This is a genomic window from Paraburkholderia phenoliruptrix (assembly GCF_047325075.1).
Taxonomy (GTDB): Bacteria; Pseudomonadota; Gammaproteobacteria; order Burkholderiales; family Burkholderiaceae; genus Paraburkholderia; species Paraburkholderia phenoliruptrix.
The window spans coordinates 2684194-2797020 of the sequence record NZ_CP168531.1 but is presented as its reverse complement, the minus strand read 5'-3'; the positions used below and the strand labels follow the sequence as shown (position 1 = coordinate 2797020).

Here is a 112827-nt window from a genome sequence, read left to right as displayed (position 1 = left end):
CGCCGCTTTGGCGAGCGCTCTGGTGCCGCTCGCGTGGGGTTCGGACACATCGGGATCGATTCGGACACCGGCGTGCTTCTGCGGTGTCGTCGGATTGAAGCCGACCTTCGGGCTGGTGTCAAGACGCGGCGTATTTCCGCTCTCGTATTCGCTCGATCACTGCGGCCCGATGAGCCGAACCGTCGCGGACGCGGCGCTTGCGCTCGAAGCAGTGGCCGGGCACGATCCGCTGGACCCGGCAAGCGCGCGCGTCCTGGCGCGGGACTATACGTCGAGGCTCACTGAAGGTGTCGAGAACAGGCGCATCGGTTACTTCCGGCGCTGGCTCGTCGACACACCCAATGTGTCGCCGGCGGTGATCGAACGGGTCGACCACGCAGTGGAGATACTGGCGGCGAACGGCGCGGAAATTGTCGAAATGACTGGTCCGGATCTCGAACTGCTCAACGCGTGCGGCCGCATTATCATGTCTGCCGAGTCGTTTGCGATTCATGAAGACAACATCAGGAACCGGCCGCTCGATTTTGGACGGTACTCATACCAGCGCATTGCGCCGGGCGCGAGTCTTTCTGCGGCGGATCTGATTCTCTCGCAGCGTGTGCGGCGCGAACTGGTGAGGCGGATGGAGCAATGTCTGGCGGGTCTCGACGCCGCGATCGCGGCGACGGCTCCCTCGACGGCTCCGCTTCTGTCGGCATTCTGGGATGATTGGGAACCGGCCTCGCTGAGTCATACGATCGGCTTCGACGTGACCGGTCACCCCGCGCTGGCCATGCCGGTGGGATTGACGCCTGAGCGACTGCCGGTTGGCATTCAGGTTATCGGGCATCTGTTCGACGAGGCGTCGGTGTTTTCGATTGCAGCAAGTCTGGAAAGCTTCCTCGCGGACGACATGGTTCCCTCGCCGATGACATCCCTCTAACGTTGTGCTGATATCGGGCACCTATCGATGCATACAGAGCTGGACGACGAATTCTGGCGCGCGGCGACAACGCTGCCGCGCAAACGGACCTTGTATTCCCGGGACAGTCTGTTTCTCGAGGGGTATTACGACGCTTCGTTCATTTGGCAAGAACAGATGGCTTCGCTCCTTGCGCGCGTCGCCCTAGTTCTTTTCAAGAGCGAGACGATCGCCGGTCAGCGCCTCCAAGTCGCTCATACGCTATTGACGGCGCAGGGTTTCGCCGCCGTTGCAGCGGAGCCGGTGCGGTTCACCGGTGGCCTGTTTCATGACCTGTGGCGGTATCAGTTCCAGCGCGCGACCTCCGACAAGATCCGTCTCTATACGCGCTGGGCCGCCGGAACGAACGGTGTAGTGGCGGCGTATATCCAGACCGCGCCGGCTCCCCGGCGGCCGGCCAGCGTCAGCATGAAAGTGTTCAAAGGGCCGGCCGCTGTTGAACGCCGCCAGCCGGAACAGTTGCGCAGCCTGATGGCCAGCCCGAATAGCATTCTGAATTTCGTTCACGCTTCGGACGAACCGGCTGACGTCTTGCGCGAACTCGCCATTCTGGTTCCGGCGGAGCGTCGCGACCGCGTGTGGCGCGCTATCGCCACGGCCGATTTCGAAGCGGGACAAGCGGAACTGCTGGCGTTGGCGGATCGGTTCGCGTCCGGGCCTCCGCACGATCTGGACGTGGCCGCGGCAGGCGAACGGCTGGCCGCCAAATGCAGTGCAAACGGCGCTGCGGGCCAGCGCTATTTCGACGCCGTGACGACGCGTGAAAAACTGCTCGTGCTGCGCGAACTGGAACTGGCGTTGGGCGCCCGTTGCGCGGAGGTCGATCCGATCGACGTCATCGTCTTTGCATCGGGGTTCGTCCGACGGGACTTACCTCTGCCCGGTGAGCTCGACGACGACTGCGTGCCGGGATGGGACGCGCTCGATAGCGTCCTCCGATGAGTCCGTTGTGTTCTTGAGTTTTCCTTGGTGTCTTCTGTAGCTTCCCTGTAAATCTTCGATAACTGGAGAGCGGTATGACTGCGATTGCAGCAGTGGTTGGACGCGAGATTCTCGATAGCAGAGGGAATCCCACGGTCGAGGTCGAAATTACGTTGGAGAATGGCCATGTCGGGCGCGCTGCAGTGCCGTCTGGCGCATCGACGGGTATTCACGAAGCAGTCGAGTTGCGTGACGGAGATCCTGCGCGCTACCACGGTAAAGGCGTGAGAAAAGCGGTGGCAGGGGTCAATGGGGTCATCGGCGATGCGATTCGCGGACTGCCGGTGGAGGACCAGATCCAGATCGATCGTATTCTCATCGATCTGGACGGCACCCCCAATAAATCCAGAATCGGCGCTAACGCGATTTTGGGCGTCTCACTGGCCGCGTCCAAAGCCGCGGCGCTTGCCTGTAACCAACCCTATTTCAGATATGTCGGCGGCGTAAGTGCCAGAACTCTCCCAGTGCCGATGATGAACGTCGTCAACGGCGGGGCTCATGCGGACAATCCGCTCGATTTCCAGGAGTTCATGATCATGCCCGTGGGCGCGGGGTCGCTGGCCGATGCCGTTCGTATGGGGTCAGAGGTCTTCCACACGCTCAAGAAAGCATTGTCGGAGGCGGGCAACAACACCAACGTCGGCGACGAGGGCGGTTTCGCACCGAACCTCAAATCGGCCGACGAGGCTTTGACATTTGTCGTCCGCGCCATTGAGAAATGCGGCTACCGTCCAGGTGACGACTTTGTCCTCGCGCTTGATCCCGCGGCCAGCGAGTTTTTTGAAGGCGGGCAGTACCGCTATCAGGGGGAATCGCTTACACGGGATATCCTCGCCCAGGTCAAATACCTCTCTGAATTGGTCTCGCGCTATCCCATTCTTTCGATTGAAGACGGCATGGCGGAAAATGATATAGAAGGATGGCAGGCACTGACTGAAACGTTGGGCAATCGCTGTCAACTGGTGGGCGACGACCTGTTCTGCACTAGTGGTAACCGAATCCGGGACGGTATCCGGCAAAAGACCGGAAACTCGGTTCTCGTGAAGCTGAATCAGATCGGCACGCTGTCTGAGATGCTCGAGGCGCTCGAGGTGGCACGTTCTGCAGGCTACACCGCCGTGATGTCTCACCGGTCGGGCGAAACCGAGGACGTGACGATAGCGGGCCTCGCAGTTGCGACCAATTGTGGCCAGATCAAGACGGGGTCGTTGTCGCGGACGGATCGGGTCGCCAAATATAACGAACTGATTCGCATCGAAGAGCAACTGCAACAGCAGGCGAGCTATCCGGGCAAGCGTGTGTTCGAGAAGTGGCTGTAATCGCTGCCGCGCTGTGTACCAGCCTGATTTCTGGTCTGGCGGATAGCCCTTCGGAACAGGTTTGGGTCAATCCTTTGGACCGTGGAGGTCGGCTCGATTCGACCAATCGTCGAATCGAGCCTCGACCTGTTGTCATTTTTTCGCGGAATGCTGCGCGACGGGCAACTGGTTGTCTGCCGTGAGCCTGTGAATCCAAGTGTCGTCGTGCAACGCTGCTAGTAGCTTGCAGCCTGTGACTTCCTCTGGCAGATCGAACACATGGTCGACGTTTTGCGAAGCTTCGAGCCGCCCATGCTCCCGCGACCTCGCGGCGCGCAACGGTATGACGTTTTCAGTCCAAAGCTCGGGCGACGTCTGCCGCTATACCGGCGCAGCGCCTTCGAAGCCTCGCTTATGCTGGAAGCGGATCCTGCTCCAAGAACATTCTGTGAGCGGCCAGGCTTCATGGCAGTTAACGGGCAACATCGCGTCGCCGATTTTTGGGTAAGGTCTTATGATCGTGAATACTTGGTACTACTATCGGAAGTGGCACCTACGCGCGATTGTCCGCAAAACCGTATTGACTTTGACCCGGAAGCCTTTGACGTGCGCCAGATCGATGCAGCCGAAAGGGCAGCTGTGCGTGTCTGGACCGGAAACTGGCAGCGCATCCTTCCCGTGCTTGTCGCCGCACGTGGCCTCGTCAGGCCTTCGCTGGCCGGATCGATCGAGCGCTTCGTCGCGGCATCTCAATCGCTGATGGCGATAGAGCGTGAGTTTTCTGCGGGCGACCCTGTGCTTGTCCGGGCAGCTTTATTCGAACTGTTGCACCGCGCGCGACGCAAACACAGTGGGCGAACATGGAACTACGGCGTCGCCCACGCCTCAGCTTTCCTTTGGGGAAGCGGCTTCCTTTATCGAGAAGGCGCACGACGCCTACTCCGGCCAAAGAAAAGCAAACTGTCCAGTGCAAGTACTTGCTTCGTCTGACTGATGCATCGCCAATGCTAGAAATTGAGGAAGGCGCGAACGACCGGTTCGTCCGAATCACGTAGAGCGAAGCAATTTTGTCACCGGACCATGCCCGACAGGACAAGGCGAGAACGTCCGAGGTGACGACATTACTTCGTTCCGTTGCGAAGCAATGTTGTCAACTCGCATCAGCGCGAAGTAAATTCGTCAATTCGCGTTCGAGTTCGACTACCAAATCCTCGAGTGCGTGGCGAGCATAGTTGGCGGTTTGCGAAGCTTCGCGCATCTAGCATTGCCGCGTTCCTTCATGCCAGGGGATGAAGCGCGCGTTGCCTAATCCTCGGCAGCAGACAGATTACGTAAATCATTGGCACCGCTATTAATGTAACGATCCGGCGTTCGTTGGAAATCGTGTGTGGGGTCTCGGACCGTAAAGACGCCGGCGGTTAATGCATTGACGTAGCGCAAGTCGCGACAAAGCCCGCGATCCGCAACGACCATCCCATTCCATCGCCGACACTTCCTGACTCCTAAGGCAGGCAGAAATCGCCTCGACTGCGGCCTGTAGCTCTCGCACCCAAAGCGAGCGGTGCGGCTGCTATGACGAGGCGAAGCGCTTCCTCTGTTCGTCTCAACAAAGCATTCGTCTGCGAGATGCGAAAAACTGCTGTTGACAACATTACTTCGCTTTTGGTGACAACTGTCCTTCGCTCTACGTGTGCCGGTTTCGGCGCGTGGCCAGCAACTACATGACGACTGGAAGTCTCGTTGACTGCCTTGTACGGTCGTCGGAGCAGCGTCCGTGGGGACACGTCACACAGCTCGCGCCCCATCATAAGCCTTTACTATCGTGCAAGAACAAAGCCGTCTTTGTGCAGGTCCGGTGGCTGATATACCGTTGATTCCGTGTCCCCGCGGCCGTGCGAAGACGAGCGAACGCGTCGCGCATGAGCCGCTTTCCTCCCACACGGAAGCGACTCTCGACCATGTACAAGGCTATCAGAAAGAACCCCTCGGCACCTCAAGCGGCAGATCACATTCTCAACGCGTTGCGGGATATTCCGGTGTCCGCGCTCAGCGACAACATGCATCGCAACATCGGCAGCGTGGGGCTTCATCCTTATCAGCGGCCGGCCAGGAAGACGATGGCAGGAACTGCCGTCACTGTCCGCTCCCGAGGCGGCGATAACCTGACTTATCTGCGGGCGCTGGAGTTTTGCCGCAAGGGCGACGTTCTCGTCGTCGATGCCGGCGGCGATCTCGACAATGCGGTGGTCGGCGGCATTCTGTCCTTCTATGCGGCGCATATCGGCATGACGGGCCTCGTGGTGGACGGCGCGATTCGTGACGTGGCCGAAATCCGCGAGCGCGACTTTCCGGTCTATGCGCGCGGCGTCACACACCGCGGTCCGTATAAGGACGGCCCCGGCGAAATCAACGTCACAGTGTCGGTCGGCGGCATGGTGGTGAATCCCGGCGATATCGTTGTCGGCGATCAGGATGGCTTGCTCGCGATTCCGCAGGAAGACGCCGGCTATGTCATCGAAAAAGCACTAGCGGTGCTGCAAGCCGAGGCCGAAACGATGCGCGCGATGAAACAGGGCCGCTGGGACCGCTCGTTTATCGACGCGCTTGAGGCGCGCTGCAATAACTGAGTGGGCCGAAGTACCGGCGAACGGAAGATGAAAACGCCGACGACTGCCTTCCGCAGCGTCGGCTTCTTTTACATGGCTTGTCGGGCCGACCCTGACAGGCCAGTCCAGGGCAGATTAGTCGAAATTCACCAACACCTTCATCGCTTTTGAGCGGTCCCCTGCGGTCTGGAACGCCTTGACCGATTCCTGGTACGGAAAAACCCCTGTAATAAGCGGCTTTACGTCGATCAATCCTTTGTTGAGCAGTTCGACGGCGATAGCGAACTCTTCATGAAAGCGGAACGCGCCGCGCAGATCGAACTCCTTAGCGACAATTACATTGAGCGGCAAGGAGATGTCGCCGCCTAATCCTACCTGCACGATGACGCCTCGCGGCTTGAGTGCGTCGAACGAGCCACGCAGTGCCGTGGCGTTGCCGCTTGCCTCGAACAGCACGTCGAAGCTGCCTTTGCCGGTGGTGAACGGCTTCAGTGCCTCGGGCGAGTCCGCAATATTGAGTGCAACATCGGCCCCGACCTTTTTCGCGCTGTCCAGCGGCAGCGTGTTGACATCGGTCGCAACGATCGTCGCCGCACCGGCCCGCCGCGCGGCGGCAACGATCAATGCGCCGATCGGCCCGCAGCCTGTCACGAGCACGCGCTTGCCGAGCAGCGGGCCCGCGCGCCGCATCGCATGCAGTGCGACGCAGAGCGGTTCGGCCATCGCGGCTTCGGCATCGCTCAGCGAATCGGACACGACGTGCGCCTGCGAACGGTCGATCACGATTTCCTGACGGAACGCGCCTTGCACATGCGGCGTGCGCATGGCGCTGCCGTAGTAGCGCATGTCCATGCAGTGATTGTGCAGGCCTTGCTGACAGTATTCGCACAGACCGCAAGGCCGGCTCGGGCTGATGGAAATGCGTGTGCCGGCCGGCATGTCCGTTACCGCGGCGCCGGCGCGAGACACGACGCCCGCAACTTCGTGACCGAGCACCATCGGCTCCTTGATGCGAATGGTGCCGAAGCCGCCATGATTGAAGTAGTGGAGGTCCGAGCCGCAGATGCCCCCTGTCCGGACACGCACCAGCAACTGGTTCGCTTCGGGTTCGGGCGTCGGAACGTCCTCGATGCGCAAATCGAGTGGTGCGTGAATGACGAGTGCATGCATGATGTGAGCCTATGACGATAAATACGGAATCTGCACTCCCTAAGGTAGCGGCAAAAGCACCTGCCGGCAAAGAACGATCTCGTCTGGGCCGATAGCCGATGCTTATGGCTGCACCGCTGCCAACTGGAATGGTTCGCTAGTCGAGCGCTTTCGTCATATTTTCGATGACCTTCTTTGCGTCCGAAAACACCATCATCGTTTTGTCCATATAGAAGAGGTCGTTGTCGAGGCCCGCGTATCCGGACGCCATCGAGCGTTTGTTGACGATGACCGTGCGCGCTTTATAGGCCTCGAGAATCGGCATGCCGGCAATGGGCGAGGTCGGGTCGGTTTTGGCGGCGGGATTGACGACGTCGTTTGCGCCGAGCACGAGCACCACATCCGTCTGACCGAATTCCGCGTTGATGTCTTCCATTTCGAAGACCTGATCGTAGGGCACTTCGGCCTCCGCGAGCAGCACGTTCATGTGGCCGGGCATGCGGCCCGCGACGGGATGGATCGCATAGCGCACGTCGATGCCCTTGCCGCTGAGTTTATCCGTCAACTCTTTCAGTGCATGCTGCGCGCGTGCGACGGCGAGTCCATAACCGGGGACGATGACGACGGATTCGGCGTTGCCGAGCAGGAACGCGGCGTCATCGGCAGAGCCTGATTTCACCGGACGCTGCTCGCGCTTCGCACCGCCTTCTGCCGAAGCGTCCGCGCCGAAGCCGCCGAGCAGCACGCTGAAGAACGAACGATTCATCGCGCGGCACATGATGTAGGACAGAATTGCGCCGGATGAGCCGACCAGCGAGCCGGCAATGATCAGCATCGGGTTGTTCAGCGAAAAGCCGATGCCTGCCGCAGCCCAGCCGGAATACGAATTCAGCATGGACACGACCACCGGCATATCGGCGCCGCCGATCGGAATGATGATGAGTACGCCGAGCGCGAACGCAATCGCCGTCATGACGATGAACGGCAACCACGACTGTGTGACGAAAAACGCAATGCCGAAGCCGATCATCGCAATGGCAAGCGCAAGGTTCAGCGCATGTTGTCCCGCATATACGACGGGAGCGCCTTGAAATAGGCGGAACCGGTATTTTCCCGACAGCTTGCCGAACGCGATAACGGAGCCCGAGAACGTGATCGCACCGATAAACGTGCCGACGAAAAGCTCGGCGCGATTGACGTACGGTAGCTCACCGTCGCCCGTCGCAAGGCCGAACGCCGACGGTTCGCAGACCACCGCGTAAGCGATGCAAACGGCGGCGAGCCCGATGAGCGAATGCATCGCAGCAATGAGCTCGGGCATCTTCGTCATCTCGACGCGTGCAGCGAGCACCGTGCCCACCGTGCCGCCGATCAGCAATGCAGCGGACAGGACCCCGAGTCCCAGCGTCAGGTCCGAGCCGAGCGTCGAGGCCTGCTTTGCGATCAGGGCGAGCGTCGTGAGAATGGCAATCGCCATGCCGCTCATGCCAAAGACATTCCCGAGGCGCGCGCTTTTCGGATTCGACAGACCTTTGAGCGCCTGAATGAAACAGACGGACGCGACAAGATACAGCAGTGTGACGGTATTCGTACTCATCGCACGGCTCCGTTCGCCTGCTGAGCGGCGTTGGCGGACGGCTTCCTGATGTCCTTCTTGCGGAACATCTCGAGCATGCGCCGCGTGACGAGAAAGCCGCCGAATACGTTCACCGCAGCGAGCGCCACGGCGAGCGCGCCGAATGCTTTGCCCGCGCTGCCCTCAGTGAGGCCGACGGCGAGCATCGCGCCGACCATCACGATCGCCGAAATCGCATTGGTGACGGCCATCAGCGGCGTATGCAACGCGGGCGTCACGTTCCATACGACGTGGTAGCCCACGTAAATGGCGAGAACAAAGGTAATCAGATTCGTTGTAGTGTGATTGATGAGTTCCATCGCGGTGTCCTTGTTGTCCTCATGTCCCTAGGCGGTTTTCAGCAGCGCGGCGTCGTGACCGAGCAACGTCGCGGCGATGATGTCGTCGCTCGTGTCGATACTGAGTTTTCGTTCGCTGTCCATAATCAGCTTCAGAAAGTCGAGAACGTTGCGCGCGTAGAGCGCGGAGGCGTCCGTTGCCACCATCGCCGGAAGATTCGTGTAGCCGGCGATCTGCACCCCGTGGCGCAGCACGACGGCATCGGCTTCAGTCAATGGACAGTTGCCGGCGCGCCGCTCGCCGACATGCGGACCTTTGCCGGCAGCGAGATCGACGATCACTGAGCCCGCTTTCATCGCGCGGACAGTCTCCTCGTCGATCAAGGTCGGCGCGGTGCGCCCCGGAATCAGCGCGGTCGTAATGACGATGTCGGCCAGCTTTGCCCGCTCGTGAACCAACGCGCCCTGCCGCGCGAGCCATGAGGGTGGCATGGGGCGCGCATAGCCGCCCACGCCTTCGGCGGCGGCACGCTCTTCGTCGGTTTCGCAGGGCACGTCGAGAAACTTTGCCCCGAGCGATTCGATTTGTTCCTTGACGGCGGGCCGCACGTCGGACGCCTCGATCACCGCGCCGAGCCGCTTCGCCGTGGCAATCGCCTGCAGCCCCGCGACGCCCGCGCCGAGCACGAGCACGCGCGCCGCTTTCACCGTGCCGGCGGCTGTCATCAGCATTGGCATGAATCGTTGATAAAGACTCGCGGCTAGCAGCACGGCCTTGTACCCTGCAATGTTCGCCTGCGAGGACAGCACGTCCATGCTTTGCGCGCGCGTCGAACGCGGAATCGATTCAAGTGCAAAAGCTTGCACCCCCGCAGCGTGGATGCGTGCGGCCTGGTCCACATCGAACGGATTAAGCATGCCGATGAGAACCGTGCCGCGCCGCATGGCGTCGAGCTCTGCTTCAGTCGGCGTTTGTACCTTCAGCACGACATCGGCGGCAAATGCTTGCGCCGCACTGCAGACCGTTGCGCCGGCTGCGGCATAGGCGGTGTCAGTGTAGTGAGCAAGGGCGCCTGCGGCGCTCTGCACCAATACGGTGTGCCCGAGGGCGGTGAGTGTCTTGACCGTTTCGGGCGTGGCGGCGACACGCGTCTCACCGGCGCGGCTTTCGGCAGGGACGCCGATTCTCATGGCTGGTTTCTCCTCAAATGGGATGAAGCAGGCAGCGAGCATGCGGCCCGCGTCGGCGCGCGACGCCGCATGTCTGATGACGAGCACTGCCCGGCCTCGCACAACGCGGGGCAGTCGTTCGGTCGTGCAGGCGTCAGAACTTGTGACGCAAACCGATCGCTGCTTCGAACAGCGAGTTGTAGCCGAAGAACGGCTGATTGGATCCCGATGCCGCAGCAAGCGTGGTCCACGCGCCCGTGAGATGGTTGTAGTCCACGCCGACGTAGACGTCGGTGCGCTTGCTCAGCAGATAGTCGAGTGTCGGGCCGCCGGTGATGCGCGTGCCGCTCTGTCCCGCGTGATGCACGAAGTCGACGTAAAGCGGCAGGTCGAGAATGAGCGCAGGTGTCATGTAGTACTGCAGCGCGGTCGAGAACGAGTCGTTCCGATAGTCCGCCGGATAAACGTGGCTGTAGATATACGAGCCGAAGACCTTCGCGGCGCCGAACTTATAGGTGGCGCCCACTGTGAATATTTTCTGCGAGCTGTCCGGAATCGTCACACCGAAATAGGTGCTGCCGTACGCGGTGGTGGCGGGCGTGAGGCCGCCGATGTTGTTCACGACCTGATACGCCGCCCCGACGCTCAGCGGCCCATTGTCATAGGAGAGGCTGAGCGCCGGGGACGAGTTCTGATGGATGCTGCCCGCCACGCCGCCGAACGTGTAAGCGCCCTTGAACGTGAAGCCGGCGAGCGCGGGCGACGTATAGCGCACCGTGTTGTCGAGACGTCCTCCGCCCGTCAGCCCCGCGCCCTGAAAGCCGATGGTGCCGGTGTAGTTGGCGAACGCGTAGATGTCGTGCGTCCAGCCCATTTCATGAACCAGCGTGTATTGGCGGCCCATGGTCAATGTGCCGTAGGGGCTCGTGAGTCCGACCATGGCAGTGCGCCCGAAGAGGCGCGCCGTGCCCGAAGGCGTGGATTGCTGCGTGACGCCGGTGTTCGGCGTGAAGCCGCCTTCGAGCTGAAAAATGGCCGCGAGACCGCCGCCCAGATCTTCCGTGCCCTGCATGCCCCAGCGGCTGCCCTGAATCTCGCCGCCGCTACCCATTGTAAAAAGCTTACCGCCGGATTTGTTCTGGTGAGTGTCGAAGCGCACCGCTTCGTCGATGATGCCGTACAGTGTGACGCTCGATTGAGCGTGCACTCCGCCTGAAATGGCCAGACCCAATCCAGTTAGTATCCCTAAGGTATGCTTTTTCACGAGTAGATCCCCTTGCAGATTGACGGAAAAAAAGAAAGCTCCAAACCGGCTGCGGCATCCTCGCGGTGCGGCATGCCTTTTTTTCAGGCGGCTGGCGCTATGTCGTTACCTTCTGTCGCGCGCCGCCGCCGTCTCTCAACTCAAAGCGGCAACCGCCGCTGCGATTTTCCTGCAGCCTTCGTCGATGATTTCGATGCGCGTTGCAATCGACATACGGAAGAACGGCGAAACGCCATAGGCGGTGCCGGCGATCAGTGCGACGCCCGCGTGTTCGAGCAGATACAGCACGACATCGACGTCGTTGTCGAGGCTCTTGCCGTCGGGCGTCGTGCGGCCGATCATGCCGCTGCAGTTGACGTAGAGATAAAACGCGCCGCCCGGCGTCTTGCAACTGATGCCTGGAATCGCATTGAGCGCTTTCAGCGCGTGATCGCGTCGCTCCTTGTAAATGCGCACGGACTGCTGCACGAACGTCTGATCGCCGGTCAACGCGGCGAGCGCGGCGGCCTGGCTTATCGAGCAGGCGTTACTCGTGGATTGCGACTGGAGTGTTTCCAGTGCGCCGATCAGATCGGCGGGGCCGGCCACATAGCCGATGCGCCAGCCGGTCATCGCGTAGGTCTTTGAGACACCGTTGATGACCAGCGTACGCGAGCTCAGCTGAGGTTCGATAGCGAGCAGATGTTGCGGCGCGCCGGCCTCGAAGCGAATGTGTTCGTAGATGTCGTCCATCATCACAAGCACGTGCGGGTGGCGCAGCAGTACATTCGCGAGGGCGCGCAGCTCGGCCGTGCTATAGCTGGCGCCCGTCGGATTGGTCGGCGAATTGATGATGAGCCAGCGCGTGCGCGGCGTGATCGCTTTTTCCAGCACGGCGGGCGTGAGCTTGAAGCTGTCGGCTTCCGTGCAGGGCACGACGACCGGCGTGCCGTCGCAGGCCAGTGTCATGTCCGGATAGGACACCCAGTATGGAGCCGGAATGAGCACTTCGTCGCCGGGTTCGACCGTCACGGCGAGCGCGTTGAAGATCGCATGCTTCGCGCCGCAGGTCACGATAATGTGCTTCGGATCATACGAGAGGCCGTTTTCGCGCTGCAGCTTCTGGGCGATGGCGGCGCGCAGCGCCGGCGTACCGGCCGTTTGCGTGTAGCGGGTTTCGCCCCGCGCCATGGCCTCGATCGCGGCCTCGCGGATATGCGCGGGTGTATCGAAGTCAGGCTCGCCCACCACGAGATTGACGATGGTCTTTCCCTCACGCCGCAGTTCCGCGGCCCGGTCGGCGGCGGCGCTGCTCGGTGACGGTTTGATTCTCTGAACACGGGCGGCGATGCGCGATGCACTCACACTCAACTCCTCAGCGGCTTTTGACAGCATTCACATTAAGCGCGCGAAAAAGTTCAAGCCAAGATGACTTTCCGCTGGTGCAATAACATCCGCTTATGACGCCGCGTCGACGCGCGCGTCCGGTTCCGGAGCGCGCGATCCATGAGGGAATACGCTGATTAGCAGACCTTTTTTGCGCAGGGCGCAACCGCACACCGGATTTTTGCGGACTGTGCGCGAAGGGGCGCTTGGCCTATCATGGTTGCCATCACTAACGTTGAGACGCGAATACCGTGAACCTGCGGCGTTTGAAGTATTTCGTGAAGATCGTCGACATTGGCAGCCTCACCCAGGCTGCGGAAGTGCTTCACATTGCACAGCCGGCGCTGAGCCAGCAACTCATCACACTTGAAGACGAGTTTCAGCAACAGCTGCTCGTGCGCACGAAGCGCGGCGTCACCGCCACCGAGGCGGGCGCCACGCTGTATCGCCACGCGCAGTTGATCCTGCGTCAGTACGAGCAGGCTCAGGCCGACGTGAAAAGCGCCGGCCAGACGCTGTCGGGTCAGGTCTCGGTCGGGTTGGCGCCCGGCACCGGCGCGTCGGCGCTGTCATTGCCGCTGTTGCGCACCGTGCGGGCCCGGCATCCGGACATCCTGCTGTACATCAACGAGAACTTCGGCACCACACTCAGCGAACTGATCATGAACGGGCGCATGGACATGGCTGTGCTGTACGGCGACAAGCCGGTGCACGGCCTGTCGTTCCAGCTTCTGATGAACGAGGAGCTGTTCCTCGTTGCGCCGCGCAGCATGGGCATCGCGCAGGATCAGATAGGCGTGACGGAGCTTCGCGACGTGCCGTTGCTCCTGCCGCGTCCGTACAACTATCTGCGCAAATACGTCGACGAAGGCTTCGCGCGCGTGCAAATGATTCCGAAGGTGGTGGCGGAAATCGAATCGGCGTCTACGCTCTCGGCAGCGGTGGGCGCGGGCATCGGCGCGACCATTCTGCCGGATTCGACAGCCAGGGTCGTGGCGGTCGCCGGGGACATTGTGCAATGCCGCATCGTCTCGCCGGTCATCAAGATTCCGTTGTCGGTCTGCCTCTCCGATCATTTGCCGCTCTCCGAGCCCGCCGCGGCGGTCAAGGACATTCTGCTGGAACTGGCGGGCGACCTCGCGCTCGACGTTCGTTTCGAGCCCGGCGCGGATACATAAGCGCATCTTATCGCTACAAAGCCAAACGGTCTTGGCGCAATTCTTATGCGCCGGATACATTGAGTTCATTGTCGAGCGCGCCCGCCGGTCAAGGGCGCGCGTCCCACCGGCCACGGACTCTAAGATGGATCTCCAGAAGATTAAGGCGCTGATCGACCTGTTGGCGGACTCCCCGCTCGCGAAGCTCGAAGTGATCGAGGGCGACGCACGGGTCAAGCTTGTCAAGGCGAAGCGAGGCGCAAAGCAGGGCGTTGCACACGCGAGCGCAGCGGGCGCTCCCGTGAGCGGCGCGGCGCTGCCGGCGTCGGTGCAAAGCGGCGCCGACGAAGCCGCGCGTACCCCCGCTCTGCCGTTCCCGGCACCTTCAGTCGCCAAGGAACCGCATTGCGTGCGCGCGCCGATGTTCGGCGTCGTTCATCTGACGCCCGCGCCCGGCGAGCCGCCGTTCGTGACGCCAGGCGATACGATCGGGGAAGGTCAGGTGCTTTGCACCATCGAAGCGATGAAGATGTTCAACGCGATCGAAGCGGAAACGGGCGGCGCCATCCTGGAGGTGCTGGTTGCGCCAGGTAGCGAGGTGGAACCTGGCCAGCCGCTTTTCCGGATTGGCTAGACGACCATGTTCGACAAGGTACTGATTGCCAACCGCGGCGAGATCGCGCTGCGAATCCAGCGGGCCTGCCGTGAGCTGGGCCTCAAAACGGTCGCGGTCTACTCGGAGGCGGATGCCGAGGCGCGCCACGTGCGTCTCGCTGACGAAGCGTTGTGCATCGGCCCGGCGTCACCGGCACAAAGCTATCTGGATGGCGCGGCGATCCTCTTTGCCGCACACGCGAGCGGCGCGCAGGCCATTCATCCGGGCTATGGCTTTCTTTCGGAGAACGCGGACTTTGCCGCGGACGTAGAGGCAGCGGGCCTGGTTTTTATCGGGCCTGCCGCGCAAACCATTCGCACGATGGGCGACAAGGTCGCCGCAAAACGCGCGATGCGCGCGGCCGGTGTGCCATGCGTGCCGGGCCCAGACGGCAGCCTGTCCGACGAGCCGGCGGAGATTCTGCGTGTCGCCGAAGAGATCGGTTACCCGGTCATCGTGAAATCGGCGGGCGGGGGCGGGGGGCGCGGTATGCGCGTCGTGCCGGGCCCCGACCAGTTGCTCGATGCCGTTTCAGTAACGCGCGAGGAGGCGCGCCGCGCCTTCGGCAAGCCGCAACTGTATGTGGAAAAGTTTCTTGAGCATCCGCGTCATGTCGAAATCCAGGTGCTGTGCGATACGCATGGCAATGCACTATGGCTCGGGTCGCGCGACTGCTCGTTGCAGCGGCGTCATCAGAAGGTAGTGGAGGAAGCGCCAGCGCCGGGCATCGACGCTGGCATGGTCCGGCAAGTCGGCGAGCGCTGCGTGGAGGCATGCAGGCACACGGGTTATCGCGGCGTGGGCACGTTCGAATTCCTGTTCGAGAACGGCCAGTTCTATTTCATCGAAATGAACACACGCCTGCAGGTCGAGCATCCCGTCACGGAGATGACGTCGGGCATCGACATCGTCCGCGAACAGATTCGCGTCGCACAGGGGCATGCACTGACCGTTCGTCAGTCGGACATTCGCTCGGTTGGCCATTCGTTCGAATGCCGCATCAACGCCGAAGATCCGCTTATGTTCGCGCCGTGTCCCGGCACGGTGTCCATGTGGGAACAGCCCGGCGGCAATGGCGTACGGGTCGACTCTCACATCAGCGGCGGTGTGCGCGTGCCGCCGTACTACGACTCGCTCATTGCCAAGCTCATTACGCACGGCGCCACGCGTGACGAAGCGCTCGCGCGCATGCGTGTTGCGCTGTCGGAAATGCGCGTGGAAGGCATTCGCACGAACGTGCCCTTGCATCAGGCCATGTTCGACGACGAGGCATTTTGCGCAGGGGGCGTCGACATCCACTATCTCGAGCATTGGCTGGCGAGGAGAAAAAACCATGACGCTGACCGTTGAGCCTGCGTCGATCGCGCATGCGGACGCCGCGAGGCCGCCGCGTCGGAACGCACCAAGGACCGCTGTTGCAATGAACCACGACGAATCCGATGAGCCGCTGCGCGTGAGCATGCTGGGTACGACCGCCTTGCTCTTCGAAGCGCCAGGTGCGCTCGATCTGCACGTGCAGCGCCGTATCTGGACGCTCGCGCGCGAGGTAGAAACATGGCCGGGCGTGCGCGAAGCCGTGCCGGGCGTCACTAACCTGATGCTGACGTTCGCTACGCCGCCGGCAGACCCCGAGTCGCTGGGCGAGGCGTTGCGCGATGCATGGGCCGCGGCGGGCGAGCTGCAGATCGAGGGCAAAGTGGTGGAATTGCCGGTGCAATACGGCGGCGAGTTCGGGCCGCATCTGCAAGACGTGGTGAATCACACCGGCCTGTGCGTCGATGATGTCGTGCAGTTGCATTGCGCGCCGCTCTATACGGTCTACGCGCTCGGCAGCCACCCCGGTTATTGCTATCTGGGCGGCATGGACCCGCGCATCGCGACGCCGCGGCGCAAGGTGCCGGTGCTCGGGTTGCCCGGCGGCGCCGTGTCGATCGGCGGCGTGCAGACGGGCGTGTCCGCATCGACGGGACCTAGCGGCTGGAACACGATCGGTCACACGTCGATGTCTTTCTTCGACCCGGCGCGCGAGCATCCCGCCACGCTCGCGCCGGGCGACATGATCCGCTTCCGCGTCGAGAGGGTTGCATCGTGATCGAGATCCTGTCTTCTTCGGCGCTTGCGACCGTGCAGGACCAGGGGCGCGAAGGCTATCTGCGATATGGCGTCGGCACGGCCGGCGCGATGGACCGGCTTGCGCTCGCAGTCGGCAATCTGCTGCTCGGCAATCCCGACGACGCAGCGGGCATCGAGATTCCCATGTTCCCCTTTCGTGTGCGCTTTCTGGCGGACATGGCCTTTGCAATCACGGGCGCGGACTGTCCCGCGCGCCTTAACGAGCGGGCCCTGTTGCCGTGGTGGACGGTGCAAGCCAAAGAGGGCGACGTGCTCACCATCGGTGTGCCGACAAGCGGAACGCGCTGCTATCTGACACTCGCGGGCGGGGTGGATGTGCCTGTGGTGCTCGGCTCGCGCAGCACGCAGCTGCGCGGTCAGTTCGGCGGCTACGACGGCCGTCAGCTGCAAAAGGGCGATGTGCTGAAGGCCGTGGGCGAGGGCGCCCGCACCATGCCGCTCGATGCACCGCGTGCTGCGGGTTTCGGCACCGTGCCGCCGGAATTCACATTGCCTGCGGCTTCCGCGCTGCCTGGTGCGACAGCCGACGAAACCGCGGTGCGCGTGCTGCCCGCTGCGGAATACGAGTGCTACTGCCCGGAGTCGCTCGAGGCGTTCTGGCGCGAGGGTTGGAAAGTGACGCCGCAAAGCGATCGCTATGGGTATCGCCTCGCCGGTCCGACGCTCACGGCGATGCACGCCGTCGAGAAGCGCTCGCATGGCATCGTGCCCGGTGTGATTCAGGTGCCGCACAACGGGCATCCGATCATCCAGCTACGCGATGCACAGCCGTCGGGCGGTTACCCGAAGATCGGCACCGTCATCGAGGCGGATTTATGGCGCCTCGCGCAGGCGCGCATCGGTACGAAAATCCGCTTTGTTCAGACGACCTATCCGGAAGCCGTCGCGGCGCTGGAAGAACTGGGGGGCTACCTCGCCAGGGTGCGCAATCTCGTCGAGTTGTTCCGCTCTTCCAGACACTGAGACATGACAGAAAAAAACGAAGTGGATATTGGCGAGCTTCGGCAGATTACGTCGTGGCTGGCCGCCGCCGACGTCGAATTCATCGAAATTGGCAGGCCCGCCGCGACCGTTCGCCTGACGATGGAGAAGCCACCCCGCACGAAGCTGCGGACGCGAACGGTTCATGCGCCCGACGATGCCGACGGTGCGAGTGAGCCGCCCATTGCTGCAAGCGCGTCGAGCGTCGCCGTTACGGCGCATTGCGCGGGCATTTTTCTCGTGACGCATCCGGCGCGCTCCACGCCGCTTGTCAGCGTCGGTGCGCGCGTCGATGGGGGCGAGATTGTCGGCTTGCTGCGGATCGCGCAGTTGTGCGTGCCGGTTCTCGCGCCCGTAGACGGGGTGGTGGTGGGCACGCTCGTCGCGCATGGCGCAACGGTCGGCTATGGAACACGCCTGATCGAGCTCGCGCCATCCGCATGAAGAATGGGTCAGCGCACGTCAGCGCTTGAGGAACGGAGAGTGAAGATGGAAATCGACCTGAACGCGGACCTGGGTGAAGGCTTTGGCCCCTACCGCATGGGCGAAGACGAGGCGATGCTCGACATCGTGTCGTCCGCCAACGTGGCCTGCGGCTATCACGCCGGTGACCCCGTCATCATGGACACAACGGTGCGCATGGCTCTCACGCGCGGCGTCGAAGTCGGCGCGCACGTTGGTTTTCCCGACCTGCTGGGCTTTGGCCGTAGGCAGATCCAGGCCGATCCGCTGGAGCTCGCCAATTACATCCTGTATCAGATGGGCGCGCTCGCGGGCATCGCGAAGGCCGCAGGGCACCGCGTCACGCATATGAGCTTTCACGGCGCGCTCGGAAACATGGCCGCGGCTTCGTACGAACTCGCCGAGCCGCTGGTGCGGGCCGTCGCCGAGTTCGACCGCGAGCTCATCATCAGCGTGTCGACGAACACGCAGATAGAACGCGCCGCGGATCGTCTCGGCGTGCGCATCGCCAACACATTTCTCGCCGACCGTGCATACGACGATCAAGGCGCGCTGGTCTCGCGCAAACTCGCGGGCGCGGTGATCAAGGACAGGGCGGCGGTCCTTGCGCGTGTCAAGCAACTGCTGGAGGAAGGCACCATCACGACGGTTACCGGCAACAAGCTGAAGATTGCGGTTCAGTCGATCCTGCTGCATGGCGACACGCCAGGTGCCGTCGAACTGGCGCGCACGGTGCGCGGCGTGATCGAAGCGGCGGGCGGACGGGTCGTGCCGGTCTCGCGCCTTACGCGCTAGACACGCGCGCGAGGCGACCGGGGCAACATGGTTTCAACCATAAGGCCCGCTTATCGCTTCAAACCCAATCCGTCTTTGTTGCGCGCTTTCGCGGCGTATAGATTGTTAGGAGTCGATTGATAAAAAGCCGATTGGCAACAGGCTTTATCGCACGCCTTTTCGCGAGGCGACATTTGAGAACTACAGACTGAGGTCATTCATGCCGTTTTCAGACTACAAGACCGCGCTGGTCACGGGCGCTTCGACAGGAATGGGCGCTGCCATTGTCGAGCGCTTTTGTCGCGAGGGACTCGAAGTGCATGCGCTCGCGCGCAACGGCGATCGTCTGAATGAGCTTGCCGCGCGCACCGGCTGCATTGCGCATGCAATCGACGTGTGCGATCTGCACGCCGTGACGACGCTCACACAGCAGGTGCCGTTCGATATCGTCGTGAACAACGCGGGCGTATCGCGCAAGGGTTCGATTCTCGATGCGGGTGTCGAGGACATCGACGTGCAAGTGGAGGTGAATCTGCAAGCCGTGCTGCACCTCGTGCGGCTCACCATGCCGGGCATGGTGGCACGCGACCGCGGCCATATCGTCAACATCAGCTCCATTGCGGCGATCTATAACTTCAACGGCAACTCCATCTATCACGCGACGAAGGCCGGCATACACGCGCTGTCGCGCCAGCTGCGGGTCGACGCCACGGGCAAGCGTGTGCGCGTGACCGAGATCTGCCCCGGCCGTGTCGCGACTGATATTTTCGGCCATGTGCACGGCGACATCGAGGAAGCGCGAAAGAAGTTCATTGACGGCTTCGAGTTGCCTCAGCCGTCCGACATCGCGGATGCGATTGCGTTTGCGATAGCCGTGCCGCTCGCGGTCAACATCAGCAACATGGAGATCCTGCCGACGTTGCAAGTGCCGGGCGGGCTCACCACCATCAAGCGCGAGCCGTCCGCTCACGGTGAGTAAGCCCGCCGTTCGCGAGAACGTCATCTGAGTCTACTAAGGAGGCCTTTCATGCGAGCATCGGTACTCGTTACCCGTGCGTCATTTCCGGACATCGTCGAGCGCCTGCGCGCGGACTTCGACGTGACCGACAATCCGGACGACACCATCTGGACCCAAGCCGAGCTGATCGAGCGCCTGCAGGGCAAGGAGGGCGCGATAACGGCCGGCAGCGACCGAATCGATGCCACGTTGCTGGATGCCTGCCCGCAACTGAAGGCGGTCTGCAACATCGGCGTGGGCTACAACAACGTCGATGTCGATGCGTGCACCGCGCGCGGCGTACTCGTCACGAATACGCCGGACGTGCTCACGGATACTACGGCCGACTTCGGCTTCGCGCTGATGATGGCCACCGCGCGGCGCATCGCGGAGTCGGAGCACTTTCTGCGTGCGGGCGAATGGACGAAGACCGGCCGCTACGACATGTTCGTCGGCAGCGACGTGCATGGCTCGACACTCGGCATTCTCGGCATGGGGCGCATTGGTCAGGCCATTGCGCGGCGCGGTGCATTTGGCTTCGGCATGCGCGTCATCTATCACAACCGCTCGCGACTCGCGCCTGAAGTGGAAGAGGGCTGCCACGCGCGCTATGTCGACAAGGAAGCACTGCTGCGTGAGTCGGATCATCTGATTGTCGTCGTGCCGTATTCGGCCAGCTCGCATCATGCAATCGGCGCGGCGGAGTTAAAGCAGATGAAGTCGTCCGCCACGCTCACGAATATCGCGCGCGGCGGCGTGGTGGACGACGCGGCGCTCGCCGTCGCGCTTCATGAAGGCAGCATCGCGGCCGCGGGTCTCGACGTATTCGAAGGTGAACCGCTCGTGTGTCCGGCGCTGCTCGCGCAAAAGAACGTGGTGCTGACACCGCATATCGGCAGTGCGTCGGTCAATACGCGGCGCGCCATGGCTGCGCTCTGCGTCGACAACCTGATCGCGGCGCTGGGACGTGGTCCTCTCGCCGGCAAGCCTCCCACGCCGATCAATCCGCAGGTGCTCGCGGGCCCGGCGGCGATTGTTTGATCTGGACCGGCGCAGCGTGTTGCGCCGGTTCGACTCGTATAAGTCGCGCTCGTTCAGACGGGCGCGGTGACCGATGAGGCGCCCGCAGAGGCCCCACATACCGGAGACATACATCATGCAGCATGCTGCCTTGAGCGCTGCCCACGGCGATCTACCTCGTCCTCGCCATCCGTCATTCCCGAAACTTATTGCACCAGAAGAAAGGCCTCTGCCAGGGCGTTTTTTTGCGGGCTAGTATGGATTCAACGAGGACGCCGCGAAGGCAGGGACGCGCAACATGAAACTTCATTTTGACCTGGCCACGGTGCTGCAAGGCGACTATGGCGTGCTGTTCCTTCATGGGATTGAGCTGACGCTCGCCATGGCCGCGCTGGCATGGGTGCTTTCGTTGATCGTGGGCGTACTGCTCTCTGTGATCCGTCTCACGAATAACCGTCTTGCGACCTCGTTTGTCGCGACGTTCGTTGCATACCATCGCAATGTGCCTATGCTCGTGCAGATTCTGTTCTGGTACTTCGGCATCTCGAACATTTTGCCGGCTTCTTTACAAGCGCTGCTGAATCACTACAACGGCCAGTTTGTTTTCGCGGTGATCGCGATTGGACTGTGCAGCGGGGCGTATCTCTCTGAAGACATTCGCAGTGGGCTGCGCGCCATTCCGTATGGCCAATATGAAGCGTCCCGTGCGCTCGGACTGAATTTCCTGACCGGCATGCGTCATGTCGTGCTGCCGCAGGCGCTGCGCAATGCAATTCCGCCGATGGTCAATCACGCGGTGCTGCTCTTCAAAAACACGAGTCTTGCCATGGCGATTGGCGCAGCGGAGTTGACGTACGTGACCCGGCAGGTCGAGAACGAAACGTTCCTCTCTTTCGAGTCGTACTTTGTCGCCACGGCGGTGTATCTCGGTCTTTCGCTTGTCATCATGCTGTGCGGTGCGAAGATCGCCATGCACTACCGCATTCCGGGAGTGAAGTGACATGTTCGACATCTTGCGCGATAACTGGACCCTGCTGCTCATCGGGCAATATCCGCATGGGCCGCTGGGCGGCATCGTGCTCACGATATTGCTTTCGCTCTCCGCACTCATCATTGCCTTTCCGTTGGGCATTCTGGTTGCGCTCGCACGCATCAGCCCATTGCGCGCGCTGCATGCACCCGCAACGGCGCTCGTCTATATGGTGCGCGGCATTCCTCTGCTGATGGTGATTTTCTGGGTGTACTTTCTCGTTCCCGTGCTGACCGGTTATCCGGTCACCGGGTTCGTCACGATGCTGTGCGCGCTCGTGATCTACGACTCGGCCTATCTCGGCGAGATCATCCGCGCGGGCATCGAGGGACTGCCGAAAGGACAAACCGAAGCGTCGCGCGCGCTCGGCATGAGCTACATGAAAACGATGCGTGCAGTCGTACTGCCGCAGGCGCTCTACAACGTGGTGCCGAGCATGGTCACGCAGTTCGTCTCGACGATTAAGGAGACCTCGCTCGGGTACATCATCAACGTTCAGGAAATTTCGTTCGCAGCGGACCAGATCAACAACCGGCTTTTGACAAAACCGTTCCCGGTCTATCTGATTCTCGCGTTGAGCTACTTCGCGCTATGTTATGCGCTCACGCAGCTCGCACAGTATCTGGAGCGGCGCGTCACGTTCAAGCGGGCGGGTGCGGTCGCGAAAACTCAGAAAGGCGATGAGCTCTCACTGGCCGAGCCGCTCGCCAGCGAAAACTAGGCGTTCATTCATTTAGAGGTACTGCGCATGATCAGGTTTTCCAGCGTCAACAAATGGTACGGCGAATATCAGGCACTCGTGGATGTGAACGCCGAAGTTCGCAGGGGCGAGGTCGTGGTGGTGTGCGGTCCTTCGGGTTCGGGCAAATCGACGTTGATCCGCACGGTCAATCGTCTGGAAGAGATCAACCGCGGGCAGATTTTTTTCGACGGCCAGGACATCCACGACAAAAAGCTCGGACTGAACGCCTACCGCAGCCGTGTCGGCTTCGTGTTCCAGCAATTCAACCTGTTTCCGCACCTGTCGGTGCTGGATAACATCACGCTCTCACCGATGCGCGTGCATGGCCTGAAGCGAGTCGAAGCCGAGCGCAAGGCCGAGGACCTGTTGTCACGCGTGGGTCTGTCGAACAAGGCGCGTGCTTATCCGGCGCAGTTATCCGGCGGACAACAGCAACGTGTCGCGATTGCGCGTGCGCTCGCGATGGATCCGCCCGCCATGCTGTTCGACGAGCCGACGAGCGCGCTCGACCCCGAGATGGTCGGCGAAGTGCTGAACGTCATGAAGAGCCTCGCGCAAGAAGGTATGACGATGATGTGCGTCACGCACGAAATGGGGTTCGCACGAGAAGTCGCGGACCGCGTGTGGTTCATGGACGCAGGGAAGATTCTGGAAATCGCAGAGCCGGAAGAGTTCTTCGTGCGCCCCAAACATGCACGCGCGCAGCGCTTTCTTTCTGACCTGCGCACGCATTGATTCGAATCCGGCAGCGGCTTTTCAACAGTGGTCTATTGCTTTAAACATAAACCTTAGAGGAGCACCACCATGCAGGCAGGCAAGATTAGCGCGGGGATGTTGGTCGTGGGCGCAGTACTTCAGTTCATGAGTCCCGCTTTCGCGGATCAGCTCGCGGACATCAGGAGCCGCGGCGAAGTCACGTGCGGTGTTTATTCGAATGTCGAACCGTTTTCGTATCCGAATGCGCAGACGCGCCAGCTCGAGGGCATGGACGTGGATCTGTGCAACGCCGTGGCGAAACAACTTGGCGTGAAGGCAAAGCTCGAACCGCTGGCGGTGGAGGCACGTATTCCGCAACTCAAGCTTGGACGTGTCGATCTGGTGGTCGCCAATCTTGCGTACACGAAAACCCGCGCGACGCAGATTGCATTCAGCGATTCGTATTATTCGACCAAGGAAGTGCTGGTCGTGAAGAAAGCTGATGCCGGCAAGAAACTAACGGATTTCGCCGGCCAAAAGATTAGCGCCGCGGACGGCTCCACGTCCGCGCAGTCCATTCCGCTTTCAATCAAGGACGGTCAGGCCGTCACGTTCCATGATACGAGTTCGGCGTTCCTCGCGCTGGAGCAGGACAAGGTGAAAGGCTTCGTCACGAATCAGATGACTGCCAGGAAGATCGCCAAACAGGTGGAGGGAACGGACGGCGCCGTGGCTATCGCTGCAGAGCCCATGTTGATCGAACCGATCGCCGTAGGCTTGCGCCAGAATGAACCGGCGATGCTGGCGGCGGTCAATAAGGCATTGGCATCCATGGAGCAGAGCGGCGAAATGAGCGCGATCTTCGACAAATGGCTCGGACCCAAAACGCCGTATGGGCTCACGCGTACTGACAAGGTCACGCCGATCAACCAGTTGAAGTTCACGCCGGTGTCCTGAGGCGTCGCATTCATGGATCGGGGAGGAGAGAAAGTTGAAACATAGCCTGAAGCTGTTTGATCTGACGGGGCGCCGTGCGTTGATCACCGGATCGAGCATCGGCATCGGTTTTGCGCTCGCAAGAGGCCTTGCCGGCGCCGGTGCGGAAGTGGTGCTGAATGGCCGCGGCGCGGCGCCCCCCCCCGAAGCGGTGAAGCGCCTGCGCGAGGAGGGCGCGAGTGCGCATGCCGCAAGTTTCGACGTGACTTCACCGGAAGCCGTCGAAGCGGCGATCGCTTGGATCGAGCGCGAGATAGGCCCGATCGATATCCTCGTGAATAACGCCGGCATGCAGCGCCGCGCGCCGCTCGAGCAGTTTTCCCACGCCCAATGGGAAGAGCTGATGAAGACCAATGTGGACAGCGTGTTTCTCGTTGGCCGGGCCGTGGCGCGGCACATGCTTCCCCGCAAGCGCGGCAAGATGGTCAATATCTGCTCGGTGCAAAGCGAACTCGGGCGGCCAAACATTGCCGCTTACACCGCGAGCAAAGGCGCGGTGAAGATGCTGACAAAAGGCATGGCGATCGACTGGGGGCAATACGGCATTCAGGTCAACGGTCTGGGCCCCGGCTACTTCAAGACCGAATTGACAGAGGCGCTCGTGAAGGACGAAACGTTCAGCGCATGGCTTATCGGACGCACACCGTCGCGACGCTGGGGAGACGTCGAAGACCTCGTCGGCGCGGCGGTGTTCCTGTCCAGTGATGCATCGAACTTCGTGAACGGCCATATCCTTTATGTCGACGGCGGCGTGACTGCTACGCTGTAAAGCGCGGACGCCGCTGCCGAGCGCTGTCCGGTGCTGCGCCACAGTCGGGCGCCGCCAGCACCGGCCGGGTCGGTCTTTCGTCGCGAGAAGCAGTCGACCGCTATCTGCGGACCTAGTTGGATCAGGGTCGTTTGGCGCGCGATGACGATGAGCGCGCGCCGGATCTGGTTTAGCAGGTCGCGCGACTCGCGCATTGCGACGATCTGGCGACGCTGCCGCATCCGAGGTCTTTTTGTGCAGTGCGCCCGGGCACACAAGCGCTTTCTGACAGGCGAACCGGGACCCTCGCGGAATGGAACCGCGCGAGCCACGATTGTCCCTGAGAAGCCAGTTGCCACCTGTACTACGAAGACCCGCGCGGCTGGTTCGCCCCAATCCGCCACGTTTCGGTCATGTGACGTGGAGCGAAGCAATGTTGTCATCGGACCGTGCCCAACAGGACAAGGCGAGAATGTCCGAGGTGCCGACATTACTTCGTTCCGTTGCGAAGCAATGTTGTCAACTCGCATCAGCGCGAAGTAAATTCGTCAATTCGCGTTCGAGTTCGACTACCAAATCCTCGAGTGCGTGGCGAGCATAGTTGGCGGTTTGCGAAGCTTCGCGCATCTAGCATTGCCGCATTCCTTCATGTCAGGGGATGAAACGCGCGTTGCCTAATCCCCTGCAGCAGATAGAGTACGTAAATGATTGGCGCTGCTATCAATGTTAAAGCTCCGACGTTCGTTGGAAATAGTGTGTGGGGTCTCGGACCGTAAAGCGCCGGCGGTTAACGCATTGACGTAGCGCAAGTCGTAACGAAGCCCGCGATCCGCAACGACCATGCCATTCCATCGCCCGACACTTCCTGACTCCTAAGGCAGGCAGGAATCACCTTAGCGGTGAAGATCTTGCGATGCTCGAAGCGCAGCAACGCAATCTGCTTGACCATCCGGAGCGCACACTCCTGAAACTGAACATCGATGCAGGCGGGGTGCAGTCCCGCCGTGTGCTCGATCGTCTGATGGCAGAGAACGAATCGACCGTCGGCGCGGTTTCGTGAGATCGACCATGCAAGTCAAGATCCCTCGCAAATTCGCCGTGGCCGCCGACATCTACGCGTTCGAACTCGTGCATCCCGATGGTGCTGCACTGCCCGCATTTTCCGCCGGCGCGCACATCGACGTCATGCTTCGCGATGATCTCGTGCGACAGTATTCGCTTTGCAACGACTCGCGCGAATCACATCGCTACCTGATCGCGGTACTGCGCGATGCCCACTCGCGCGGCGGATCAATAGCGATGCACGCACTGGACGAGGGCGGCTTGCTGGAAGTCAGCGAGCCCAAAAACCACTTTTCGCTTCATGGGCAGGCGGGCCATTCTGTGCTGCTCGCCGGTGGTATCGGCGTGACGCCTGTCATATCGATGGCAGAGGCGCTGGCGCATGCGGGCGCGTCGTTCGAGATGCACTATTGCACGCGTAGTGCGGCACGTACTCCGTTTCGCGATCGGCTGGCCGATTCGCGATTCGCGATTCGCAGGACGCGTTCATCTCTATGTCGATGACGCCGGGAGCGGCGAACGATTGCGGCTCGAGCCGTGCTCGCGCAAGCTCGTTCAGATACCCATGTGTATGTCTGCGGCCCGGCTGGTTTCATCGCCGCGGCGATGGGAGCCGCAAAGGCCGCAGGATTGGACGATGAGCGCTTTCACCGCGAGTTCTTCGGGATGGCGCCTGCACAAGAGGGTGGTTGGGCGTTCCAGGTGAAGCTGTCGAGCACGGGCCGGGTGATCAACGTCGTGCCGCAGACAACGGTCATCGCCGCACTGGCGAGCGCGGGCGTCGAGGTGCCGAGTTCGTGCGAGCAAGGTGTATCCGGCACATGCCTGACGCGCGTGTTGTCCGGCGAGCCCGATCACCGCGACGCCTACTTGACGGACGACGAAAAGGCGGCGAACGATCAGTTTTTGCCGTGCTGTTCGCGGTCAAGATCGCCGGTGCTTGTACTCGATCTGTGAGAGACCGCGGTTCTTTGGGCCGTTAGTGGGATCGTCGGTGTTCCGGCGTGTTACAGCGGCTGCTTGTTCCCGAAATCCGGCAGCGCCAATGCAGACGGCACAAGCGCGGCACCAAATTTATGCAAGCCAACGGCATCGCGCCGAATCAGATCACGCGTTGATAGCAGACGGCGGCTTCGCTGGTGATACAAGAATCTTGATCTGCGTCCTATCGGCAAGGAGCGCGTCGAATCCCTCGGCCACCGCGTCGTCGAGCGACACTATGCGGGTAACGATCGACGTCAGGTCGAGCGCACCTGATCCCACGATGCGTAGCAGATCCCCGTAAGCGTGACGATACCCGACGCTCGCCGTGAATGTCAGTTCATCGTTAACCGCACGGAAGGCGTCGAAATTCGCATGTGGCATCAAGCCCACCATCACGACGCGGCCGCCCTTGCGCAGGCCCTGCATCGCCGCCTCGAAGGTAGCCGGCAGGCCGGCCGCCTCGAAGCTCACGTCGACGCCGAGCCCGCCCGCCGCGTCGCGAAGGGCATCGCGTAAGGCGGGTGCGTCGAGTGCACCTGCGTCCAGCGCATGCGTCGCGCCGAGGTGTGACGCGGCGGCGAGCCGCTCGCGCGACACATCGACCGCGACAATCGTCGTCGCGCCCTGTAGCTTCGCGAGAGAGATCAGCAGAAGACCAATTGGCCCAAGGCCGAAAACCGCACAGGTGTCGCCGAGCCGCAGCTCTGCGCGTCGCAGCGCATGCAGCGCGACGGCAGCCGGCTCCATCACTGCAGCCTGTTCGAGACTGACTTCGTCTGGCAGCCGGTGCAGCATGTAAGCCGGCACGACCGCGAAGTCGGCCATCCCGCCGTCGCCCATCAGCCCAGCGAAGCCCATCGACACGCACAGGTTGTACGAGCCTGAGCGGCAGTATGCGCACTGCTTGCAGTGATACTCCGGCTCGACCGCGACGCGATCGCCCAAAGACAGCCCGGTCACGCCAGCGCCGACTTCGACGACCGTGCCGCAGAACTCGTGGCCTAACGTCAGCGGCGCGGTGCGGCCCGATAAAGGATGTGGCGCATCGACTGGAATCGCGTGAGGCCCGTCTGCATATTCGTGGAGATCGCTGCCGCAAATGCCGCAATAGGCAACGGCGATGCGTACCTGCCCGGGCCCGGCGCGCGGCGTGTCGAGCTCGACCAGCCGGAGGTCCCAGGGGCCATGCCATTGTAGGGCGCGCATATCACTGCCCTCCGATGTTTTGCGTATCGAGACGAGTGCGCGCGCCAGCGAGTGCCTGTTTGCGCAGCATGGCAGGCGCCGTTTCGACGAGGCCGAACGACAGTAGGCACGCGAGCACTGCGCCGGCGGACGATGTCCACATGGCGAACTGCAGGCCGTATCTGTCGGCAGCGAAGCCGGCTACGGTCGGCGCGACGAAGCCGCCGATAAGCTCGCCCGCTCCCATGATCAGCCCGAGCGCACTGGCGATTGCGCGCGGCGGAACGGTTTCGGCCGGGATCGTTGCCATGAAGAGGGTGAAGCACCCGAGACCTGTATACGTGGCAAACACGAGCGTGCCGAGAGCCCAGACCGAGTCGACACGCATCATCGCGATCGGGCAGGCGGCGGCGATCAGCGCGAAAGCGATCATCGTCGGCTTGCGGCCGATCCGGTCGGAGATTGCCGGAACTGCGAAGCCCCAGAAGACCCATGCAGCGCCGAGGCAGGTCATCACCACGCCCATCGCGGACGGAGAAAAGTGCCGGCTATCGACCAGAAAGACCGGCGCAAACGAGATGATGACGACGAACCAGGTGAGGAAGAAGCAGCTGATCAGCACGCACAGCAAGACGTTGCGCTCCTTCAATACGGCGAAGCGGCTTACTGGACCGTCGCTCGCTACGGGCGCATCTGGGCTCTGCGTCTGCGTGCACCGCGCGCCGCCAGATGGCACTTCCCGGACCCAGCGCCAGATGCAGAAGGCGATCAGAAAGCCGGGAATGCACGACACGTAGAATGCTTCGCGCCAGCCGTACGCGGTGGCGATGCCAATGACGACCGGCGGGCCGATCATCGCGCCAAGCAGTCCGGCGGCCGAGCCTTGCAGCAGGCCCATATTCAGGCCCCGGCGGCTCGGCGTCGAACTCTCGACCATCAGCGATTGCGACAGCGGCAGAACGGGCCCTTCGGAGATGCCCATCAGCGCCCGGAAAGCGATCAGGCTCGTGAAGCCGCCGACCAATCCGGATAGGGCAGAGCACACGGAAAAACCCAACACCGCAGCAATTAAAAGCGGCTTGCGCGTGCCGCGCGCGTCAGACCATGCGCCGGTCATGGCGCCCGACAGCGCCCACGTCAGCGCAAGTGCAGACGACACCATGCCGAGCTGGCCATTCGACAGGTGCAATTCGGCCGACATGAACGGGAACAGAAACGACAGGGCAAGGCGGTCGAAAAACACGAAGCCGAACGTCGCGAAAAGAATGAGCAGCAGCCTGTTCTCGTAAGTCCATGCCGATTTGACGGAAGGGTGAGATGTCATGGGGGGCCTCATCGAGTGTCAGCGAAACAGCTTCTCGATCGCCTCGGCGCCGAGCCCCACCTTCTCGTAATGCGCCTTGCACAGATCAATGTACGAGTGCACGTCGAAGTAGCCGTCGGGCTTGCCCTCTTCGTCAAGCCAGATGAGCGGGCCCTTCACGATGAAGAACACACGCATCGGCTCAGGATGGTCGAACGCGACGAGCGTATGACCTTCGCCCGGCGTTTCGTAGACGAAGTCGCCGCTCGTGGCCGTCCACTCATGCTCGAGGTAGCCCCATTTGCCGGAGATCGTATAAGCGAATACCTCGTGCGGGTGATAGTGCCGGTTGACCAGCCCCGCCTGTTTCGCAATCAGAATGTCGCACCATCTGTTCTGTGTGGGCGAGATCCACAACGGCCGTGAGGACACTGTCTCGGTGAAGGGGACGTAGTAGCGCTCGTCTGCGGTGGCCGCGTTACCAATGTAGGCTTCGGGGAGAGCATCGGGCTTGAACGGATTGGCGATTGCAGGAATGTTTTGCCAAAATTCTGTCACGGCTTTGTCGACCACGTCAGTCTCCTTTTGTGTAGGTGTCGTGGGCTGGACTTTAGCCAGGCGCTGCTAATCGTTCTTGACTGGATGGGACTCATTGTTTGATCCGGCCGGACATTGCACCGCACAACGAAGCGATTTCCCTATTTCGTGCTGCTCCGACAACCGGCGCCCGCAGGAGGCGACATGACAAATTCGGCTGGTTTTTCATGCACGCGCGGCTCGACGGCCGGCGTGCCAGCGAGCGAGCGTATGGAGTACTGGGAGGCCCTATGCGCGGCAACGCTGGTGGGGCTGCGCTGCTCGTCGTTGTCTCCATCCGGCCTCGAGGTTGAAAAGACAGGCATTGCGCTGCCGGACTTAGGCATTGCGGACATTAGTGGCCGGGATCATCTGATCGAGCGTAGTCCTGCGATGGTGCGGCAGTGGCCGAAGGAGTCATTGTTCGCTTGCCAGATCGTCAGCGGACGGGCGTATTTCATTCAGCGCGACCGCTGCCTGCTGGCGGACGCCGGCGACGTGGTCGTCTATGACACGCGCGTGCCCTATGTGTTCGGATTCCTGACGCCGATGCGGCAGTTGTTGATCGACCTGCCAGTCACCACCTTCGACGATCGAATAGATGCAGAACTGGCGGCGCTGCCGCTGCGAATCGTACCGACGCCAGGCGTCGGAGCCATGCTCGGCTCGACGCTGCGCGCGAGCGTGGAGCGATTTATGAAGGACCCGGGCGAGCACGACCCGGCGCGCTTTACCGAGCATATGCGCATGCTCGTCTCGGAACTGATCAATACCGAGTTGAAGGGGGTGAGCGTCTCGCGCACCTCGCTGTCGTATCTTCTGACGGCCAGGCAATACATAGCGGCGCATCTGCGGGAGCCAGACCTTGGGCCGCAGGCCATTGCCGACGCGGTTGGTCTGTCGTTGCGCCACCTGAGCCGATTGTTCTCCGCGGATGGCGAGTCGATCACTCAGTACATCTGGTCGGAACGGCTCTCGCATGCCTACCGTGAACTGACCGATGCGCGGCTGCGCAAGACAAGCGTCGGCGAGATCGCATTTCGCTGGGGCTTTTCGAGTCAGGCGCACTTCAGTCGCGCGATTCGCGAACGATATGGAGCGTCGCCCGTGTCGCTGCGCGACGCAGCAGATGCGGCCGGGTTGTGACGGTGACTCTGTCAAAACCTTCCTGTCCTGACGTGGCAGGCCCATCCGTGCCTGGTGCCTTCGTTTTCCATACGTTGATGTACCAAGCCTAAGCCCCTTCGACTTACCGAGTCGCAGGGGTCCGGCGTCAGCTTCGGCAGGCCGGGGGATGTCCACAATTTCCACGCTCGGCTCGCGGCACGCGGATCCGCACAAATCAAAGGGTGTTCTGCCCCAGGGCGCCGTCATGTCCGACCCGTTCAAAGAATCCGTCCGGGACAGTCAAGAGTGTGGCGTACCGGTTCGCTAAAGTCGAGCCCACGACACGAACATGGCAGGACACAGACCGGTCACGCAAAGACGCGGTGAAGCGCTCCGTGAGTGGGCTTCATGCGTCCTTAATCCGGTTCGCGTCGATTTCATTAGAGACATCTCTCGTTAAATAAGTAGTCCAGATCGATACAAAAATTCCGGCATGATCGGAAACATGTGAGGAGAACATTGAAAATGACGAAAAAAGCCTTTCTCGCACTGGTTGCGTGCGCGCTCCCTGTTGTGTCCTTCGCCGAAAGCAGCGTGACAATGTTCGGCTTGCTGGACGTCGGCGTCAGCTACGTCAGCAATGAAGGGGGGCACAGCAATCCTAAATTTGACGACAACGTCTTTCTACCAAACCTCCTTGGGTTCGAAGGGCGAGAGGATCTAGGCGCGGGCACCCGCGCGATCTTTAGGCTTGTCAACCAGTATTCCCTCGCCAACGGCTCGATGGTCGGCGGCGGGTTGTTTGCGCGCACGGCCTACGTGGGCCTGGAAAACGACCGGTATGGAAAGCTGACGCTCGGTAATCAATACGAGTTCATGGTTGATGCGCTGGCCGCCACCGGCAACGAAATCGCGCAGGACCTTTCCGGCCTTTATGGCTTTCGGAACGGGCCATTCAATAAACTCGGCCTTCCAGATAACGCCACCGGAGCATTCGACTGGGATCGCGTGGCGGGCAGCAATCGCGTCGCCAATTCCGTCAAATACACAAGCCAGTCGCTGTCGGGCGTAACTTTCGGCGCACTCTATGGATTTGGCAACGTCGCGGGATCGGTGGGCGCAAATAATACCGTCAGCGTCGGCGCAAGCTATGACAACGGTTCGTTCGGAGCGGGCGCGGCCTATACGAACCAGAAGTACGGTGCCTCCAACGGGGTCTCTGCCACCAGCGTCCGCAATTGGGGCGCTGGCGTGCACTACAAGGTCGGCGAGCTGACGGCCAAAGCTCTCGTAACGAATGTGCATAATGCGCGCAACGGCGCGGGCATCTGGTCGGGGGAAGCCGGCGCGTCGTGGCAGCTCTCGCCGGCCTGGGTCATCGGCGCAAGCTACATGTACATGAAAGGCAACGAGACGCTGGACAATGCGCACGCGCACCAGCTGGTTGCCGCCGTTCAGTATTTGTTGTCCAAACGCACGATGGTGTATGTTGCGGGCGCTCACCAGCGCGCGAGTCACGGCAGCTACGCGCAAATTAACGGCGTGATGGACCCGAATGGAGCATCGAGCGGTGCGCTACAGTCGATCGCGCGGATCGGACTCAGTTCCCGGTTTTGAGGCGCAGGTCGGCGGACCCGCGACGGTAGTGAGTCAAACGCCCATATTGGATTGCTGACCGCCTGGCGCATAGGTCGGGGCTGATGCCAGTCACGACCTTTAGGCTCTCGGCGCGCTTCGCAGACTTCACGACTGCTTACGGGGGCTAAGTTCTGGCGGCGGCATGCCCTCGCGCCTTCCCAAGCGGATCGAAGTCCGGCGAGCGTAGGGTACGCTCATCTTAAACCAGCGCATTTGGGTGGCGGACGCGCAGACGACTGGTTTGATCAGTCGGGTTGTAGACGATAAAGACCTTCTTAACAAAGGTCGCGTAACTGCGCGCACGCTAGCGGAATCGACAACCATAGCAATTGCGGCAACTCGCCAACTACTGCTCCAATCGTTTCGCAGCGAATCTGAGTCACACCTCGAGCGGGAAACACGCTCCATCGCGGCTCTCAGTGCCGGCATGGAATGTTTCGAAGGCGTTCAACCTGTCAGTGAGCGACGCTGGCCCCGGTTTTACAAAGGAGCCGAATACTGCTGAAGCATCTATCGTCGAAGCAATGGGAAGGACAGGTAGACGTCGCAATGACCGTCGGGCGGGCGGAAACCGGTCATTCCAAAAAAACAGTGGGACGTCGCCCGCATGGTCAGATCTCAGAGTGCTAGACGTCGATTTCTGCAGGCTTGCCGTCAATCGCATGCCAATGCCCTGCGGCAACAGAGGTTGCCAAACCGCGTATTCCTGACAAAGTGGTTTAGGGGCACCCACGAGAAACTCAACCTGCCTTGAAAGTAAAGCACTTAATTACTGGCCTCGAATCTCACCCGGTCCCTTACCGGTCCAACGCTTCAGTGCTCTGCGGAAATTGGCTGTGTCGGTGAAGCCGACCAGCATCGCAACGTCGTCTGTACTCAGTTTGGTGGTCTTCAAATACTCGGTGGCGAGTGAACACCTGACGTCATCAACGATAGCGACAAATGACGTTCCTTCGGCCTCAAGCCTCCGCCGCAATGTACGCGTGGTCATCTTCAACAGCCCGGCGACGGTTTCCATGCCTGGAAAGACTCCCGGCTTGCTCATCAAAAATTGGTACACCTCCCCCGATACCCCGGACGACGTTTTCGCTTGCCCGATGAGCCTGTCGCACGTTTCCTGGATCAGGGCGGCCGAATGTCTGTGCGCAAGATGAGGCTGAATCTCGAGCACTGTGCTGTCGTAAATGAGCTGGCACTCTTGCGCGTCAAACTCGCACGGGCAGCTTAGATAGTCGGAATACACGGCGGCGTACTCGGGCGCCGAATACGAGAATCGGGCAAGGAGGGGAGGACAGTTGCGGCCCGCAACGTCCTGAAGGTGCGTCACGTGCTGCGTGTATTGCTGTTCCAGCAGGAAGCGTTGCACGTCTTGAGGCAAGTTCGAAGAGAAGGCGTCGGGGAAGGTCCACACCGAAGTATCGGGGTATTCGGTCCACTCAATAGTAATCGTCGGGGTCGCCAGCCGGTGATACTTCACGCCAAGCCGGAAATAATCTCTTAGCGACAGACACGACATCAACGCGTATCCGTACATGCCGTAGGCTGCCAGATGCAGACGAGCCCCCGTTTTGAATGGTGTACTTGGGTCAGAAGACAACGCGACGGCGTTCCTGCACACCGCCGCATACTGTCGGACGGACGTCATGACGGACGCGTCGTATATCTGGTCGTGTGAGACTCCGCTCCCCTTCAGGCTGTCCTCGGGAGCAATGCCTTGCTCCGCGAGCACTTCCACAAGAGCCGCAATTTTGTAGGGCGCGTAAATGCGTTCATTCAACAGCGGATAACCAGACGACATTGCGCCTCCGTCCATGTCCTGCGGGGACATCACCTTGTCCGTAAAGGACCTTTTCAACTAAATCGTATCTCACTACTATCGATAGAACAAGATACGGGTCTGCACTGACGGTCGGGCGACTCGCAAAAATCTCGGAGACGTGCATGCAGACCCTTCATCGAATGATTCCCTCGCTTCCCTCATTGGCGTCGTCGCTCTTGCGTAACGCTTGAATCCCAAGTCCAGGACCTCCAGGTCATCACTGCTCGCCAATTGGTATCGGCAAGACAGCGGCCGATTTTGTACGTTTGCCTCTCCCGGCGCCGTGCGTGCAGTCCCATCAGGAATGATATTTAAATGAGCAACTCCTCTGACAAAGTTATCATCACGTGCGCTGTCACTGGTTCAGCCCATGTGCCATCGATGTCTGAATATCTGCCGCTGACACCGCAAGACATAAAGGCTCAAGCGCTTGAGGCTGTAGAAGCAGGCGCAGCAATCCTCCACCTTCACGCCCGTAATCCGGAAGATGGGCGTCCCACGCCGGCGCCTGAGGTCTTCCAGCAATTCGTGCCGGCTATTGCCGCGGAAACCGACGCAGTTATCAATATCTCGACCGGTGGCAGCACGCGGATGACCCTTGATGAACGCCTCGCGTATGCGCGTGTTGTGAAGCCCGAAATGTGTTCATTGAACATGGGTTCGATGAATTTTTCCCTTCATCCCATCGCAGCGAAGATGTCATCGTGGCGATTTGACTGGGAAAAGAAGTATGTCGAAGATATGGAGGACCTGATTTTCAGGAACACCTTCCGCGACATCAAAAACATCCTGACGGAGTTCCGCGATTACGGTACCCGTTTCGAGTTCGAGTGTTATGACGTCGGTCACCTGTACAGCCTGGCTTACTTCGTCGACACAGGACTCATCAAGCCACCTTTTTTTATCCAGTCAGTGCTTGGGATTCTTGGGGGGATTGGCCCCGACCCGGAAAACCTTTCAGTGATGCGCTCGACTGCGGACCGTCTGTTCGGACGTGAGAATTATCAGTTTTCCGTACTTGGAGCAGGCCGTCACCAGATGTCGTTGGTGACGATGGGCGCCATTCTGGGCGGAAACGTGCGGGTCGGACTCGAAGATAGCGTCTATCTGTCGCGTGGAGTCAAAGCGAAAACAAACGCTGAGCAGGTCCGCAAAATTCGCCGAATCCTGGAAGAGCTCTCTTTCTCGATTGCGACCCCGGCCGAAGCTCGGCAAATCCTCGGTCTTAAAGGGATGGACAACGTCTCAATCTGACCGGTTGCGGCTTCAACTTTGCACAAGTCGGACTTCCTGCTGTGGCACTACGCGTTCATTTCCTTACGCAAAACAAAACGTGAACAGATTATGTTCGGGAGACACCATGAATACCGCAACTGTTGAGCGTGGCGGGGGAGATATACATCGCCTGGCAACCCACAAGGCAATGTTACGGCTCCTTCCTTTGATGTGTGCAATCTACTTCCTGTCGTTCATTGACCGTACGAACGTGGCGTTGGCTAAAACGGCACTGGCAACCGACCTGGGTATCAGCGCATCTGCTTATGGGCTGGGTGCGGGCATCTTTTTCCTTGGTTACGCCTTGCTCGAGGTCCCCAGCAATCTCGCAGCTCACCGCGTGGGGCCTCGCTCATGGATAGCGCGGATTGCCGTGACGTGGGGCGGCTTATCGACTGCAATGATGTTCGTGCAGGGCGAGTGGTCGTTCTATACTCTTCGTGTGCTCTTGGGTATTGCCGAAGCCGGTCTTTTCCCGGCGCTCATGTATCTGGTTACGCTCTGGTTTGCTCCCAAGGACAGGGCGGTGGCTGTCGGCTGGATTTATACCGCTCCGTCCATTGCGCTCATCGTCGGAAATCCATTGGGGGCAGGTTTGATGCAGCTTGGCGGCGTCGGTGGTCTAAAGGGCTGGCAGTGGATGTTTCTGCTTGAAGGGTTACCTACCATCGCGCTAGGCATGGTGCTGTTCCTCAAGCTTCCGAATCGTCCGTCTGAAGTAAAGTGGCTGTCCGCAGAGGAGGCGCAGGCGCTCGAAACTCAAGCAGTAGCCGACACGCATGGCCACGCTGAACTGACCACGTCGGACTGGCTTGCCGCGCTCAAGCGTCCAACAACGGTCCTCATAGCGCTCATTTACTTCCTGAATCAGGTCGCGTTCGTCGGACTTTACTTCTTTACGCCGTCAATCGTCGCCCAGATGCACGTGAAGTCGCCGCTCCTCGTCGGCGTACTGTCTAGCAGTGTGGGCGTCGGATTTCTACTCGGCGTCCTGACACTGCCGCGTATCCACCGTCGTGTGAGAAATGATTGTGGGCTTCTTGGCGTTTTGACTGGAGGGGTAGTCATTAGCGCTTGCGCGTTCATGGCCAGCAGGAATCAGACAACTCAGATCGCGCTTCTCGCCGTGACAGGCTTCTTCGCAGGCGGCATTTTGCCATCGTATTGGGCCGTTGCAATGAAGCGGCTACAGGGAGTACAAGCGGCGGCCGGCCTCGCTTTCATCAACACCATCGGTCTTTTAGGTGGGTTCGTCGGACCATACCTTTTCGGCCTCGCTGAGACGCTCACCGGTAGAAGCGATTCTGGTTTCAAGTTTATTGTGGGTGCCTCGGTGCTAGGTCTGCTGCTGATTCCGCTGCTGGCCAAGGCTATTCGTGCCGCGGAGCGTCCCATTCCTGGTGCGCTTGAAGCATCGAGAAGCTGATGCCTCATTGCGGCGAGAGCAGATATATACGGAGGGGACAAATGAATCCAATCAAGGGCTTTACGGTCGACGCCGCCGCAATTCGGACGATAGGGGAAAATCTGCAACGGCCGGAATGCATACTTGCACAGCGTGATGGTTCGCTGCTGGCGGCAGATGCCCGCGGCGGCGTGATGCAAATCGATACATCTGGCGAACAGCGGCTCATCCTGCCCGCGGGCGCAGACGCCGTATCTGGAAGTGATGGTCTAACGAGCGCGTCGCTTCCGAACGGCTTGGCCCTGGATGCCGAAGGCAATGTGGTCATAGCCAATATCGGGACGGACCGCGTCGAACTACTCAGCCGCGCGGGAGAGTTGCGCATTCTGCTCGATCAGATTGATGGCAAGCCGATGGGCAAGGTCAACTTTGCTCTGCGAGACAGCAAGAACCGCCTTTGGATAACCGTATCAACGCGTGTTAACCCTTGGCCCAATGCGATTCGCGCGAATCTCGCAGACGGCTATATCGTCCTCATTGATGAGCAGGGCGCCCGCATTGTCGCGGACGGACTGGCGTTCACCAACGAAATCAGATTCGACGCACAAGAAGAGTTCTTGTACGTGGCCGAGACGACGGCGAAGCGAGTCAGTCGCTTTCGTGTGCTCGATAACGGCGAACTGGGTCCGAGGGAGACATATGGACCGAGTCAACTGGGGTCGGGCCTCATCGACGGGATTGCTTTCGACGCATACGGGAACCTGTGGTGCGCAATGATTTTCGCAGACCGTCTTGTCGCAATTCTGCCTACAGGTGACGTTCATACCATTATGGACGATGGCAACAAGCACGCGACTGAGCGTTTCGAGGCGGCTTTCGCGACTGGTGAGATCGTCCCGATGAGCGTCATCGAGCAAACGGGTGGGACCATTGCACCCTGGATAACGAGCGTCACCTTTGGCGGCCCGGACCTCAAGACAGTGTATTTGGGCAGCCTCAAACATAGCTCAATTCCTTACTTCAGGTCTCCTGTCGCGGGCTTACCCATGGTTCACTGGTAAGGCAGCAGGTCGACGTGTTTGGGCGTTGGAAACTGATTCTTTGCGGGAGCAACAAATGAATATCCTTGAACTGTTAAGACCGCAATCCGGACTGCGAGTTCTCGTCTCGGGTGGCGCCGCCGGAATCGGCGCAGCTATAGCGGACGCGTTCAGTCAAGCTGACGCAACCGTTTATGTCTGTGATGTTGATCCTTTTGCAATCGAAAGGACCAGACAACGCCATCCCACGATTCACACGGGCATCGCGGACGTCAGCAATGGCGCGCAGGTCGAGGCCATCATGGACGATGTTCACGCAAAGCTCGGTGGGGTGGATATCCTGATCAATAACGCTGGAATTGCTGGCCCAACAGGCGGCATAGACGCAATCGAGCCTGATGACTGGGAACGGACGGTGTCAACCAATCTCAACAGCCAATACTATTTCCTGCGCAAGGCTGTCCCGCTGCTTAAAGCCACATCTGCTTCTCCTTCTATTATCGCAATGTCCTCGGTTGCTGGCCGGCTCGGCTATGCATTTCGGACGCCCTATGCTTCGACGAAATGGGCCATTGTAGGATTGGTGAAATCCTTGGCGATTGAACTGGGTCCCAGCAACATCCGCGTCAATGCCATTCTGCCCGGCGTAGTGGAAGGTGAACGTATGCACCGCGTAATTGCAGCGAGAGCAGAAGCTACCGGCGTGTCCTTCGATGAGATGAAAGGTCAATACCTCGCGAAAATTTCCCTCCGTCGCATGGTTACGGTCGACGACATCGCAGCTATGACACTCTTCCTTGCGTCACCAGCGGGTCGGAACATTTCCGGGCAGGCCATCAGCGTCGATGGCAATGTCGAATATCTCTAAGCGCCGCCAACTGACCGACGCACGCCGATTGCAGTCATCCGCGCAATGAAAGTTGATTAATCAATAGAGCGCTACTCGTCTAAATCGGTGTCCTAAAAAGACGCGATGTCGGGCCGAAATTGACCTTACGCGAGAGCGCTCATAAAACTATCATAGGGCTTGCTGCTTGGGCAGCGTGCTACAACTAGAAATGGTGCCTGGGTCGGCATAGGCCGGGTGTGCGTCCCAAGGCATATCGACGGAAGTAAGCCCTGATTCCGTTGCATGTGACGGCATTAGAAAGCCTATTTTGATAAGTTGTACAGAACGTTCAGCTGAATTTTTTATGAGGAGATACTTTCGATGAAATTGAACGGTAAGGTCGCTATAGTCACGGGCGCTGGCCAGGGAATCGGCGCTGCGACGGCACTCAAATTCGCTCAGGAGGGGGCCACCCTTGCTCTGTGCGACCTGAACGCGGAAGCCGTAAGCTCGGTCGTCGACGCCTGTCGGGCGGCCGGTGCCACGGCTGTAGGCTTTGCCGTCAACGTTGCCAACCGTGAAGCTATCCAGGACATGGCTGCGTCAGTGCGAGCCCGATTTGGACAGATCGACGTCCTTGTGAATAACGCTGGTATCACACGGGATGCTCGGCTTCAGAAGATGACGCCGGAGCAGTTCGACCAGGTTATTGATGTGAACCTTAGGGGCGTCTTCAATGCAACGCAAGCCGTAGTCGAATCCATGATCGAACAAAATGCGGGTGTGATCCTCAATGCAAGTTCTGTCGTGGGTATCTATGGCAATTTCGGACAGACCAACTACGCTGCGGCCAAGTTCGGCGTTATTGGATTCACAAAAACCTGGAGTCGCGAACTGGGACCGAAGGGCATCCGCGTGAACGCGGTAGCTCCGGGCTTTATCGACACGCCGATTCTTGAAACGGTGCCCAACGAAGTGCTCGAGAAAATGTGCGTCCAGGTTTCGTTGCGTCGATTAGGTAAGCCGGAGGAAATTGCCAACATCTACGCGTTTCTTGCTAGTGACGAGGCGAGCTATATCAACGGTGCCGTTATCGAGGCTTCCGGAGGCATGACGCTTTAGTCGGTGCGGACAATTCCATCTGAGACGGTCTGCACGCTTTGGGCGTGTTTACAAGGTTGCTCTAAAGGTGTCCGTGCACCCCTTGTCAGATTGCAGTCGATGGAGCCACAGATGCAGATTTCATGCAAAAGGAGATAAAACGTGGAAACGCGAGATGCCACCAGTTTTTCGCACAACCAACCCACTGATACGCAATTCCGTGGTGAAGGTCTGCGCGATTTCTTCGAATATCGTGACCTTGGGATAGCCAGCGCGACGAATGGCCGAGTCATTGCACAACTGGTTCGTGCGAAGAATGCGCCCGAGGACGGGACAGGCTGGCATGTGCACGAAGCCGAATTCCATATCGTCTACATGCTGAAGGGTTGGGCTCGCTTTATGTACGAGGACAAGGAGACTCTGGTTCGTGCGGGCGACTGTGTCCATCAAAATCCAGGGATTCGCCATTACCTCTTCGATTACTCGAAAGACATGGAATATCTCGAGGTGGTCGGCCCCGCGGACTTCAAAAGCGTGGAAGTTGCAGGTCCGTGCGAAGTGCCAGCACCCAATCCCTGGAACAGGTAACACGACCGCTCTGGAATATCGAGCATCGCTGTCGATGTGCCTGATACGGGCTATCGAAGGACGACACCGGCCAGGAGCCGGTGTTCGTTGAAACATCACTCCCTTTAGTCACCCGTACGAATTGTGGCGGATCGCATGATTCGTTGACCACAGCATCCCCGGCGCGGACCCCACGCCCGATGCAGGTGCGAAGGTGCTCCTCTGCTGCTAGTCCGATTAGCTGCCCTGCAGCGGCAAGAGAGAGCTCAAAACTACCTAGCAACGGACGAGACCGGGTTACGGTTCGTTGAACGGCTCTGGCCGGCACGATGGTCAAATTTGGCGTCGGCGCGAAAGCCTCTCCGCCAGTCCATTCTCCATTACTCGCGACGAGGCGCAACGTCTGTTCGATAGCAGCCCGGGTCTCTTCTGCCCGACGCTGAGTTAATTAAAAAGACCTGGGTACCATCGCTTGATTACGATGAGCCGCATTCCTCGTCAAGTTCAGTTAGTCTTTAAATCATTCGCTGACTGAACGCATTTACAGCCCATGCGACAGACCAGCGGTCGATGGGCGTGTCTTCTATTACGGCCAGGGAAATCACTGACCGGGCTGAAAGCCCCGCGCCGCAAGGCTTTCAGCGTCTCGCCGACGCTCTTGTCCTTTCCGCACATTTTCTTGTCCCGCGGAGACCTCGTCGAGCAGTTCTCCGCTATCTACTATTCGTGCAACTCTCCCGGCGATTCGGGAAGAGGCGGACATGAGCGATTGCTTCGGCGTTGCGAATTCAAAGTAAAAAGTTTGGAGACACACATGCAATTTTCCCGACTGGCTGTTGCCCACGTCGCTGCCACCGCGCTGGCAGCGACCGTTTCAGTTTCCCAGGTTGCAGAGGCTGCCGACAAATACAAGGTGTTTCTCAGCATGAGCTACTCCGGCAACGATTGGCAGACCGAGGCGCAGAACATGGTCGAAGCCATGGCCAAGGCGCACAGCGACAAGGTCGACCTGAAGACCCAGAGTTCTGGTACTGACGTGCAGCGACAGATTCAGCAAATTAACGCAATGGTCCAGGCGGGAGCAAATGCAATCATCGTCTACCCGATTTCGCCGACCGCGTTGAACCCGGCAATCAAAAATGCCTGCGCCAAACACGTGGTGGTGTTTGCTTACGACTCCAAGGTCACTGAGCCGTGTGCCTACAACGTGTTCACCGACCAAAAGAAACTGGCGACGGACAGCGCCGAGTGGGTCGCGAGCAAGATGAATCACAAGGGCAACCTCGTCTTCATCACGGGGGTCCCTGGGACCACCGTGGACACCGAACGCAACGACGCCGCACACGACGTTTTCAAGAAATACCCTGGCATCAGGATTGTCGGCGAGCCGAACGGCATGTGGTCAGCGGCGGTCGCTCGCAAGGCGCTGACCGAAACGATGTCGACCCGCAAATGGACTGACGTCAACGGCGTCTGGGGCGGCGCCGCCTGCTACGTTTCATGGTCAATGGAGCGGGAATCGGGCATCCCCGCTGACAAGCTCGTACCGTGCGGATCGGAAGGCACCAATGGCATGCGGGTCGCGATGCTTAAGACCGGTACACAGACAACCGGTAAGGACGACTACGCTCCCGCTGGCGCGCCCGGTATCTCAATCGAAAGCCATCCCGCCGCTGGGGCACTTGCGCTGAAGCTGGCGTTGAAAGTGCTTGCCGGCGAGACGGTGCCAAAGGCGACCGTCATGCCACTTGCGGTCGTTACGCCGGAAACAGTAAAGCTATGTAAGACAGGCTCCTGGGCTGAGATGAAAGGCGGTTGCAACACGTTTGACCCGTCGCTGGTACCGCCAGGCTGGTTCGCGAACATCTACAGTCCGGACACACCGGAAATCGGTCTCGCGGCTGCGCTTAAGCGCGAGCCGGAGCCGAAGTAAGTCGTGGAAGGTGCCCAGCGAAGACCGCTGGGCACCCCCAATGCCAGCCGGACGGAGTCATAGATGAAGAATGCTTGCGCAATATCCATTGACGGTGTGACAAAAAGATTTGGCGCGACCGTGGCACTGAAAGCTGTGAGCCTCCAGGTTGAACGAGGCGCAGTGCACGCGATTCTCGGAGAGAACGGTGCAGGAAAGTCTACCCTCATTAAAGTTATAAGCGGCATCACAATGCCAAATGCTGGCGTTATCAAGGTACTGGGCACGGAGGTTTCTCTATCGCGCCCAGACGATGCGCACGCCGCGGGCATTGCAACAGCGTTTCAGGAACTGTCGCAGGTGCCCCACCTGAGCGTTGCGCAAAACATGCTCATGCCCAATGAGCCCACCCGCTTCGGCCTTCGTCGGAGCAGGGAGTGCGCCCGAAAAGCGACCGAAGTGCTCGAACGCTTTGAACTTGGCGACATCGACCCAAACACTGTGGTGCGCGAACTTGACCTCAGCGTACGGCAGAAACTGGAAATTGCTTACGCTATCTCCCGCGGCCCAAAGGTGCTGCTGCTTGACGAACCGTCTTCGGCGCTCACAAGTGAAGATGTCGGCTGGCTTGGCCGCCGAATTGCAGAATGCCGGAGAAGCGGCATCACTATCGTCCTGATTACTCACCGGATGCCCGAAGTCCGCGAGTTCTGCACGAGCCTTTCGATACTGCGCAACGGTGAGTGCGTGGGTACTTACGCGACCGATGAAATCGCCGACGAGGAAGTGTTTCGCCTCATCATGGGTCGTACGCTGGGCTCAGCATTCCCTGCACGGCTTCCTCTCCCTGACAAAACGGCGCGGCCGCGACTGAAGGTTCAGAACCTCAGTTCTGGAAGTCGCCTGCACGACGTCTCGTTCGACATTCGCCCGGGCGAGTGCCTTGGTGTCGTGGCGCTTCAGGGCATGGGGCAACTGGAACTGTTCAAGTCGCTGTTTGGCCTCGCTCCGCAAAGCGCCGGGCAGGTCACTGTGGAGGGTAGGCGCGTGACCATCAGGACGCCACGGGACGCCATTGATGCTCAGATCGGATTAAGCCTCGTTCCCGAAGAGCGAAAGACCGAAGGGCTTGCACTCAATCTTTCGGGGCGCGCGAACATCTCACTGCCGACGATTTCCCAGTTTTCCCGATGGGGTCGAATAAACCGCGCAGCCGAAGATTCGGCGGTCTCTGCGGCACTCAAGCGAGTGAGTGGAAACATGCGCGGCCTTTTTGAACCTGCCTCGTCCTTTAGCGGGGGCAATCAGCAGAAATTCGTGCTTGCGAAGTGGCTGCTTGCGGAAAGCCGCGTGCTCCTTCTCTTCGACCCGACCCGCGGCGTAGATGTGGGCGCCAAGTTCGAGATCTATCAGGTCATGCACGACTATCTCTCTTCGGGCGGCGCAGTACTGCTGCATTCAACCGAAATTCCCGAGGTCGCCAATATGTGCGACCGAATACTCGTTATGTATGCCGGGCGAGTCGTCGCGGAAATGGATGGGCGCACTGCGTCAGAGCATCAGATCACTACTGCGATGCTTGGAGGTGTTTCATCTTCCAGACACCAACTAGAGACGGAGCACGCCTGATGTCTGCTATTGCAAAAGTGCCACACAAACCCCGGCCACGCCCGCTGCGAATGGCGCACCATCGAGGAATGCTGGTCGCGCTTGCGGTTCTGGCCATCGTCTTCGCTGCACTGAGCGTCAGCCTCGCGCAGCCGTTCGGATACAGCGACCTGAGCTCGACGGCTTCGAGTACCGCCAGTCTGGCGCTCGCGGCGATTGGCGAAACCATCGTCATCATAAGTGGCGGACTCGACCTTTCGACTGGCGCAGTGCTTTCACTGAGCAACTGCCTGTTCGTAACGCATGCCGGTACCACTACGGCGTCGCTCGTGCTGTGGGCTGTCATTGCGATAGCTGCAGGAGGCGCCGTGGGCGCCATCAACGGCTTATTGATCGCATACGTCCGCCTTCAACCCGTTGTCGTCACACTGGCTACCATGTTCATCACTCAAGGGGTCACGCTGCTGGTTATGAAGCAACCGGGCGGCTCGGTTTCCCAGGACTTCACCGCCTTTCTGGCCGGAGACGCGCTTGTGGGTGTATTGCCAATGCCGCTGGTTGTCATCGTGGGCGGCGTCGCGGTGTGGTTCGCAATTAAACAGAGCCGCTTCGGTACGGCTATGTATGCGGTAGGCAGCGACGAAACGTCAGCGCATCTGAAATCGGTACCGACTCGTGCGGTCAAGTTCCGGGTCTACGTCATCTCAGGCTGCTTTTATGGTGCAGCTGGCGTGTTCTTTTCGGCGCAGGCTGGCGGTGGTGACCCGCTCGCCGGTGCGGGCATGCTGCTGCCCATTTTCGTTGCCGTGGTACTCGGCGGCACGCCGTTGGGCGGAGGGCGCGGCGGTTGTCTTGGGACAGTTGCAGGCGCCTTCTCGGTCACCCTGATTGCGAACATGCTCCTGGTGCTGAACGTCTCGACCTACTACAGCACCATCGTCGAAGGACTAATCCTGATCTTCGCGGTTTTGGGCTCCTCGAATGCTGGCAACGTCCTGGCAGGGCTGAAAATTCGCGGCGTGCTCCATCGACCGCGGCTCGTGCTCCGTGCTCCGACCGGATCGCAACCAGCGTCGACGCGGTTGTCCATGAAAGAACGCTTGCGATACAGCGCGCCGACGCTACGGCTTATCGTGCCATCATTTGCAGGCCTTCTGGTTCTTGTCGCGCTCACGCTCTCTTTCAATCAGGACATAGCGGCGGGCGAGTACTTTAGCTCGATGCTCGTCCTCGCGTCGTTCCTCGCGGTGCTAGCGCTGGGGCAGGGTGCCGTTGTACTCAGCGGAGGACTCGACCTCTCGGTCCCATTCACCGTTACCCTCGCCGGCGTAGTGCTGACAGGTATCACGAACGGCTCCGATACGTCCGCTATCTGGGCTATTCCGACTGTGTTGCTGATGGGCGCGGTCATCGGCACTCTGAATGGCGTCGGCATTGCATTCCTGCGCATCACGCCGCTCATCATGACCCTGGCTATGAACGGCATCCTTCAGGGCACGGCGCTCGTCTATACCAATGGGGCACCGACTGGCTTCGCACCTCCGGCACTTAGATGGCTCATGACCGGACGGCTATTTGGATTCACGCCGGTCGTGTTCGCGCTTGTAGGTTTCGTGGCAGTGGCCGTATTTCTCATTCACTCCACAGTTTTCGGCCGACGACTTTTTGCCGTTGGTAGCAATCCGATTTCGGCTGAATTTTCGGGGGTTCCCGTGAAGGGTGTGCTGGTCGCCACCTACGCGCTAAGCGGAGCTTGCAGTGCGCTCGTTGGCGTAATGCTCAGTGGCTTCACCGGCCAGGCATTCAATGACATGGGAGATCCCTATCTGCTTACCTCGATTGCGGTCGTTGTTGTAGGCGGCACGTTAATGACAGGCGGCCGCGGCCACTACGCGGGCATGTTCGGAGGCGCGCTGATGCTGACGGCACTATCGACGCTTCTTTCTGGCTCAATCCTGCCTCCTGCAGCACGCAGCATCGTATATGGCGCTGTGGTTCTTGCCGCGGTGGTAGCGATGCGTGAGAGGCGGCCCACATGATTGGTGATTTGCTTGCGCGATTCTCAACGCGGGAACCGCACAAGCGCGGCGCGGTATTCCGCTACTGACTACTTCATCCTGCTCCCCGGCCAGATAACACTGAGGGTCGATAGGGATGGGTCAATCGGAAGCCGACCGATTGCGCGGTCCAGCGCGGAAGTAATGAGACGTTGCTCAATCGCCGAAATAAGGACACGCTTTCTGGTGGCCGGTCCGAGCGGATTCTGAACACGGGCCGCACAGGGAGCAGGAACCGATGTCTGAAGTGGGCTCTTGCCTAAGATGCAGGACTAGCAGAGCTATCGTTACCTTCGACAGATTTGGTCGCACGTGACTCGTGCGGTCTTCGCTTATTGCCACCGATTCGTAGTACTGATGTTATTGTCCATTTCCTTGTGGTGGCCCGGGAAATGAGGATTTTTTTTAAACAATTAACCACAAAGTGTTTGGAGATGTTATGAAGACGAAGCTGTCCATTATCGGGCTCTCCCTGCTCGCGACCACCAGTGCGTTCGCGCAGAGTAGTGTCACGCTGTATGGTCTTATCGATGAAGGTATCGGGTTCACCAACAACTCAGGCGGCCACAAGGCCTGGCAGATGCAGAGCGGTTGGGTTGCGGGTGACCGCTGGGGCGTGAAGGGTACGGAGGACCTGGGTGGTGGCTACAAAGCCGTTTTCGCTCTCGAAAATGGCTTTGACCTCAACTCGGGCTCGCTCGGCCAGGCCGGCCGCATGTTCGGCCGCCAGGCTTATGTCGGAGTCCAGACCGACCGGTTCGGTTCAATTACCGCTGGCCGTCAGTATGACTCAGTGGTGGATTACCTCGCACCACTCACCGCGAACGGTGGCTACGCCGGATGGCCTTTTTCCCATCCATACGATAACGACAATACCGATAACTCGTTCCGCATTAACAACGCAATCAAATACGCCAGCCCGGGCTACGGCGGATTCCGTTTTGGTGGCACGTACGCATTGAGCAACCAGTCCGGTGGTTTTGCGAACAACCGCTCGTATAGCGTGGGCGCAAGCTATACGGGCGGTGCTTTCTCGGTCGCTGCCGCGTATCTCCAGGCGAACAATCCCGGTCGCAATGCGACGGGTGCGTTATCCACGGACGATACCAACTTTACAGCCGGTCGTCAGAGAATCTGGGGACTCGCTGGCACCTACACTTGGGAATCTGCAACCTTCGGCGTCAGCTACACCCACACAGCGGTGGACAATCCGACCGGCTCCGTCTATTTAGGCGCACTGCCTGCAGGAACACGCTCGCTTAAATTTGACAACTTTGAAGTCAATGGCCGCTACCAATTCACCCCCGCGCTCTCGGCCCTCGCCATGTACACATTCACAGAGGGCCGCTTCGATGCAAACGGCGGAAGCTCGAAGCCAAAGTGGCATCAAGGTGGACTGATGGTTGATTATCTGTTTTCGAAGCGGACGGACCTTTACGCGCAGGCTGTGTACCAGCATGCGTCAGGCGGTACGGGTTCTTTGTTCGATAGTGCTTATATTACCGGCTCGGCTGGAATATCGTCCAACAGTTCGCAGGTACTTGCGCGCGTGGGCATCAAGCACACGTTCTAGGAGTAGTCGTAGTCGGGGCCTCACATGATGACGGCCCCGTGAAGAGGCGCGTTGTGACCACAGACGAAGAGGTGTCGTGGCTCACTGCGTGGCAACTTGAGATATATGAGTGCTGCAAGATGTCTTTTCCGTTGAACGGAAACTGCTTCGAGGGAGTTACGGAGGCTTTCTGAAGCCGACGTTAAACCTTCTGCGATCGGAAACTTGCCCTTATGAACGCGGAGTTGTATCCCGCTTGTCGGCGCGCTGCTCCACGACACCGGGCGCGAGCTGACCCCGCTGTGGTGGTCCCATCCGCACGAAGTCCCCGGATACGCGCAGCGGAAGCGCGCGGGGCGGCGGACGCGCCTTGCCATACTCGGCGGCCACGGGGGGGCGCGGCACAAACCTGCCAAGGGCGTTTGCCCGCCGGTAACGGCCAAACGAGGCTGGACGTGGGATGGCGCGCTTCGGGAGCGCACGGCTATGCTTTGGATTACGAGACGCCAAGCAAAGGGACTTTTGTGGCTCCCCGTCGGTTCCGGCTATGTCCAGTCGCGCCATGCAACCGGTCGTGTGCTTGTTCACGCGTAGGAGCGAACCCTTGCTCACTACGCCGCGTTTTCCGATCCTCAGCCTCGATGAGCGACGACTAACTCCAGCACTCGGCTACATATTCGATGTCATGTGGCTGCTCCCGGGCGAATCGATCGCTCGATCCTGTGGCTGCTTGCACGTGCAAATGGACTACCGGGACATGCGCTCGTCCGGATGATGGGCGCTGACATCGAACCGTACGACGGGGTTGAGCGGCTGCGCGATGCCGTCGATCTGAGGCGTCTCAAGCGCATGCTGCCACTACCCGGCAAGGTCTTACGCGCGTCACTGATCGAGGCCGGCAAGCGTGGACGATATCACGCGGTTTTCAGGCACTGCAGGCAGTGCACATCCTTGGGTCAGCATAGCGTGACTTATCAGATGTTAAGTGAGGGGCGCTGTCCCGCTCGCGGGCAGAAGCTCGAGACGCGGTGCCAGCACTTGCGGGCAGGAGACACCCTACTTACTCAACGCAAGCCTTGTCGGCCCGCCGTATCGCTGTGCGCAATGCGGTGGATCCAATTGCGCAAGCGGCGCGACGTCTTCGGGTCACTGGGCAAGACCGGCTATCGTCGATCTCGACGGTCGGCAGCATGACGCTGACCTTCGCACCGCGTCGCGCGCACGCCCGGCCGCGCGACACAGTACGGCCGCCCGCGCGGGCGCCGGTAGCGCAAGCGACGCCGGATAGGGGCGCCCGAGGCCGGCGGCGCTTTGGCGCCAATGATCTTGGCCCGCCATCGAGTCGATGAGTCCCACGTTAACAGCGTGCCGGATCGCGGACGGGTCGATGACCCGTTTCTGACTGAAGCCGACACTTGAATTGCATCACCGTACGAGTGAATACCGGTTTGTGGCCGACTCCGGGCCTGATAGGGCCGCCGTATATTGCGAGCCTGGGGACAGCCGACGTCTATCATCGGAGCTTGCGGAAGGTTGGCGCCTGCTGACATGGGAACCCTACCGCCGCTCCGCGGTGGCCGTCGGCGCAGCGCCCAGAGCAGATGTGTGATAACTGACGTGATAGTCCGCCTGCACCGCCTCAGAAGCGTGAGAGCTATCTCCATGCTGGTGCGATACGCGCCTCCGTTTTCTTTCGAGGATGAGCATGCGTGTCTGCGCTGGTCCGGACACGCCCTGGCAGACCGTCCCATGCCTGTCGACGACAAAGTGGGGCTCGGGTGCGGCCTCGGAGACGTGACCGTGCGTTTTGGCGATGCGCGCGGCCTAACGTTCGAGGACTGGTTCCTGCGGGTGCTACGGGCAGCAGCGGCGTATCGAGCAGACGGTGGAGAACTTCGGCTTGCTCTGCTACGTCGTCAGTGGGAACTGAGCATCTGGCGACGCTTCGCTGGCGCATGGGGATGCACTTTTCCGGTTATCTGCCCATTGGTGGTGCACCGTGTGCCAGTGGACAGGCCGCGCCTACTCGAAACGTTGGTGTGACCCCATTCCCTCGATGAGAAGTTCGCGCACACCTTGCTTAGAAAGCGGCTCACCGAATTCGCTGCTGCGTTGCGGGAGCCGCAAGGCGAGTCTTGCTGTTAGCGACGCTCGCAATCGCTGAAAGTCTCCTAGGCGGCATTCTGTCCACAGCAGGGAACCGTCAGGTTCAGCGCCTCAGGTGCAGCTGATCTGACAGTGCCGTTTGCGCTCGCCGTTGTCATCCTTCTGGTGGATGCCAAGCGTGGCGCGGCGTCGATAAAGTAGACAGGTAGGCCGCTCTTTGCAAGCGGCGTGAGTCCCCATCGTCCATCACAGGAGCCAGGTTCGCCATGACGTCTCAACCCGCGTTCATCCAGGTCGGCGCGCTCGCCGACGGCTTTGCGCCCAACAGCCATATCCTTGCGCCCGTGGCAGATCTCGAAGGCAGGACATTCGTGCTGACGTTGACTGACAGAGGTGTCCACACCCTGCGTTTCGGCGCGGCAGACACGGTTGACGTCGAGCACATAACCCATGGCGGGGCGCCGACGCGTCAATTCCATGCGTGTCGGGTCACCTCGGTGCGCACGGGGATCTACTTTGTCGATTACATCGACGCCAGCGGGCTGCCCGTCGACGAAAGCGGCAAACCCGTCGCAGTGAGTACGAGCTATGTGCTGGATTTGAAAAGGCAGCTTTGCACGCTTGTCACAGGTTCGCTGCCGAGTGAAAAGGAAACACGGATCGACGCATTCACCCGGGTCGAGCGAGGCATGGAACTGACCGGTGTGCAGGCGCAGATCTGTCATGGCCGGATCGCCTCCGATACCGACTTCAATGGCACGGCGCTCCATCGGCCGTCGACGGAACTGATCGGCATGCGCAATCTTTACACCTACAGCGCGACTGAGCGCTACGAGCATATCTATCTGAACGAACACTTCTATGCATGGCAATGCCTGTCCGGTGTGGAAGCAGGCCTCGGCGATGTCGACCGTTGCCATACGATCGGCATCGACACTGCGCTGTATCTGTTCGTGTGGCGCGAGAAGGTTGTGCCGACATTGGGTGTCCTGATGATTGATCTCGAACGGATGAAGACCGACGGCAAAATCTTCGGCTATGAGGGCAGCCGTTTCGACGCGCTGTCCAATTTCCCGGTCGGGGCAAACGCGGTGGTGCTCAACGTCACGCGGCATCCGGACTGAACGGCTCTGCCGGGGATTTGCCGATTAGGGCTCACGGCCTGAAGGCGTCTGCCACTACGATCGGTCGGCCAAAGCTTCGACCGGTACGTCAAGGAGGCGTTATGATGTGTCACCCCGGTATTCGTCCATCCAGCGCCGCGCGAGAGCCAACGCGCGAGGATCATGCGCTCGAGGCGGCCGTCGCCGCGCTCGTGGGACTCATTCGGCCGGGGGCCATTGCGTTCTACCGGATCGGCTGCGACCACCAGCCGTCAGGATTCCAACTGTTCGGCCTCACTGAGGTGATGCATCGCGCCTACTTGCAGCGCTATTGCTCACTCGATCCGCTTCATCCGGCGCGCTATGCCGGTCAGCAAGGCAGGGTGCTGACGCTTGCGCGTGAATTGCCGCAGACGCAACGGCACAAGTCGGTCTACTGGCAGCGGTTTTTGCGGCCTCACCAGGTGGTCGATGTGATGGAACTGCTTGTGCGAATCGACGGTCATGTCGTCGGCGCATTTTCGCTGCTGCGCTTCGCGCCCGACGCGCCTTTTCGCGCGGCGGAGGTCGAGAGCGCGAATGCGCTTGCGCCGCTGCTCGAAGTCGCCATGGCGCCCACCCTGCGCCGCGAGCCTGCGTTGCGCGTGCCGAAGCCTGACGCGGACATGCCGGAGCGAGCCGTGCGTCTTACCCATCGTGAGGAACAGGTGGCGCGGCTCGTACGCAGCGGGCTTTCAAACAAGCAGATTGCCCGTCATCTCGCGCTCGGGCAACCCACAGTCAAGACCCATCTGTTGCACATCTTCCGCAAGCTTGGCGTTTCGAGTCGCACTGAGTTGATCGGTGTGCTGTTCCGCTGACGGCGGCGCGCGATGGACGCCTTCCCGTCCGCACTCGCGCCGACGGCGTCGAACATGGCGGCCGCGTTGTGATCGCCGGTTCGATGAGACAGCTTCTGAGCTTGTTGACGTGCTGGTGCCAGCGAGCGGCTCGTGCAGGTTTACCCGCAACTTCGGCGCGTCTGCCGATTTGCGCTAACGCGCGCTGCCGCGTCTCTTTAGAGTCGGGAACCAGCATTCGGTGTCCGATCAGCGGACCCTCGCAGACAGAGTGTCCGGCGGGCACGCCATTTCACCCCGGGAGTCGAGAGATCATCGATATGAACAGCGAGGCTAAAGTCGCCATCAGCGACGCCGTCCAGGCATTTGTCAGACGAGAGTTGGGCCTTTTCATCGAGGGCGAGGTTCGCGTTGCGCATTCGCCGCGCCGGTCGGACGTCTTCGATCCCGCGACGGGGCATGTCCTCACGACAGTGCCGGATGCCGACGCCACCGATGTGGACCGGGCAGTGGCAAGCGCCCGCACCGCGTTCGACACACACGTCTGGCGAGGTCTGCGGCCCGCGGACCGCGAACGCATCCTGCTTCGTTTCGCAGATGTGCTGGAGGCGCACGCCGAGGAACTCGCGCAACTTGAGACGCTCAACCAGGGCAAGTCGATCAACGTCGCTCGTGCGATCGACGTGGGCGCGACGCTGGAGTATGTCCGCTATATGGCGGGTTCGGCGACGAAGATCGTTGGCGAGACGCTGGACGTGTCGATTCCGTTTCCACCCGGCGCCCGCTATACCGCTTTCACGCGGCATGAGCCGGTTGGCGTCGTAGCCGGCATCGTGCCGTGGAATTTTCCAATGATGATCGCGGTTTGGAAGCTGGTTCCCGCGCTTGCGGCTGGATGCTCGGTCGTCATCAAGCCGTCGCCAGAAACCCCGCTCACGGCGCTGCGGCTGGCCGAACTTGCTATCGACGCGGGCATCCCGGCGGGCGCATTCAACGTGGTAACAGGCGGCGCCGAATGCGGGGCGGCGCTGGCGGCGCATCCCGGTATCAACAAGATTTCGTTTACCGGTTCGACGCCCACCGGCAAGCGGGTCGGCACAGCGGCCGTGCAGAACATGACGCGCTTTTCGCTCGAACTCGGCGGCAAGAATCCGGCGGTGATGCTGGCGGACATCGGCGTCGAGCAGGCCGTGCGAGGTGCACTGGCTGGCGGGCTCCTTAACCAGGGGCAGGTGTGTGCGGCCGTGTCGCGCATCTACGTGCATCGCAGCAAATATGCGAAGGTCGTCGAGGGACTCGCCGACAGCGTGAGCGCCATGACGATGGGCCCCGGCCTCGACGCGTCTGCGCAGATCAACCCTCTGGTTTCCGCGCACCACCGCGCACGCGTGGAAGAGCACCTCGCGCGCGCCCGCGCCGAGGGGCTGCGATTTGCGGCAGGCGGCGCGCGGGTCGAAGAGCCGGGCTATTATGTGCGGCCCGCCATCATCGCCGATGTTCCGCCCGACGCGGCTATCGTGCGCGACGAAGTGTTCGGCCCCGTGCTGGCGCTCGCACCGTTCGACGATGTGGCTGAGGCCTTGCGTCTTGCGAACGACAGCCCGTACGGACTCGCCGCGAGCCTCTGGACCAACGACCTGCGCGCGGCGATGAGCCTCGTTCCGCAGATCGAGGCGGGTACCGTGTGGGTGAATTGCCATGTGCCGCTCGATCCCGGCATGCCGTTTGGCGGGTACAAGCAGTCCGGCATCGGGCGCGAGTTTGGCCGGCATGCAATCGAGGGTTTCACCGAAACGAAATCGGTCTGCATTGCGCACTGAAGCGCGTGGCATCGGCGGTGCGAAAATTCCGAGGACCTTGTCGCAATCCGAATTTTGATCGGGCACGATGCTTTGTGTTTCGCAGGAGAGGATCATGGAATTCCGGATTGCCGCCCTAGCCGACGCCCACGATCTGTCGCATGCCGTCAACGGTTGGGAGCAGGTTTACCGCCAGATCACGCCCGGTCGCTTCGAAGGCACGCTCTTCCAGGTGAACAGCCCCGGCTTCCAGTTTTTTCTGGAAGCGACCAACCGGCGGGTCGTGCAGTCGGGCGTCTCGCCGGACGGCCTCTCGTCTATCGCGGTGCCGCTGACCGCGCCCATGGAGGGCACCTTCCAGGGGCAGCGTGTCGATGGCTACGCCATCATGGCACTCGGCACGCGCGAAGAGTTTCGCCTCTACACTCCGGAGTCGATGCATTACGCCGTCGTCAGCCTCGCGGCCGCAACGATGGAGGAACTCGTCGGAATCACGGTCGGCGACGCTGCCGTGCGTCAGTTGAGGAAGCACGTGTTGCCCGTGCCCGGCGAACGCGTCGGCATCCTGCGCGAAGGTCTGACGCGCTATTTCGAGGCGGCGGCCCGCAATCCGGCTGGCTTCGTGAACCCGGCGGCCACGCGGCTTTTCCAGGACGAGGTGGTGAGCCTCATGCTCGGTCTTCTCGAGGCCGCCACCGATGAGACACGCGACCTGACGCACAGCACTTACAGTGAAATCGTGCGGCGTTGCGAACGTCTGATTCAGGACCAGGCCGAAGAGCCTCTCACGGTGCTGGATTTGTGCCGCCATTTGCGCTGTAGCCGGCGCACGCTTCAGACGAGCTTTCAGCGCGTCGCGAATGTCACGCCGGTCGAATACCTGCGCTCCATCCGTCTGAACGCAGTTCGCCAGCTGTTGCGCTCCACAGCGGCGGGCGAATTGCTGATTGGCGATGCCGCCGCCCGTTGGGGATTCACGCATCTGAGCTACTTCGCGCGGGAGTATCGCGACCTGTTCGGCGAATTGCCCTCGCAGACGCCGAGAAAAAGTTGACGCTCGTGGCGCCATGCACTGCCGCTTCCCATTTCTCCTGCACGGCCGGCTGTGTATCAATGCCGGCTCGCTCGTGCCACGTCGTCGTGCGGCCTGCGCTTACGCAAACAGGTAAACCCCACGCGTGCGACGTCTTGCCAATCTGTGCTGCCGGCCCCGATTTTTGGCTTCATACATTGCCATTCACACGGCGGGCTACCGTGCGGTCCGGTCGGGCCGCCCACGACGAGCTCCGGTGCCGTGCACTACGACAGCAGACAGGCAATTCCATCGGGAGCGAATCAAATGAGTGTCGCAATGGACCCTACACCGTCGACCGAGCTACGTAAGGGCGCGCTCGGCCTCGGCTTCATCGTTTTCTTCGTCATTTCGGCCGCGGGCCCGCTCGTCGCCATTGCGGGCGGCTTCCCGATTGGCATCATGCTCGGCAACGGAGCCGGCACGCCGGCACTGCTCATTGCGACCGTGCTGATCCTGCTGATGTTCGCCGCGGGCTATACCGCGATGTCGCGCTACGTCACGAACGCCGGCGGGTTCTACGCCTTCACGTCCCGTGGGCTCGGCGGAACCGCGGGCGGTGCTGCGGCGTTTCTCGCGCTGCTCGGCTACAACACGATGCAGATCGGGCTCTACGGAATGTTTGGGGCAGTGGCGTCCGGCTTTCTGTCCGCGCGCCTCGGCGTCACGGTGCCGTGGTGGGTCTGTTCGCTTATCGCGTTGGCCAGCATAGCGGTGCTTGGCTACCGGCAAATCGATCTGTCGGCGAAGCTGCTTTCGCTGCTCGTGTTCGGCGAATACATCGTTGTACTGATTCTCGACGTGGCAATCCTAAAGTCGGGCGGCGCGCACGGCGTCACATTCGCGTCGTTCACGCCGCACGTGTTTCTGAGCGGCACGCCTGCCGTCGGATTTCTGTTCTGCTTTGCCAGTTTCGTCGGCTTCGAAGCCACCACGATCTATAGCGAGGAGGCGAAAGACCCGCGGCGCACGGTGCCACTTGCAACCTATATCTCGGTGCTGCTGATCGGCGGTTTCTACGCGTTCTCGCTGTGGTGCATGGTGCTCGGCGCGGGCGCCGACGAGATCGTGAAGACCCTGAACGGACTTGCCGACCCGACAACGTTTCTCTATTCGCTATCCGATCACTACGCGAGCCATGCGTTGACCGACGCGATGAGCGTGCTGTTCATCACGAGCGTCTACGCGGGTCTTCTCGCCTTCCATAATTCGGCGGCGCGTTACTTCTATGCAAGCGGGCGCGAAGGGCTGTTGCCGGCATCGCTCGGGCATACGCATGCCACGCACAGCAGCCCACACGTCGGCTCGGTATTGCAGACCGTGATTGCCGCCTGTGTCGTCATTGCGTTCATCGTCGGCAAGTCGGATCCCGTGCTCACGTTGTTCTCGTGGCTCACCAATCTTGCGACGCTTTGCATCATCGCCTTGATGGTCCTGTCGTCCGCGGCCGTGCTTCGGTTCTTTACGCGGACGGCGAAGCGAGAGGAAGGCGCGTTGCGCGTGTTCGTGTTTCCGGTGCTCTCCGGTATTGCGCTCCTCGGCGTACTCGTGCTCGCCATCGTCAACTTCCCTGTTCTGACCGGCGCAAGCGTCGGGCTCTCGTACGGGCTCACCGTGTTGATGCCGGTGTTCGCGATCGCCGGAATCGTCGCTGCCCGCCGGCTCAAGAGGCGCAATCCCCGTGCGTTCGACGCACTGGGCAACTCGCGGCTGTAATCCATCGCTTCAGGTCACCGCTTTAAGTCACCGGGTTAGGTCACCGCTCTAATCCACCGCGTAGCGGCTGATCTATTCCCGCTGCTTGTACGCCAGATGAGGGCGCTCTGCGCCGCTCAGCGGGATGGGCTTTGCCCGCGGTTCGTCGCACGCGAGATCGAAGTCGTTCGGACAACAGAATTCTTGATAAACACAGGAGGTAGAAAGTGAAAGTAAAAGCGAGACATGCCGCCGTGTGCGCCATGCTGTTCAGCGCGGCGGTTCACCACGCACACGCGCAAAGCAGCGTGACGCTGTATGGATCGGTGGATGCCGGGGTTCTCTACTCGACCAACCAGCAGGTCACGGACGCGAGCGGTGCCGTGCGCGGCGGGCACGCGGTGCAGTTGGGAGGCGGTTACCTGATGCCGTCCAGGTGGGGGCTCATGGGGACCGAGGATCTGGGAGGAGGCCTTAAAGCGATGTTCGCGCTCGAGAACCAGTTCCTGACCGGCAACGGCGCGATGCTGCAGAACGGCGCGCTCTTCAGCCGCCAGGCGTGGGTCGGTCTGCGAGACGATCGGTACGGCACCCTCAGCCTCGGCCGGCAATACGATTCGTACTCCGATTTTCTCGGGGTCTATGCGTCGAGCAACGCGTGGTCGACGCTCTACGGGTCGCACTTCGGTGATGTCGATAACCTCAACGAAGCGTTCAACATGAACAGTGCCGTGAAGTTCACAAGCGCCGACTTCAGCGGGGTCACTTTCGGCGGCACGTTCAGTCTGGGCGGCCAGGCCGGCGACTTCAGCGCACGGCGCGGCTATGCAGTTGCCGCGGCCTATACCCATGGCCCGGTGTCGGTGAGCGCCGGTTATCTCGCTCTGAACAATCCGCTCGATGCCGCGCTCGGCGGGACCTCCGGCTACATTGGCGACTTTGCCTGCAGCAACGCGGCGGCGATGTACTGCAATTTGCAGAATGCCCGCACCATGAAGGAGGCAGGTGTCGGCGGATCGATCACGTTTGGCCCGGCGATGGTCGCGCTCGTCTATACGCACACGAAGCTCGAAAAAAGCGCGTACTTCGCGAGCAGCGCACGTCCTGACGGAGCAGACGTGTCTTTCGATATCGCCGAATTGAACACCACGTACAACCTGACGCCGGCATGGACGCTTGGCGCTGCGTACATGTTCAACCGCGCTTACGTTGAAGGCGGCGGTTCGACACGCTTGCATCAGGTCAACCTGGGCGCCTCCTACGCGCTGTCCAAGCGCACGGCGCTGTACGGCGTCGCCATCGGGCAGGTGGCCTCCGGGCACGGACTAGGTATCGACCCGGCGACGGGCGGCCCGGCCAATTACGCGCAGATTCCGAACCTCGTGAACAGCAATTCAAATCGCCAGCTCGCGTTAATGGCGGGACTCAGGGTGATGTTCTGAGAGGGCGGACCCGCGCGGGAAATAACAACGCGAGCAGAGCGCTCTTGTTTCGGTCGAGCGGCTGCGGATTTGTGATAACGGCGTGGGTTCTGTCTGCTTAAGATCGTTTGCCATCAGGATTGTGCGGGTCGTTGCGGGCCAGCACGCTTTCGAAACAGACGGAACGCGCAATGCACACGGACGAAACGCCGACGTACTACACGGCAACCAGGAAATACGATTTGAGTTTCCCGTCGCTCGACGGCGATATTGAAACAGACGTGGTGGTCGTCGGCGGCGGATTTTCCGGGATTCACACGGCGCTCGAGCTGGCGGAGCAGGGTGTGACCGACACCGTGGTTCTCGAAGGGCGCTACCTGGGATATGGCGGCACGGGACGCAACGGTGGACAGGTCATGGCCGGGATCGGACACGACCTCGACGCCATCAAGGTCGATGTCGGCGAAGAGGGCCTGCGGGCGATATTTTCGCTCAGCGATCTCGGACCGCAGATCATGCGTGAGCGCATCGCCAGATACAACATCGATGCGGACTTCCGCAGCGGATACGGCTATCTCGCCTATAACGCGCGCCAGGCGAAGACCCTGCGCAACTGGGAGAAGGAATTCAAGTCGCTTGGCTCTCCGTACGAAATACGTTTTATCGAAGGGCGCGACGTCACGCAGATCGTCGGTTCTAGCGTCTACGAGGCCGCGCTGCTGCATATGGGCGGTGGGCATGTGCATTCGCTGAATCTGTTGCTGGGCGAAGCCAAGGCGATTTCGGAAATCTACGGCGTCCGCATTTTCGAATACAGCCCGGCGCTGGAGGTGACCTATGGCGACCGGATCAGAGTCAGAACAGCAAAGGGCTCGGTGAGCGCGCGCAAGCTGGTGTGGGCCGTAGACGGATTCAATAACAGGATCGAGCCAGAGTTGCATCGCAGCACGATCAACGTGTACGCATTCAACTCGGTGACGGAACCGCTCACCCAGGAACTGATCGAGCAGATCAGCCCGATTCGCGGTGCGTATAGCGATATCCGGCCGATCATCAATTACTACCGGGTGACAAAGGATAACCGGCTGATGTTCGGTTCGTCGACGCAGCTGATAGAACGCGTACCCACCGATCTCAAGCAATGGAACCGGCGCTTGATGCTGGAGGTATTTCCGTACCTGCACGACGTCCGTATCGATCTCGCGTGGGGCGGTCCTATGGCGACAACGCGCAACCTTTTTCCACAGATCGGCTCCTTGCCGGGACACGGCAACGTCTTCTTCGTACAGGGCTATTCCGGCTTCGGCGTCACGCCGAGCCAGATTATCTGCAAGATTCTTGCGGAGGGTGTCCTCGGCGGCTCGGAGCGGTATCGACTGATTAGCGCGATAAGTCGCGCGGAAATCAGCGGCAAGGACCGCTATCGCGCGTTGCTCGTTAGCCTTGGCAAGGCGCTTCACCAGATCTCCGGCTGCTGGAATGGACGCCGTTGAGTTCAATGCTTTTTTCGACACGGGGTTTTTATCATGAGTCTGACCATCATCGATCGCAGCATGACGATCGCGCATCTTCATCCGTGGGGCAGCCTGTGCAAGCTCGGAGCCGAGATTCTCGAAGGGGGAGACGTACAGGCGTATGGCGACGCGACGCACGGCGCGCCCATCGATCCCATCAACGCGGGCTATTTCGGTACGTCGAACGGCACATACCGCCTCGTCTATCCTTTTAGTGAACAGGCAACGATCCTGCAGGGAGAAGTGCGTATCACGGACGAGTCGACCGGACAACGCGCGCTGTTCCGTGCAGGCGATTCATGGTTTGTGGAAAAGGGAACGTCTACGCTATGGGAAGTGTTAAGCGACAGCTTTACGAAACACTATCTGGCGTTTTCGTGATTGGGCTGGCTTTCGCGGTCGACCGGCCCGTTGATGACGGAAGTGAGAATACTGGCAATGTGGGTGACGCAGGGAACCACAAAAAGTTCATGGCGAGACGAAACGCACAAGGACTCGTATTATACCCGCCGATGTGATCGGGGTCCCAGTGCCGCGCCGACATGTCGACCGTATAAGTATTGGTCAAAGTCTCGGCGCGATCGGGCGCGAAGCTCAGCCCGCTCCAAGATGTTCAGAATGCTCATAAACGGTCACATTGAGTGGCACGTTCGCGTGCGCCAAGTCACGCGCATGGAGGAGGCCTTCCATCATCGCGACTCCAGGTGGGACCACCGCCGATAACTGCGACTTTGATTATGGTCGATTCTCTCGTAAAGTAAGTCGGATGTTCGGCGGTTTCATGCGTCATGCGGTAAGAGCTGCCGAATTTAAATCGCATCGGAGCCGCTCTTACTCAAGCGATGGACTTGCCCCCGCATGACCGGACATGCGGTCGCGCTTAGGTTGGTGAATTTGGTCGCTGGCGAAACTCGCGCGGTGAGCAGTATTTCAGGGCGCTGTGCGGATGCGACTCGTTGTAGTGGTCAAACGCGATGGCCAGGTTCTGCAACGCGGTTCTCGCGTCCGGCTTGGGCATCCACGAGACGTAGTCTCTCTTCATCGTTTTGACGAAGCTCTCGGCCATGCCGTTGCTCTGCGGACTTCTGACCGGCGTCGTGATGGGTTTCAGGCCCACTTTTTTCGAGAACGTCAGCGTGTCCTCGGCAATGTAGCAGGAACCGTTGTCGCTGAGCCATTCGATTTCGTTGTCGGCTTTCAGCGCACCATCGAAACGGTTTTCTACAGCCTGAAGCATCACATCACGCACCATGTCTCCGGTATAGCCTCCAGTGGTCGCAGCCCAGCTCATGGCTTCCCGGTCGCAGCAGTCGAGTGCAAAGATGACGCGCAGCGGCGAGCCGTCATCACAACGGAATTCGAAGCCGTCCGAGCACCAGCGCGCATTGCTCCGGTCCACCGCGACCCTGCCGTCGTGTCGGCGCGTTGACTGGGCATGGCGCGGGCGGCGTTCGAGCAGCAGACCGTGGGTATGCATGACCCGATAAACCCGTTTTGCATTAACGCGAGGCTGCCCCTGTGCGTCCCGGTTTCGCCGTAGCAGGGCCCAGGTGCGCCGGTAGCCGTAAGTTGGCAAATCAGCGACCAACTCCTGGAGCTCCGCGACGAGCGGCATGTCGTCACGGGCGGGCGTCTTGCGCCTGTCGACCCATTCAGCGTCGCGCTTTGATTTCACCGCGAGATTCGAGCGCGACACACCCAGGACTTCGCAGACCGTCTTCATCGGTCGTCCCCCGGCAGCAATGGTGAGCGCGCAATCAATTTTTTTGCCCGGCCGTACTCCACTGCTTCGCGGAGGATTTCCACTTCCATCGTCTTCTTGCCCAGCAGTCGCTGGAGTTCACGAATCTGCTTCATCGCTTCGGCCAGGTCGGACGCCGGCACCACCTGCTCGCCGGCACTGACTGCTGACAGGCTTCCGTCCTGATAGAGCTTGCGCCAGGCGAACACCTGGTTTGCATTCACCTGATGACGACGGGCAACTCCGGAAACGCTTGCTCCGGGCTCGAAGGTCTCGCGCACTATCGCGAGCTTCTCCTCGACAGAGCGCCGGCGGCGCTGTTCGGGCTGGGTCAGAACTTCAATCGGTTCCACGTTAGAGCTGGGCTTAAACATAGGCGTAAGACTACCTCAAAGTTTAAGCGTTACCTCGTGTCCGGTTTTCGCGGGGGCCGGCCCAGTGGTTCAGCAAGCATCGCTGTCAACTTGCACAACGGTAACGTCTACATGGGCGGAGGTGGTGCTGTTCCGGTGACACCCGCTGCCGCTATCACTTTTGGTGTTATCCCCGCCGCTGCTAACAAGGCTCCCACGATTCAAGCAGACAAAACAGACAGCTATCTTGGTGGTGGATCGTTTGGCGGAAATGTCTGCGCATACGGGGGATGTATTGGAGGCACTCACGCCGTCGGTGGCGATACGTCTATTGAAGTCGGTTTGGGCTTTGGTGGGTTCACCCGCGCGGCGAATTTTGCCGGTGGAGGTGCGAGTGGTTTTAGCTTGCCAGCATTTTCTCTTCCGGGCATGCAACCAAAGCGGAATTGATTTTTCTTCGACAATGAAAAAAATAAATCCGAAAATCGGAATCGTTATTGCCCTTCTCGCGCTTGTCTTCATGATTTCGGCAATCAAAAACAATCCCACTGATGCTGCGCCGAAACTTCACATCATGCGTGACGATATGGAGGAAGTTTTAAAAAATGGCGGTGTTGTGGTGATGAATTCTTACAACAGTAAATACGGATCTGCATACCTATACGTGGGTATCGACGCTAAAACATGGACACCTGACCTGGCAAAAAAATACAGCGAAAGTCTGTCGGATCTTGGATGGAAAAGATCGAATTTTGATGGAAATGTTTCATTTTGCAAGTACGGAATTAATGCTGAAGTCCAAAGAAACGTCGAATATGGTGAGAGTAAGGCTGTGTACGGGATCAACATGACCTATAATGCTTTGACCATCCGACGATGCAGCGAACAATAGATCAGTTTAACAGGCAGTTGCATCCGGATGAAAAGCGGGCGATCAAAAACATCGCCAACGGGGACGCCGAACAAGGCAATGCAAGCCGCAATGGAGGCTCAGCGCGCCGGGTCAGTTGATTATTTGACGGTGCAAGGGGGCGGATTCGGGGTCGGCGGCGCATTAACTGTCAATCTTCATAACGGCAACGTTTACTTGTCGGGCTCAGGTTCCGTGCCTGTCGTGCCAAGCGCGTCAATTGTTGGCGGTATGGTCGCGTCCAACCCGGGATTACCTACGGGACAAAAGGAAGCAACATCGACGATTTTTTGGCGGGCGCATCTGCTGGAGGCGTTGTATGCGCGTTCGGTGTTTGCGGGGGCGTGAATCACGGAATCGATGGTGATACCGCCTTCGAGGTAGGCGTAGGAACTGGTGGGATAACCAAGGCGCTTAATCCTAGTGGGTATGGCGGCACAGGTTACCCCAATCGTATTGGCAAAATACCTGGGTATTGATTGGTGCATATTACATGCTAAATCTAAAAATCTGGACTGGTGGACTGCTTGTGCTGATATTTGGATATATCTTTTGATGGCGTACTGCTCAAAAGCCCAACTGATGTCTCGCGCAAGTTCAATTTGATGAACTCGGACATGGACTACATGCTCGGGATGGGTGGAAAGGTGGCATTCCGAAAAGACTTGGACCGCGGAAGCGTAGCGTCTCTGACGCGAAACATCAGTGCCGACTCATGGACGCATCAATTATTTGCGCGATATCAGATGGCGCTTAAGGGCCGAGGATAGAAAGTCAGGCAGCACGCCGATAACAAAAAAATGGGAGGCGTGTAAACTCGGTGCGCTAGTTACGCTCGACATTAAGCCAGAATTCTTCCCGGCGCTCTCCGTCAACAGGTATGGAGTCCGATTTGTGTACAGCGGCGGAACTATTGGGGAGTGTGGCCCTTGAGCGATCGCACCTTGGATGTATTGCCCTGCTGAATCTTTATAGTCTCGTCGCTGCGGAATGGTCGAAATGTACACGTCAAATGGACGCTTCGCAGCGGCAATGATCCTGATAGCCATGCTGAAAAAAGATCGCAGTAGCATCAGATCCGCCACTGTCTGCGGCAGCCCGAATTTGCTTTTAAATACCGTTTTAGCTATTTTCATTGAGAGAAAAACCATGAGTATTCGATACTTTGTTGCGCTTCTATTCCCACTTGTTAGCGCGTGCTCCGTGCTTGTCCCGGATATGGCAGACGAAAATCAGGGCCTAAAAGGTCAGGCCGCGGAAAGCCTAGAGAAATTTTATGGAACCTATCAAGTGTCAAACACGAAAGGCCATAACTGGGATGTATCGGCTGTAACAGTCATCCGTGGCGATGCTGCCGGAAATAACCTCCCACTGTTTCGCCTCTATAGAAAAGACGGCAGACAGTTCGACACAATCACGCCGCGCGTGTGCGAAACATCGAGCACGCACAAGAAGCCCGAAGGTAGTAATGGGACTTACGTGAGGTGCGGCCTAACGGGTATGATGTCAAATGCGCCGTTCCTTATCTTCGATAGCTTTCCAATGACATTAAAATCAAATAATTTCATTTTCAAAGAGAAAGCATTTGAAATCAATCCCGGTGAGTATCACCTCTTCCTATCCTATAAGAATGGCGGATCGGCAGATTTCGAACTGGTGCGCGTCAGCGAAGGTAGTGCGAACAAACCTGCGGTTAAGTGACCGTTATTTCTCACGTGGCTCTCTGTTGGATTTAATCGGCAGTTGCACCCCGACGAACACGCGCTCGCGAAGAAGGACGTGAAGATCGTCGCGAAGCAGCTTGGCATCCGTGAACAGGAAGCCGAAGGTCGGATCGTGGCCGAAATGCTTCGTAACTCCGACCAGCAGACTTCGGATGCGGCGGCAGGCATACACGACTACCAGGTTCGCGCAATCATTGGATGGCTTTACCACAGGTCACGTCGTTGATATTGGTTATTAACCACCCGCGCGCACGTTAAACAGCACGCCGGATTCCTGATAGGTGTCCGGCTCTATCTCGCATCTCCTATGAAAATCAGAAAGAGCCTGGCGGCGCTGCCGCTATCGGCTTTCGTCGCGCTCGCGCCCAATGTGCAAGGGCAAAGCCTCGGCGGCATCGAAACTGAACAGAACCAGCAGCAACGACGTGACGCACAGCAGCGCGAAGCCGCAGTATCGGCGCCGGCCGTGCGCTCGACCGTGACAAAAATCGAAGCCTTTCCCGCGCTGCCGGCCGAAACACCGTGCTTCCGCATCGACCGGTTCGCGCTCGACGTACCCGACACACTCTCGGCCGCAGCGCACGCAAAAGGCGCATCGGCTTTGCCGCTCGACCCGTTCGCCTTCGCACGCGAATGGCTCGACCACTACAAGGGGCAATGCGTCGGCAAACAAGGCATCGACATACTGAGCAAGGGATTACAGCAGGCCGTGCTGAGTCGCGGCTATGTGACCACGCGCGTTCTGGTGCCGCAGCAGGATTTGACGACGGGCACGCTGTCGTTCGCGCTCGTGCCGGGTCTCGTTCGACAGGTCCGTCTGACCGATCCTTCCATGTGGGGAACATGGAAGAACGCGTTTCCCGTCAGCGGCGGCGACCTGCTGAACATGCGCGATCTGGAGCAAGGTCTGGAGCAGATGAAACGCGTTGCAAGTCAGGACGTGGACATGAAGATCGAACCGACCGATATCCCAGGCGAAAGTGATGTCGTTGTATCGGTCAGGCGCGCGAAGCCCTGGACGTTCGTCGCTTCGGTGGACAACTCGGGCACAGAATCGACAGGCAAGTGGCAAGGCACCATCAGCCTCGGCATCGACAACCCGTTCGGCTTGAATGACATCTTTACAGTCGGCGCGAATCAGGATCTGTCGTTCGGCAACAAGGCGCTCGGTTCGCATGGCTTCAACGGTTCCTACTCTGTGCCGTTTGGCTACTGGACCGCGACACTCTCGGGTAACACGAACACGTACTACCAGAACATCGCGGGCGTGAACCAGACCTTCGTATCGAGCGGCAACTCGCAGGGCGCCGCGCTGAAAATCGCGCGTGTTATCTCGCGCGGCCAGAACGACGTGCTCGGCGGCTATGTGCAGCTATCGAAGCGCTTCGGCGACAGCTTTATCGACGACACAACGATACCAACGCAAGCGCGCAACAACACATTTCTTGAGCTTGGCGTGACCGACCGCCATTACTTCGGCGCTGCGCAGTTTGACGGGACGCTTGCGTATCGTCAGGGCATCGGCGGCCTGGGCGCCACGCCGGACCCTTATGTCGACGGCCCGACGTACCGCTTCCATATGGCCGTGCTCGACGCAAACCTGTCGATACCGTTTGCTGTTGGAAACCAGACATTCCGCTATGTCGGAACGGTTCATGGTCAGTTCACGAACGACACGCTGTTCTACATCGACGATCTGACCATCGGCAGCCGCTATACCGTTCGCGGTTTCGATGGCGAAACGATGCTCGCGGCAGAGCGCGGCTTCTACTGGCGCAACGAATTGCAATGGCGTCTCCTGCAGACGGGGCAAACGCTGTATGCGGGGATCGACTACGGGCGGGTGTTCGGACCGAACACGGCGGCACTGGTGGGGACTCAGCTTGCCGGCGCGGTAGTGGGTATTCGCGGCGGCGTGCCGGCCAAGTATGTGGGCGTGACCTACGACCTGTTCGCCGGTACGCCGATCTACAAACCGAAGGGTTTCCCGAGCGCACGATGGACGGTTGGTTTTCAGTTGACGGCGCAGTTCTAGGCGCGTTGCGGCCGTCACGCGCTGCTGACAACTCCAGTGATTAGACGCTCATGCCAATCAGGTGTCGCGGTCGGTCAACGAGGTTTGTACGGTCAGACAGCGCGTCCAGCAGCTAGAAATTTTCGTCGACGTGCAGACCGATCACGAGCATGGCCGTGTACTCCGACGTTTCCTTTTGCGTGCGCGTCGGGTCGACCGGCAGATAGCGGTTCATCGCCATATCGCACGCTGACGAAGATCGGTGTTTCCGTCGCGATTATGGAATCGCTGTCGCGGAAGGAAAAAGAGAGGGAAGCATTGCAGCGGACGCTCGTTCAGACGCAGGTAAGCGCGGACCCGTCACGGACATCGCCAAGCGAGTTCGCGAAAAGACGATCGAGCGAAGGGAGACGTTACCGGAAAACGCAACAACGGAAGCACGACAGATCATCGCGACGTTGGTGAGGCCGATAGGGATTGAACTGCAAGACGTGCACTTACTTCGCGCCGTATGACGATTTTGCCGAACGACTGCTTGTTGCTGCCGCTGGAAATGAGTTCCGAACTGTGGTTGCGGGGGTAGGATTTGAACCTACGACCTTCGGGTTATGAGCCCGACGAGCTGCCAGACTGCTCCACCCCGCGTCCGTCGAAGAAAAGATTATAGGGCAAACAGCGAGCGGATGCAATAGCCGTTTAAAAATTCATGCCACCGTGCACACTGGGGCTCGTGGCTTGCGGTCCAACACGCGCTTTCACGAAAGGTCGCGCGATGCGTGGCCGGCGTCGCATCGCGCAAGGCGCGCAGAGGACGCTGCGCTAGAATCGGAATCTCCCGGCGCCGCCGTCATGCGCTGTCACGCCGTTCGCGCAGCCTGAAGACGAACCGCGGCGAGGCGCGCGACGACTCCGCGTGCCATGCACGACGGCGCGCCTGCACTTCCACTCGCCCTCGGAGTTCCATGGACATCGCTCACGATCTGCAGGTCATTGCCGCTCAGGAACACGCGCTCGTGTTTCCTCAATTCGATGCTGACCGCGCCTGGCAAATCGGCGCCTATCTGCACGAGGTCGCGAAGGCGCGCGGCATCGCGGCGGCCATCGACGTGCGCACGTTCGGTCAACCGCTCTTTTTCAGCCTGCTCGACGGCGCGACGCCCGACAACGTGGACTGGGCGCGCCGCAAGGGCAACACCGTCGCGCATTTCCGGCGCAGCTCGTACGCGATCGGCCTGAAGATGCAGCAGGCGGGCAGCACGCTCGCCGACAAGCACGGCTTGCCCGCTACCGAATATGCGTCGCACGGCGGCGCATTCCCGCTGACGGTCGCGGGCGCGGGCGTGATCGGCTCGATCACCGTTTCCGGCCTGCCGCAGCGCGCCGATCACGAGTTCGTGGTGGAGGCGCTGTGCGCCCACCTCGGTCACGACTACAGCAAGCTCGCGCTTGCAAAGGCCTGAGCCCATGCGGGTGCCGCCTTATGCATTGCTCGGCATCGCCATCGTGGCCGAAGTGATTGCGACCTCGGCGATGCGGGCGTCGGACGGGTTCTCGCGGTTCGTGCCGTCGGCGGTGGTCGTGCTCGGCTACGCCGTCGCCTTTTACTGCCTGTCGCTCACGCTGCGCAGTATTCCGGTCGGCATCGTCTACGCGGTGTGGTCGGGCGCCGGCATCGTGCTGATCACGCTCGTCGCGCTGCTGCTGTACGGCCAGGTGCCCGATGTGCCGGCCGTTATCGGCCTTGGGCTGATCATCGCGGGCGTTGCCGTCCTGAACATGTTTTCGAAGATGCAGGCGCATTGAAGCGCGGCGCTGGCGGCTTTGTGGGGCGCCGGCACGCCCGCCGCGGCGCCTGCCGGCGGAAAGGGCGCGCAGCGATGCGAGGCACGCCCAAAGCGCCGACCCGCGCCTACTTGCAGCGGACGATCATCGAGCGGTTCTTGACGTTGGCCGACACGACGTTCGTCACGCTGCCGCCCGCGGTGCCGCCTTCGTCGTTGTCTTTCGACACGATGTCGTAGCCCGTCGCGCCGCACGCCTTGCCCGCCTGCACATAGCACGAGGCCCAGCTCGAATCGGCGCCGGCGCCGCTGCAATTCACCGCAAAGCCGGTCTGGCCGTTGGGCAGATTGATCAGCGAAGTCGTATTCGACGACGCGCATCCGGCTACGCCCGCGCCGATCGCGAGCGCAACCGGCAACGCGGCAAGAAGGGTCGTGCGGCGCAGCAGAGCTCGCGCGAGGCCATGTCGACGGCGGCGCTCGCGCAGCAGTTGCGTCATGAAATGCATCGTGATGGGTTCCTTTGATGAGGTGAGCTTGCGCCGGCGCGCCCGCTCAGGGTGTTTCGATCGTGATGCCCGCCGCGCTGACGAGCCGGCGGCTTTCCGTGCCGCTTTCGGTGGCCGCGTCTTCCCAGATGCTGATGGCTCGGGCGATGTCGATGCCGTGACTTTCGGCATATTCAAACCATCGGTTCGCCGCATCCGGCTCCGGCAGTTCGTGGTCGTGCAGAAAATATTTTCCCATATTGCGCTCGCTGAACTCCAAAGGCGCTCCTGCGGGAGCATGGAGCGTGCCGGTGCGGCTCTTCGACCGTCGCCGGACGCGCAAGTGGGGCGCGAGCGCGCGACCACCGCGGGGCAAGGGCAGACAGGATAAGGAAGGACCAGGGCAGGAGCCAGGCACGACAACCGCAGCCCGCGCAGAACTATTTCGCTTGCCGCGCGCCTTACCTCCATTATCGCAACGAGGAGAACGACTATGGCTGAGCGGGTCAGCGGCCCTTATCGCGGCTATTACATCAGCGCCGCGGCGCGCCTCGTGCCGGCAGCGGACGCGGAAGGCGGAGCCGGCAACTACGTCGGTTCGGTGAGCCTCGCCGAGCTCGGTCCCGACGACGCGCACCGCATGGAAACCTTGCTGGATCTGGGCGGCAAAGACCGCTTTAACAGCGAAGAGGAGGCGCTCGCCTTCGTCGAACAGGCGGCGCGCGATTACGTCGACGGCCTGCTCGGAGGCCGCTCATGACGGCGCGCTCTGCTCGAGCGCGCGCCGCGGCGCGACGTGACGTGCGAGACGAAGCCCACACCGAAGCGCGAAGCCAACCCCACGGGAAAGCACAGGCGCAAGCCGGCGGCCAGGGGCGCGCCGCGGTGGGGTGGACCGTAGTCCGGCCCCGCGAGTACCATATTCGGGTCGTCCGGGGCAGGCCGGTTTTCGCGGGCCCCGGTTCTGTGCCGGATATTTCTGATGAGGCGACCATGGAAATCAGGTTTCCCGCGGGCGCGCCAGCCTACCGCGATTCCAATCTGACCGTTGTCTTTTCCGCGTTGGTGGACGGCGAGCCCGTGCCCTGCGCGATCTCCGTCGAGGCGCTCGAAGACCACTTCGGCGCGCACACTGAAAACGAGGAAGGCTGGATGCGCGCTTTCGACGCCGGCCGTCCGCGCATCGAAGCTGTTGCTCGTGAGCACTTGCAGATCAGCAACGGCACGCCGGTGCTGCTCAAGAGCGGCCATTTCCCGCCGGGAAACGTCGCGGGGTAAGACGCCGGGTGCCGCCTGCCGCGCCACGTAACGCATGCCGCAGGCAGCAGCGCTGACGCGGCAGCAGCATGCCGCATCGCCGTCCGCCGTCCGGCGCGCCAGCGTGACAATCCCTCGCGCGGCGTCGCGAGGGCGGCATCCCCGAGACCGCCAACACGCCCGGGCCGCAGGCACGTGATAACGTTGGGTTTCCCGTGACTCCCGCCGCCGCGCGTCGTCTTCCATGTCTTATTCCGCCTCGCCTGCATCCAGCGACGAAGTCGCGACTTACGTAGCCAACCGCATCGGTTTCATCGAGCTTGAAAGGCCGCAGGCGCTCAACGCGCTGTCAGTCGGCATGATTCGCGCCATGCATGCCGCGCTTGACGACTGGTCCGACAATCCGGACGTGCTCGCGGTCGTGGTACGCAGCCAGCATCCGCGGGCGTTCTGCGCGGGCGGCGACATCCGCTTCCTGTACGAGTCGGCGCGGCGCGGCGACGAGGGCGCGCGCGACGCGTTTTTCATCGAGGAATACCGGCTCGATCACGCCATCTTCACTTATCCGAAGCCCTACATCGCGTTGATGAACGGCGTCGTGATGGGCGGCGGCATGGGCATTTCGCAAGGCGCGCATCGCACGGGCGGGCTGCGGGTCGTCACGCAGTCCACGAAAATGGCCATGCCCGAAACGCGCATCGGCCTCTTTCCGGATGTCGGCGCGAGCTGGTTCCTCGCCCGCACGCCGGGCGCGATCGGCCGGTATCTCGCGGTGACGGGCGAGACGATCGGCGCGGCCGACGCGCTGTACGCCGGTCTCGCCGACGCCTATATGGAAGACGCCGCCTTGCCTGCGCTCGTCGATACCTTGCGGAGCGAACTGTTCGAGCGCGGCGCGGACGTGGTGGCGTGCGTCGAGCGCGAATGCCGCGCGTATCAGGTCGCGCCGCCGCCGCAGGAGTCGCCGCTCGCTCGCGCGCGAGCACTCATCGACCGGCATTTCGCGCTGCCGGACGTGCCGCGCATTCTCGCTTCGCTCAGCGAGAAGTGCGACCGCGATAGCGCCGATTGGGCGGAACAGGTCATCGCCGTCTTGCGCGAGCGCTCGCCGCTTTCAATGGCGGTATCGCTCGAGGTCGTCACGCGCGCGGAAGGCTCGATGGCCGACGTGCTGCGCGGCGACCTCGATCTCACACGCTCGAGTTTTCTCAATGGCGATGCGGTGGAGGGCATTCGCGCGCGCATCATCGACAAGGACAATGCGCCGCGCTGGCGCTTTGCGCGCATTGAAGACGTGAGCGCCGCGGACGTGGCGAAAATGTTCGAAAGTCCCTGGCCGGCGGGCGAACATCCGCTGCGCGACCTGCGCAGCTAGGCGCCGGCTCAGTGCCCAGCGCGTGCCCGACCCCCGTTCAACGCGTGGCCAACCCGTGCTCAACCCGTGCTGGCCTGAGCTGGCCAGAACGAACGACAAGCGCTGGCGAGGCGCTCAGTCCGTCTCTTCGCTTGCCATGAAGGCGCGCATGAAGACGAGCGCGCCCCAACCCCACATAGCGTTTGCCGCAAAACCCATGGCGAGGCGCGGCAGCATGTTGCCGCTCGGCCAGATGCCGCGAATCGGATCGACCACGAACACGCTGGCCGCCGTCAGGACGATGCCGCCGAACACGAAAGCCGGCAGCCACGGCGCACGGCGCTCGGGCGCGACGCGCAAAAGCCACGCCATCAGCACGGCCCAGAACGCGCTCCAGATCGCGTTGGCAATGAACTCGGGCAAGCCGAGCGGCACAAACGGGGCAGTGGAGAAACCGCTTTGATCGACGACGCCCGCGGCATGCAGCAGCGCGAGCGTGGATTCATGAAAGAACAGCGATGCCAGAAAACCGGCGACGAACGGCAGGATGAGTTTTTGCATGCATTGCACCGCCAGGGTACAGGCGCGTGACGCGCATTGCCTGTACCGGATGATTGGAAACGTGCGCCATTATATCCAGCGCTAGCGGCTTTTCCGTGGGCCTGTCGCGTCGCGTTCGTATGCTTTAGCGTCGCGCTAATCACAGAAGTGGAAAACCTAAGCTCAAAAAAATCGTTCAAAAGCTGCGCCGCCGTCCATAGACTGCTTCTGCATGCAAACGGTGCCTCGCGCCGTTGCCATTAGCGCCGATACCGCACCTTTCCGTCCCTTCGCGATGCGCCGCCGGTTTATCTCCGATCACCGGCCGGATGCGCGCGGCCGGCGTGCGCGTAAGCGCGTGCGTGTGCCTGCCTGTTGATCCGTTTTATCCGCGGCATGCACCGTCCGACCCAATCCAGTTCTGAATACGCGGGGAGCAGCAAATGAATGTCTTCTGGTTCATTCCGACTCACGGCGACAGCCGCTATCTCGGCACGTCGCAAGGCGCGCGCGCAGCCGACTACGACTATTTTCAGCAGATCGCCGTCGCCGCCGATACGCTCGGCTACGAGGGCGTGCTGCTGCCGACGGGACGCTCGTGCGAAGATGCCTGGGTCGTCGCCTCGAGCCTGATTGCCGCGACGAAGCGCCTGAAGTTCCTCGTGGCGATCCGGCCGGGGATTTCGTCGCCGGGTCTTGCCGCGCGCATGGCCGCCACCTTCGACCGTCTGTCGAACGGGCGCCTGTTGATCAACGTCGTGACGGGCGGCGACGCGGCCGAGCTGGAAGGCGACGGCGTGTTCGTCGACCACGACACGCGCTATGAGATCACCGACGAGTTCCTGCACATCTGGCGCAAGCTGCTCACGGCCGCGCACACCAACGACGCCATCGACTTCGAAGGCAAGCATCTCAAGTCAAAGGGCGGCAAGGCGCTCTATCCGCCGGTGCAGAAGCCGCACCCGCCGCTGTGGTTCGGCGGTTCGTCGCCGGCCGCGCACGACATGGCGGGCGAGCATATCGACACTTACCTGACATGGGGCGAGCCGCCCGCGGCCGTCGCGAAGAAGATCGCCGACATTCGCGCCCGCGCGGCCGCGCATGGCCGCACGATCCGCTTCGGCATCCGCCTGCATGTGATCGTGCGCGAGACGGAAGAAGAAGCATGGGCCGCCGCGGACAAGCTGATCAGCAAGCTCGACGACGACACCATCGCGCGTGCGCAGGCATCCTTTTCGAAGATGGATTCGGAAGGCCAGCGCCGCATGGCCGCGTTGCACGGCGGCAAGCGCGGCGGACGCGCGGAGCTCGAGGTCTATCCGAACCTGTGGGCCGGCGTGGGTCTCGTGCGCGGCGGCGCGGGCACCGCGCTCGTCGGCAATCCTGAACAGGTGGCGGCGCTCATGAAGGAGTACGCGGAGCTCGGCATCGAGACCTTCATTCTGTCCGGCTATCCGCATCTCGAAGAGTCGTATCGCTTTGCCGAACTGGTGTTTCCGCTGCTGCCGAACCGCCGCAACAAAACCTCGAACGGACCGCTGTCGGGACCGTTCGGCGAGATCGTCGGCAACAACTATCTGCCGAAGGCGGCGAGCGCGAGCTGAGCGCCCGGCGCTTGCATCCGCCACCTTCGACAGGCAATGAGGACAGTCATCATGGCTCAATCCACTGTAAGTGCGCAACGCGATGAACGAGCGCCTGGCGGCGCGGCGGTCGGCTCCGCGCTGGTCTCCGCTTTCGCGTCGTTGCGGCAGATCGGCGCGTCGCTCGCGCCGTGGGTCGTACCGCTTCTGATTCTGCTTGCATGGGAAGCCGCCGCGCGCAGCGGCGTGCTGTCCACGCGCGTTCTGCCCGAACCGCTTGCGGTCGTGAAGGCGGCGTGGTCGCTCATCCAGTCCGGCGAAATGTGGGCCGACGTGAAGGTCAGCACGTGGCGCGCTGTCTCCGGTTTCGCGATAGGCGGCGGCATTGGCCTCACGCTCGGACTCGCGACGGGCCTCTTCAAGCCCGTGGAGATCGCGCTCGACTCGACCGTGCAGATGATCCGCAACATTCCGGCGCTCGCGATGATCCCGCTCGTGATCCTGTGGTTCGGCATCGAGGAGCAGGCGAAGGTGTTCCTCGTCGCGCTCGGCGTGTTTTTTCCGGTCTACGTGAACACGTTTCACGGTATCCGTTCGGTGGACGCCAATCTGATCGAAATGGCGCGCAGCTACGGGGTGAAAGGCCTTGCGCTGTACCGCCATGTGATCTTGCCGGGCGCATTGCCGTCCATTCTCGTCGGCGTGCGCTTCGCGTTCGGGCTGATGTGGGTGACCTTGATCGTGGCGGAGACGATTTCGGCGCAATCGGGCATCGGCTATATGACGATGAACGCGCGCGAATTCCTGCAGACCGATGTCGTGGTGGTCGGCATTCTGCTGTACGCCGCGCTCGGCAAGATTGCCGACGTGCTGGCGAAAAGCCTCGAGCGCCTGTCTTTGCGCTGGCACCCGGCCTATCAACGAGGAGGTAAGGCATGAGCGCAAGCACGTTCTCGGCGTCGTTCGGCGGCATCGCGGGCAGCGATCTGGAAGCGGAACTGGCGCAGGCGCGCGTCGCGGATCATGACGCGGAGGTGGCCGCGGATCTCGACGGCCGCGAGGCGGGACAGCGCCATGCGCATGGGCAACGGCGGGTTGTGACGCCTACGGGCGCCGCGGCGCGCAGCGGCGAGAGCGACGGCGGCGCCGGCCGCAGCAACCGCAGCGACGACGCCAGGCGCACGGCCGATTACTCCGTCGAACTGCGCGGCGTCGGCAAGCAATACGGCGAGCGCAAGGTACTGGCCGACTTCGATCTGTCGATCGAGCGCGGCAGTTTCGTCGCGATTGTCGGGCGCAGCGGCTGCGGTAAATCGACGTTGCTGCGGCTCGTCGCCGGTCTCGATAAGACCACGGCGGGCGTGCTCGAGAAGCGCGCCGCAGACGGCCGGCCGCTCGACACGCGCATCATGTTCCAGGACGCGCGTCTTCTGCCATGGAAGACCGTGCTGCAGAACGTGATGCTCGGGCTGCCCCGCAGCGCGCGCGACGACGCACGCGCCGTGCTCGCCGAAGTCGGTTTGCTGGAGCGCGCCGACGACTGGCCCGCGCAGTTGTCGGGCGGTCAGCGTCAGCGCGTGGCGTTGGCGCGTGCGCTCGTGCACCGGCCGCAATTGCTGTTGCTCGACGAGCCGCTCGGCGCGCTCGACGCATTGACGCGTATTGAAATGCATACGCTGATCGAGCGGCTGTGGCGCGAGCACCAATTCACCGCATTGCTCGTGACGCATGACGTGCACGAGGCCGTTGCCTTGGGCGATCGCATCCTGTTGATCGAAGAAGGGCGCATTGCGCTCGATCAGCCGGTGCCGCTCGAGCGTCCGCGAGCGCGGGCGTCCGCGGGCTTCGCCGCGCTCGAAGAGCATGTGCTGCAGCGGGTGTTGAAAAACGCGCCGAACGACGACGCGTTGTCCGCACACTCCGATCGCGCGAGCGACGCGCGCCATGCCGGCCGTTTCACGCGGCCGACCGACGTCCGCTGGGCTGTCTGACTCTCCCTGTCCGACTCTCCCTGTCTGACTCTCCTTTACTCACTGAATCTGAACGCTTTCTGGAGCCATTCGCAATGAGCATTTCCGCCATCAACGTACGCAACCAGTTCAAGGGCAAGGTCAAGGAAATCATCCGCGGCCCGGTCGTGTCCGAAGTCGATGTCGATACGCCGTTCGGCGTCGTGACCTCGGTGATTACCACGCGTTCCATCGACGAACTCGATCTGCAGGTCGGCTCGGAAGTCGTCGCGCTCGTCAAATCGACCGAGGTCTCGATCGCGCGTCTGTGAGGGCCGCGCTATTTCGCGTTCGCGCCGCTCGCGGGCGGCTCGTGCATCATTTTGTCGTTGGTCGGTTTGCGCGGACGCTTGATCGGCATGTTGTCCGGGTTGCTCGATCCGGTCGCGCCGGAGGCCGACTCCGGCGGCTTCACCATCGACGCGGCGGGCTCGCCAGGTTGCGCGGCCTGCGTGCGCTGCTTCGGTGAGGCGGTAGCGCCCGCCGCGCTTGCCGCGTTCGTCTTTGCCCACGCCGCCGTCCCGTTCGCGCCGAGCGCGAGCAACGCGGCGGCTGCGGCGAGCGCGCTCAGAGTGCTTCGCTTCATCTCGTTCTCCTTGTTGCGTTCCTCGCATCCGCCGGCTGGCGTGAGGTTTTCCGGTAGACCCCCGTCCCCCGTGAAAATTCACGGCAAAGCCATTCCTTCATGACGATTCGCCGACGCGACTTCACTTGTCCTTGAAACTTGCTAGGATAAATTCAGTCACGTCGACGGAGACCGCCATGTCCAAGTCACTGAGTCCCGAAGCGATCGAAGCGTTGCGGCGCCTGAACGAAGTGGGCGTCGGCCAGCCGGCGCCGAAGTTCCCGCAGTCCGTGACCGCGCAGCTTCTCGCGTGCGGTCTTGTGGCCGAAGCGAGCGGCGACGAGGTCGAGATCACCTGCAACGGCAGGCAGTATCTCTCCGGCGATTGCGACTGAGCGAGCCGACAGGCGCTTCACACGAACGGCTCGCACGAGCCGCAGCGGTTGGCAGGGCGCTGGCTGCAGCCGGCGCGGAGCTGTTCGCATCCATTGCCGCGATGACCAACCCAGCCGAAGCAGGGAGGGGAAGATGGAGCCGAAAGACCTCGACATGGGCGATTACCAGGAGCGCTATCAGGACTACGACATCGAAGTCGCGGTCGAACAGGTGCTCACGGGCGTCAAGGCGCATTTCCGCGTGCTGCGCGAAAGCGCAGTGGTGGTCGACTGGCGGCTCGTGCATATCGACAGTCTCTGGTCCACCGAGCACGCAGCCGCCGAGGCCGGCTTTCGGGCGGCGCGCGACGTGATCGACGCGGGTCTCGCGGCTTGAGCCAGCCGGCGCGCGTGAGATTGCCGGCCGGTTCGGCTAAGCTTGGCGCCTCGTCATGACCTTGGACCGCCGCCATGCACCTCGCGCCCGCCGTGCCCATCATCCGTATTTTTTCCGAAGAGAAAGCCCGCGAGTTCTACGTGGACTTTCTGGGATTCAATGTCGATTGGGAGCATCGTTCCGGCGATAACTTCCCGCTGTATGCGCAGGTGCGGCGCTCGGATCTCGTTTTGCATCTGAGCGAACATCACGGCGACGCGACGCCCGGGTCGACGATTTTCGTGCCGGTACGCGATATCGACGCATTGCATCGCGAGCTTCAGGCGAAGCACTACAAGTACGCGAAGCCCGGCGTCGAGGCGCTGCCGTGGGGCAAGGTGCTGGAAGTGGCCGATCCGTTCGGTAATCGGCTCCGCTTTTGCGAGGCGCAGGAACAGGGCGTGACGCGACAATAGGTGCGCGTCACGCCTTGCTGATGCCGTAAACGAAACCGGGCGCCTGCACCGGAATCCGGTGAGGCGCCCAGGTCCCATGCCGCCGCGAGGGCAGCACGGTCGACGGCGAATGCTTAGTGGCCGAAGAACACCGATTGCGGACCGGAAACCGGTTCACGCGTGCCCGATTGCGACGACACGTTGTTCACGCCGCCGTAAGCATTCGAGTCGGCGTTAGCGCGTTCAGCCGCGACGGTTTGGGCATTCTGGCCTTGTTGCGATGCGGGCGCGCCGACGGCCGGACGATAGAACGGTGCCGGGCCGTAGCCGCTTGCGAAAGCGGGAGCCGCGACAGCAGCGGAAACAGCGACGAGCAGGGCGGCGATAAACTTGGTCTTCATGATGTACCTCCAATAATTTCGATTTTCAGGATGGCGTTGCAGGGGCCGGGGCTGTGTCTGCAACGTCGATGGAATGCAGTGTATACCCCTACTATCGAAAATTTGTACCGATAATATGAAATTACTGTTCTCGTTGCTGAAATAATCGGCCAGAGGCTGGCGGGACGCGGCTGGGCGGCGCGTCGGCCCCGTTTGGGATGCGCTTCCGGCAGACTAAAGACCTGATCCAGAAGGGGTTATGCGGCGCGCGACGCAGCCGCACGCCGGCGATTTCCCGCGTTGCGGTAAAATTGCGGTTTCGATTCAAGCCGTTTGGCCGCTTATGTCTTCACCTCGCCCTGCCAGTCCGCGCCGCGTCAGCGTCGCGCCGATGATGGACTGGACCGATCGTCACTGCCGGTCGCTTCATCGCATGATTTCGCGCCACACGTGGCTCTACACGGAGATGGTGACGACCGGCGCGCTGCTGCACGGCGATGTGCCGCGCCATCTGGCCTTCACGCCGGACGAAGCGCCCGTCGCGCTGCAGCTCGGGGGCAGCGAGCCCGACGACCTCGCGCGCTCGGCGAAGCTCGGCGAGCAATGGGGTTACGACGAGATCAATCTGAACTGCGGCTGCCCGTCCGAGCGCGTGCAGCGCGGCGCATTCGGCGCGTGCCTGATGAACGAGCCGCAACTGGTTGCCGACTGCGTGAAGGCGATGCGCGACGCCGTCTCCGTGCCGGTCACGGTCAAGCACCGTATCGGCGTGGACGCTGTCGAGGACTACAGCTTCGTGCGCGATTTTGTCGGCACGATTGCGCAGGCCGGTTGCGAGGTCTTTATCGTGCATGCGCGCAATGCGATTCTCAAAGGCCTGAGCCCGAAAGAGAATCGCGAGATTCCGCCGCTCAAGTACGACTACGCGTATCGGCTGAAGCGCGACTTCCCGCAACTGGAGATCGTCATCAATGGCGGAATCAAAACGCTCGATGAGGTGGAGACGCATCTCCAGCATGTGGACGGTGTGATGCTCGGCCGGGAGGCCTATCACCACCCCTATCTGCTGGCCGATGTCGACGCGCGCTTCTATGGTTCGAGCGAAGCGCCGCTTACGCGCGAGCAGGTGGAAGCGAAGCTCGTCGAGTATTGCGCCGCCGAAATGGCGCGCGGGACGTACCTCGGCGCGATCACGCGCCATGCGCTGGGTCTCTATCGCGGGGAAGCCGGGGCGCGCGGCTGGCGGCGCGTGTTGTCCGACAGTAAGCGGCTCGCTGCGCGCGACCTCGCGATCTTCGACGAGGCGAGACAGCATCTGCGCGAGCCGGCCGAGATTTTTGAATAAAGGACTAGGCAAACGCCGTTCGTGTTCGTATAATCTCGTTTCTTCGTTGGCGAGCCAGGTTTTTCCGTAATTGCTGGGTGGTTTGAGTCACTCGTTTGAACAACTCGTTCAAGCAATTCGGCGGCGAGTCAAGGCAGATTCCAGTGGTGGCTGTAGCTCAGTTGGTAGAGTCCAGGATTGTGATTCCTGTTGTCGTGGGTTCGAGCCCCATCAGCCACCCCAAAGAATTCAGCGGTCAATCATTGCAGCAGTAAGCGATGACGCAAGTAATAAAAAACGGCGTTGTGAGAAATCACAACGCCGTTTTTGTTTTGCGCTTGTTTGCTTTTTTGGCGGATGTGCGGACCTCAATGACTCCGCCCGCCATGTCCGCCACCGCCGCCGCTCCACGAACTGCCGCCGTGCGATCCGCCATATCCGCCGCCGTGCCAGCCGCCTCCGCCGTGGCCATCATGCCAACCGCCGCCGTGCCAGTGGTCACCGCCGTGGTAGCAGCAAGCGCCACCCCAGCCGCTCCAGATGCCGACCGTGCCATACACCGGCGCATACGGCGCGCCGTACGCGTAGCCATAGTCGGGGTAGTAGGGTTGCGCGTAGCCGTAGTCATAGGCGGGCGCAACCGCGCATCCGCCGAGAGCTGTCGCCGCAGCCAGCAATGCCGCCGATGCAAAGAGCCTGCTCACGATCGTCTCCCCGTGCTGACATAAAGAATCAGAAAGATCGCAAGCTAAGGAGTTCAGCCGCATTTGTGTCCATGCATTACGGTCGACAAATGTGTCTGTGAGCCGGCTCGACCTCGCGTCGCACCGTCGTGCCGAAGGCTGCGACGAATGCTTCGGTGGCGGCCCGCCTTAGCGCGTCGCCGCCCGGTAACAGTTAGTTAATCTTCGGTTCGTCGCGGCACGGCGCGGGCGCTCATCATCGCGACCATTTCAAGTCCTTCAGCGCTTGCGCAACGGCTCGATCAGCGACGACAACCCGTTGTGATCGATCTCATGCATCAACGCGAGCAGCCGCCCGATCTCGCCCGGCGGAAAGCCCTGACTCGCGAACCAGTTCAGATAGTGCCCGGGCAGGTCGGCGATCAGACGGCCCTTGTACTTGCCGTACGGCATGGTGCGCGTGACCAGCAGTTCGAGGTGTTCGGGATTCATCGCGATTCGATCGAGGCAAGGAGGGTTTGGCGCAGGGTCTTCCGACGCCTGCCGGCACGGCATTCTAGCCGCTGCAGGCATCGCGCCGGCGTGGTAACGTCAGCGGTTTATGTTCATACAACGGATAGGACAGCTTCCATGGAATACCGCAGACTCGGCGATTCGGATGTGCAGGTCAGCCTGATCGGGCTCGGCACCATGACGTGGGGCGAGCAGAACAGCGAACAGGACGCGCACGTGCAGATCGACTACGCGCTCGATCACGGCATCAACCTGATCGATACCGCGGAGATGTATCCGGTGCCGCCGCGCGCGCAAACGCAGGGTTCTACCGAGCGCTTTATCGGCACATGGCTTGCGCAGCACCGCGGCGCACGCGACAAGATCGTGCTCGCCACCAAGATCGCCGGCCCGGCGCGTCAGCCGCATAATCCGCGACATATTCGCGGCGAAACCAACCAGTTCGACCGCAAGAATCTGACCGAGGCGCTCAACGATAGCCTGAAGCGTCTGCAAACGGACTACGTCGACCTGTACCAGCTGCATTGGCCGGACCGCAGCACGATGACGTTCGGCCGCCCGGCGTATCCGTGGGTCGACGACGAATACACCGTGCCGATCGAGGAAACGCTCTCCGTGCTCGCCGATTTCGTCAAGGCCGGCAAGGTGCGCCATGTAGGTGTCTCGAACGAAACGCCGTGGGGCGTCGCACAGTTCCTGCGCGCGTCGGAGAAGCTCGGCTTGCCGCGCATCGTCAGTATCCAGAATCCGTACAGTCTGCTCAATCGCACCTACGAAGCCGGGCTCTCGGAATACGCGCATCGCGACAACATCGGCTTGCTCGCGTATTCGCCGCTCGCATTCGGCTGGCTGTCCGGCAAATATGAAGGCGGCGCGCGTCCGGTGGGCGCGCGCATTTCGCTGTTCGAGCGCTTCCAGCGCTACAGCAAGCCGCAAGCGATTCAGGCCACCTCGCGTTATGTGGAACTGGCGAGGCGCCACGGCCTCTCGCCGGCCCAGTTCGCGCTTGCGTTCGTCAACAGCCGGCCGTTCGTGACCAGCAATCTGATCGGCGCCACGTCGCTCGATCAGTTGAAGGAGAACATTGCGAGCGTCGACGTCAAGCTCTCGCAACAGGTGCTGGATGAAATCGACGCGCTGCATCAGTTGCAGCCGAATCCCGCGCCTTGAGTCCGCAGGCACTTGCAACGAAAGGCAAATGTCCCTGCCTGTCGGCCAATCACGACCTAAACTGTGGTGAGCGGGACGGGCTTCTGTGCCTTCGCGTGCCTGTCGTGGCTTGAGCGGCGCGCGCGAATGGTACGATGCAGCCCAAAAACGGCAGCGGCGGCGGGGCTCATGCCGCGTTGCAAACAACACAGCGATAGGACTCAGGACATCGAATGGCGCAACAAAAAACAAACCCAAAGCTCGAGCAGGCGCTGACGCGCGGGGACCTTGCGATCCGTCAGGCGAATTCGGCGCGGGCGACCGCGTTGCTGCGCGCGCTGGCCAAAATGATCGTGGACGCATCCGCGACCATCGGCGTAGAGGCATTCACGCTGATTCCGGACGGCGACAAGATTTACGATCCCGCCGACGGTCTGTGGCCGCAGGAGCTGCAAATTTCGCTCGACGGCCCGGTGGAAGAAGCCGATCCCGACGAAATCCGCACCGTGCGCCTGATCGCCGACGATCCGGGCACCGTGTTCCGTGTGGAGTGGCAGCGCGCCGACGGCAAGATCGGGCGCCACGAAGGCGGTCCCTTCGCGACAGTCGCGTTCATTTCGGACGTCGACATTCCCTGGACCGACGACGAGGACTGAGCCAGCGCCGTCCTACCGGTTCAATCGCGGGCGCTGGCCGCATGCGGCCGACGCCCGTGCCAATCTCCGCTACTTCATCATCCTGCGCCGGAACAGCACGGCCGACACCAGAAACCCGCCCACTGCATAAACGGCCAGCACGGCCACGTGCCACAGGACGTTCTCCAGCGGCCGGGCCAGCATCGCCGGCCGGATCAGATCGACGGCGTGCGCCAAAGGCAGAATGTCGGCGGCACCGCGCGCGGCGGCGGGCAATTGCGAGATCGGAAAAAACACGCCGGAAAGCAGCAGCATCGGCGTCAATACCAGCGTCTGATAAAACATGAAAAAGTCGTACGACGGCGCGAGCGCGGTGACGACCATGGCCGCACTGGCAAACGCAAGACCCGTCAGCACGATGACGGGCAGCGCGAGCAGCATCGACGGAAAGCTGGCGTAGCCGAGCGCGCCCGCCACCAGCATGATGGCCGCGCCCGACAGCACCGACTTGCTGGCCGCCCAGAACACTTCGCCGAGCACGATGTCGCCGAGCGTCAACGGTGTGTGCATGATGGCTTCCCAGGTGCGCTGCACGTGCATGCGCGAGAAACCCGAATACATCGACTCAAAGCTCGCGGACATCATTACGCTGGACGCCACCGTGCCCGCCGCGAGAAACGCAATGTACGACACGCCGTCGACGCGCCCGACCATCAATCCCAGACCGAAGCCCAAGCCGAACAGATAGATCATCGGATCGGCGAGATTGCCGAACATCGAGGCGAGCGCGAGCTTTTTCCAGACGAGATAGTTGCGGCGCCACACCGCGATCCAGTTGACCGCGTTGGCGGGCAAGGCGGCGAGCGGCGCTTGCCTGCCCGGCGTGGCTTCGTTGCTTCGGTAAGTGCGTGCATCCATGGCGGGTCTCGTGCGGTGTCGGGTGCGCTGCTTTGTGCTCTGCTTTGTGCTCTGCTTTGTGCTCGGTCTGGTGCGCTGCTTTGTGCTTTGCCGACGCGAGTCAGTCCTGCATCTCGCGACCGGTCAGTCGCAGAAAAACGTCCTCGAGATTCGCCGGGCGGTGCAGATAGCGCAGGTCCGAGCGCTGCTTGAGCCGCGCGTGCACCGGCTCGGCGTCGTTCACATAGCAGAAGAGCGTCTCGCCGCTGATCTCGGTGCGCTGCGCGAGCGGCGCGAGTTCGTCGCGCAATGCAAGCGGATCGGGCCCAAAAATCTCGATGACGTCACAGCCGATTTCCGATTCGATCAGCGCCCGCGGCGCGCCTTCGGCGATCTTGCGTCCTTCCTCGATTACGCACAGCCGGTCGCATAACCGCTCGGCTTCCTCCATGAAATGGGTGGTCAGCAGAATCGTCTTCCCCCGTGCGAGCAGCGAACGCAACCGCTCCCAGATCAGGTGCCGCGCCTGCGGGTCGAGCCCGGTCGTCGGTTCGTCCATGATCAGCACGTCCGGATCGTTGACGAGCGCGCGCGCGAGCGTGAGGCGCCGCTTCATGCCGCCGGACAGTTCGCTCACGCGCGCGTCGGCCTTGCTTTCGAGGCGTGCGAATTCGAGCAGCGAGGGCACCATCGCGCGGCATTGGGCGCCGCTTAAGCCGAAATATCGGCCGAACACCAGCAGGTTCTCGCGGACGGTGAAGTCCGGATCCAGGTTGTCGAACTGCGGCACCACGCCGACGCGGGCCCGCGCGACGCGCGCGCGGCCCGGTATCGGCTCTCCGCAGAGATGGATCGTGCCGGCATCCGGCGCGGCGATGCCGAGCAGCATGCGCAACGTGGTGGTCTTGCCGGCGCCGTTCGGCCCGAGCAGGCCGAAACATTCGCCAGTGTCGACATGAAACGACAGTCCGTCGACAACCTTCTTTTCGCCGTAGCTTTTTTCGACCTGGTGAAATTCGATGGCGGTGTCGGGCATGGAAGAGATCGAGGCTCCGGGAAAAGGCGGGAATGAGCGCCAAGGCTGCTCATTCTAGGCCATCGGCTGCGAACGGTTGGCCCGTGTGCCGCGCCGGCATCGCCGCCTTTTGCACTGCGGCATCCGCATCTGGGATGCTGTCGTGGTGGCGCAAGCCTCGTCTGCACAAGGCAGGGGCACGTGTAAATCGCAGTTAGCGTTTTCCATCCCTTGCAAGCGGAATTGCGGCGCACCATGATTGATTCAGACCGCGCTTTTGCGGAAAGGGGAAAACGATGGCGAGCTACCAGAAAATCCTGCTGTGCTACGACGGCTCGCGTGAAGGCCGCAAAGCGCTACGCTGCGGTGCCGATCTTGCGCTGGATCTCAAGGCGGAAACGCACCTGCTCTCGGTGGTGGATATGCGCTCGAGCATTGCGCAAAGCGCGGGCCTGCTGACCGACGTCGCGTGCGGCAGCTTTGAAAAGACCGCGCGGGACATTCTGCAAGAAGGCGTCGACTGGTTGACGGAGCGCGGTGTGCGGGCGCAGGGCCACTTTGCGTTCGGCCATCCAATCGACGAGATTGCCAATCTGGCCAATGAACTGCACGTGGACCTCGTGGTGGTGGGCCACCGTTGCCGCACCGGCCTGTCGCGATGGTGGATGGGCGCGGGCAACACGCCGCTGCTCGACCGTGTGTCATGCAGCATCCTGGTCGCGTGTTCGTCCGCGCAGGAGCAGCAGCAGGAAGCGGCCTGAGCGGTTTGAGCGGTTTGAGCGGCCGGCGAGCCAGGCGAAGCAGAATGCGCCGCCCCCGCGCGGCTGCTCACTCGTTGAGATTGACCGCGGCCAGTTTCCACGTAAAGAGCCTTTCGCGCCGGAAGATCGCGGAATAGCGCGCGTCGCCGGCGCCGTGCTGGTACGTGACGGCGAACTCGTTGAGCCCGCGATAGCCGGCGGTGGTTTGCGGCGGCTGCGGTGGCGTGGGGCTGTGGCCCGCGTCGCCGCCGGCGGGGTTGGCGCCGTTGCCGGCGCTTTGATCCACCGGCTGAGCGGCGCCTTGCGATGCAGGCGCCGGTCCGTTTGCCGCGGCAGGATTGCCGGCCGCTGGCGGCGTGGGCGGCCGCTCGCCGGGTTCGCCGCGCGGCGGCATACCGTTCAGCAAGGCGGCCACGCCGTCGGGCGTCGCATAGGCGTCGACCAGCGGACCGATCAATGCCACGCCGATCATCGCCCCGATCGCGGCTAACGGATTGCCGTTGCCGTGTGCGTCGAGCCGCCGGGTCAGCAAGCCGGTGACCTGCTGCTTCAGACTTTCGCGCAACGCCGGGAAATCGACGTACTGATTGACGGTTTGCGCGTCTCGCGCATCGGCGGCGCGTTTCAGATTATTGAGCGCGATATACGGCGATGCATAGGCGAAACCCAAGCCCGCGATGAGCGCAATCACGATCAGCGTGACGACAAGTGGACGGGTGCTGCGATTCTTGCGTGTTGAAACGGCCATCGGTCAGAATTCTCCGTCAGCTCCATCAGCTCCATCAGGTGTGACGCAATGTTTGCACCCGACGGCGCACCTACCTCACGCCGATCAGGACTCGAACACTGCGCCCTGAACGTCGGTTTCTTCGGCGATGCACCGGTCGATCATGCGGCAGACCGCGTCCACTGTGCCGACCATGATGAGCCGCGACGGCCCGTGATAGACCCGCACCGGCGCGCGGCGCGCGGGCTCGGCCGTATTGAGCCCCGAATTCAGCGATACCCGGGCGAAGGCCGGCAATGACGACGGCAGCGCGGCATGCCCGCCGGAGCCGTTTATCGGCGAGTCGAACAGCGACGCGGTGGCGGCCGTGGATGCTTCGATCAATGAGCAAGGCACCAGCTTGCGCAAATGGCGCAGACGGCCGAACTGGCGAAACGGCAACAGGCGGGCAAGGCGTTCCATGAGGCTCTCCGGGCGATTCAACATAGTGGCTGCCTGTTAGCGGCAGCCCGGCGACAGCTTGGTCGGTGGCAGGCAAGGGTGAAAGGCAAGCGCGGAAGGCGAGGGTAGACGTGCGGCGTTGCCGAAAACCACCCGCCCCGCGTGCGCCATCAGAACTCGCCGGGGCGGATCAGCCCGACGGCGATGCCTTCCAGCGCGAAGTCCGCACTGCCTGTCTCGACAAAGATGTTCTCGTAATCGGGGTTCTCGGCAATCAGCTCGATGCCGTTGGGCCGGCGCTTCAGACGCTTGACCGTGACGTCGTCGCCGAGCCGGGCAATGATGATCTGGCCGTCTTTCGCCTCGCTGCGCTTCTGCACGGCGAGCAGGTCGCCGTCGAAAATGCCAGCGTCGCGCATGGAAAGGCCGCGCACCTTGAGCAGGTAGTCGGGCTTGCTCGAGAAGAGCGCCGGGTCGCACGCGTAGTGCTGCGCGATATGTTCCTGCGCGAGGATCGGACTACCGGCCGCGACCCGGCCGACAAGCGGCAGCGACAGCTGCATGATGCTCGGATGCGGTAGCGTGAACTGATGCTGCGTGCCGTCTTGCCCGAATTCCTGGGGCGGCAGCAGACGAATGCCGCGCGAGGCGCCCGCCGCGAGTTCGATCACGCCCTTGCGGGCCAGCGCCCGCAAATGCTCTTCGGCCGAGTTAGCCGAGCTGAAGCCGAGCTCCGCGGCGATCTCCGCGCGGGTGGGCGGAAAGCCGGTGCGCTCGATGGCGCGGCGGATCAGATCGAAAACCTGCTGCTGTCGTGCGGTGAGTTTGGTCATGGCGCCACTGTATGTATGAACAGGTGGCTGTATTTTTATACAGTATCCGGCGCAATTCAAGCTTTACTTTAAGTTCGTCGCAAACGGTCACGTCATGGCGCCGCTGAACGGCGCTCGAACACCCGTTTTCATGCCGCAACGCCTTATCCGGCTGTCATTACCACTTTTGCGTATTAAAAAATGAGCAAACATTATTTTTAATGATGAAAGCCCTTCGATAGACTGGCCTCCAAGTCGCTCATGTGCACGTGATCCGACGCAGAACAACATCACTCGCTGCAACTGGCGAACCAACACGCGGAGAACCTGGCATGAACCACCGGAACACGGGGCGGGCCCATCAGACCCGAACATTCATCGCAGCGCTGGCTTTCGGTGCGGCGGCGGCGCTCGGCGCGATCTCTCACGCGCAGGCGGCCGACACGACGCTGCTCAACGTCTCCTACGACCCGACTCGCGAGCTCTACCAGGACCTGAACCAGGCCTTCGGCAAGGAATGGAAGGCGAAGACCGGCGAGACGGTCACGTTCAAGCAGTCGCACGGCGGCTCGGGCGCGCAGGCGCGCTCGGTGCTCGACGGCCTGCAGGCCGATGTCGTGACCCTCGCGCTCGCCTACGACATCGACGCCATTGCGAACAAGGGCTTGATCGACAAGAACTGGCAGAAGCGGCTTCCTGACAACGCGTCGCCCTATACGTCGACGATCGTGTTTCTGGTGCGCAAGGGCAACCCCAAGCACATCAAGGACTGGGACGACCTGACGAAGCCGGGCGTGTCGATCGTGACGCCGAATCCGAAGACGTCGGGCGGCGCGCGCTGGAATTACCTGGCGGCCTGGGCGTATGCCGCGCACCAGCCGGGCGGCAACGATCAGAAGGCGAAGGAATTCGTCGGGAAGCTTTACAAGAACGCGGGCGTGCTCGATTCCGGCGCGCGCGGCGCGACCACGAGCTTCGTGCAGCGCGGCATCGGCGACGTGCTGATCGCGTGGGAAAACGAGGCGTTCCTATCGGTCAAGGAGTTCGGCACGGACAAGTTCGAGATCGTCGTGCCGTCGGTCAGCATTCTGGCCGAGCCGCCGGTCGCGGTGGTGGACAAGGTGGTCGATAAACATGGCACGCGCAAGCTCGCCGAGGCGTATCTGAACTTCCTGTATAGCCAGGAAGGCCAGGAAATCGCCGCGAAGAACTTCTACCGTCCGCGTTCGAACAAAGTGCCCGCCGAGCTGACCGCGAAGTTTCCGAAGCTGAAGCTGTACACCGTCGACGATACGTTCGGCGGCTGGAGCAACGCGCAGAAGACGCATTTCGCCGACGGCGGCGTGTTCGATTCGATCTACCAGCCACAGTAACCCTGACCGCGTCCGCGCAGTAGCCGGCGCGGGCGGGGCAACACGACGCGACGCGTCGCTGCGCGTCGCCCCGGAGCGCGCCGCTGGCGCGCTTCTGGCCGATCGGATCGAGGCGGCCTGCAACACGAGCATCAATTGAACGAGTAACGAGCATGACGACGTTGACTTTCCGCAAACCGAGCGCGCTGCCTGGTTTCGGCCTGACCCTCGGCATCACGGTGGCGTATCTGAGCCTCGTCGTGCTGATCCCGCTTGCCGCGACTTTTCTGAAGACGGCGACGCTCGACTGGAGCCAGTTCGTGCGCGCGGTCAGCTCGCCGCGGGTGCTCGCCTCGTACCGGCTCACGTTCTTCTCGGCGCTGGGCGGCGCGCTGATCAATGCGGTATTCGGCTTTCTCGTTGCGTGGGTGCTCGTGCGCTACCGGTTTCCGTTCAAGCGCATCGTCGATGCCGTGGTCGATCTGCCGTTCGCGCTGCCCACCTCGGTGGCGGGCATCTCGCTCGCGGCTGTGTATGCGGGCAACGGCTGGATCGGCCAGTTTCTCGAACCGCTCGGGCTCAAGGTGGCTTTTACGCCGGTGGGCGTGCTGGTCGCGCTGACCTTCATCGGTTTGCCGTTCGTCGTGCGCACCGTGCAGCCGGTGCTGGAGGAGTTCGAGCGCGAACAGGAGGAGGCCGCCGCGTGCCTCGGCGCCTCGCGCTGGCTGACGTTTCGCCGCGTCGTGCTGCCGGCGGTATTCCCGGCATTGCTCACCGGTTTCGCACTGGCCTTTGCGCGCGCGCTCGGCGAATACGGCTCGGTCATTTTCATCGCCGGCAATGTGCCGATGAAGTCGGAGATCACGTCGCTCCTCATCATCACGAAGCTGGAGCAGTACGACTACGCGGGGGCGACGGCGCTCGCCGTGGTGATGCTCGTCGTGTCGTTCCTGATGCTGCTTTTCATCAACACGCTGCAGTGGTATTTGCAGCGCCGCACGAGCCGCGGCAGCGCAGGCCCGGCGCCCGCCGCGGCGAGCGTGACGAGTGTCGCAAGCATTGGCGGAGGTGTGCAATGAATCGCCGTTCCGTCGATAGCATCGGGAACGCAGGCGCTGCGAATTCGCCCGCCGCGGCCCCGCGCGCGCCGCTCAATGCCGCTCGCCGCCCGGATCCCGTCAGCGAGCCGCCCGCGGTGCGTTGGATCCTGACCGGCGTCGCGCTGCTGTTTCTCGCGCTGTTTCTGGTGGTGCCGCTCGTCGCCGTGTTTTATCAGGCGCTCAGCAAGGGGCTCGGTTTCTACCTGGAGTCGCTCGCGGACCCCGATGCGCTCGCCGCCATCAAGCTCACGGCGACCACGGCGGCGATCGCGGTGCCGCTCAACCTCGGTTTCGGGCTCGCGGCTTCGTGGTGTATCGCCAAGTTCGAGTTTCGCGGCAAGGCTTTGCTGACCACGCTGATCGACCTGCCGTTTTCGGTGTCGCCGGTGATCTCGGGCCTCATCTACGTGTTGATGTTCGGCGCGCAAGGCTGGTTCGGGCCGTGGCTGCAGGCGCATAACGTGCAGATCATTTTTGCGGTGCCGGGCATCGTGCTCGCCACCATCTTCGTGACGTTTCCGTTCGTCGCGCGGGAGCTGATTCCGCTGATGCAGGCGCAAGGCAACGACGAAGAAGAGGCCGCGCACGTGCTCGGCGCATCCGGCTGGCAGACCTTTCGCCGCGTCACGCTGCCCAACGTCAAATGGGGTCTGCTGTACGGCGTGATTCTGTGCAACGCACGGGCGATGGGCGAGTTCGGCGCGGTGTCGGTGGTGTCGGGCCATATTCGCGGGCAGACCGACACGATGCCGCTGCACGTCGAGATTCTCTATAACGAATACAACTTCTCGGCGGCATTCGCCGTGGCCTCGGTGCTGGCCTTACTGGCACTCGTGACGCTCGCGCTCAAGCTGCTCGCCGAGCGCCACCTGTCGGGGGAACTGTCGGACGCGCGCGACGTGCCCGCGCACGCCGGTCCGCCAGCGCTGCCCACCGCGGCACTGCCGCTCGACACATCGGTCTCGCAGCAACACCCGCTCAAGCAAGGAGAGCTGTAATGGGTATCACCGTACGTAACCTGCAAAAGCGCTTCGGCGATTTCGTCGCGCTCGACAACGTCTCGCTCGATTTTCCGCCGGGCGAACTGGTTGCGCTGCTCGGGCCCTCGGGTTGTGGCAAGACCACCTTGCTGCGCGTGATCGCAGGTCTCGAATACGCGGACGGCGGCCAGGTCGTGCTGCAAGGCCAGGACGTGGCGACGGTGGGCGCGCGCGAGCGCGAAGTCGGCTTCGTGTTCCAGCACTACGCGCTGTTCCGCCATATGACGGTGTTCGAGAACGTGGCGTTCGGGCTGCGCGTGAAGCCGCGAAAGGAGCGGCCCTCGGAAGCCGTGATCCGCGAGAAAGTGCACGAGTTGCTGAAGCTCGTGCAACTCGACTGGCTCGCGCAACGCTATCCGTCTGAATTGTCGGGCGGCCAGCGCCAGCGTATCGCGCTCGCACGCGCGCTCGCCGTCGAGCCGAAAGTGCTGCTGCTCGACGAACCGTTCGGCGCGCTCGACGCCAAGGTGCGCAAGGAGCTGCGCAGCTGGCTGCGGCGCCTGCACGACGACCTGCATATCTCGACGATCTTCGTCACGCACGACCAGGAAGAGGCGCTCGAGGTGGCGGATCGCATCGTCGTGCTCAACCGCGGGCATGTGGAGCAGGTGGGCAGTCCGCAGGACGTGTACGACCATCCGCAAACGTCGTTCGTGTACGAGTTTCTCGGCGCGGCGAACCGTCTGCACGGCAAGGTGGACGCTAGCGGTTTCGTCGTGGACGGCGCCGCGTTGCCGGTGGCGATCAGCAGCGATTTCAGCGGCCCCGCTTTCGCCTATGTGCGGCCGCACGACCTGCAGCTGTATCCGCAGTCGGCGGGGCACCGCGAGGGTATCGTCGTCGATGTGCGGCGCGTCGTCACGCTCGGCGGCTCGGTGCGCGTCGAACTGGCGGGCCGCGAGGGCAATCTGCTCGAAGCCGAACTCGATCGCGAAGCATGGCGCGAGCTGCAGCTTGCAGTCGGCGACGGCGTGACTGCCGTGCCGCGCGCGCTGCGCGTGTTTCCGGCGCAGTGACCGCGCAAGCGGCAGACGCGCGCGCTTCGATCCCACGCGACCTATTCCAATAATTCAACTTTCGCTGAACCGGACACTTCAAGATGAATTTCCAGCAATTGCGCTTCGTGCGCGAGGCCGTGCGTCAGAACATGAACCTGACCGAAGTGGCGAACGTGCTGTACACATCGCAGTCGGGCGTGTCGAAACAGATCAAGGACCTCGAAGACGAACTCGGCGTCGACATCTTCATTCGACGCGGCAAGCGGCTCACGGGCCTCACGGAGCCGGGCAAGGCGGTGCATCAGCTGATCGAGCGGATGCTGCTCGATGCTGAGAATCTGCGTCGCGTCGCGCGCCAGTTCGCGGATCAGGACAGCGGCCACCTGGTGGTCGCGACGACGCACACGCAGGCCCGCTATGCGCTGCCCAAGGTGATCCGCCAGTTCACCGAAGTGTTCCCGAAGGTGCACCTCGCGCTGCGCCAGGGCAGCCCGCAGCAGATCGCGCAGATGATCATCAACGGCGAGGCGGATATCGGCATTTCCACCGAAGCGCTCGACCGCTTCCCGGACATCGTCACCTTCCCGTGCTATTCGTGGCATCACGTCGTGGTGGTGCCGAAGGATCATCCGCTCGTCGGCCGGCCGAATCTCACGCTCGACGAAATCGCCGAATTCCCGATTGTCACGTATGACCAGGACTTCACGGGCCGCTCGCACATCGACCAGGCCTTCGCGAAAGCCGGCGCCTTGCCCGACGTGGTGCTGACCGCGATCGACGCCGACGTGATCAAAACCTACGTGGAGCTCGGCATGGGCATCGGCGTGGTGGCGGCGATGGCCTACGACCCCAAGCGCGACAGCGAACTCGTCGCGCTCGACACGCAGCATCTGTTCGAGGCCAGCACCACGCGGGTCGGCTTGCGCAAGGGCGCGTTTCTGCGCGCGTATGCGTACCGTCTCATCGAGATGTTCGCGCCGCAATTGACCGAGGCGGAAATCGCCGCGCAGCTGCGCGAAGCGGTGTAAGGGCTTGACGGTCGGAACAGACAAGGGTTTGTGGGGAGCGCCAGGGCGCGCGACGGCGGGGCGTCATCGCTTACAATCGCCGCCATGAACACACAGACTTCCCTTTCCTCCTCCCGCGCGGCGGCGCCGCTGCCGCGCATCGCCGTGCTCGCGACCGGCGGCACGATTGCCGGCGCGGCTGCCGATGCCACCAACACCGCCGGCTATCAGGCCGGCGTGGTCGGCGTCGAACAATTGCTGTCGGTCGTGCCGGCCTTGTCTACGGTGGCGCACGTCGTGCCCGAGCAGACTGCGAGTATCGACAGCAAAGACATGTCGATGCCGCTGTGGACCACGCTCGCGCAACGCGTCAACGCGCTCGTTGCCGCCGACGACATCGACGGCGTCGTCATCACGCACGGCACGGACACGCTCGAAGAAACCGCCTACCTGCTGCATCTGACCGTCAAGTCCGACAAACCGGTCGTGCTGACGGCCGCCATGCGCCCGGCGTCGGCCTTGTCGGCGGATGGTCCGCTGAATCTGCTGAACGCGGTCACGGTGGCGGCAAATGCGGCGGCGCGCGGGCAGGGCGTGCTGGTCGCGTTCAACAACAAGATCCATAGCGCGCGCGATGTCGTCAAGACGAGCACGTACGCCGTCGATGCGTTTCAGTCGCCGGAAATCGGCGCGCTTGGCTGGGTGCAGGACGGGCGGGTGGAGTTCCAGCGCAGCGTCGTGCGTGCGCACACGCGCGCGACCGAGTTCGTGATCGGCGCGAACTGGCCGCATGTGGAAATCGTGGCGAGCTATGCGGGCGTGTCGCGCATCGCCGTCGATGCGCTCGTGACGGCGGGCGTGCGCGGCATTGTCGTGGCGGGCACGGGCAACGGTTCGATTCACGCGTCGCTCGCGCAGGCATTGGCGGACGCGGCGTCGCAGGGCGTCGCCGTGGTGCGTTCGTCGCGCGTGGGTTCAGGGCATGTGATGCGCAACGGCGCGGCCGCCGACGATGCGCTCGGCTTTGTCAGCGCCGGCTCGCTGAACCCGTACAAGGCGCGCGTGCTGCTGATGCTCGCCCTGGCCGCGGGCGCTACAGGGCCGGTCGCGCTGCAAAGGGCGTTCGATATGTATTGACGCTGTGCAGCGTCGACACATGCATTAAATAAAAAACGCGGCGCCCGAGTGAGTGACTCGGGCGCCGCGTTGTCGTTTGGCACCGTCTATGCGTACGCGCGCCGCAAGCGCCCGCAAAAGCAGCGCCTGCAATCGCTCATTGCACCGGTGGAATCACCAGCACCTGGCCCGGATAGATCTTGTCCGGGCTCTTGAGCATCGGCGTGTTGGCCTCAAAAATGACGCCGTTCTTCGCGCCGCTGCCGTAGTACTTCTCGGCGATCTTCCATAGATTGTCGCCCGCCACGACCGTATGAAACTGCGTGGGCGCCGCGGCGGGCGCGGTGACGCCCAGTTGATCGTCGACCTTGTCGACGTTCTGCACATTGCCCGCTGCGACGAGAATCCTGTCCTTGGTCGGCTGATCCGCAGCTTCCCCGGAGACGGTCACGGTGTGGCTCGCGCCGTCGTATGTGACTTGCAGATTCGTCGCGTCGAGACCCTGGCTGCGGATGTACGTGGCAATCGCATCGCCCGCAGTTTTGTTGAGCGCGGCAAGATCGGGCGCCGCCGGTGCCGCCTCGGCGTTGGCGGGCGTGGACGCCGCGCTGAACAGTTTTTCGCCGGCTTCCTTGATGAAGCTGAGAATACCCATCGATCACACTCCTCGTGTTGGTACGCAAGCATGCTGTGCATACGGTTAAGCAGTCGTCGTTGCTCGCGCGCAAAAGAAGGGCGCACGCATGCAACGGACTCACGAGTGTAGGAGAAACCAGTCCGGCGAACTGTCAAGAAAGGTAGGGAAACGGGCACGAAGTTGCAAGCAAATGCAAACGGGCGTGCAAACCGGCGGTGTAGGGGAAGCCACACAGAAAGCCGCTGAGGAGGCTGCGGAGAATGCCGCCGCGCATGAGCGAGCGGCAAAAAAAGATGCTGAATCCGACAGACGGACACCCGACGACGACGTCTGACCGACCAAGGCTTCCCCGGCGCCGCCGGGTGCCGCTGCGGACCCCACTTTGCCGCTCTCAGCCCAGAGCGGCTCGATTTGCCCGATCCGCCGCGATGCCGCGCGACGAACCGGGCGCCCCACCTGCGATTGCCGTGACGTGCGCGAAGCGACGTCAGCGGCAATCGGTGAACCATGAGTGTGACTGCACTCGGGGCGCTTCTCGATGCATCGCGCCGATCCTTACGCCCACCACCGTGCCCCGGCAGGCGCTGCGAATCCGCGAGCCGCGAACAAGCGCCGCCGCCTCACGCTGCTTTCGCTTCGCTCCCGGGCGCCTGCGCGACTTCGTAGTTCGCCATGATTTCGAGCGCGCGGACCATCGCCGAGTGATCCCATGCCTTGCCGCCGTTCGCCGCGCACACGCTGAACAATTGCTGCGCGCTCGCGGTATGCGGCAGCGCGATGCCGAGCTTGCGGGCGCCGTCGAGTGCGAGGTTCAGATCCTTTTGATGCAACTCGATACGGAAGCCCGGATTGAACGTGCGCTTTGTCATCCGCTCGCCGTGCACTTCCAGAATGCGCGACGACGCGAAGCCGCCCATCAACGCCTTGCGCACACGTTCGGGGTCGGCGCCCGAGCGCGAGGCGAACAGCAGCGCCTCGGCCACCGCCTCGATATTCAGCGCGACGATGATCTGGTTCGCGACCTTGCAGGTCTGACCCGCGCCGTTCTCGCCGATCAGCGAGATGTTCTTGCCCATCAGTTCGAAGAGCGGCTTCGCTTGCGCAAACGCTTTTTCGGGGCCGCCCACCATGATCGTGAGCGTGGCCTCGCGCGCGCCGACTTCGCCGCCGGACACCGGCGCATCGAGATAGTCGACGCCGAGCGCGTTGATCTTCTTCGCGAACGCCTGCGTGTCGAGCGGCGAGATCGAGCTCATGTCGATCACGAGCTTGCCCGCGCTGAGGCCGGCCGCGACGCCGTCGTCGGCGAACAGAACGTTGGCCACGTCAGGCGTGTCCGGCACCATGATGATGACGATATCGGCGGCTTGCGCGACGGCGGTCGAATCGGCTACCACGTTCGTGCTCTTGCCCAGGTCTTCCGGCACCGGATACGCGCCGTTCACGAACAGCGTGTGGCCGCCCTTGAGGAGGTTGCGCGCCATGTGCGCACCCATGATGCCGAGCCCGATAAAACCGATCTTTGCCATGTGTCTGAATCTCCAGTGTTGTTTGCGATCCCGCGAGGGACGTGGTTCGCAGGCGCATTGCGCCCGATTGCGGCGACGCGCTGCCGGGCGCTTCGCTCAGGCCGCCGCGTGCGCGGCGCCGCGCGTTTGCCCGGCCACGCTTTGCACCCACACGAGCCCGGCCGTGGTGGTGGTGCGCGGCTTGTATTCGCAGCCGACCCAGCCGTCGTAACCGATCGAGTCGAGCAGATCGAACAGGAATGGGTAGTTGATTTCACCGGTGCCGGGTTCGTTGCGCCCCGGGTTGTCGGCGAGTTGAATATGGGCGATCTGCGGCAGATGCTTTTTGATCGTCGCGGCGAGTTCGCCTTCCATCCGTTGCATGTGATAGATGTCGTACTGCAGGAACAGGTTGTCCGAACCCACCGCGCGGATCACGTCGAGGCCTTCGCTCGAACGGTTCAGCGCGAAGCCGGGAATGTCGTAGGCATTGCATGGCTCGACGAGCAGGCGGATGCCGGCCTTCTTCAACTCGGCGGCCGCAAAACGCAGGTTATCGACGATGGTCGAGCGCGCCTTGTCCGCATCCACGCCGGCAGTCGGAATGCCCACGAGGCAGTTCAGTTGCGGCACCTTCAGCGCGCTCGCGTATTCGATCGCACGGCCGACGCCTTCCTGAAACTCGGTGACTCGATCGGGCAGACACGCAATGCCGCGCTCGCCGGCTTCCCAGTTGCCCGCGGGCAGGTTGTGCAGCACCAGCTTGAGCCGGTTCTGCTGAAGACGCTCGCTCAACTCGGCGATCTTGTACGGATACGGAAACATGAATTCGACGGCATGAAAGCCCGCGTCCGCCGCCGCCGCAAAGCGGTCGAGGAACGGGACTTCGTTAAAGAGCATGGTGAGATTCGCTGCGAATTTCGGCATGGTGCGTAGGTCTCGGTGGTCGGTCAGTGAATTGGCGTGTGCTCGTCACGCGAGCGCCACGCGGCTGCGGGGCGTATTCGCGTGACCGCGTTCGTCGGGTCAGTCCTCAGTCGGCGATGCTGATCGCGGTCGGCGCGTCCTCGCGCGTCACGGCCAGTTCCTCGAACTCATTGATCGCGTCGATTTCCGTGCCCATCGAAATATTGGTGACGCGCTCCAGAATCACCTCGACGATCACGGGCACGTTGAACTCGGAAAGCATCGACTGCGCTTGTTGCAGCGCCGGCTTGAGCTCCTCCGGCTTGAACACGCGAATCGCCTTGCAGCCGAGACCTTCGGCCACCGCGACGTGGTCCACGCCGTAGCCGTTGGTTTCCGGCGAATTGATGTTCTCGAAGCCGAGCTGCACGCAGAAGTCCATGTCGAAGGCGCGCTGTGCCTGGCGGATCAGGCCGAGATACGAGTTGTTCACGACCACATGCACGTACGGCAGCTTGAATTGCGCGCCGGCCGCGAGTTCCTCGATCATGAACTGGAAGTCGTAGTCGCCCGAGAGTGCGACGATGGGCCGCTGCGGATCGGCCGCGCGCACGCCTAGCGCCGCCGGAATCGTCCAGCCGAGCGGGCCCGCCTGGCCGCAGTTGATCCAGTTGCGCGCCTTGTAGACGTGCAGGAATTGCGCGCCGGCGATCTGCGACAGACCGATCGTGCTCACGTAGCACGTGTCGCGGCCGAAGACCTGGTTCATCTCTTCGTACACGCGCTGCGGCTTCATCGGCACGTTGTCGAAGTGCGTCTTGCGATGCAGCGCCTGCTTGCGCTGCTGGCAATCGGCGACCCAGGCGCTGCGGTCCTTCAGCTTGCCGGCGGCTTTCCATTCGCTCGCGACTTCCACGAAGAGTTCGAGCGCGGCCTTCGCGTCCGACACGATGCCGAGGTCCGGGCCGAATACGCGGCCAATCTGCGTCGGCTCGATGTCGACGTGCACGAACTTGCGGCCCTTCGTATAGACGTCGATGCTGCCCGTGTGACGGTTTGCCCAGCGGTTGCCGATGCCGAGCACGAAGTCGGACGCGAGCATCGTCGCGTTGCCGTAGCGGTGCGAGGTTTGCAGACCGACCATGCCGGCCATCAGCGGATGGTCGTCGGGGATCGCGCCCCACGACATGAGCGTCGGGATCACCGGCACGCCGACCGTCTCGGCGAACCTGACGAGCAGATCCTCGGCGGCGGCATTCAGCACGCCGCCGCCCGAAACGATCAGCGGCTTCTCAGATTCATTGAGCAGCGCGAGTGCGGCTTCGATCTGCTTGCGGGTCGCCTTCGGCTTGTAGACGGGCAACGGCTCGTAGGTATCGATATCGAATTCGATTTCGGCGACCTGCACGTCGATCGGCAGGTCGACCAGCACCGGACCCGGGCGGCCCGAGCGCATCAGGTGAAAGGCCTGCTGGAAGACGCGCGGCACGAGCGCCGGCTCGCGCACGGTCACCGCCCACTTGGTGACCGGCTTCGCGATGGACTCGATGTCGACGGCCTGGAAGTCTTCCTTGTAGAGACGCGCGCGCGGCGCCTGGCCCGTGATAGCGAGAATAGGAATCGAATCGGCCTGGGCGGAGTACAAACCGGTGATCATGTCGGTGCCGGCGGGACCGGACGTGCCGATGCACACGCCGATGTTGCCGGGCTGCGCCCGCGTGTAGCCCTCGGCCATGTGCGAGGCGCCTTCGACGTGACGCGCGAGCACGTGGCTGATGTTGCCCGCCTTGCGCATTGCCGAGTAAAACGGGTTGATGGCGGCACCGGGCACGCCGAACGCAGTGTCGATCCCTTCTTTTTCGAGCACCAGCACGGCGGCGTCAACGGCTCTCATCTTGGCCATGAATGTCTCCTCAATGTCCTGAAATTGGCAAATAAACGCTGTTGAACGCACTTTAGGCTTGACCTAAAGGTTTGATAAGATCAGTCCGCGTCGCTTATTTCGAAACAAAAAGTATGGAATGCCGGAGAAAGGGGCGGCGCCGGTGGAAACCAGGAGGAGACAGGCATGGACCGCTTCAAGCAGATCGAAACCTTCGTGCGTGTCGCGGACGCGGGCAGCCTCGCGGCTGCCGCGCTGGAGGAGGGCGTCTCGCCGGTGATTCTGGGGCGGCGCATCGACGCGCTCGAAAAGCGTCTCGGCGTAAAGCTCATGTACCGCTCGACGCGGCGGCTCGTGGTCAGCGAGGACGGCGCCGCGTTTCTCGAGCGCTGCCGGGGCTTGCTGACCGAATGGGACCAGGCGGAGAACGAACTGAGTGCCGGGCGCCGCGCGGTGAACGGACACCTGATCGTCTCGGCGCCGGCCGCGTTCGGCCGCAAGCACGTCGCGCCGCTCGCGCCCGCGTTTCTCGCCGACAAGCCGGAATTGCAGGTGTCCTTCAACCTGACCGACCGGGTCGTGGATCTGGTGCGCGAGGGCTATGACCTGTCGATTCGCATCGGCGGCGCGGTCGATCCCAACTTCGTCGCCGTGAAACTGGCATCGAACCGCCGCGTGGTCTGCGGCACGCCCGAGTATTTCCGCCAGCACGGCAAGCCGAAAACGCTCGAAGACCTGCCGCGGCACAACTGTCTCGCGTTTAACCTGCAAGGCGGCCAGAACCGCGGCTGGTATTTCCGCCGCAACGGCAAGCTCGTCACGGTGCGGGTGGGCGGCACGCTCGACTGCAACGACGGCGAGCTGCTGCACCGCTGGGTGTCCGAGGGGCTCGGGCTCGGCTGGCGCTCCACGTGGGAGATCCAGCAGCAGCTCGCGCGCGGCGAACTGGAAACGGTGCTCGACGAATTCGCGCTGCCCGACTACGACATCCTCGCGGTCTATCCGCAGCAGCGCTACGTGCCGGCCAAGGTGCGGTATTTCATCGACTATCTGAAGGAAATTTACGCGAGCGACGACTATTGGAACCAGCCTGCGTATTAGCGCACGGGCGGTTGCCGGGCTTTTTTGCAAACGGCGCGCGGCGGCGGGAATAAACTCGGCGCATGGCCGGTTATGCAAGGTGAAGCCTGACGACGAACCACGCTGCATAGCCGCACATGCCCTGGAGGGCCGAGGTGGTCCAGACCGATAGAGACGCCGATTCCGACGCTGCGCGAAGCCGCCGCTTCCAGCAGCTCGCGCTGCCGCATCTCGACGCGGCCTACAACCTCGCGCGCTGGCTGTGCGGCAATCCGAACGATGCCGACGACGTCGTGCAGGAAGCCTTCATGCGCGCGTTCCGCTTTTTCGACACCTTCCGCGGCGATTCGGCGCGGCCGTGGCTGCTCGCGATCGTGCGCCGGACCTGGTACACGGAATGGCGGCGGCGGGCGTCGTCGCATGAAACCGTGGAGTTCGACGACACGATGGACGACGCGACCTTCGACGGCTGGAGCGCGGGCGGCGCCGATCCGCAGGCGCTGCTCATCCGCGACGAGGACACGAAGCGGGTGCACGAGGCGCTTGCGCTGCTGCCTGTCGAGTATCGCGAAGTGCTGATCCTGCGCGAGCTGGAAGAGATGGGCTATCGCGAAATCGCTCAGGTGGCGGATGTGCCGATCGGCACGGTCATGTCGCGGCTCGCTCGCGGGCGACGCAAGCTGGCGGCCTTGCTGACGGACTCCGGCGACGGTCTGGCGGAAGCGGCGCGTGACCCGGCGTCCCGCGGCATGGCTGCGAAGTCCTCGCCTCAATCGGGCGGTGCGGGCGCCGGCTTGCCGGGTGCCGCGTCCATGCCGGCCTCCGGGGCGGCCTCCGGGGCGGCCTCCGGCCCGAGTTCTTCAGACGACGAAAACGGCGCCGCGCAGGCATGCCGTTGCGCTACGCCGACGGCTTCCGTGACGCCGCTGCGGGCCGTCGCCAACGCCCGTTCGTTGACCCACCGCGGCGGTGCAACCGCCGGCAACGCTCAGGAGACGCCAGATGGACTGTAACGAAGCGCGGCCGCTCCTCGATGCGAACGCCGATCACGAATTGCCCGCGCCGGATGCGCGGCGCGTTGAGCAGCATATCGAGCGCTGCGCGGCCTGCCGGCGCGAAAGCGACACGCTTCGGACGATGAGCCGCGCGCTGCGGGCGGCGCCTTATCATCGCGCGCCGGAGTCGTTGCGCTCGCGCATTCTGGCGGGTTTGCCGCAGACCCAAGGCGCGGCGCGGGAGGCGTCGGAGGCAGTGCCGGCGAGCGCGCGGGCGGGCGTCGACGGAGCCGCAGTGCAGGCCGAGGATCCGGCCGCAGCCGTTGCTGCTGCGGCGCAAGCGCCCGGCCGTAACGCACGACCGTCCTCGCATTGGCGGCCGGGCTGGTTTCGCGGCTGGGTCGAGCGGTTGTTCGGCGGCCGCGCGGCGCACGTCGGGCAAGGCGGGCAAGGCGGGCAAGGCGGGCAAGGCGGGCAAGGCGGGCAAGGCGGGCAAGGCGGGCAAGGCGGCCTTGCCGCGCCTTCGGCAGGCGGCGGGGCGGGCGCGCCGCTCGCCTCGGGCTGGTTCGCGCCGCTCGTCGTCGCGCTGTGCGCGGTGGGCGTCGCGCTCACGCTGAATCTGCGGCGGCCGGCGGAGTTCGCGCCATTCGCCGACGAACTCGTGGCGAGCCACGTGCGCGCCCAGGTGTCGGGGCGCGACATCGACGTGATTTCGACGGACCGGCATACCGTCAAACCGTGGTTCAACGGCCGGCTCGACTATTCGCCGCCGGTCGAGGATCTGGCGGCGAGCGGCTTTGCGCTCGAAGGCGGGCGGCTCGACTACCTCGCGCATCGACGGGTCGCCGTGCTGGTTTACCGCTACCGCAAGCACGTGATCGACGTGTACGTGTTCCCGCAGACCGCGGGCAGCGCGGCGAACGGCGCGGACAGCGGCGCGCCGTCGACGTTCGCCCGAGAAGGCTACTCGCTCGCTCACTGGGACGCCGAGGGCATGACCTGGTGGGCGATCACGGACGCCGCGCCCGACGCGCTCAGCGGCTTCGAAGCCGCGCTGAAGGCGCGCCTCGCGGGCGCCAGCGGTCGCACGGAGAACGGCTGAGCCGTCGCGCGGAGCGCTCTTCGGCGGCGGTCCGCGTGCTAAATGATTGAAAACACGCCTGAATCGCCTGCCGGCGTGAGGTAATGCCTTGCAACCCGGCCCCAATCGGGCTACAATCTTCGGCTTCTCACTTGCCGCACCGGTTCGACGCCCGGGTGGCTTCTATCCAAAAGTCAGCACAAGGAGTGTGTATGCGTCATTATGAAATCGTCTTTATCGTGCACCCCGATCAGAGCGAGCAGGTGCCCGCCATGATCGAGCGTTACAAGAGCACGATCACGTCGCACGGTGGTCAGATCCACCGTATCGAAGACTGGGGCCGTCGCCAACTGGCCTACATGATCGAGAAACTCGCGAAGGCTCACTACGTCTGCATGAACATCGAATGCGACCAGACCACGCTCGACGAGCTGGAACACGCGTTCAAGTTCAACGACGCCGTTCTGCGTCACCTCATCGTCAAGATGAAGAAGGCCGAAACCGGCCCGTCGCCGATGATGAAGGAAGTGCAGCGCGAAGAAGCCAAGAAGTCGGCTGCTACGCAACCGTCCGAAGCGCAGGCTTAAGACACATTATTTAAGCTACCAGACCGAAGCGCGCCGCTTTTTGCCAACAGGTACAAGGCTACATGAACCGGCTGCAGCTCACGGCCAGCGTCGTCGAACGCGAACCGGTGCGGTACACACCCGCCGGCGTTCCGATTGCCGGCTGCACGTTGCAGCACCGCACGGAAGTCGTCGAAGCCGGTATTGCCCGGCAAGTCGAACTGACCCTGCAGGCGGTAGCCGCAGGCGAGGCGAGCGGTAAGCTGGAAAGCTGCCCGATGGGCGTGGAAACGCTCTTCACAGGCTTTCTGGCGAAAAAGCACCGCAACGCGAGAACTCTGGTATTTCACATCACAGCATTGCAGGACATTGGAAAGGACTGAACATGCCCCGCCCGACTGGTAAGAAATTCGACAAGCGTCGTCAGCAACAAAATCCGCTCTTCAAGCGCAAGAAGTTCTGCCGTTTCACGGCCGCTGGCGTCGAGTACATCGACTACAAGGACATCGAAACGCTGAAGGACTTCATCGGCGAAAACGGCAAGATCACGCCGGCGCGTCTCACGGGTACGAAGGCGCACTATCAACGCCAGCTGGACACGGCTATCAAGCGCGCGCGTTTCCTCGCGCTGGTGCCGTACACCGACCAGCACAAGGCCTAACCCGACGACGCGATAAGGAGCATCCGAATGCAAATCATTCTTCTGGAAAAAGTCGTCAATCTGGGTAACCTGGGCGACATCGTGAAGGTCAAGGACGGTTACGCACGTAACTTCCTGATCCCGAACAAGCAGGCTCGCCGTGCCACGAAGGAAGCGCTGGCTGAATTCGAAGTCCGCCGCGCCGAACTCGAAAAGATCGCCGCTGAAAAGCTGGCGGCCGCTCAGGCTCAAGGCGAAAAGCTGGCAGGCTCGACGGTTCAGATCGGCCAGAAGGCCGGCGTCGACGGCCGTCTGTTCGGCTCCGTCACGAACGCTGACATCGCTGAAGCACTGGGCAAGCAAGGCTTCGCAGTGGAAAAGGCGCAAGTGCGTCTGCCGGAAGGCCCGCTGAAGATGGTGGGCGACCACCCGGTTCAGGTTTCGCTGCACACCGACGTCGTTGTCGACGTGACGGTGTCGGTGTTGGGCGAGCACGTTTAAGCGGCTGCGTCGAGCATCCGATAATATCGGCCAGGAAGTTGCTGGCTGGAGGCAGGGGCCGGGCAACCGGCCCCTGTTTTTTTGTGTCCGTCAATGGGTTTCCCGCTCGCCCTGGCCGCCCGATTACCCGATAATTCGTTTCCATGAACGCACCGTCCAAAGATCCCCAACTCGAGTCGCTGAAAGTCCCGCCGCATTCGATCGAGGCCGAGCAATCGGTGCTGGGCGGCCTGCTGCTGGACAATGCCGCGTGGGACCGCATCGCCGACTTCCTGTCGCAAAGCGACTTCTATCGCTACGATCACCGCATCATCTTCGAACACATCGGCAAGCTGATCGCGGCCACGCGTCCTGCCGACGTCATCACCGTGTACGAAGCGCTCGGCACCTCGGGCAAAGCGGAAGAGGTGGGCGGCCTGGCGTATCTGAACGCGCTCGCGCAAAACACACCGAGCGCCGCGAATATCCGGCGTTATGCCGAAATCGTGCGCGACCGCGCCGTGCTGCGCCGGCTGGTGTCTGTCGCCGATGAAATTTCCGCGGACGCCTTCAACCCGCAAGGCAAGGAAGTCCGGCAACTGCTGGACGAAGCGGAGTCGAAGGTGTTTTCGATTGCGGAAGACGGCGCGCGCGGCACGCAGGGTTTTCTCGAAATCGGGCCGCTGCTCACGGAAGTGGTGGAGCGGATCGATACGCTTTACCACACAGCCAATCCCAGCGACGTGACGGGTACGCCGACGGGCTTCGTCGATCTCGACCGCATGACTTCGGGCATGCACGGCGGCGAGCTGATTATCGTGGCGGGGCGTCCGTCGATGGGTAAGACAGCGTTCTCGATGAACATCGGCGAATACGTTGCGGTCGAGTATGGGCTGCCGGTCGCGGTGTTTTCCATGGAAATGCCGGGCTCCCAGCTCACCATGCGTATGCTCGGCTCCGTCGGGCGCCTCGATCAACACCGCATGCGAACCGGACGGCTGACCGACGAGGATTGGCCGAAGCTCACGCACGCGGTGCAGAAAATGAGCGAGGCGCAGATTTTCATCGACGAAACCGGCGGTCTCAATCCGATGGAATTGCGCTCGCGCGCGCGGCGGCTCTCGCGCCAGTGCGGCAAGCTCGGGCTCATCATCATCGACTATTTGCAGTTGATGAGCGGCTCGTCGGCGGGCGAAAACCGGGCCACCGAAATTTCGGAAATCTCGCGTTCGCTCAAAGGTCTCGCGAAGGAACTGGACGTGCCGGTCATTGCCTTGTCGCAGCTGAATCGCGGCCTCGAGCAACGTCCGAACAAGCGCCCGATCATGTCGGACCTGCGCGAATCCGGCGCTATCGAGCAGGATGCCGACGTCATTCTCTTTATTTACCGCGACGAAGTGTATAACCCCGACAGCCCGGACAAAGGCACGGCGGAAATTATCATCGGCAAGCAGCGGAATGGTCCGATCGGACCGGTTCGGCTCACGTTCCACGGCCAATATACGAAGTTCGACAACTTCGCCGGCGCGCAGAATTTCTACGGCGAGTGACGCCGGTTTGACGGAACCGGCGTCTCGAGCGGGCTTCGTCCGAGAGACGACATCCTCCAGCTTTGCCTTCGGGCCATGCAAATGCAGTCCGCGCAACTTCAGAACCTTGCCTGAGGTGAGGGCCCATGCGCCAAAGTAACAGCCGCTTTCGCGCGTGGAGTTGAACGAACCGCGCACGCGATTCTAAAAGAGGATCGAGGCGTTCGTGCGGAAAAAGCGTAGCTGAACCGGCCTCTCACGGCAGCGAGCGGCCCTCGTGCCGAACGCGAAAGCCGCGACGATAGGCGCACCGTCCATCGCTCAGCGCCGCCATCTGCGTGTGGGCGGTGTTCGATCAACAACACTGGCCCGCTCGCACGGCCATTTCCGATAGAATCGCGGCTTGTCACAAAGGCGTCACGGTGACGTTGGCCGTCGATCCAGTATGTCGGCAGCTTTCTTGCTGCCGGGTTGCTGCCTGATCGGCGGTCTCGCGAAGATTCCGTAAACGATTGATTTTGCTGCAAACATGCAGCGTATCGGAAACCATATGTTCGGTCGATTCATGCCCACCGAGGGCAAGTTTTTTGATATTTTCAACGCGCACGCACAGTGCATCGTCTCGGCGAGCCGCGAACTCGAGCTGCTGATCGACAATCTGCACGACGCAGAGACCCACAAGCAAAACGTGCAAAAGGCCGAAAAGGCTGCGGACAAGCTCACGCACGAAACCATCGACCTGCTGCACAAGACCTTCATCACGCCGCTCGACCGCGACGAAATCCACAAGCTGATCACCACGATGGACGACATCCTCGATCTGATGGAGGACGTCGCCACGGCCATTTCCCTTTACGACGTCCAGTCGGTGACCTCCGAGGCAAGCCAGCTCGCGCACATCTGCACGGCCACCTGCGAACGCGTGCAGTTTGCCGTCAGCCTGCTGTCCGACATGAAGCAGGCGAGCCAGATCCTCAAGGCCTGCGAGGAAATCGACCGGCTCGAATCCGAAGCAGACCGCGTGCTGCGCGCGGCCATGTCCAAGCTGTTTCGCGAGGAGGACAATGTCAAGACCCTCATCAAGCTGAAAGCGATTTACGAATTGCTCGAAACGATCACGGACAAGTGTGAAGACGTAGCGAACATCATCGAAGGCATCGTGCTGGAAAACGCATAATGCAATCGATACAACTTGCTATCTGGGTGGTCGCGGGTCTCGTCGCCGTCGCGCTGATTTTCGACTTCATGAACGGCTTTCACGACGCGGCCAACTCGATCGCGACGGTGGTGTCGACGGGCGTGCTGAAGCCGCAGCAGGCCGTGGCGTTCGCGGCGGCGTTCAACGTGATCGCGTATTTCGTGTTTCACCTGAAGGTGGCCGCGACAGTGGGCAAGGGCACGATCGACCCCGGAATTGTCGACCACTACGTGATTTTCGGCGCGCTGGTGGGCGCGATCGGCTGGAATGTCATCACGTGGCATTACGGCATTCCGTCGAGTTCGTCGCACGCGCTGATCGGCGGGCTGGTCGGCTCGGCGCTCGCCAAGTCGGGCTGGGGCTCACTCAATTTCGACGGGCTGATGAAGACGGTCACCTTCATTTTTGTCTCGCCGCTGCTCGGTTTCGTGCTCGGCTCGTTTTTCATGCTCGCCGTGTCGTGGATCTATTTCCGCACGCCGCCGAGCAAGGTGGACCGGCGCTTCAGGCGCCTGCAGCTGCTGTCCGCCGGTCTGTACAGTCTGGGCCACGGCGGCAACGACGCGCAGAAAACCATCGGCATTATCTGGATGCTGCTGATCGCAACGGGCTATGCGTCGTCGATCGCTGACGCGCCGCCGCTGTGGGTTATTGGTGGCTGCTATCTGTCGATGGGGGTCGGAACTTTGTTCGGCGGCTGGCGAATCGTCCGCACCATGGGCCAGAAAATCACCAAGCTGAAGCCGGTCGGCGGTTTTTGTGCGGAATCGGGCGGAGCGATCACGCTTTTCACCGCTTCCTGGCTCGGCATCCCCGTGTCGACCACCCATACGATCACCGGTGCGATCGTCGGCGTCGGCGCGACGCAGAAGCTGAGCGCTGTTCGCTGGGGCGTGGCGGGAAACATCGTGTGGGCCTGGATTCTGACGATCCCGGCGTCTGCGGCGCTCGCCGCTGCCGCCTGGTGGCTGGGCCACCGTTTCCTGTAGTTTGCTGTAGGTCTCGCGGGTTTTACTTAGGCACCGCATGCCGGGCGGACGGAAGGATCACCGTCCGCGGCGCCGACGCAACGCCCGTGCCCGCGCCGGGGCGTCAAGCCGGCCAGCGCGCTAGATCAAGGGCGCGCTCCCGCCATCCATCGGGATGATCGCGCCCGTCACATAGCTCGCGCGGCGGCTCGCCAGAAACAGCGCGACATTCGCAATTTCCTCCGGATCGGCGTAACGCCCGAGCGGCACCTTGGCCTGCCCGCGCGCCAGCGCCTCTGCACGCTCGATGCCTTGCTGCGCGGCCTCGAGCCCGACCGCTTCTTCGACGCGCTCGGTCAGCGTCGCGCCCGGATTGATCGCGTTGATCCGGATGCCGTAACGCGCGTAGTAGTGCGCAAGCCCGACTGTGGCGAGCATCAGCGCGGCATTTGCGGCGCCGCCGGCAATATGGATATCGCTCGCCACCTTGCCGCCCATGCCGATGATATTCACGATCGTGCCCGGCTCGCCGCCGTCACCTCGTTTGGCGCGCTCGGCCATGCGGCGCAGCACTTCCTGCTGCGGGTAGATGTACGGGAAATACTTGGCTTCCATCGTGGCGCGAAAGGCGTCGGCATCGAGCGTTTCAGGATCGTAGCGGCGCGCGGCGCCGGCGCTGTTGACGAGCACGTCGATCGGACCCACCGCTGAACTGACTTCCTCCACGATGTCGGCGGCGCTGTGCGGCTCATGCAGGTCGGCGCGCGTGCGATGCACGTGCAGACCCTCCTGCTTCAGCTGTTCGTAAGCACGCGCGAGGTTTGCCGGATCGCGCGAGACGATCGCAACCTTTGCCCCTTCCAGCGCGAAAGCCCGGGCGCACGCAAAGCCAATGCCCTTGCTGCCGCCCGTGATCAGCACCACTTTTTCTTTCAGCCCGAGATCCATTGTCGTCACCCGCTTCGGAAGAATACCGGTGACGATAGCAGATCGGCGGCGCCCGCGTCATGAACGAGCCGCGCTTCCACGGATCATCCGTAGACACGTCAATCGGACGAATCCGATTGGTTGCCGATCGTTGCGTCAGAACGTCAACCGGCGTTCGGGGCGCCATCTCATTTGTGACAATGTGTGCGCTTTTCGCTGTCAGATTTATCAGTATGACGAAGTAATTTTTCGACGCGGTCGTCGCGGATATTTCTGTATCGCCAACACCCCTTTTCTGAAGGAGTCGCAAATTGAGTCTGGACTGCTCATCGGCGTCGGTCATCGTTGCAGGTGACGTGATGCTGGATCGCTACTGGTTTGGAGACAGCACGCGCATTTCGCCCGAGGCGCCGGTGCCTGTGGTTCGCGTCCAGCGTACCGGGGATGTGGCGGGCGGCGCGGCCAATGTGGCCATCAACGCGGTGAACCTGGGCGCGCACGTTTCGCTGCTGTCGGTAGTCGGCGACGATCAGGACGGCCGCGCCTTGCAGGCATTGCTCGAGTCGCGCAACGTTCGCTGCACGTTTTTGCGCGATGCGGCGCTGCAGACCACCGTCAAGCTGCGAGTCATTTCGCGCAACCAGCAGATCGTGCGCGCCGATTTCGAACAGCGGCCGAACCACGAGTTGCTGTTTCCGCTCGTCGCCCAATTCCGCGAGAAGTTGAAAGCCTGCAAGACCGTGGTGTTTTCGGATTACGGCAAGGGCGGCCTCGCGCATCTGCGGCTGATGATGTCCGACGCAACTTCGGCCGGGGCGACCATTCTGGTCGATCCCAAAGGACCGGACTACTCGATCTATCGCGGCGCAACCGTGGTGACGCCGAACCGCGACGAATTTGCGCAGGCGGCTGGCAAGTGGACCGGCGAGGCCGACTTCGAGCGCCGGGCGTTCGGGCTGCGCGACAGGTTCGAACTGGCCGCCTTGCTCGTCACGCGCTCTGAGGAGGGCATGAGCCTTTTTGTCGAACATCGGCATATCCGCATTGCCGCGCAGGCGCGCGAAGTCTACGACGTGTCCGGGGCCGGCGACACTGTGATCGCCACCATGGCGTCGGCGCTGGCGGCGGGCCACGACGTCGAAAGCGCCGCGCGGTTTGCCAACGTGGCGGCCGGTATCGTGGTCGGGAAAATCGGCACGGCGCCCATCACGCTGGATGAGCTCAACCAGCGCGTCTGAACGGCTCGACTGCGACGGCAAGATGCCGCTTACTAGCGCGTCGAGGCGTACCGGCCGTTTCAACGCGTGGCTAGAAGTTGCCGTTGGCGAAGCGGGCGATCGGGTCGTCGTTGGTCTGGGAGGGGGCGGGCATGCCTCGCGAGGCCGTCGAGGCGCGCATGATCTGCACGGCGCCGTCGTCGGCTCGGGCCGCGTCCGCCTGCTGATTCGGCTGCGCCTGCTGTGTCTGTTGCGCTTGTTGCGCAAGCCGTGCCTGGCGGGCGGCGACGGAAGCGGGAGGCGGCGGCTCGAAAGCATCGGCGGCTGCGTCGATCGGGTCGGGCGAGGCGGCGCCTGCTGCTTGCGGGGCGACGCGCGCTGTCGAAGCGGGTTGTGGCGCAGCGGAAGCGCCACTGTCATAGGAATTCGACCGGGCGGCGACCATCGGCGTCGGCGAAACGGCGCCCGCTGTGCGCGCCTGTAGCTGCGCCGCGCTCATGCCAGGTGGCGGCGGTTCGAAGGGATCAGCTTGCGGCGCCCGCGCCACGGGCGTGGCGGCGAGAGTTGAATCGCTGCTCGCCGCCGCCGCCGCCGCCGCCGCCGCCGACGACGACGACGACGACGACGACGACGACGACGCGCGTGGCTCCGTCGCTGCCGCAACCCGGCTCGGATTTTGTGACGGCAACGGATTCGCGGCATAGCCCGAAGCCGTCCTGCCCGTGCCCGCGGATGCACCCGGCGACGCCGCTTGAGCGCCGCCGTACGCTGCGGCCGCGAGTCCCGTGGCGTGCTCCGGCTGCGGCGCCGCCGCCTGATAGCTGGGCGCGTCGAACGGCGCGGGCTTCGCGGCCGGCCCCGCCACGCGACGGATGCCGTCGAAGCGCTTCGCCCAGTACGGGTTGGTCAGATAGTCGAGCCGCACGGTGCCGCCCGTCGACGGCGCATTGACAAAGCGCAGCTTGCCCACGTAGATGCCCACGTGCGAATGCGGCCGGCCCGTCGTATTGAAAAAGATCAGATCGCCGGGCGCGATTTCGTCCGGTTCGACCGATTCGCCGCGCCCGCTCATATCGGCGGTCGTGCGCGGGAGGTTCACCGACGCCGCCCGCGCCACCACGTAGCGAACGAGGCCGCTGCAATCGAAGCCGCTGTCGGGCGTGTTGCCGCCCCAGCGGTAGGGCACGCCGACGAGGCTCATCGCCTGAATGGAGATTTCCTCGCGGCCAATGCTGTGGTCCACGAAGTTGGGAAAGCCCGGAGGCGGCGCCCGATACGCGCCGTTTGCCACGACGACGCCGCTTCCCGAGCCGCGCGAGGACTTCTGCGGCGCGCCGGCACAGGCGGCGAGCAGCAGGACGGTCAGCAGCGAAAAGGCGAGTCGACGCATGAAGGGACAGCGGTAAACGCTCGTTTAAAGGCGGACGATGTCCGGATGGTAGCCGGTGAAACGCGCAAGCGGCAAGAATTCTTGACAAATTACTTGAAGTTCGTGCGCTAAGTGTTGCCGCCGAAAGACGCCGCGGGCATAAAAAAGCCGCGCCCCGACAACTCGGGGCGCGGCTCGAAGTCCGGCCGGCCATGACAGCCAATGACTTGATTCTTAAAGGATTTCCGATGCGTAGTCCGCGAGGCGCGAACGCTCGCCACGCGCGAGCGTCACATGCCCGCTGTGCGCCCAGCCTTTGAAGCGATCCACCACGTACGTCAGACCGGAACTGCCTTCTGTCAGATAAGGCGTGTCGATCTGCGCGATATTGCCGAGACAGATGATCTTCGTGCCCGGGCCCGCGCGTGTGACCAGCGTCTTCATCTGCTTGGGCGTCAGGTTTTGCGCCTCGTCGATGATCAGATACTTGTCCACGAACGTACGGCCGCGCATGAAGTTCATGCTCTTGATCTTCAGACGCGAGCGGATCAGTTCCTGGGTCGCGGCGCGGCCCCATTCGCCGGCAGCGTCGTCGGTTTTTTGCAGGACCTCGAGGTTGTCGTCGAATGCACCCATCCACGGCTGCATTTTTTCCTCTTCCGTGCCGGGCAGAAAGCCGATGTCTTCGCCGACCGGCACCGTCGCGCGCGTCACGATGATCTCGTTATAGCGCTTGTCGTCGAGCACCTGCGCGAGCCCGGCCGCGAGCGCCACCAGCGTTTTGCCCGTACCGGCCTGGCCGAGCAGCGTCACGAAGTCGATCTCCGGATTCATCAACAGATTCAGCGCGAAATTCTGCTCGCGGTTGCGCGCGGTGATGCCCCACACGTTGTTCTTGTGGTGGCCGTAGTCGCGTAGCGTCTGCAGGAGCGCCGTCTTGCCGTTCAGCTCGCGCACCAGCGCGTGAAACGCCGGCTCGCCGTTCTGCGGCTCCAGATACACGAATTCGTTGACGAGCATGGACGGACACAGCGGGCCGGTCACACGGTAATACGTGGTGCCGGTTTTGGTGTCCTGCCAGCTCTCCATGCCCTTCGCGTGCCGCGTCCAGAAGTCCTGCGGCAACGCCCGGATGCCCGAGTACAGCAGGTCGCTGTCTTCGAGCACCTGGTCGTTGAAGTAGTCCTCAGCGGGCAGGCCTAGCGCATGCGCCTTGATGCGCATGTTGATGTCTTTCGACACCAGCACGACCTGGCGATCGGAACGGTCGCGCTGCAATGCGCGCACCACGCCGAGAATCTGATTGTCGGCTTTGCCTTCCGGCAGGCCTTCCACCGGCTCGATCGCGGTCAGCTTCGTCTGGAAGTAGAGACGCCCCGACGCCTCGCGGCTGCCGAGACGCGCGAGGGAAATGCCGTCCGAGATATTGCCTGCGTTCGCCACCAGCGCGTCGAGCGTGCGGCTCACCTGGCGGGCGTTGCGCGCGACCTCCGACATGCCTTTCTTGTGGTTGTCGAGTTCTTCCAACGTCATCATGGGCAGATAGACGTCGTGTTCCTCGAAACGGAACAGGCAGCTCGGATCGTGCATCAGCACGTTCGTATCGAGCACAAAGAGCTTCTGCATCTCGACCGGCTGCGCGGCCGTGCCGCGCTTTTTGCTCGTGCCGCGCGCAGTGGGCGCGGCGGCGGCCGTGTCGGCCGGGGGCGTTTTCGTGCCCGGCTTGCGCGCGACGACCGGCTGCGATTCGGCAACGGGCTCGGCTTGCGGCCGGGCGGCGGGCACCGGCTGCAGCAGCGCAGCGGTTTGCCTCGTCTTGCGCGCGGAGCCCGACGCGCCGCGTGCCTGAGCGGCCGCGCCACCGGCGGCGGACGCGGTGGCGGAAGCCGACGATGCCGGCACCGGTCGCAAGGTGGTCGCGGCATTGGCGGCATGCGCCATGGGCGTGGCGACGTTCGCGCGGCCGTAGTCGGCCGGCTCCGCGGATTCTCCGTCGGCCTGTTTCTTCGCGGCGGAGCGCGCCGGCGTGGCGGCCTTGGCCTTGTATTCGTCAGGGGGCAGGAGATTGCCGAGCTTGCTCGGGGGGGTAGGCAAAGGCATGGTTTCCCTCGGAATAATCGGGTCACATATCGTGCGCCGCCTGTCGCATTCTGCCGGTGCCGATGTTGCGCACGCAGTTTGCGCCCGGAGGCGCGCATTCGGTCTAGAGATGCCGGTTCGCCTGGTCTTCGATCGGCTCCTTAGCGGAAGGCGCGAGCCGAGTGAACGAACGGCTGCGCGCAATTAAAAAAGCCGCCGCCCCGTCGTACGGGGCAAGCGGCTCGCCTACGGTGTTCGTGTTGCGCCTGACGATTTCGACGGACCGGATACCACGACCGACACGACCGTCAGGTCTTGCGCAGCGACGAAAAATTTGGGGTGGACAGGCACTCATTGCAACCCAATATAACGCGCCTCAAAGCGCTTGTACAGCCTCCAGAATTTCGTCGACATGCCCCGGCACCTTGACGCCTCGCCATTCTGCGCGCAGCACGCCGTCGGCGTCGATGAGGAATGTGGAGCGTTCGATCCCCCGTACTTCTTTGCCATACATTTTCTTCATTTTGATGACGCCGAAGAGGGCGCACAGTTTTTCTTCCGGATCCGAAATCAGCGGAAAGGGCAATTCGAGCTTTGCCTTGAAGTTGTCATGCGAGCGCAGG

General features: G+C 61.9%; 109 protein-coding genes, 2 tRNA genes and 2 pseudogenes (2 of these 113 cut by a window edge). 80 read left to right on the top strand and 33 right to left on the bottom strand.

The window, feature by feature from the left end; genetic code table 11:
- The 5 genes from ACEN8U_RS24610 to ACEN8U_RS24590 all read left to right on the top strand — a co-directional run.
- A protein-coding gene (locus ACEN8U_RS24610) for an amidase (protein WP_310110618.1) crosses the window boundary here: on the top strand, positions 1 to 922 show its 3' portion. 479 nt of this gene lie to the left of the window's left edge; only the last 922 of its 1401 coding nucleotides appear in the window; the start codon falls outside the window, past its left edge; its stop codon occupies positions 920 to 922.
- A 27-nt stretch (positions 923 to 949) separates the two neighbouring features.
- Positions 950 to 1903 carry a nucleoside-diphosphate kinase gene (locus ACEN8U_RS24605; RefSeq protein ID WP_310110619.1) on the top strand — a complete coding sequence of 318 codons (954 nt, stop codon included), beginning with the start codon at positions 950 to 952 and terminating at the stop codon, positions 1901 to 1903.
- Between the two features lie 74 nt (positions 1904 to 1977).
- Entirely contained in the window at positions 1978 to 3261 is a 1284-nt protein-coding gene (eno, locus tag ACEN8U_RS24600; protein WP_310110622.1) for a phosphopyruvate hydratase, read from the top strand.
- Between the two features lie 258 nt (positions 3262 to 3519).
- Positions 3520 to 4230: a hypothetical protein gene (locus ACEN8U_RS24595; RefSeq protein WP_310110623.1), complete on the top strand. Its 711-nt coding sequence runs from the start codon at positions 3520 to 3522 to the stop codon at positions 4228 to 4230.
- 929 nt (positions 4231 to 5159) lie between these two features.
- Entirely contained in the window at positions 5160 to 5867 is a 708-nt protein-coding gene (locus ACEN8U_RS24590; RefSeq protein ID WP_374725941.1) for an RraA family protein, read from the top strand.
- Between the two features lie 114 nt (positions 5868 to 5981).
- Here the strand turns inward: ACEN8U_RS24590 and ACEN8U_RS24585 are convergent, their stop codons facing one another.
- The 6 genes from ACEN8U_RS24585 to ACEN8U_RS24560 all read right to left on the bottom strand — a co-directional run bounded on the left by ACEN8U_RS24585 (position 5982) and on the right by ACEN8U_RS24560 (position 12687).
- Entirely contained in the window at positions 5982 to 7016 is a 1035-nt protein-coding gene (locus ACEN8U_RS24585) for an L-idonate 5-dehydrogenase (RefSeq protein WP_310110626.1), read from the bottom strand.
- Positions 7017 to 7152: 136 nt separating this feature from the next.
- Positions 7153 to 8592, bottom strand: a complete 1440-nt coding sequence (locus tag ACEN8U_RS24580) for an NAD(P)(+) transhydrogenase (Re/Si-specific) subunit beta (RefSeq protein WP_310110628.1) — start codon at positions 8590 to 8592, stop codon at positions 7153 to 7155.
- On the bottom strand, positions 8589 to 8930 hold the full coding sequence (locus tag ACEN8U_RS24575) for an NAD(P) transhydrogenase subunit alpha (protein WP_310110629.1): 342 nt from the start codon (positions 8928 to 8930) through the stop codon (positions 8589 to 8591). Before ACEN8U_RS24575 ends, ACEN8U_RS24580 begins: the two co-directional genes overlap by 4 nt.
- Positions 8931 to 8957: 27 nt before the next feature.
- Positions 8958 to 10100, bottom strand: coding sequence for a Re/Si-specific NAD(P)(+) transhydrogenase subunit alpha (locus ACEN8U_RS24570; protein ID WP_310110631.1), 1143 nt, complete (start codon positions 10098 to 10100; stop codon positions 8958 to 8960).
- A 133-nt stretch (positions 10101 to 10233) separates the two neighbouring features.
- The gene (locus ACEN8U_RS24565; RefSeq protein WP_310110635.1) at positions 10234 to 11343 is read right to left on the bottom strand and encodes a porin; all 1110 of its coding nucleotides are present in this window, start codon (positions 11341 to 11343) and stop codon (positions 10234 to 10236) included.
- A 135-nt stretch (positions 11344 to 11478) separates the two neighbouring features.
- Positions 11479 to 12687, bottom strand: a complete 1209-nt coding sequence (locus ACEN8U_RS24560; RefSeq protein ID WP_310110637.1) for an aspartate transaminase — start codon at positions 12685 to 12687, stop codon at positions 11479 to 11481.
- A gap of 272 nt (positions 12688 to 12959) precedes the next feature.
- Between ACEN8U_RS24560 and nac the strand changes: the two genes are divergently transcribed.
- The 16 genes and pseudogenes from nac (at position 12960) to ACEN8U_RS24480 (ending at position 27118) form a co-directional block, all read left to right on the top strand.
- Positions 12960 to 13886, top strand: a complete 927-nt coding sequence (nac, locus tag ACEN8U_RS24555) for a nitrogen assimilation transcriptional regulator NAC (RefSeq protein WP_310110639.1) — start codon at positions 12960 to 12962, stop codon at positions 13884 to 13886.
- Positions 13887 to 14010: 124 nt separating this feature from the next.
- Entirely contained in the window at positions 14011 to 14499 is a 489-nt protein-coding gene (accB, locus tag ACEN8U_RS24550) for an acetyl-CoA carboxylase biotin carboxyl carrier protein (RefSeq protein WP_310110641.1), read from the top strand.
- A gap of 6 nt (positions 14500 to 14505) precedes the next feature.
- On the top strand, positions 14506 to 15870 hold the full coding sequence (gene accC / locus ACEN8U_RS24545) for an acetyl-CoA carboxylase biotin carboxylase subunit (protein WP_310110644.1): 1365 nt from the start codon (positions 14506 to 14508) through the stop codon (positions 15868 to 15870).
- 70 nt (positions 15871 to 15940) lie between these two features.
- Complete coding sequence (gene pxpB / locus ACEN8U_RS24540) at positions 15941 to 16612, top strand: 5-oxoprolinase subunit PxpB (RefSeq protein ID WP_310110646.1); 672 nt, start codon at positions 15941 to 15943, stop codon at positions 16610 to 16612.
- Positions 16609 to 17616: a biotin-dependent carboxyltransferase family protein gene (locus ACEN8U_RS24535; RefSeq protein WP_310110649.1), complete on the top strand. Its 1008-nt coding sequence runs from the start codon at positions 16609 to 16611 to the stop codon at positions 17614 to 17616. Before pxpB ends, ACEN8U_RS24535 begins: the two co-directional genes overlap by 4 nt.
- A gap of 3 nt (positions 17617 to 17619) precedes the next feature.
- A complete protein-coding gene (locus ACEN8U_RS24530) occupies positions 17620 to 18078 on the top strand; it encodes a hypothetical protein (protein ID WP_310110651.1) in 459 nt (152 codons plus the stop codon).
- Between the two features lie 45 nt (positions 18079 to 18123).
- Positions 18124 to 18891: a 5-oxoprolinase subunit PxpA gene (locus tag ACEN8U_RS24525; RefSeq protein WP_310110652.1), complete on the top strand. Its 768-nt coding sequence runs from the start codon at positions 18124 to 18126 to the stop codon at positions 18889 to 18891.
- 199 nt (positions 18892 to 19090) lie between these two features.
- On the top strand, positions 19091 to 19849 hold the full coding sequence (locus ACEN8U_RS24520; protein WP_310110655.1) for an SDR family oxidoreductase: 759 nt from the start codon (positions 19091 to 19093) through the stop codon (positions 19847 to 19849).
- Positions 19850 to 19897: 48 nt separating this feature from the next.
- Positions 19898 to 20908, top strand: coding sequence for a D-glycerate dehydrogenase (locus tag ACEN8U_RS24515; RefSeq protein WP_310110657.1), 1011 nt, complete (start codon positions 19898 to 19900; stop codon positions 20906 to 20908).
- 277 nt (positions 20909 to 21185) lie between these two features.
- Entirely contained in the window at positions 21186 to 21887 is a 702-nt protein-coding gene (locus ACEN8U_RS24510; RefSeq protein ID WP_310110659.1) for an amino acid ABC transporter permease, read from the top strand.
- A 1-nt stretch (position 21888) separates the two neighbouring features.
- A complete protein-coding gene (locus tag ACEN8U_RS24505) occupies positions 21889 to 22638 on the top strand; it encodes an amino acid ABC transporter permease (RefSeq protein ID WP_310110660.1) in 750 nt (249 codons plus the stop codon).
- Between the two features lie 27 nt (positions 22639 to 22665).
- On the top strand, positions 22666 to 23394 hold the full coding sequence (locus ACEN8U_RS24500; RefSeq protein ID WP_310110661.1) for an amino acid ABC transporter ATP-binding protein: 729 nt from the start codon (positions 22666 to 22668) through the stop codon (positions 23392 to 23394).
- A gap of 69 nt (positions 23395 to 23463) precedes the next feature.
- A complete protein-coding gene (locus tag ACEN8U_RS24495; protein WP_310110663.1) occupies positions 23464 to 24312 on the top strand; it encodes a transporter substrate-binding domain-containing protein in 849 nt (282 codons plus the stop codon).
- Positions 24313 to 24346: 34 nt separating this feature from the next.
- Positions 24347 to 25120, top strand: coding sequence for an SDR family oxidoreductase (locus tag ACEN8U_RS24490; RefSeq protein WP_413657710.1), 774 nt, complete (start codon positions 24347 to 24349; stop codon positions 25118 to 25120).
- An 853-nt stretch (positions 25121 to 25973) separates the two neighbouring features.
- Positions 25974 to 26159: pseudogene (locus tag ACEN8U_RS24485) on the top strand (aromatic ring-hydroxylating dioxygenase subunit alpha); the annotation flags it as partial.
- A gap of 8 nt (positions 26160 to 26167) precedes the next feature.
- A pseudogene (locus tag ACEN8U_RS24480) lies at positions 26168 to 27118 on the top strand (PDR/VanB family oxidoreductase).
- 150 nt (positions 27119 to 27268) lie between these two features.
- Here the strand turns inward: ACEN8U_RS24480 and ACEN8U_RS24475 are convergent.
- The 3 genes from ACEN8U_RS24475 to ACEN8U_RS24465 are packed head-to-tail and all read right to left on the bottom strand — an operon-like array spanning position 27269 to position 30206.
- Positions 27269 to 28351 carry a 2,3-butanediol dehydrogenase gene (locus tag ACEN8U_RS24475; RefSeq protein ID WP_310110668.1) on the bottom strand — a complete coding sequence of 361 codons (1083 nt, stop codon included), beginning with the start codon at positions 28349 to 28351 and terminating at the stop codon, positions 27269 to 27271.
- Between the two features lies 1 nt (position 28352).
- The gene (locus ACEN8U_RS24470) at positions 28353 to 29654 is read right to left on the bottom strand and encodes an MFS transporter (protein WP_310110671.1); all 1302 of its coding nucleotides are present in this window, start codon (positions 29652 to 29654) and stop codon (positions 28353 to 28355) included.
- Between the two features lie 18 nt (positions 29655 to 29672).
- Positions 29673 to 30206 (bottom strand): 2,4'-dihydroxyacetophenone dioxygenase family protein, encoded by a 534-nt coding sequence (locus ACEN8U_RS24465; protein ID WP_310110673.1) that lies wholly within the window; start codon positions 30204 to 30206, stop codon positions 29673 to 29675.
- 168 nt (positions 30207 to 30374) lie between these two features.
- On the opposite strand from ACEN8U_RS24465, the gene ACEN8U_RS24460 reads away from it, so the two are divergent.
- The 3 genes from ACEN8U_RS24460 to ACEN8U_RS24450 all read left to right on the top strand — a co-directional run bounded on the left by ACEN8U_RS24460 (position 30375) and on the right by ACEN8U_RS24450 (position 33459).
- Positions 30375 to 31355, top strand: coding sequence for a helix-turn-helix domain-containing protein (locus tag ACEN8U_RS24460; protein WP_310110675.1), 981 nt, complete (start codon positions 30375 to 30377; stop codon positions 31353 to 31355).
- Positions 31356 to 31841: 486 nt separating this feature from the next.
- On the top strand, positions 31842 to 32933 hold the full coding sequence (locus ACEN8U_RS24455) for a porin (protein ID WP_310110677.1): 1092 nt from the start codon (positions 31842 to 31844) through the stop codon (positions 32931 to 32933).
- 238 nt (positions 32934 to 33171) lie between these two features.
- A complete protein-coding gene (locus ACEN8U_RS24450) occupies positions 33172 to 33459 on the top strand; it encodes an enoyl-CoA hydratase/isomerase family protein (RefSeq protein ID WP_413657707.1) in 288 nt (95 codons plus the stop codon).
- 264 nt (positions 33460 to 33723) lie between these two features.
- Here ACEN8U_RS24450 and ACEN8U_RS24445 read toward each other — a convergent pair whose 3' ends face one another.
- Complete coding sequence (locus tag ACEN8U_RS24445; RefSeq protein ID WP_310110721.1) at positions 33724 to 34752, bottom strand: AraC family transcriptional regulator; 1029 nt, start codon at positions 34750 to 34752, stop codon at positions 33724 to 33726.
- Between the two features lie 336 nt (positions 34753 to 35088).
- Here ACEN8U_RS24445 and ACEN8U_RS24440 point away from each other — a divergent pair, with 336 nt between their 5' ends.
- The 18 genes from ACEN8U_RS24440 to ACEN8U_RS24355 all read left to right on the top strand — a co-directional run bounded on the left by ACEN8U_RS24440 (position 35089) and on the right by ACEN8U_RS24355 (position 60049).
- The gene (locus ACEN8U_RS24440; RefSeq protein WP_310110679.1) at positions 35089 to 36027 is read left to right on the top strand and encodes a 3-keto-5-aminohexanoate cleavage protein; all 939 of its coding nucleotides are present in this window, start codon (positions 35089 to 35091) and stop codon (positions 36025 to 36027) included.
- Positions 36028 to 36133: 106 nt separating this feature from the next.
- The gene (locus ACEN8U_RS24435; protein ID WP_013587705.1) at positions 36134 to 37474 is read left to right on the top strand and encodes an MFS transporter; all 1341 of its coding nucleotides are present in this window, start codon (positions 36134 to 36136) and stop codon (positions 37472 to 37474) included.
- Between the two features lie 41 nt (positions 37475 to 37515).
- Complete coding sequence (locus ACEN8U_RS24430; protein WP_310110681.1) at positions 37516 to 38514, top strand: SMP-30/gluconolactonase/LRE family protein; 999 nt, start codon at positions 37516 to 37518, stop codon at positions 38512 to 38514.
- 55 nt (positions 38515 to 38569) lie between these two features.
- Positions 38570 to 39361, top strand: coding sequence for an SDR family oxidoreductase (locus ACEN8U_RS24425; protein WP_310110683.1), 792 nt, complete (start codon positions 38570 to 38572; stop codon positions 39359 to 39361).
- 342 nt (positions 39362 to 39703) lie between these two features.
- Complete coding sequence (gene fabG, locus ACEN8U_RS24420) at positions 39704 to 40444, top strand: 3-oxoacyl-ACP reductase FabG (protein ID WP_310110686.1); 741 nt, start codon at positions 39704 to 39706, stop codon at positions 40442 to 40444.
- Positions 40445 to 40585: 141 nt separating this feature from the next.
- Positions 40586 to 41011: a cupin domain-containing protein gene (locus ACEN8U_RS24415; RefSeq protein WP_310110688.1), complete on the top strand. Its 426-nt coding sequence runs from the start codon at positions 40586 to 40588 to the stop codon at positions 41009 to 41011.
- A 793-nt stretch (positions 41012 to 41804) separates the two neighbouring features.
- Positions 41805 to 42923, top strand: coding sequence for a sugar ABC transporter substrate-binding protein (locus ACEN8U_RS24410; RefSeq protein WP_013587710.1), 1119 nt, complete (start codon positions 41805 to 41807; stop codon positions 42921 to 42923).
- Between the two features lie 63 nt (positions 42924 to 42986).
- Positions 42987 to 44531 carry a sugar ABC transporter ATP-binding protein gene (locus ACEN8U_RS24405; protein ID WP_310110691.1) on the top strand — a complete coding sequence of 515 codons (1545 nt, stop codon included), beginning with the start codon at positions 42987 to 42989 and terminating at the stop codon, positions 44529 to 44531.
- Positions 44531 to 46549, top strand: coding sequence for an ABC transporter permease (locus tag ACEN8U_RS24400; RefSeq protein WP_310110694.1), 2019 nt, complete (start codon positions 44531 to 44533; stop codon positions 46547 to 46549). Before ACEN8U_RS24405 ends, ACEN8U_RS24400 begins: the two co-directional genes overlap by 1 nt.
- Before the next feature lie 457 nt (positions 46550 to 47006).
- Positions 47007 to 48140, top strand: coding sequence for a porin (locus tag ACEN8U_RS24395; RefSeq protein ID WP_310110696.1), 1134 nt, complete (start codon positions 47007 to 47009; stop codon positions 48138 to 48140).
- Positions 48141 to 50491: 2351 nt separating this feature from the next.
- The gene (locus tag ACEN8U_RS24390; RefSeq protein WP_310110698.1) at positions 50492 to 51349 is read left to right on the top strand and encodes a MoaF C-terminal domain-containing protein; all 858 of its coding nucleotides are present in this window, start codon (positions 50492 to 50494) and stop codon (positions 51347 to 51349) included.
- Between the two features lie 101 nt (positions 51350 to 51450).
- Positions 51451 to 52188, top strand: coding sequence for a helix-turn-helix transcriptional regulator (locus ACEN8U_RS24385; protein WP_310110700.1), 738 nt, complete (start codon positions 51451 to 51453; stop codon positions 52186 to 52188).
- Between the two features lie 299 nt (positions 52189 to 52487).
- Positions 52488 to 53987 (top strand): aldehyde dehydrogenase family protein, encoded by a 1500-nt coding sequence (locus ACEN8U_RS24380; protein WP_310110701.1) that lies wholly within the window; start codon positions 52488 to 52490, stop codon positions 53985 to 53987.
- 94 nt (positions 53988 to 54081) lie between these two features.
- On the top strand, positions 54082 to 55020 hold the full coding sequence (locus tag ACEN8U_RS24375; RefSeq protein WP_310110703.1) for a helix-turn-helix domain-containing protein: 939 nt from the start codon (positions 54082 to 54084) through the stop codon (positions 55018 to 55020).
- Between the two features lie 285 nt (positions 55021 to 55305).
- Positions 55306 to 56754 carry an APC family permease gene (locus ACEN8U_RS24370; RefSeq protein WP_310110705.1) on the top strand — a complete coding sequence of 483 codons (1449 nt, stop codon included), beginning with the start codon at positions 55306 to 55308 and terminating at the stop codon, positions 56752 to 56754.
- Between the two features lie 242 nt (positions 56755 to 56996).
- On the top strand, positions 56997 to 58175 hold the full coding sequence (locus ACEN8U_RS24365; RefSeq protein ID WP_310110724.1) for a porin: 1179 nt from the start codon (positions 56997 to 56999) through the stop codon (positions 58173 to 58175).
- A gap of 170 nt (positions 58176 to 58345) precedes the next feature.
- Positions 58346 to 59647 (top strand): FAD-binding oxidoreductase, encoded by a 1302-nt coding sequence (locus tag ACEN8U_RS24360; protein WP_310110707.1) that lies wholly within the window; start codon positions 58346 to 58348, stop codon positions 59645 to 59647.
- 33 nt (positions 59648 to 59680) lie between these two features.
- Positions 59681 to 60049, top strand: coding sequence for a cupin domain-containing protein (locus ACEN8U_RS24355; protein WP_310110709.1), 369 nt, complete (start codon positions 59681 to 59683; stop codon positions 60047 to 60049).
- A 499-nt stretch (positions 60050 to 60548) separates the two neighbouring features.
- Here ACEN8U_RS24355 and ACEN8U_RS24350 read toward each other — a convergent pair.
- Positions 60549 to 61753, bottom strand: a protein-coding gene (locus ACEN8U_RS24350; RefSeq protein ID WP_413657471.1) for an IS3 family transposase whose coding sequence is annotated in 2 segments (ribosomal slippage) — positions 60549 to 61429 and positions 61429 to 61753 — 1206 coding nt in all. Because the reading frame shifts where the segments join, the coding sequence is not laid out codon by codon here.
- A 256-nt stretch (positions 61754 to 62009) separates the two neighbouring features.
- Between ACEN8U_RS24350 and ACEN8U_RS24345 the strand changes: the two genes are divergently transcribed.
- The 3 genes from ACEN8U_RS24345 to ACEN8U_RS24335 all read left to right on the top strand — a co-directional run bounded on the left by ACEN8U_RS24345 (position 62010) and on the right by ACEN8U_RS24335 (position 64373).
- Complete coding sequence (locus tag ACEN8U_RS24345; RefSeq protein ID WP_310110485.1) at positions 62010 to 62654, top strand: hypothetical protein; 645 nt, start codon at positions 62010 to 62012, stop codon at positions 62652 to 62654.
- A gap of 78 nt (positions 62655 to 62732) precedes the next feature.
- Positions 62733 to 63020, top strand: a complete 288-nt coding sequence (locus tag ACEN8U_RS24340) for a hypothetical protein (protein ID WP_148281788.1) — start codon at positions 62733 to 62735, stop codon at positions 63018 to 63020.
- 651 nt (positions 63021 to 63671) lie between these two features.
- The gene (locus ACEN8U_RS24335) at positions 63672 to 64373 is read left to right on the top strand and encodes a hypothetical protein (protein ID WP_148281787.1); all 702 of its coding nucleotides are present in this window, start codon (positions 63672 to 63674) and stop codon (positions 64371 to 64373) included.
- Positions 64374 to 64376: 3 nt separating this feature from the next.
- On the opposite strand, the gene ACEN8U_RS24330 is transcribed toward ACEN8U_RS24335, so the two are convergent.
- Positions 64377 to 64607 carry a hypothetical protein gene (locus ACEN8U_RS24330; RefSeq protein ID WP_413657699.1) on the bottom strand — a complete coding sequence of 77 codons (231 nt, stop codon included), beginning with the start codon at positions 64605 to 64607 and terminating at the stop codon, positions 64377 to 64379.
- Positions 64608 to 64703: 96 nt separating this feature from the next.
- On the opposite strand from ACEN8U_RS24330, the gene ACEN8U_RS24325 reads away from it, so the two are divergent.
- The gene (locus tag ACEN8U_RS24325; protein WP_015002734.1) at positions 64704 to 66431 is read left to right on the top strand and encodes a ShlB/FhaC/HecB family hemolysin secretion/activation protein; all 1728 of its coding nucleotides are present in this window, start codon (positions 64704 to 64706) and stop codon (positions 66429 to 66431) included.
- Between the two features lie 547 nt (positions 66432 to 66978).
- Here ACEN8U_RS24325 and ACEN8U_RS24320 read toward each other — a convergent pair.
- Positions 66979 to 67055: transfer RNA gene (locus ACEN8U_RS24320), tRNA-Met, on the bottom strand.
- Positions 67056 to 67372: 317 nt separating this feature from the next.
- Between ACEN8U_RS24320 and ACEN8U_RS24315 the strand changes: the two genes are divergently transcribed.
- Both ACEN8U_RS24315 and ACEN8U_RS24310 read left to right on the top strand, forming a co-directional pair.
- The gene (locus ACEN8U_RS24315) at positions 67373 to 67870 is read left to right on the top strand and encodes a heme-degrading domain-containing protein (protein WP_015002733.1); all 498 of its coding nucleotides are present in this window, start codon (positions 67373 to 67375) and stop codon (positions 67868 to 67870) included.
- 10 nt (positions 67871 to 67880) lie between these two features.
- Complete coding sequence (locus tag ACEN8U_RS24310; RefSeq protein WP_374121804.1) at positions 67881 to 68213, top strand: DMT family transporter; 333 nt, start codon at positions 67881 to 67883, stop codon at positions 68211 to 68213.
- A gap of 106 nt (positions 68214 to 68319) precedes the next feature.
- On the opposite strand, the gene ACEN8U_RS24305 is transcribed toward ACEN8U_RS24310, so the two are convergent.
- Both ACEN8U_RS24305 and ACEN8U_RS24300 read right to left on the bottom strand, forming a co-directional pair.
- Positions 68320 to 68700 carry a hypothetical protein gene (locus ACEN8U_RS24305; RefSeq protein WP_015002732.1) on the bottom strand — a complete coding sequence of 127 codons (381 nt, stop codon included), beginning with the start codon at positions 68698 to 68700 and terminating at the stop codon, positions 68320 to 68322.
- Positions 68701 to 68746: 46 nt separating this feature from the next.
- Positions 68747 to 68938, bottom strand: a complete 192-nt coding sequence (locus ACEN8U_RS24300) for a hypothetical protein (protein ID WP_028363265.1) — start codon at positions 68936 to 68938, stop codon at positions 68747 to 68749.
- 234 nt (positions 68939 to 69172) lie between these two features.
- Here ACEN8U_RS24300 and ACEN8U_RS24295 point away from each other — a divergent pair, with 234 nt between their 5' ends.
- The 3 genes from ACEN8U_RS24295 (at position 69173) to ACEN8U_RS24285 (ending at position 71311) form a co-directional block, all read left to right on the top strand.
- Entirely contained in the window at positions 69173 to 69439 is a 267-nt protein-coding gene (locus ACEN8U_RS24295; RefSeq protein ID WP_013588541.1) for a hypothetical protein, read from the top strand.
- 233 nt (positions 69440 to 69672) lie between these two features.
- Entirely contained in the window at positions 69673 to 69957 is a 285-nt protein-coding gene (locus tag ACEN8U_RS24290) for a DUF1488 domain-containing protein (RefSeq protein WP_041745319.1), read from the top strand.
- Positions 69958 to 70180: 223 nt separating this feature from the next.
- Positions 70181 to 71311, top strand: coding sequence for an enoyl-CoA hydratase/isomerase family protein (locus tag ACEN8U_RS24285; RefSeq protein WP_015002729.1), 1131 nt, complete (start codon positions 70181 to 70183; stop codon positions 71309 to 71311).
- Positions 71312 to 71425: 114 nt separating this feature from the next.
- Here the strand turns inward: ACEN8U_RS24285 and ACEN8U_RS24280 are convergent, their stop codons facing one another.
- Positions 71426 to 71851, bottom strand: a complete 426-nt coding sequence (locus ACEN8U_RS24280; RefSeq protein ID WP_013588538.1) for a hypothetical protein — start codon at positions 71849 to 71851, stop codon at positions 71426 to 71428.
- A 422-nt stretch (positions 71852 to 72273) separates the two neighbouring features.
- On the opposite strand from ACEN8U_RS24280, the gene ssuD reads away from it, so the two are divergent.
- From ssuD to ACEN8U_RS24260, 4 genes are all read left to right on the top strand, one after another.
- Positions 72274 to 73434 (top strand): FMNH2-dependent alkanesulfonate monooxygenase, encoded by a 1161-nt coding sequence (gene ssuD / locus ACEN8U_RS24275; RefSeq protein ID WP_015002728.1) that lies wholly within the window; start codon positions 72274 to 72276, stop codon positions 73432 to 73434.
- A 51-nt stretch (positions 73435 to 73485) separates the two neighbouring features.
- Positions 73486 to 74352, top strand: a complete 867-nt coding sequence (gene ssuC / locus ACEN8U_RS24270; protein WP_015002727.1) for an aliphatic sulfonate ABC transporter permease SsuC — start codon at positions 73486 to 73488, stop codon at positions 74350 to 74352.
- Positions 74349 to 75404: an ATP-binding cassette domain-containing protein gene (locus ACEN8U_RS24265; RefSeq protein ID WP_015002726.1), complete on the top strand. Its 1056-nt coding sequence runs from the start codon at positions 74349 to 74351 to the stop codon at positions 75402 to 75404. Before ssuC ends, ACEN8U_RS24265 begins: the two co-directional genes overlap by 4 nt.
- 74 nt (positions 75405 to 75478) lie before the next feature.
- Positions 75479 to 75694 carry a TOBE domain-containing protein gene (locus tag ACEN8U_RS24260; protein WP_013588534.1) on the top strand — a complete coding sequence of 72 codons (216 nt, stop codon included), beginning with the start codon at positions 75479 to 75481 and terminating at the stop codon, positions 75692 to 75694.
- An 8-nt stretch (positions 75695 to 75702) separates the two neighbouring features.
- On the opposite strand, the gene ACEN8U_RS24255 is transcribed toward ACEN8U_RS24260, so the two are convergent.
- Positions 75703 to 76008 (bottom strand): hypothetical protein, encoded by a 306-nt coding sequence (locus ACEN8U_RS24255; protein ID WP_015002725.1) that lies wholly within the window; start codon positions 76006 to 76008, stop codon positions 75703 to 75705.
- 176 nt (positions 76009 to 76184) lie between these two features.
- Between ACEN8U_RS24255 and ACEN8U_RS24250 the strand changes: the two genes are divergently transcribed.
- From ACEN8U_RS24250 to ACEN8U_RS24240, 3 genes are all read left to right on the top strand, one after another.
- Positions 76185 to 76382, top strand: a complete 198-nt coding sequence (locus ACEN8U_RS24250) for a hypothetical protein (protein WP_013588532.1) — start codon at positions 76185 to 76187, stop codon at positions 76380 to 76382.
- A 133-nt stretch (positions 76383 to 76515) separates the two neighbouring features.
- Positions 76516 to 76758: a DUF6566 family protein gene (locus ACEN8U_RS24245; protein ID WP_015002724.1), complete on the top strand. Its 243-nt coding sequence runs from the start codon at positions 76516 to 76518 to the stop codon at positions 76756 to 76758.
- A 74-nt stretch (positions 76759 to 76832) separates the two neighbouring features.
- A complete protein-coding gene (locus ACEN8U_RS24240; protein ID WP_015002723.1) occupies positions 76833 to 77213 on the top strand; it encodes a glyoxalase superfamily protein in 381 nt (126 codons plus the stop codon).
- Positions 77214 to 77326: 113 nt separating this feature from the next.
- On the opposite strand, the gene ACEN8U_RS24235 is transcribed toward ACEN8U_RS24240, so the two are convergent.
- Positions 77327 to 77593 (bottom strand): hypothetical protein, encoded by a 267-nt coding sequence (locus ACEN8U_RS24235; protein ID WP_013588529.1) that lies wholly within the window; start codon positions 77591 to 77593, stop codon positions 77327 to 77329.
- A 322-nt stretch (positions 77594 to 77915) separates the two neighbouring features.
- On the opposite strand from ACEN8U_RS24235, the gene dusA reads away from it, so the two are divergent.
- Positions 77916 to 78917, top strand: a complete 1002-nt coding sequence (gene dusA / locus ACEN8U_RS24230) for a tRNA dihydrouridine(20/20a) synthase DusA (protein ID WP_041746172.1) — start codon at positions 77916 to 77918, stop codon at positions 78915 to 78917.
- A 146-nt stretch (positions 78918 to 79063) separates the two neighbouring features.
- Positions 79064 to 79139 (top strand) — tRNA-His (locus ACEN8U_RS24225).
- A 125-nt stretch (positions 79140 to 79264) separates the two neighbouring features.
- Here ACEN8U_RS24225 and ACEN8U_RS24220 read toward each other — a convergent pair.
- Positions 79265 to 79600, bottom strand: a complete 336-nt coding sequence (locus ACEN8U_RS24220; protein ID WP_013588527.1) for a hypothetical protein — start codon at positions 79598 to 79600, stop codon at positions 79265 to 79267.
- A 258-nt stretch (positions 79601 to 79858) separates the two neighbouring features.
- Positions 79859 to 80071, bottom strand: coding sequence for a DUF3820 family protein (locus ACEN8U_RS24215; protein WP_013588526.1), 213 nt, complete (start codon positions 80069 to 80071; stop codon positions 79859 to 79861).
- Between the two features lie 138 nt (positions 80072 to 80209).
- Between ACEN8U_RS24215 and ACEN8U_RS24210 the strand changes: the two genes are divergently transcribed.
- Both ACEN8U_RS24210 and ACEN8U_RS24205 read left to right on the top strand, forming a co-directional pair.
- Positions 80210 to 81262, top strand: a complete 1053-nt coding sequence (locus ACEN8U_RS24210; protein ID WP_015002721.1) for an NADP(H)-dependent aldo-keto reductase — start codon at positions 80210 to 80212, stop codon at positions 81260 to 81262.
- A gap of 212 nt (positions 81263 to 81474) precedes the next feature.
- Entirely contained in the window at positions 81475 to 81897 is a 423-nt protein-coding gene (locus ACEN8U_RS24205) for a hypothetical protein (protein WP_013588524.1), read from the top strand.
- A 69-nt stretch (positions 81898 to 81966) separates the two neighbouring features.
- Here ACEN8U_RS24205 and ACEN8U_RS24200 read toward each other — a convergent pair whose 3' ends face one another.
- Positions 81967 to 82794, bottom strand: coding sequence for an ABC transporter permease (locus ACEN8U_RS24200; RefSeq protein ID WP_015002720.1), 828 nt, complete (start codon positions 82792 to 82794; stop codon positions 81967 to 81969).
- A 100-nt stretch (positions 82795 to 82894) separates the two neighbouring features.
- Positions 82895 to 83809, bottom strand: a complete 915-nt coding sequence (nodI, locus tag ACEN8U_RS24195; protein ID WP_013588522.1) for a nodulation factor ABC transporter ATP-binding protein NodI — start codon at positions 83807 to 83809, stop codon at positions 82895 to 82897.
- A 275-nt stretch (positions 83810 to 84084) separates the two neighbouring features.
- On the opposite strand from nodI, the gene ACEN8U_RS24190 reads away from it, so the two are divergent.
- Positions 84085 to 84549, top strand: coding sequence for a universal stress protein (locus ACEN8U_RS24190; protein ID WP_006048805.1), 465 nt, complete (start codon positions 84085 to 84087; stop codon positions 84547 to 84549).
- A gap of 67 nt (positions 84550 to 84616) precedes the next feature.
- Here ACEN8U_RS24190 and ACEN8U_RS24185 read toward each other — a convergent pair whose 3' ends face one another.
- The 3 genes from ACEN8U_RS24185 to lexA form a co-directional block, all read right to left on the bottom strand.
- Positions 84617 to 85297: a DUF2939 domain-containing protein gene (locus tag ACEN8U_RS24185; RefSeq protein ID WP_015002719.1), complete on the bottom strand. Its 681-nt coding sequence runs from the start codon at positions 85295 to 85297 to the stop codon at positions 84617 to 84619.
- Between the two features lie 84 nt (positions 85298 to 85381).
- Positions 85382 to 85738, bottom strand: a complete 357-nt coding sequence (locus tag ACEN8U_RS24180) for a hypothetical protein (protein ID WP_041745316.1) — start codon at positions 85736 to 85738, stop codon at positions 85382 to 85384.
- 149 nt (positions 85739 to 85887) lie between these two features.
- Positions 85888 to 86550, bottom strand: a complete 663-nt coding sequence (gene lexA / locus ACEN8U_RS24175) for a transcriptional repressor LexA (protein ID WP_013588518.1) — start codon at positions 86548 to 86550, stop codon at positions 85888 to 85890.
- A gap of 311 nt (positions 86551 to 86861) precedes the next feature.
- On the opposite strand from lexA, the gene ACEN8U_RS24170 reads away from it, so the two are divergent.
- The 6 genes from ACEN8U_RS24170 to ACEN8U_RS24145 all read left to right on the top strand — a co-directional run bounded on the left by ACEN8U_RS24170 (position 86862) and on the right by ACEN8U_RS24145 (position 93163).
- Entirely contained in the window at positions 86862 to 87902 is a 1041-nt protein-coding gene (locus ACEN8U_RS24170; protein WP_015002717.1) for a sulfate ABC transporter substrate-binding protein, read from the top strand.
- Positions 87903 to 88054: 152 nt separating this feature from the next.
- Positions 88055 to 88960: a sulfate ABC transporter permease subunit CysT gene (gene cysT / locus ACEN8U_RS24165; RefSeq protein WP_015002716.1), complete on the top strand. Its 906-nt coding sequence runs from the start codon at positions 88055 to 88057 to the stop codon at positions 88958 to 88960.
- Positions 88957 to 89979, top strand: coding sequence for a sulfate ABC transporter permease subunit CysW (cysW, locus tag ACEN8U_RS24160; RefSeq protein ID WP_015002715.1), 1023 nt, complete (start codon positions 88957 to 88959; stop codon positions 89977 to 89979). The genes cysT and cysW overlap by 4 nt, the downstream gene beginning before the upstream one ends.
- Positions 89979 to 91037, top strand: a complete 1059-nt coding sequence (locus ACEN8U_RS24155) for a sulfate/molybdate ABC transporter ATP-binding protein (protein WP_015002714.1) — start codon at positions 89979 to 89981, stop codon at positions 91035 to 91037. Before cysW ends, ACEN8U_RS24155 begins: the two co-directional genes overlap by 1 nt.
- Positions 91038 to 91120: 83 nt before the next feature.
- Entirely contained in the window at positions 91121 to 92047 is a 927-nt protein-coding gene (locus ACEN8U_RS24150; RefSeq protein ID WP_013588513.1) for a CysB family HTH-type transcriptional regulator, read from the top strand.
- 84 nt (positions 92048 to 92131) lie between these two features.
- Entirely contained in the window at positions 92132 to 93163 is a 1032-nt protein-coding gene (locus tag ACEN8U_RS24145) for an asparaginase (protein ID WP_015002713.1), read from the top strand.
- Positions 93164 to 93299: 136 nt separating this feature from the next.
- On the opposite strand, the gene lysM is transcribed toward ACEN8U_RS24145, so the two are convergent.
- From lysM to gcl, 4 genes are all read right to left on the bottom strand, one after another.
- The gene (gene lysM, locus ACEN8U_RS24140; RefSeq protein WP_015002712.1) at positions 93300 to 93797 is read right to left on the bottom strand and encodes a peptidoglycan-binding protein LysM; all 498 of its coding nucleotides are present in this window, start codon (positions 93795 to 93797) and stop codon (positions 93300 to 93302) included.
- A 602-nt stretch (positions 93798 to 94399) separates the two neighbouring features.
- Positions 94400 to 95308 (bottom strand): 2-hydroxy-3-oxopropionate reductase, encoded by a 909-nt coding sequence (locus ACEN8U_RS24135; RefSeq protein WP_015002711.1) that lies wholly within the window; start codon positions 95306 to 95308, stop codon positions 94400 to 94402.
- Positions 95309 to 95404: 96 nt separating this feature from the next.
- Positions 95405 to 96214, bottom strand: coding sequence for a hydroxypyruvate isomerase (gene hyi / locus ACEN8U_RS24130; RefSeq protein ID WP_015002710.1), 810 nt, complete (start codon positions 96212 to 96214; stop codon positions 95405 to 95407).
- A gap of 106 nt (positions 96215 to 96320) precedes the next feature.
- Complete coding sequence (gene gcl / locus ACEN8U_RS24125) at positions 96321 to 98096, bottom strand: glyoxylate carboligase (protein WP_015002709.1); 1776 nt, start codon at positions 98094 to 98096, stop codon at positions 96321 to 96323.
- Between the two features lie 165 nt (positions 98097 to 98261).
- On the opposite strand from gcl, the gene ACEN8U_RS24120 reads away from it, so the two are divergent.
- From ACEN8U_RS24120 to ACEN8U_RS24075, 10 genes are all read left to right on the top strand, one after another.
- A complete protein-coding gene (locus tag ACEN8U_RS24120) occupies positions 98262 to 99176 on the top strand; it encodes a LysR family transcriptional regulator (protein WP_015002708.1) in 915 nt (304 codons plus the stop codon).
- Positions 99177 to 99310: 134 nt separating this feature from the next.
- Positions 99311 to 100168, top strand: a complete 858-nt coding sequence (locus tag ACEN8U_RS24115) for an RNA polymerase sigma factor (protein ID WP_015002707.1) — start codon at positions 99311 to 99313, stop codon at positions 100166 to 100168.
- Positions 100158 to 101252, top strand: coding sequence for an anti-sigma factor family protein (locus ACEN8U_RS24110; RefSeq protein WP_310110474.1), 1095 nt, complete (start codon positions 100158 to 100160; stop codon positions 101250 to 101252). Before ACEN8U_RS24115 ends, ACEN8U_RS24110 begins: the two co-directional genes overlap by 11 nt.
- Before the next feature lie 191 nt (positions 101253 to 101443).
- Positions 101444 to 101818: a 30S ribosomal protein S6 gene (rpsF, locus tag ACEN8U_RS24105; protein ID WP_006048823.1), complete on the top strand. Its 375-nt coding sequence runs from the start codon at positions 101444 to 101446 to the stop codon at positions 101816 to 101818.
- A 62-nt stretch (positions 101819 to 101880) separates the two neighbouring features.
- A complete protein-coding gene (priB, locus tag ACEN8U_RS24100) occupies positions 101881 to 102180 on the top strand; it encodes a primosomal replication protein N (protein ID WP_015002705.1) in 300 nt (99 codons plus the stop codon).
- 2 nt (positions 102181 to 102182) lie between these two features.
- Complete coding sequence (gene rpsR / locus ACEN8U_RS24095; protein ID WP_013588504.1) at positions 102183 to 102458, top strand: 30S ribosomal protein S18; 276 nt, start codon at positions 102183 to 102185, stop codon at positions 102456 to 102458.
- Positions 102459 to 102485: 27 nt separating this feature from the next.
- Entirely contained in the window at positions 102486 to 102938 is a 453-nt protein-coding gene (gene rplI / locus ACEN8U_RS24090; RefSeq protein WP_013339085.1) for a 50S ribosomal protein L9, read from the top strand.
- 143 nt (positions 102939 to 103081) lie between these two features.
- On the top strand, positions 103082 to 104467 hold the full coding sequence (locus ACEN8U_RS24085) for a replicative DNA helicase (protein ID WP_013339086.1): 1386 nt from the start codon (positions 103082 to 103084) through the stop codon (positions 104465 to 104467).
- Between the two features lie 529 nt (positions 104468 to 104996).
- Positions 104997 to 105623, top strand: coding sequence for a DUF47 domain-containing protein (locus ACEN8U_RS24080; RefSeq protein WP_013588503.1), 627 nt, complete (start codon positions 104997 to 104999; stop codon positions 105621 to 105623).
- Positions 105623 to 106633, top strand: coding sequence for an inorganic phosphate transporter (locus tag ACEN8U_RS24075; protein WP_013588502.1), 1011 nt, complete (start codon positions 105623 to 105625; stop codon positions 106631 to 106633). Before ACEN8U_RS24080 ends, ACEN8U_RS24075 begins: the two co-directional genes overlap by 1 nt.
- Positions 106634 to 106753: 120 nt before the next feature.
- On the opposite strand, the gene ACEN8U_RS24070 is transcribed toward ACEN8U_RS24075, so the two are convergent.
- Positions 106754 to 107560, bottom strand: a complete 807-nt coding sequence (locus ACEN8U_RS24070; RefSeq protein ID WP_013588501.1) for an SDR family NAD(P)-dependent oxidoreductase — start codon at positions 107558 to 107560, stop codon at positions 106754 to 106756.
- Positions 107561 to 107850: 290 nt separating this feature from the next.
- Between ACEN8U_RS24070 and rfaE1 the strand changes: the two genes are divergently transcribed.
- Positions 107851 to 108777: a D-glycero-beta-D-manno-heptose-7-phosphate kinase gene (gene rfaE1, locus ACEN8U_RS24065; RefSeq protein WP_081588204.1), complete on the top strand. Its 927-nt coding sequence runs from the start codon at positions 107851 to 107853 to the stop codon at positions 108775 to 108777.
- A 70-nt stretch (positions 108778 to 108847) separates the two neighbouring features.
- Here rfaE1 and ACEN8U_RS24060 read toward each other — a convergent pair whose 3' ends face one another.
- From ACEN8U_RS24060 to ACEN8U_RS24050, 3 genes are all read right to left on the bottom strand, one after another.
- Complete coding sequence (locus ACEN8U_RS24060; protein ID WP_015002703.1) at positions 108848 to 110146, bottom strand: NlpC/P60 family protein; 1299 nt, start codon at positions 110144 to 110146, stop codon at positions 108848 to 108850.
- A gap of 213 nt (positions 110147 to 110359) precedes the next feature.
- Entirely contained in the window at positions 110360 to 112225 is a 1866-nt protein-coding gene (locus ACEN8U_RS24055; protein WP_015002702.1) for a PhoH family protein, read from the bottom strand.
- Between the two features lie 355 nt (positions 112226 to 112580).
- Positions 112581 to 112827: the 3' portion of a peroxiredoxin gene (locus ACEN8U_RS24050; protein WP_041745314.1), read on the bottom strand. 215 nt of this gene lie beyond the right edge of the window; 247 of the gene's 462 nt are visible here — the last part of the coding sequence; its start codon lies beyond the right edge, outside the window — the gene reads right to left on this strand; the stop codon is at positions 112581 to 112583.

What these genes read in the sequence shown, in the direction of transcription:
- ACEN8U_RS24605 (WP_310110619.1), top strand. Translation starts at nt 950, where the DNA reads ATGCATACAGAGCTGGACGACGAATTCTGGCGCGCGGCGACAACGCTG.
- eno (WP_310110622.1), top strand. Translation starts at nt 1,978, where the DNA reads ATGACTGCGATTGCAGCAGTGGTTGGACGCGAGATTCTCGATAGCAGA.
- ACEN8U_RS24595 (WP_310110623.1), top strand. Translation starts at nt 3,520, where the DNA reads ATGGTCGACGTTTTGCGAAGCTTCGAGCCGCCCATGCTCCCGCGACCT.
- ACEN8U_RS24590 (WP_374725941.1), top strand. Translation starts at nt 5,160, where the DNA reads ATGAGCCGCTTTCCTCCCACACGGAAGCGACTCTCGACCATGTACAAG.
- ACEN8U_RS24585 (WP_310110626.1), bottom strand. Translation starts at nt 7,016, where the DNA reads ATGCATGCACTCGTCATTCACGCACCACTCGATTTGCGCATCGAGGAC.
- ACEN8U_RS24580 (WP_310110628.1), bottom strand. Translation starts at nt 8,592, where the DNA reads ATGAGTACGAATACCGTCACACTGCTGTATCTTGTCGCGTCCGTCTGT.
- ACEN8U_RS24575 (WP_310110629.1), bottom strand. Translation starts at nt 8,930, where the DNA reads ATGGAACTCATCAATCACACTACAACGAATCTGATTACCTTTGTTCTC.
- ACEN8U_RS24570 (WP_310110631.1), bottom strand. Translation starts at nt 10,100, where the DNA reads ATGAGAATCGGCGTCCCTGCCGAAAGCCGCGCCGGTGAGACGCGTGTC.
- accB (WP_310110641.1), top strand. Translation starts at nt 14,011, where the DNA reads ATGGATCTCCAGAAGATTAAGGCGCTGATCGACCTGTTGGCGGACTCC.
- accC (WP_310110644.1), top strand. Translation starts at nt 14,506, where the DNA reads ATGTTCGACAAGGTACTGATTGCCAACCGCGGCGAGATCGCGCTGCGA.
- pxpB (WP_310110646.1), top strand. Translation starts at nt 15,941, where the DNA reads ATGAACCACGACGAATCCGATGAGCCGCTGCGCGTGAGCATGCTGGGT.
- ACEN8U_RS24530 (WP_310110651.1), top strand. Translation starts at nt 17,620, where the DNA reads ATGACAGAAAAAAACGAAGTGGATATTGGCGAGCTTCGGCAGATTACG.
- ACEN8U_RS24525 (WP_310110652.1), top strand. Translation starts at nt 18,124, where the DNA reads ATGGAAATCGACCTGAACGCGGACCTGGGTGAAGGCTTTGGCCCCTAC.
- ACEN8U_RS24520 (WP_310110655.1), top strand. Translation starts at nt 19,091, where the DNA reads ATGCCGTTTTCAGACTACAAGACCGCGCTGGTCACGGGCGCTTCGACA.
- ACEN8U_RS24515 (WP_310110657.1), top strand. Translation starts at nt 19,898, where the DNA reads ATGCGAGCATCGGTACTCGTTACCCGTGCGTCATTTCCGGACATCGTC.
- ACEN8U_RS24510 (WP_310110659.1), top strand. Translation starts at nt 21,186, where the DNA reads ATGAAACTTCATTTTGACCTGGCCACGGTGCTGCAAGGCGACTATGGC.
- ACEN8U_RS24505 (WP_310110660.1), top strand. Translation starts at nt 21,889, where the DNA reads ATGTTCGACATCTTGCGCGATAACTGGACCCTGCTGCTCATCGGGCAA.
- ACEN8U_RS24500 (WP_310110661.1), top strand. Translation starts at nt 22,666, where the DNA reads ATGATCAGGTTTTCCAGCGTCAACAAATGGTACGGCGAATATCAGGCA.
- ACEN8U_RS24495 (WP_310110663.1), top strand. Translation starts at nt 23,464, where the DNA reads ATGCAGGCAGGCAAGATTAGCGCGGGGATGTTGGTCGTGGGCGCAGTA.
- ACEN8U_RS24475 (WP_310110668.1), bottom strand. Translation starts at nt 28,351, where the DNA reads ATGCGCGCCCTACAATGGCATGGCCCCTGGGACCTCCGGCTGGTCGAG.
- ACEN8U_RS24470 (WP_310110671.1), bottom strand. Translation starts at nt 29,654, where the DNA reads ATGACATCTCACCCTTCCGTCAAATCGGCATGGACTTACGAGAACAGG.
- ACEN8U_RS24460 (WP_310110675.1), top strand. Translation starts at nt 30,375, where the DNA reads ATGACAAATTCGGCTGGTTTTTCATGCACGCGCGGCTCGACGGCCGGC.
- ACEN8U_RS24455 (WP_310110677.1), top strand. Translation starts at nt 31,842, where the DNA reads ATGACGAAAAAAGCCTTTCTCGCACTGGTTGCGTGCGCGCTCCCTGTT.
- ACEN8U_RS24445 (WP_310110721.1), bottom strand. Translation starts at nt 34,752, where the DNA reads ATGTCGTCTGGTTATCCGCTGTTGAATGAACGCATTTACGCGCCCTAC.
- ACEN8U_RS24440 (WP_310110679.1), top strand. Translation starts at nt 35,089, where the DNA reads ATGAGCAACTCCTCTGACAAAGTTATCATCACGTGCGCTGTCACTGGT.
- ACEN8U_RS24435 (WP_013587705.1), top strand. Translation starts at nt 36,134, where the DNA reads ATGAATACCGCAACTGTTGAGCGTGGCGGGGGAGATATACATCGCCTG.
- ACEN8U_RS24430 (WP_310110681.1), top strand. Translation starts at nt 37,516, where the DNA reads ATGAATCCAATCAAGGGCTTTACGGTCGACGCCGCCGCAATTCGGACG.
- ACEN8U_RS24425 (WP_310110683.1), top strand. Translation starts at nt 38,570, where the DNA reads ATGAATATCCTTGAACTGTTAAGACCGCAATCCGGACTGCGAGTTCTC.
- fabG (WP_310110686.1), top strand. Translation starts at nt 39,704, where the DNA reads ATGAAATTGAACGGTAAGGTCGCTATAGTCACGGGCGCTGGCCAGGGA.
- ACEN8U_RS24410 (WP_013587710.1), top strand. Translation starts at nt 41,805, where the DNA reads ATGCAATTTTCCCGACTGGCTGTTGCCCACGTCGCTGCCACCGCGCTG.
- ACEN8U_RS24405 (WP_310110691.1), top strand. Translation starts at nt 42,987, where the DNA reads ATGAAGAATGCTTGCGCAATATCCATTGACGGTGTGACAAAAAGATTT.
- ACEN8U_RS24400 (WP_310110694.1), top strand. Translation starts at nt 44,531, where the DNA reads ATGTCTGCTATTGCAAAAGTGCCACACAAACCCCGGCCACGCCCGCTG.
- ACEN8U_RS24395 (WP_310110696.1), top strand. Translation starts at nt 47,007, where the DNA reads ATGAAGACGAAGCTGTCCATTATCGGGCTCTCCCTGCTCGCGACCACC.
- ACEN8U_RS24390 (WP_310110698.1), top strand. Translation starts at nt 50,492, where the DNA reads ATGACGTCTCAACCCGCGTTCATCCAGGTCGGCGCGCTCGCCGACGGC.
- ACEN8U_RS24385 (WP_310110700.1), top strand. Translation starts at nt 51,451, where the DNA reads ATGATGTGTCACCCCGGTATTCGTCCATCCAGCGCCGCGCGAGAGCCA.
- ACEN8U_RS24380 (WP_310110701.1), top strand. Translation starts at nt 52,488, where the DNA reads ATGAACAGCGAGGCTAAAGTCGCCATCAGCGACGCCGTCCAGGCATTT.
- ACEN8U_RS24375 (WP_310110703.1), top strand. Translation starts at nt 54,082, where the DNA reads ATGGAATTCCGGATTGCCGCCCTAGCCGACGCCCACGATCTGTCGCAT.
- ACEN8U_RS24370 (WP_310110705.1), top strand. Translation starts at nt 55,306, where the DNA reads ATGAGTGTCGCAATGGACCCTACACCGTCGACCGAGCTACGTAAGGGC.
- ACEN8U_RS24365 (WP_310110724.1), top strand. Translation starts at nt 56,997, where the DNA reads ATGCTGTTCAGCGCGGCGGTTCACCACGCACACGCGCAAAGCAGCGTG.
- ACEN8U_RS24360 (WP_310110707.1), top strand. Translation starts at nt 58,346, where the DNA reads ATGCACACGGACGAAACGCCGACGTACTACACGGCAACCAGGAAATAC.
- ACEN8U_RS24355 (WP_310110709.1), top strand. Translation starts at nt 59,681, where the DNA reads ATGAGTCTGACCATCATCGATCGCAGCATGACGATCGCGCATCTTCAT.
- ACEN8U_RS24340 (WP_148281788.1), top strand. Translation starts at nt 62,733, where the DNA reads ATGCAAGCCGCAATGGAGGCTCAGCGCGCCGGGTCAGTTGATTATTTG.
- ACEN8U_RS24335 (WP_148281787.1), top strand. Translation starts at nt 63,672, where the DNA reads ATGTACACGTCAAATGGACGCTTCGCAGCGGCAATGATCCTGATAGCC.
- ACEN8U_RS24325 (WP_015002734.1), top strand. Translation starts at nt 64,704, where the DNA reads ATGAAAATCAGAAAGAGCCTGGCGGCGCTGCCGCTATCGGCTTTCGTC.
- ACEN8U_RS24315 (WP_015002733.1), top strand. Translation starts at nt 67,373, where the DNA reads ATGGACATCGCTCACGATCTGCAGGTCATTGCCGCTCAGGAACACGCG.
- ACEN8U_RS24305 (WP_015002732.1), bottom strand. Translation starts at nt 68,700, where the DNA reads ATGCATTTCATGACGCAACTGCTGCGCGAGCGCCGCCGTCGACATGGC.
- ACEN8U_RS24300 (WP_028363265.1), bottom strand. Translation starts at nt 68,938, where the DNA reads ATGGGAAAATATTTTCTGCACGACCACGAACTGCCGGAGCCGGATGCG.
- ACEN8U_RS24295 (WP_013588541.1), top strand. Translation starts at nt 69,173, where the DNA reads ATGGCTGAGCGGGTCAGCGGCCCTTATCGCGGCTATTACATCAGCGCC.
- ACEN8U_RS24290 (WP_041745319.1), top strand. Translation starts at nt 69,673, where the DNA reads ATGGAAATCAGGTTTCCCGCGGGCGCGCCAGCCTACCGCGATTCCAAT.
- ACEN8U_RS24285 (WP_015002729.1), top strand. Translation starts at nt 70,181, where the DNA reads ATGTCTTATTCCGCCTCGCCTGCATCCAGCGACGAAGTCGCGACTTAC.
- ACEN8U_RS24280 (WP_013588538.1), bottom strand. Translation starts at nt 71,851, where the DNA reads ATGCAAAAACTCATCCTGCCGTTCGTCGCCGGTTTTCTGGCATCGCTG.
- ssuD (WP_015002728.1), top strand. Translation starts at nt 72,274, where the DNA reads ATGAATGTCTTCTGGTTCATTCCGACTCACGGCGACAGCCGCTATCTC.
- ssuC (WP_015002727.1), top strand. Translation starts at nt 73,486, where the DNA reads ATGGCTCAATCCACTGTAAGTGCGCAACGCGATGAACGAGCGCCTGGC.
- ACEN8U_RS24265 (WP_015002726.1), top strand. Translation starts at nt 74,349, where the DNA reads ATGAGCGCAAGCACGTTCTCGGCGTCGTTCGGCGGCATCGCGGGCAGC.
- ACEN8U_RS24260 (WP_013588534.1), top strand. Translation starts at nt 75,479, where the DNA reads ATGAGCATTTCCGCCATCAACGTACGCAACCAGTTCAAGGGCAAGGTC.
- ACEN8U_RS24255 (WP_015002725.1), bottom strand. Translation starts at nt 76,008, where the DNA reads ATGAAGCGAAGCACTCTGAGCGCGCTCGCCGCAGCCGCCGCGTTGCTC.
- ACEN8U_RS24250 (WP_013588532.1), top strand. Translation starts at nt 76,185, where the DNA reads ATGTCCAAGTCACTGAGTCCCGAAGCGATCGAAGCGTTGCGGCGCCTG.
- ACEN8U_RS24245 (WP_015002724.1), top strand. Translation starts at nt 76,516, where the DNA reads ATGGAGCCGAAAGACCTCGACATGGGCGATTACCAGGAGCGCTATCAG.
- ACEN8U_RS24240 (WP_015002723.1), top strand. Translation starts at nt 76,833, where the DNA reads ATGCACCTCGCGCCCGCCGTGCCCATCATCCGTATTTTTTCCGAAGAG.
- ACEN8U_RS24235 (WP_013588529.1), bottom strand. Translation starts at nt 77,593, where the DNA reads ATGAAGACCAAGTTTATCGCCGCCCTGCTCGTCGCTGTTTCCGCTGCT.
- dusA (WP_041746172.1), top strand. Translation starts at nt 77,916, where the DNA reads ATGTCTTCACCTCGCCCTGCCAGTCCGCGCCGCGTCAGCGTCGCGCCG.
- ACEN8U_RS24215 (WP_013588526.1), bottom strand. Translation starts at nt 80,071, where the DNA reads ATGAATCCCGAACACCTCGAACTGCTGGTCACGCGCACCATGCCGTAC.
- ACEN8U_RS24210 (WP_015002721.1), top strand. Translation starts at nt 80,210, where the DNA reads ATGGAATACCGCAGACTCGGCGATTCGGATGTGCAGGTCAGCCTGATC.
- ACEN8U_RS24205 (WP_013588524.1), top strand. Translation starts at nt 81,475, where the DNA reads ATGGCGCAACAAAAAACAAACCCAAAGCTCGAGCAGGCGCTGACGCGC.
- ACEN8U_RS24200 (WP_015002720.1), bottom strand. Translation starts at nt 82,794, where the DNA reads ATGGATGCACGCACTTACCGAAGCAACGAAGCCACGCCGGGCAGGCAA.
- nodI (WP_013588522.1), bottom strand. Translation starts at nt 83,809, where the DNA reads ATGCCCGACACCGCCATCGAATTTCACCAGGTCGAAAAAAGCTACGGC.
- ACEN8U_RS24190 (WP_006048805.1), top strand. Translation starts at nt 84,085, where the DNA reads ATGGCGAGCTACCAGAAAATCCTGCTGTGCTACGACGGCTCGCGTGAA.
- ACEN8U_RS24185 (WP_015002719.1), bottom strand. Translation starts at nt 85,297, where the DNA reads ATGGCCGTTTCAACACGCAAGAATCGCAGCACCCGTCCACTTGTCGTC.
- ACEN8U_RS24180 (WP_041745316.1), bottom strand. Translation starts at nt 85,738, where the DNA reads ATGGAACGCCTTGCCCGCCTGTTGCCGTTTCGCCAGTTCGGCCGTCTG.
- lexA (WP_013588518.1), bottom strand. Translation starts at nt 86,550, where the DNA reads ATGACCAAACTCACCGCACGACAGCAGCAGGTTTTCGATCTGATCCGC.
- ACEN8U_RS24170 (WP_015002717.1), top strand. Translation starts at nt 86,862, where the DNA reads ATGAACCACCGGAACACGGGGCGGGCCCATCAGACCCGAACATTCATC.
- cysT (WP_015002716.1), top strand. Translation starts at nt 88,055, where the DNA reads ATGACGACGTTGACTTTCCGCAAACCGAGCGCGCTGCCTGGTTTCGGC.
- cysW (WP_015002715.1), top strand. Translation starts at nt 88,957, where the DNA reads ATGAATCGCCGTTCCGTCGATAGCATCGGGAACGCAGGCGCTGCGAAT.
- ACEN8U_RS24155 (WP_015002714.1), top strand. Translation starts at nt 89,979, where the DNA reads ATGGGTATCACCGTACGTAACCTGCAAAAGCGCTTCGGCGATTTCGTC.
- ACEN8U_RS24150 (WP_013588513.1), top strand. Translation starts at nt 91,121, where the DNA reads ATGAATTTCCAGCAATTGCGCTTCGTGCGCGAGGCCGTGCGTCAGAAC.
- ACEN8U_RS24145 (WP_015002713.1), top strand. Translation starts at nt 92,132, where the DNA reads ATGAACACACAGACTTCCCTTTCCTCCTCCCGCGCGGCGGCGCCGCTG.
- lysM (WP_015002712.1), bottom strand. Translation starts at nt 93,797, where the DNA reads ATGGGTATTCTCAGCTTCATCAAGGAAGCCGGCGAAAAACTGTTCAGC.
- ACEN8U_RS24135 (WP_015002711.1), bottom strand. Translation starts at nt 95,308, where the DNA reads ATGGCAAAGATCGGTTTTATCGGGCTCGGCATCATGGGTGCGCACATG.
- hyi (WP_015002710.1), bottom strand. Translation starts at nt 96,214, where the DNA reads ATGCCGAAATTCGCAGCGAATCTCACCATGCTCTTTAACGAAGTCCCG.
- gcl (WP_015002709.1), bottom strand. Translation starts at nt 98,096, where the DNA reads ATGGCCAAGATGAGAGCCGTTGACGCCGCCGTGCTGGTGCTCGAAAAA.
- ACEN8U_RS24120 (WP_015002708.1), top strand. Translation starts at nt 98,262, where the DNA reads ATGGACCGCTTCAAGCAGATCGAAACCTTCGTGCGTGTCGCGGACGCG.
- ACEN8U_RS24110 (WP_310110474.1), top strand. Translation starts at nt 100,158, where the DNA reads ATGGACTGTAACGAAGCGCGGCCGCTCCTCGATGCGAACGCCGATCAC.
- rpsF (WP_006048823.1), top strand. Translation starts at nt 101,444, where the DNA reads ATGCGTCATTATGAAATCGTCTTTATCGTGCACCCCGATCAGAGCGAG.
- priB (WP_015002705.1), top strand. Translation starts at nt 101,881, where the DNA reads ATGAACCGGCTGCAGCTCACGGCCAGCGTCGTCGAACGCGAACCGGTG.
- rpsR (WP_013588504.1), top strand. Translation starts at nt 102,183, where the DNA reads ATGCCCCGCCCGACTGGTAAGAAATTCGACAAGCGTCGTCAGCAACAA.
- rplI (WP_013339085.1), top strand. Translation starts at nt 102,486, where the DNA reads ATGCAAATCATTCTTCTGGAAAAAGTCGTCAATCTGGGTAACCTGGGC.
- ACEN8U_RS24085 (WP_013339086.1), top strand. Translation starts at nt 103,082, where the DNA reads ATGAACGCACCGTCCAAAGATCCCCAACTCGAGTCGCTGAAAGTCCCG.
- ACEN8U_RS24080 (WP_013588503.1), top strand. Translation starts at nt 104,997, where the DNA reads ATGTTCGGTCGATTCATGCCCACCGAGGGCAAGTTTTTTGATATTTTC.
- ACEN8U_RS24075 (WP_013588502.1), top strand. Translation starts at nt 105,623, where the DNA reads ATGCAATCGATACAACTTGCTATCTGGGTGGTCGCGGGTCTCGTCGCC.
- ACEN8U_RS24070 (WP_013588501.1), bottom strand. Translation starts at nt 107,560, where the DNA reads ATGGATCTCGGGCTGAAAGAAAAAGTGGTGCTGATCACGGGCGGCAGC.
- ACEN8U_RS24060 (WP_015002703.1), bottom strand. Translation starts at nt 110,146, where the DNA reads ATGCGTCGACTCGCCTTTTCGCTGCTGACCGTCCTGCTGCTCGCCGCC.
- ACEN8U_RS24055 (WP_015002702.1), bottom strand. Translation starts at nt 112,225, where the DNA reads ATGCCTTTGCCTACCCCCCCGAGCAAGCTCGGCAATCTCCTGCCCCCT.